We start from the raw sequence: 115136 nt of genomic DNA on the forward strand, positions 1-115136 counted from the left end.
TCCTTTCCTAGAACCTGTTGTTGTGGTGATTTCAGATTCTAGGACGAAGGCCGTTCTTCGTTAAACGGGCGCTAGGGTGTCACCCTTACACCAACATTTTCGACGCGATCGGTTGATTGGTTTATTCCTTGGCAGACCATGCCTCTGCTTATGTCACTGTCGGCATCGTGGCTCTTCGCATCAATCGTGCGCTGCGCCTGCGATATTGGATTGGCTTACGTGATCAAGAAGGCATGATGACAGTGGGGAGAACCAACTTGGTCCTCCCCGCCGTATCTATTCTGCTTTCAAACACTCGGGCAAGACGTTTGCTACTGCATCCATTGCCTGCGGCTTCAGGTATTGCTCATTGAGCTTCGCCTTTTTGTAGGCATAGCGAGTGTCTGCCGAGTATTTGACCAGCACATCGGTGAAGAACCGCTCCCAGCTTAGGTAGTCGCGGCTTTCGATATAGCTCGAAGGATCCTTGAGGATTATTGGAATGTCGTTGTTGGGGATGAGACCGGATTGCAGAAGCGTCCACTCAAATGATTCCGGGAGGAACAGGCGAACGTTCTTGTAAACGCGCTGTCCGAGCACCTTTTCGATGTAGGGACCAAACGCTGCGCCGTCTCCAATGGCAAGAACGTTTTGCTCGGGGCATTCGTGAATCGTTCGTTTTAGGTTTGCTACGCCGGTAGCGGTGTAGCAGGGGATTCCCAGTCGGTTGCAAAGGGCGCTGTAGAATTGATAACCAGACTTGCTATCCTCGACAATTACGGCATCGGGATTGTCGAAACCTACGTTAAGGTCCTGATACAGCATGTTTCCCGCGTGAGTATAAAGCGGTTTGGTCACCGAGTAAAAACGCTTGTCGCTCTTGCGGCCATTGATCGTTTTGCTTGTGGTGTTGACTAGTTTTAGGATCTCGTCGACGCTGTAGGGGAGTTCGTTGGCGTCGCGACGAGATATCAGAACAAAATAGTTGGACGAGCCGTTGACGGCTTTGGCGAAGTCCTTTGAGTAAATAAACTCGTTGCCCTCATCTAGAAAGACGATTGAATCTTCGATGATCGACAGCTCGCGCTCCCAGCGTCTGCCAGAAAGCGTTTCGCAGGGCACGTCGCAGCTGAGTGTAACGCCGCTTTCCGGTCCTCGGTCGTTGTAGTCGCGAATCATCGAGATGAGCGTCGTTTTGCCCGTGCCGCTGTTGCCGCGTATGAAGGAAATATTTCGTTTAAACGTGAGCGTGTATTTGACCTTTGCACGCTCTACGACAACGGTGTGCGTTCCCCTCATTACTCATCAACATCCAAAAAGTCATTCGTGGCACCGACAAACTCCTGCATGTTCCTGACGATGCGGCCATCGTTTTCAATGCGGATTTCAAAGTTCTTCCAGGGGAATTTCATGATGTGGTAAAGGGTCACCAGCACATCCTGTTCTTTGCCGATCTTGAGCAGCCAGCGGGCACAGTTGTCTCCGCAGGTGGATGCGTTGAACACCATATTTGGGAGATTGCGCACCAGCAGCAGCGTCTTAACGCCGCCGGACAGTTCGAGTGGAGTGATTGAGCCCAGCTGCTTGCTTACGATGTTGTGGGGACCGATGAGCTCTGATCCGTCCACGCTTTTAATAATCTGTGCGGCCATGGGGTCTTCGAACCATGAGTCCAAGTATGAGTTCCTAAAATAGGTCTCGGTATCGTAGATGGAACCGGGGTAATCCCCCAGGTGAATGCTCAGCATGTGGGTCTCCAGACGTAGTGTGACTGCAACGATTATATGCCAGTAATAAAATGCCGGCAGCAGCGAGGTCGCTACTGCCGGCGCTGGCTTTATTAGCGCGTAGTCGTGTTGATGGATTTGCTCGCGACGCTACTTTTCGAGATGCTCCCTCAGCAGCTCCAGCGCGTGGGCATACCCCTGCAGGCCCTCGCCGGTGATGGTGGCGAAGCAGGCCAGGCGGGCGTAGCTCACCTGGCGGAAGTCCTCGCGCGTCTCGACGGCGCTGATGTGGACCTCAACGGCGGGGATGGCGACGGCTTTGAGGGCGTCGAGAATCGCCACGCTGGTATGCGTGTAGGCAGCCGGGTTGATGACGATGCCGTCGACCTTGCCGTAGGCTTCCTGGATCTTGTCGACGATGCTGCCCTCGTGGTTGGACTGGAAGACCTCGACCTCGTCAAAACCTTGTGCGGCGCCTGCTTCCTGGCAGATCTGGACCAGGCGGTCGTAGTTGTCGCTGCCGTAGATGCCCGGCTCGCGAATGCCGAGCATGTTGAGGTTGGGGCCGTTGATGACGAGTGCTTTCATGGCTGCTTCCTTTGCGGTCTGGTTGGTGGCGAGGCTTGCTGTCTGCGGCGTTTGCCCAGATAAAACCTGCCAAAATAAACCTGTCCCTTTTTGGCAGGTTTTAGAGGGCGTCGAGGACGGCGCGTGCGGTGTTGGCGGCGCAGTCGCGTGAGTCGATGATGTAGTCGGCCCAGGCGCGGTAGCGCGGCATGCGCTGCTCGGCGAGCTTATCGATGCCATCGCGGGCGGTGATGGGGCGACCCTTGTGGGCAAGCTCGTCGAGCCTGCGGTTGAGCATCACAATCTGGCTGTTCTGGTGCAGCAGCGGGTAGTTCTCGTCACGCGTGACCACGCCGCCGCCGGTGGAGAGTACCAGGCCGCTTCGCTTGGAGATGTCGGCCAGCGCCGCCGTCTCCTGCTCGCGGAAGGCCGCCTCGCCGCGCTCGACGATAAAGTCGGCACAGGGCATGCCCAGACGCTCCTCGAGCGCGCGGTCCAAGTCGATGTGCTCGCGACCCGTGAGCTGGGCGATCTGCTCGCCTACGCGGGTCTTGCCCGAACCCGGCATGCCGATGAGCGCGATGTTCTGCTCATGGCGCGACAGACGCTCCGTTACGTCCAGGATGCGCTCGCGCGGGGTGGCTTGGCCGGTATAGCGCTCGACGGCCTGTGCCGCTTGGGCCACGAGCATCAGCAGGCCGCCGATGCAGGGGATGCCGCGGCGCTCGGCCTCGAGCATCAGACCCGTGCGGGCGGGATTGTAGACAAGGTCGATGACACCCTCGAGCGCATCGAGCCCTTCGAGCGTGCAGGGCGCGTCGGGGCAGTGAGGGAACATGCCGGCGGGCGTGCAGTTGACGAGCAGCGCCGCGTCGGACTGCTGTGCGATGTTATCGTAGTTGACCTCGCTCGTGCGGCCAACAGGCACAACGACGGCGCCCAGGTCACCGAGCACCATGCTGGCCGTGGTGCCGGCACCACCGGTGGCGCCGAGCACGAGGGCCTTCTTTCCGGCAACCTCTACGCCCAGCTCCTCGACCAGGCACTGAAACCCAAAGTAGTCGGTATTGTCGCCGCGTAGGCGGCCGTCGGGTGGGCGCGTGATGGTGTTGACGTTACCCATGCGCTTGGCCAGCGGACTCAGCTCGTCCAGGTATTCCATGACGGCGCGCTTGTAAGGGATGGTCACGTTGGTACCTTCCCATTCGTCGCCCGTCATAAAGGCCTCAAGCTCCTCGGGCTCGCGTTCAAAACGCACGTACTCCAGGCCCGCGAGCTCTTTGTAGATGGTCGGGGTGTAGCTGTGGCCCAGCACGCGGCCCAGAACGCCGTAGGGGCGGGTTGCGGCGGTATCGGTCATCTAAAGCACCTCCGTGTAGCTGCCAAAGTAGGTAAAGCTCTCGCACACGTCATCGATGGAATCGAGTAGGTCGTCGAGGGCCTTGCTACCAAAGGGGCAGTCCAGGTCAAAGTAGAACATAAACTCAAAATCATGCCCGGGGATGGGGCGGCTCTCAAGCTTGATGAGGTTGATATTGAGCGCGTAGAAGCGCTCGAGTACGCGGTAGAGGGCGCCCGGCTCGTTTGCCGTAGTGATCATGAGCGAGGTACGGTTGGCACCGGGATAGACGCGCGGTTCACGGCAGATGACAACAAAGCGCGTGTAGTTGTTGTCCGAGTCCTGGATGTTGGGCTCCAGCACCTCCAGACCATACAGCGCGGCGCAGCTGCGCGAGGCGATAGCGGCGACATCGGTGCGCTCGGAGTTGGCGACCATCTCGGCCGACATGGCCGTGTTGGGGTACTTGGTGGCGTGCAGGCCGTGGCCCTCGATAAAGCCGGCGCACTGGGCGATGGCCTGGCCATGGCTGTAGACCTCGCGCACGTCGGCGAGCTTGGTGCCGGGTTTGACGAGCAGGTTGTGATCGATCTTGAGCCGCAGCGAGCGCACGATGTGGAAGTCGAACTGGGCGAGAAGATCGTAGACGGCGTTGACCGAGCCAGCGGTTGAGTTTTCGATGGGCAGCACGCCAAACTCGCAAAAGCCGTCGCGCACGGCGCGCATAACGCCTTCAAAGGTCTCAAAGAACGCAATATCGGGCACGTCGAAGAGCTTGCACGCGGCGATCTGGCTGTAGGCGCCTTCGACGCCCTGGCAGGCGACGGTGGCCGTCTGGGGGAAGGGCGTGTCAAAGGCCGTGGCCGTGGCATGGGCCTTTTGCGACACGGTGATGCCCTTGAGCTCGTTGATGTAGCGCTGCTGCTCGGCCTTGCTCATGCTCATGAGAAGGCGGAACAGGGTGATGGTTTGAGCTTCGTAGCGCTCGGGTGCTCGGCTGGCGAGGTTGTTGAGTTTGGAGCGCTCGCGGGCGGGGTCAAAGACGGCCTTGCCCATCTCGATCTTTGATTTGGCGACCTCGGTGGCAATGTCCATGCGCTCGACAAAGCTGTTGAGCAAGGCGGTATCGATGCCATCGATGGCCTGGCGAATATCGGCAAGGTCCATGGAGACCCCTTTCGTGAATCGTTGCCTGGGGTAGCTAATTTGGGACGGGGCTTTTTTAGCTACCCTTTGACTGGTGGCGAATCGATGGGTGCCGGGGCAAATACTCACTGGCATATGGGGGTAGCTAAAAAAGCCCCGTCCCAAATTAGCTACCCTCGGGGTGGGTGGGCTAAAGCTGGGCGGCGTCTTCTAGGAGGGCGTCCCAGATGGCCAGCGCCGCGGCTGCTTCGGCTACGGGGACGGCGCGCGGGACGATGCAGGGGTCGTGGCGGCCGTGGACCGAGAGCTCCGCATTTTCCATGGCGTCCATGTCCACGGTCTGCTGCTCGAGACCGATGGAGGGCGTCGGCTTTACGGCCATCCGCCACATGACGGGTGCGCCGGTGGAGATGCCGCCCAGGATGCCGCCGGCGTTGTTGGACTCGACCGCAATCTCGCCGGTCTCGGCATCAACGCGATACGGGTCGTTGTTCTCGCTGCCGCGCATGGCGGCCACGGCAAAGCCCATACCAAACTCCACGCCCTTTACGGCGGGAATGCCAAACGCGATCTGCGCGATGCGGTTCTCGATGCCGTCGAACATGGGGTCGCCGATGCCCGCGGGAAGGCCGTAGATGCCGCACTCCACGATGCCACCGATGCTATCGAGCTCATCGCGTGCGGCGAGAATCTCCTCGCGCATACGGCCGGCAGCTGCCGCGTCGATGCACGGTAGGTCGTTCGAAAGGATCGCCTTGCGGTCGGCCTCGCGATAGACCATGTCGTCCATGGGCAGATCCGAGATGCCACCAATCTGAGCCACGTGAGCCATCACCCGAATACCGCGGGCCTCGAGTGCCTGCAGCGCAATACCGCCGGCGATGCACAAGGGTGCCGTAAGACGTCCAGAGAAATGCCCGCCGCCGGCGACATCGTGCATGTTGTGGTATTTCACGCGCGCGGGGTAGTCCGCATGCCCCGGGCGGGGCTTGCGGCGCAGCTCGGAATAGTCCTTGGAGCGCGTGTTGGTGTTCTCGATAATCGCGGCTATAGGTGCGCCGGTGGTGTGCCCATCGACCACACCGGCAATGATGTGCGCGGCGTCGGCCTCGCGGCGCTTGGTCGCGGTCTCGTCGCGACCGGGGGCGCGACGATCGAGGAAGGCCTGCAGCTGCTCCTGGTCAACGGCGATACCTGCCGGAATGCCGTCGAACGAGCAGCCGATGGCGGGGGAGTGCGACTGGCCGAAGATGCTTAAGTGCAAAACGTTGCCAAAGGTCGAGGACATGCTACTCCTCCTCGAGCGTGACCTTGCCGCCCAGCAGGCGGTAGTGGTCAAAGAAATCGGGATAGGACTTGTTGACAGCCTCGGCGCCGTGAATTACGACCTCGCCGGTGGCACGGCTTGCAGCGATGGCGGCCATCATGGCGATGCGGTGGTCGTTGTGCGAATCGACCTCGCCGCCGGTAAAGGCGTCGACGCCCTTGATGATGAGGTCGTCACCGGCAATGCGCACCTGCGCGCCCAGCGCGGTGAGCTCACGGGTGGTGGTAGCCAAGCGATCGGATTCCTTAATGCGTAGGCGGGCGCAATCGCGGATGAACGTGCGGCCTTGTGCCAGCGATGCCACGGCAGAGATAACGGGCACCAGGTCGGGGATGTCGTGCGCGCTCATCTCAAAGCCTGCGAGCTTATCGGACTGCACGGTGGCGGCGTTGGTGGAGCGCACGATGCGGGCGCCAAAGCGCGAGAGCGCGGCAAGCACGTTGCGGTCGCCCTGGGCGGAGCTCAGCGACACGCCCTCCACGGTGATGGGGTCGGAGCCGATGGCGCCGGCGCACAGCCAAAAGGCGGCGTTGGACCAGTCGCCCTCGACAGCCACGCTGCCGGGCGTGCGGTACGAGCCGCTGCTCACGCGGAAGTTCGTGACCTCGGGCTTGCCATTCTTGGCGGGGATGCGCTCGACGTTGACCTCGACGCCAAACGCCTTCATGGCCTGGATGGTCAGGTTGATATAGGGACGGCTCTCGATGAGCCCGGTCACCTGCACGCAGGAGGGCTGGGCCAGCAGCGGGGCTGCCAACAGTAGACCGGAGATGTACTGTGAGCTCACATTGCCCGGCAGGATAAAAGTACCCGGGCGCATGCGGCCGCTCGTCTTGAGCGGAAAGCCGCCCAGGCCCTGCAGGTCGCAGCCGGCGGCGATGATCTCGTCGGAGAGCGGGGAGAGCGGGCGGGCGCCCAGACGGCCCTGGCCCACAAACGTGGCCTCTGCCCCCAGCGCGCAGGCGACGGGCAGCATAAAGCGGAGCGTGGAGCCGCTCTCGCCGCAGTCGAGCGTGCCGCCGGCAAGTGCTTTGAGCAGGCCAAACTCAATACTCTTCATAGTGGGATGGACTTGGAAGCCATCCTCGACGGTTTCGATGCGGGCGCCGAGCGCCGTGAGGCAGCGCACCGTGGCCTCGATATCGGCGCAGGTGGTGTTGCAGGTCACATGCGTCTCTCCGTTGGCAAGGGCGGCGCAGATGATCAGGCGGTGCGCCATCGACTTGGATGCGATGGCGGGGACGGTGCCCTTGAGTGGGGACGGAGTGATGCGGGCTAGCATGCGGAGGCGTCTCCCTTCTGGCCGAGGCCCTCGGCAATTAAATCATGAAAGGCGGAAAGCGGCGTGCGGTCGATGCTGCAGCGGCCAATGTCGTGTGGAATCACCAGGTCGATGGTGTCACCGGCGCGTTTTTTGTCGTGCAGCGCCTCGGCAAAGACGGCGTCGGCGGAAAGCGAGCAGCGGGTCTTGAGACCGTGGCGGGCGCAGAGCTCCTCAATACGTGCGGGCAGCGCGGCGTCGCAGATGCCATGAAGCGCTGCGGCGCGCGTGATGATGCCCATGCCGATCGACACGCAGTTGCCATGTCCCAGCTCAAAGTGCTCGCAGGCCTCGACAGCGTGTCCAGCGCTGTGTCCAAAGTTGAGCAGCTTGCGCTGGTTGGTCTCGCGCTCATCGGCGACAACCACGGCGCGTTTAATGTCGATATTGCGGGCGATGATGAGCGCCACACGGGCAACGTCGCGGTTGAGGAGCTCCAGCGTGAGCGGGGTCTTCTCCAACTCGGTGAAAAGCTCGGGGTCGGCGATCACGGCGTGTTTGACGACCTCTCCGCAGCCGTCGGCGAACTGCTCGGGCGTGAGGGTGGCGAGACACCCCACGTCGGCAATAACCACACTCGGCTGCCAAAAGGCGCCGGCCAGGTTTTTGCCGGCAGCTAGGTCGATGGCCGTCTTGCCGCCCACCGACGAATCGACCATGGCGAGCAGGCTCGTGGGGATCTGCACAAACTTGCAGCCGCGCATGTAGGTGGCGGCCACAAAGCCAGCCACGTCGCCTACAACGCCGCCGCCGAGCGCCACGATCACGTCGGAGCGCGAGAGCTCGTGCTCGGCCACAAACTCCAAGATGTTGATGTAGGTCTCGGCGCGCTTGTGGGCCTCGCCGGCCTCGAAGGTGCAGACACTCACCGTATAGCCCGCAGCCTCCAGGCTCTGCTTAACAGGCATTTGGTAGAGCGGGCCCACGTTGGTGTCCGTCACGATGACGGCTTTGGTACCGCCGGCGGTGGCGCGGACGAGCGGGCCCGCCTGCTCCAGCAAAAACGTGCCGACGTGCACCTGGTAGGGGCGCGCGGTGTCGATATCGATGGTAATCGCCATAAGCTTTGGTCCTTTCGACCTGGCGTGATAGGTGGTCTAGTGGGCGGCCTCGTCGTCGAGCGCGCGCTTGATGCGGTCGCCCTCGGCAAGGAGATTCTCAAGATAGCGCTGGTCGCGGTCCTTGAGCGCGCGGCTGTAGGCGCCAAGCGACTCGATCAGATGGTCGATCTCAAAGGCAAGTGCGTCGGCGTCGTCGATCATGAGCTCCGACCACATCTGCGGGTTGAGGTGCGCCACGCGGGTAAGGTCGCGGTAGCTTCCGGCCGAAAAACCGTGGTGAACCTGGGCAGTCGGGCTTTTGACGTAGGCGTTTGAGACGACGTGTGCGAGCTGGCTCGTAAAGGCGATCACGCGGTCGTGCTCGGCGGCGGTGGTCACGCTGAACTTGCCAAACCCTAAGGGGCGCACCATCTCTCGCACCTGGCCTAAAAGCTCCAGCTTGAGCGCATCGTCCACCGCGGGCGGCACGAGCACGAGTGGCGCGCCCTGGAACAGGTCGGCACGGGAGTGAGCGTAGCCCGAGTACTGGGTGCCCGCCATGGGGTGCGCGCCCACAAAGTAAAACCCGTACTCGCGGGCGAGTTCGAAGGCACGCTCGCACACGATGCCCTTCACGCCCACGGTGTCAATCACCACGGGCCCCATGATGGCCTCGGTATCGGTGGCATCGGCGAGTGCTTGGGCGTGCGCCTCGAGCCACTCGATGCAGGCCTCGGGGTAACAGGCCAGCACGATGATGTCGCACTCGCCGAGCGTCTCGTCGTTGAGCTCGCCGGCGACGGTGCCCATGCTGGCGGCCGTCATGACGTCATCGTCGGGGTCCCAGGCCAGCACGCGGACGCCCGCCTGCGCATAGCCGCGGGCAAAGCTGCCGCCGATCAGACCCAGGCCCACAACGCCGGCGCATTTGGGGCCGCCCTGGTTAACGCGTGCGTTTCTTACCGTACCCATGGGCTACTCCATGGTCTCTTGGCAGACGACCTCGCGGATGGCGCGGATACGGCGCATGGTGTCGTCGAACTGGTCGGGGGTGAGGGCCTGGGCGCCGTCGGACCACGCGCGGCTGGGCTCGTCGTGGACCTCGATCTCCAGACCGTTGGCGCCGCAGGCGGTCGCGGCGAGCGCCATGGGTTCAACGTAGCGGGTGTAGCCGGTCGCATGGCTGGGGTCGGCCACGACGGGCAGGTGCGACAGGTGGTGCAGCACCGGCACGGCGTTGAGGTCGAAGGTGTTGCGGGTGCGGGTCTCGAAGGTGCGAATGCCGCGCTCGCACAGGATGACGTTGTCGTTGCCCTCGCTCATGATGTACTCGGCAGCCATGAGCAGCTCGTCGACGGTGCCGGACATGCCGCGCTTGAGCAGAATCGGGGTCTTGGTCTTGCCTACCTCCTTGAGCAGGGGGAAGTTCTGGGCGTTGCGGGCGCCGATCTGCATGACGTCAATCTTCTTATCCAAGAAGACCTGCACGTCGCGCGGGTCCATGATCTCGGTGACGATCGGCATGTCGAGCTCGGCCGAGGCCTCGCATAGCAGGTCCAGGCCGGCGGGGCCCATGCCCTGGTAGGCGTAAGGGGAGGTGCGGGGCTTGTAGGCACCGCCTCGCAGCATCGTGGCGCCGGCGGCCTTTACGCGACGGGCGATGCGAATGAGGTTTTCGCCCTCGACGGAACAGGGTCCGGCGATGACCTGGAACTGGTCGCCGCCGATCTTGATGCCGTGGCCGCAGTCGATGACGGAGTCCTCGGGGTGAAACTTGCGGTTGGCACGCTTGAACGGCTCGGAGACGCGCTGCACACGCTCGACGACGTCCATGGACTCGAGCAGGAACGGGTCGATCTTGGTCGTATCGCCCACCAGGCCGATGATGGTCTCGTTCTCGCCGCGCGACACGTCGGTTTTGAGACCCTTCTTCTCAATCCAGCTGACGATGTGGCCGATGGCCTCATCGCTTGCGCTCCGCTTTAAAATTGCAATCATGGTGTGCCTCTCACCTCGATGGATAACCCTTGCAAAAACGGCCCGCAGTGCGAGCCGTATCATATGGTGCATGAGAGTTTATACTAATTATTTCACTTTTGCGTCCTAAAGTGAGCCGTTGCGCTTCGTCTCCCACGTAATTGCAGAGCTTTTTCTATTATGTTGTTAGCTCGTGGCGCACTTGGGTATAATGCCAACCGTTGGCCCTATTAGCTCAGGGGATTAGAGCGTCTGCCTCCGGAGCAGAAGGCCGTTGGTTCGAATCCAACATGGGGCACCATCGAACGTAAGACCGTCCGAACCTCGCATGGTCCGGGCGGTTTTTCTTATACCGACGCGACGTGATAGGACGTGGTATGGCAACGACGGATATCGAGCGCGGACTTTCGACCGCCGAGGTCGAGGAGCGCATTGCCGCCGGCAAGATCAACCGCAACATGGAGCTCAAGACCAAATCGGTTCGTGAGCTTATCATCGAAAATCTCTGCACGCTGTTCAATCTGATCAACGTGGTTTTAGCGATTTTGGTCATTATGACCGGATCGTTTAAGAACCTGACGTTCCTGTTCGTGGTGTTCCTCAATACCGCCATTGGCGTCATCCAGTCCATGCGCTCCAAAAAGATGGTTGACAAGCTCACGCTCCTCACTTCTAAGAAGGCCATCGCGGTGCGCGACGGCGCCGAGGTGGAGCTCGACTTGGACCAGATCGTGCTCGACGACATCATTCGTCTGGGGCGCGGGGACCAGATACCTGCCGACGCCGTGGTGGTATCGGGCGAGGCGCTCGTTAACGAAAGTCTGCTGACGGGCGAGAGCGACCTTATTAAGAAGCAACCTGGTTCCGAGCTCATGAGCGGCAGCTTTATAGACTCGGGCCTGTTGCGTGCCCGCGTGGTCCATGTTGGTGCGGATAACTATGTGGCCAAGATCAACAACGAGGCCAAGTACGTCAAAAAGGTCAATTCCGAGATCATGAACGCGCTCAACGCCATCGTGCGTTTTGCGAGCGTCATTATGATTCCGCTCGGTCTGGCCTTGTTTGCCTCGAGTGTAAGTGGGTTGTGGGACGCCGCCGGTACCCCGGGCGATAGCGCGCTTTCGTGGTGCTTTTCCGAGCTGCTGGCCGGTCGCGTGCCTTCGTCGGCGCTGCTGTCCACGGTGGGCGCTCTTTTGGGCATGATTCCACAGGGCCTGGTGCTGCTGACCTCGTCAGTGCTTGCCATCGCCACGGTGCGCCTGGCGCGCCGCAAGGTACTCGCGCAGCAGCTCTATTGCATCGAGACGCTCGCGCGCGTCGACGTGCTGTGCCTGGACAAGACGGGCACTATCACGTCGGGTCGCATGGAGGTCGAGGGCACCTATCCGTTGCCCGTTGAGGGCGTGGGCTTGGCCCCGGACGAGGCACCTGTCCCCGTCGATACTACCGTGCTCGATTTTGCGCTTGCCAATGTCGCGCGCGCGACCTCGGCTGATGCCAATGAGACCTGCCAGGCGCTGCTCAACTACTACGCCGACCGCCCGGTCGAGGTGTCCGAGCCGCTGTCGGTCATTCCGTTCTCGTCGTCCAAAAAGTGGAGCGGCGCCTCGTTTGCACAGGGCTCCTATGTGATGGGTGCGGCGCAATTTGTGCTTTCGGAGCGTATCTTTGCGCAGGTCGAAAATCGTGTGGCCGAGCTTGCCGACACCTGCCGCGTACTTGTGGTGGCCCGTGTGGACGGCTTTACGCCCGATGGCGATATGGTGGGCGAGGCCGAGCCCGTGGGCTTTGTGACCATTCGCGATGAGATTCGCACTTCGGCCGCCGAGACCATCGGCTACTTTAACGAGCAGGGTGTGACCCTTAACGTGATCAGTGGCGACGACCCTCGTACGGTGTCGTCGATCGCGCGCGTGGTGGGCGTGCCGGGGGCGGACGCTTATGTGGACGCCACGACGCTCGATACGCCGTCCAAGATTGATGCGGCGGTGGACCGCTATCACGTCTTTGGCCGCGTGACCCCGCAGCAGAAGCGCGAGCTCGTGCAGGCGCTCAAGCGTCGCGGCCATACCGTTGCCATGACGGGCGACGGCGTCAACGATGTGCTGGCACTCAAGGAGGCGGACTGCTCCGTGGCCATGGCCGCCGGTTCCGACGCCGCACGCAACGTGGCCGAGATCGTGCTGGTCGATAACGACTTTGCCTCGATGCCTGCCGTGGTGGCCGAGGGCCGTCGCTCCATCAACAACCTGCAGCGTTCGGCCTCGCTGTTCCTGACCAAGACGCTGTTCTCGATGGGCCTGGCGGCACTGTGCATCGCGCTGCCGCCGTATCCCTTTGAGCCAATCCAGATGACGCTCATTAACTTCTTCTGCATCGGCGCGCCGGGCTTTGTGCTGGGCCTTGAGCCCAACAATGCCCGCGTGAAGGGGTCATTCTTGATCAACGTGCTCAAGCGCGCGCTGCCGGCATCGGTTGCAGTCATTTTGGCGGCGGCGCTCGATATCTTTGTGGCGCGCGTGTTTGGCTTTAGCCAGCTCACGCTGTCGACGATGTGCCTTCTCACGTCGTGTGCGGCAAGCGTGAGCCTGATCTGGCGTATCTCACAGCCGCTCACACCCTTGCGCGTGATGCTCTTTGTATTTGTCGTCGTCGGCATCTTGGTGGGCGTTATCGGATTCCCCGAGCTGCTGTCTATCGCCAACTTGTCGATGGGCGAGGCAATTATCCTTCTGGTGATTGTGGTCTTTACTTGCAGCGTGTTCTTTAAACTCGCCTCGATGATGGATTCGCTTAAGCCGCGTCGCCGTCATGCCGCCACTGGCTTTGGCCGCGGCGTGCGCGTTCGCTTGGGCCGCGGTGGCGGCAAGGTGAGCTCGACGGGCTCGACGGCCGAGCGTTTTGCCAAGCGCGTCGCCGCCGACATGGCGCAGCGCCGCGAGGAGCGTACGACCCGTGAGGCCGAGGCCCGAGCGCTCGAGGGCGTGGAAAAGACCCAGCCTAAGAAAAAGAAGGGCGCGGGCGTCAAGCGCTCGCGTGTGACCAAGTCCGCGCAGGGCATTAAGGTCTCGATGCCGAGCAAAAAGAAGAAGAAGTAACCGCACCTCACAGGGTAGCTAATTTGGGACGGGGCTTTTTTAGCTACCCGGCTGATGACGCGATCTATTTGGCCGATTGGCGGCCAGGGCAGCTAAAAAAGCCCCGTCCCAAATTAGCTACCCTGCGATGTTGAATTGGTGCCCTGTGCCTTTAGGGGCGTAGCGATGTTATGCTCTAACTTCGATGGTTCGAATGATTCCGAAAAGAGGATGCCGTGATTTGCCCGCATTGTCTCAAGACCATAGAGGACGGCTCCTCGTTCTGCCCCTATTGCAATGCCTATGTTGGCCCGGGCGATGGCCCCGAGCACACCGAGTTTGTGTTCTGCGAAGGCTGCGGTGCCCGTCTGTCGCCGCATGACCGCACCTGTTCCAAGTGCGGGCGCCCTGCCCCGGGCATTCTATCCGAGGATGCGGCCGCATCCGACCTGGCTGCTGGGCGCACGGCTGGTTTTCCCCGCCTGACGCAGGAGCAGATCGATACCGAGGTACCCCATGCGCCGGCCTCTGCCGCCGCGGTACTTTCCGATGCCGCCGATCCCAATGAGACCTGCGTGCTGCCGGCTTTCGACAGGGATTTTGGCATTCCCAAGGTCGATATTCCGCTGCCGGTGTCCCTTCGTGACGACGCTCAGTCCAAAAATCAAAAACCCAAGCGCAAGGTGCATCCTGACGAGGATGCCTACCACAAGCACAAGCGCCGTATTCCCAAGCCGCTCATCGTCATCGCGTTGCTCGCTGCCGTGTGCGGCAGTGCCTATTGGTTTGTGACGTCGGACCCCATGGGCGTTATGCCGGGCTTTTACGACCAGTTTGGCCAGGCCGCCAAGACGACGTTCCCCTCGCGCCAGAAGGGCGAGGCTACCGAGGAAGAGACCAAGTCCGACGATACCGCCGAGGTGGTCCAGGAGGAGACCGTCCTTTCCGACGACCAGCTCTATACCAAGCTCGACGGTCTGTATCGGACCATCGTGTCGTATGGCGACGATGATCAGATCGGCGAGGTTGTCGACTCGTTTAACAGCGGGTACCTGCGCACGCCGCTCTCCACGCGTCAGGAGCTGTCGCAGAGCGCTTATGCCCTGCGCGACCAGATCAAAAAGACCCAAGACGAGCTCAACAACCTTAAGGTGCAAGATGATACCGTCTACGCGGAGGATATCGAGCACCTCAAGCAGCTTGCCGAGTGGATGTACGAGCGCGTCGACATGATCTGCCAGAGCTGGGATATCTCGCTGTCCATTCCCGATGGCGAGTCGCTGAGCGCACGCCAGAGTGAAATCTTGGCGCCCATCGCACAGGGCGGCAACAGCGCCCTTAACCAGTACGATGCCAATGTGAGCGCCTGGAAGCCGCAGCCGCGTTCGTAATTTGTTGCCCTCCGACGGCATAACCTGCGTGCGCAATTGATGGAAGCCCGTGCTTATTGCTACAATTCGTACAAATATGCTTTAAACGCACGAGGAAGGAACCACATGTTTGGTTTTAAGAAAGAGCTTTATACGCCCGAGTACCAGCTCGCTGGTGACGAGTGTGCGATCATCGAGACGTCGAAGGGTACGATCAAGGTCAAATTTGACGGCGAGGGCGCTCCCATCCATGTGGCGAACTTCTGCGAGCTTTCCACCATGGGCTTTTATGACGGCCTTAAGTTTCACCGCTATGTGCCCGGCTTTGTGATCCAGGGCGGCGACCCCAATACCCGCGATATGTCCGGCGCTGACGTCGCCGCCGGCCTTGAGGGCCCCGACGGTATGCCCGGCACCGGTGGCCCCGGCTACTGCATCAAGGGAGAGTTTGCCACCAACCCGCGCAACAGCCATGTGGACGGTGCGCTTGCCATGGCGCGTTCTATGGATCCCGATTCCGCGGGCTCCCAGTTCTACTTCTGCCTGGGTGCCCAGCACAATCTGGATTCCGGTTACACCGTCTTTGGCACCACGGTCGAGGGCCTCGACGTGATTTCGCAGCTGCGTGCCGGCGACGAGATCGTCCATGTCGAGATCGTTCACGAGTAAAAGGGGACTTCCTTGAATAGCCAGTTGATTCAACAGGGTCGAGCCGCTTATCGTGCGGGCGACTTTTCTGCAGCCGCTCAGATGCTCGGTGCGGCAAAGACCCCCGGCGAGATCATGGGCGAGGCCGACCATCTGCGTGGCAACGCTCTGATGCACCTGGGTATGTACGCCGAGGCTGCCGAGGCGTACGCGGCTGCCCTCAACGACGGCACCTATGGAAAGCGCGGCGCGCTGCTCACCAACCGCGGCAAGGCGCTCGCTGCCGTGGGTGACTATGTGACCGCAGCCCAGGCGTTCTCCGCCGCAACGCAGGATGCTTCCTATGCCACGCCGTTTAAGGCCTATCTGGGTCTTGGCAACGCGCTGTTCCAGTCGGGCGATTTCGCCAATGCAGGCACTGCCTTCCGCCAGGCCGCCATCGATGGCGCCAATCCAGCCCCCGCGGCCGCCCTTGGCGAACTCGGCCGCTGCTTCATCAAACTTGGCCGACCGGCGGACGCCGTGGAGACCTATCGCACGGCCATCGACTTTGCCGGTCCGCGCGATGACACGCGTGCGCTTAACGCGGGTATGGGCGAGGCGCTTTCTGCCGCGGGTCGTCCTTCCGAGGCGCTCGATGCCTTTAATGCCGCCACCGCCGACGGCATCTATCAGCTCACGCCCGAGCAGGCCGATGAGCTTGCCCGCGTGCACGATTCACTTGCCGCGCTTTCGGCCCAGACCGCCATGGCCATGGCCACGGCCCCGGCGCCCGCCATGGAAACGACTGCTGTCGATTCGCTCGATCCCACGGGTGCCACTGGCCAGTTTATGCCCGATCCGTCCGACACGGGCTTCTTTACGCTGTCCGAGTCCGAGATGGTCCAGCAGGATCGTCAGGACCGCAAGCAGGCCAAGGTCCGTCGTCGCCATCGCCATACGGGCCTCAAGGTCTTCCTGGTTTTGCTTCTGCTGATTGTTCTTGCCGCGGGCGGTTTGGGCTTTGCCTACACGCGCGGCATGGGTATCCCCTCGCAGGAGTCCGTCATCACCGATCTGTTCCAGGCTGCCGGCGACGGTGATACCGCCAAGGCCGAGTCCTGCTTGGCCTCCAGCCTGTCCGAGGACGCCAAGGCGATGATTATCTCCTCGATCCCGCAGGGCGCCACCGTCTCCGTTGAAGGTATGGACCAGTCCATGACCGAGACCACCGCGAAGGTGAAAGCTTCGCTGTCCAAGGGCGGCGAGCAGGAATATACCGTCAAATTCGTGCGCTCCGATAACCATATCGGCTGGGCGGTATCTTCGCTCGACATCGATTTCTCGGCCGCTGACAACCAGTAGTGACCTTATGAGATTTGGCGCTGCCCGGTGCTTCACCGCAAGTGAGGTGCCGGGCTTGCGCTAGTATGATGGGCTAGTAGTTTTCCAGCAATCATCCAACACATCAGGAGTTGCGTTGTTTTCTTTGATGGACATGTTCTTCGGTAGCTATGCGGGCGATCTAGCCATCGACCTCGGCACCGCCAATACGCTTGTCTCCGTGCGCGGCAAGGGCATCGTCATTCGCGAGCCTTCCGTCGTCGCCATCGACAAAAACGACGAGCGCATCCTTGCAGTCGGTATCGAGGCTAAGCGTATGCTTGGCCGTACGCCCGGCAACATTGTGGCCGTGCGTCCTCTTAAGGATGGCGTCATCGCCGACTTCGATGTCACCGAGGCCATGCTTCGCTACTTCATTGATAAGGCTTCCGAGAAGCGCTATCCGTGGACCCCTCGTCCGCGCGTCGTCGTATGCGTTCCCTCTGGTGTCACGTCGGTCGAGAAGCGCGCCGTGTTCGAGGCTACGATCCAGGCTGGCGCTCGCCAGGCCTATCTGATCGAGGAGCCTATGGCCGCGGCTATCGGTGCTGACTTGCCTGTCGAGGAGCCGACCGGCTCCATGGTCATCGATATCGGTGGCGGCACCACCGAGGTTGCCGTTATCGCCATGGGCGGTATCGTCGTATCGCAGTCCATCCGCATTGCCGGCGACGAGTTCGATCAGGCTATCCTCACGCATGTTCGCGATGCCTACAATTTGGCCATCGGCGAGCGCACGGCCGAGGACATTAAGATTAAGGTCGGCTCTGCCGTGCCGCTCAAGGACGAGCTCGACGTCGAGGTCAATGGCCGCGACGTGATCACGGGTCTGCCCAAAACCGTGCGCATCGAGAGCGAGGAGATTCGTCGTGCGCTCAATAAGCCGCTCGACGAGATGGCCAAGGCCGTTAAGGACGCACTCGACGCCACGCCGCCCGATCTTGCCTCGGACCTTATGTACTACGGCATTCTGTTGACCGGCGGCGGAGCGCTGCTGCGCGGCCTCGACGTCCGCTTGCGCGATGAGACAGGCGTTTCGGTCAACGTGAGCCCCACGGCGCTCGACAACGTCGTAAACGGTTGCGCCCGCGTGCTCGAGGCCAACGCGTTTGACGGCGGTTTCGTCCAGACCAATGCTTAATTTCCAAAAGGTGGATTCCATTTGGCACGATCTTCGGGTTTCTCTTCAAATCTGAATACCAAACGACAATCAACGGGTATGCGCCCGTTGATTGTTTTCAGCCTGATTTCTGTGTTGCTGCTCACGTTTTACATTCGAGAGGGCGAGGCCGGGCCGATACATGCCGTGCGTTCGGGCGTCACGACAATCACCTCTCCGGTGCGTTTCGTTGGCTCGGCGGTGGCGGCGCCATTCAATGCCATCGGCAACGTGTTCTCCAACCTCACCGCTTCGCAGGAGTCGCTCGACGACCTTAAAAAGCAAAACGAGGTTCTCACTTCCAAGGTCGCGGAGCTTTCCGAGGCCCAAAAGACCGCTGAGCGTCTTGAGGGTCTGGTGGGTCTGCAGTCGACCTATAACCTCAAGTCCACTGCGGCTCGTATTGTCGGAGCCTCGGGTGACGCCTGGACGTCGACCGTCTCCATCGATAAGGGTTCTGCCGACGGGCTTACCATCAACATGCCCGTGACGAGCTCGGCCGGCGTCATCGGCCAGATTATCGAGGTTTCGGCCAAGACATCGACCGTGCGCCTGATTGGCGACGAGAACTCTGGTGTGTCCGCCATGGTGCAGGACACGCGCGCACAAGGCATGCTACAGGGCCAGCCCGATGGCACGCTGCGTCTTGAGTACGTGAGCGTCGACTCCGATGTTAAGGTGGGCGATATCATCGTGACCTCGGGCATCGGTGGCGTGTTCCCCAAGGGACTGCCGCTTGGCACCGTGTCTTCGGTCGAGAAGTCGGCTAACGACGTGTACTACACCATTGTGGTGCGCGCGCAGACCACGGCCGAAAATAACGAGGAAGTGCTCGTCATCACCTCGCTCACCGACGAGCAGTCGGCTTCGGACGATGATGTGAGCTCGGCCAATAGTGCCCCGCAGGGCTCGTCGCGCGATGCCGCGACTCAGTCTAAGGACGAGAAATCGGATGATGATTCCGACACGGCCGAAGCGTCCGATTCTGGATCGAGCGAATAGGGAGGCATGTCCATGGATCTACACGAGCAGGGGACTGGCTCCCGCGCCTTTGCAATCGCCGCTATCGTCTGCGTGCTGCTGCAGGCGGGACTGGCACCGCAAATCTCCATCGCGGGCGGTCGCGTCAACTTTATGATCATCTTGGTGTGCCTGGCCGTGTTTTCGGGCGACCCTACGCGTGCCGTCGTGTGCGGCTTTTGCAGCGGTCTGTTTTACGACCTTTCCGCCGCCGTGCCGGTGGGCGTTATGTCGCTGCTGCTGACCGTGGGCAGTTTTGCTTTGGTGCACAGCGCGGCTGGTCAGACGGGCGGCTCGCCGAGCGCGCGCGGCATTACCGTGGGCGCCTTTGCGCTTGCCATTAACGTGGTCTACAGCATCATCTTGCTGTTTATGGGTCTGGAGACGAGCTTTGTGGTGGCCATCTTTGGGCACGCTCTGCCGTCCTCGATCCTGACGGGCTTGATTGCCATTCCGTTTTTGATGTCCGGTGCCGCTCCGCAGTCTGGCTATGGGTTCTCCGCGCGCGGTGGGCGTCAGACGGGCATGCGCTTTAAGCCCAAGACCCGTAAGCTCAAATAGGGGAGGCCTCAAGATGTCTTCCCAGTTGACGGTTGTTGTCGCCGGTATCGCGCTGGTCGTGGCCATTGTGGTCGCGCTGGTCATCATGCGCCGCGGCGACTCCCGCTTTACCTACGACACACAGCACGGAACGGCCCCGCGCGCCACCGAGGGCGAGGGCAATACGGCCGCCACGGCCTTCAAGGGCCGTTTTTCCATCCTCACCACGGGTGTGGGTGCCATGTTTGCCGCGCTTGCCGTTAAGCTGTGGGGCATGCAGATGGTCTCGTCGGACTACTACGACAAGCAGGCTAAGAGCAATCAGACCCGTACCGTTACCACGCCGGCCGTGCGTGGCCGCATCTTGGACCGCAACGGCGTCGCACTGGTGCAAAACCGCCCCTCGCTCGCCGTCGTCGCCTATCGCGATCTTGCCGACGATAAGGTGCTGGTGCGTCATCTTGCCAACGTGCTCGGCATGCCGTATGTCGCGGTGCTGCGCAACATCCAGGACAATTCCGAGGGCGCGCAGAGCCTGCATACGATCGCGACTGACGTGCGCCGCTCTACCGTCGCCTACATTCAGGAGCACGCCGGTGAGTTTCCCGGCGTGAAGATCGCCGAGCGCACCGAGCGCCAGTACCCGTATGGCGAGACCGCCTGCCATATTTTGGGCTATACCGGCACCATTACCTCCGAGCAGCTCGAGGCGCAGAACAAGAAGTCGTCGGACGGCAACGAAAGCGCGGCTGGCCAGATCTCGTATCAATCGGGCGATATTGTGGGTCAGGCGGGCGTAGAGATTTACTACGAAAATCTGCTGCAGGGTATTCGCGGTGAGCAGACCGTGAAAGTTGACGCCTCGGGTAACGTTACCGGTCAAGCCGGCGCCGTTCCCGCCAAGGCCGGTTCTGACATTAAGCTTACGCTCGATCTTAAGATTCAACAGGCCTGCGAGACGGCTCTGGCGAATGCCATTGAGCTTGCCAAGACTACGGGCCATAGCAATGCCGGCAACGGTGCCGTGGTGTGCCTTGACCCCAACAACGGCGAGATCCTGGGCATGGCAAGCGAACCCAAGTTTGATCCTTCTGTCTTTATCGGCGGCGTTTCCAATGACGTGTGGACCGAGCTTAACGATGACGAGGGCTCGCATCCGCTGCTCAACCGCGCCATTAGCGGCCAGTACATGTCCGCCTCGACCATCAAACCCCTCTCGGCGTTGGCTGGCCTCGAATTTGGCACGTACACTTCGAGTCAAACGACCAACTGCACGGGATATTGGACCGGCTTGGGCAAATCTTGGGGAAAGTACTGCTGGCTGCACTCCGGCCACGGCACGATGACGCTGCAGTCCGGTATCGCCAACTCCTGCGACCCCGTGTTCTACGATATGGGCAAGGCCTTTTTCTACAACGACCAGCATCCCGAAGGCCTGCAAGAGGTCTTTCGCCGTTGGGGCCTGGGCAAGACCTGCGGCATCGACCTGCCGAGTGAGGGCGCGGGCCGCATTCCCGATGCAGAGTGGAAAGAGTCGTACTTTACCGACGCCTCGGCCGAGGACCGCAAGTGGAATGCCGGCGATATGACCAACATCGCCATCGGCCAGGGCGACATTCTGGTGACACCGCTGCAGATGGCCTGCGCCTACATGGGTATTGCCAACGGCGGCAAACAGTATGTGCCGCATGTGTTCTTGTCTGCTGTCTCGCGTGATGGCGACGGCGATGCCTACAAGTACAACGGCAAGGGCAAAAAGAAGCGCCTTGAGGCCCAAATTAACAACGATGCCGATCTTGCGCTGGTCCGCAACGGCATGCACGATGTGATTTACTCGGCGTCGACTTCGACCGCCGCGCACTTTAACTCCCTGACTCCTACGGTCTACGGCAAGTCCGGCACGGGCGAGAAGAGCGGCGAGGATGATTACGCGTGGTTTTGCGCCTACGCGCCGGCCGATGACCCCAAGTACGTGATCGCCACTGTCTTGGAACAGGGCGGTGGCGGCTCCGATACCGCGCTGCACGTTGTGCGCGATGTCCTCGGTGCGATTTATGACGAGCCTGACACGTCGACGGCCACGGGCGATTCCTCGGTTCGATAGGAGGTTGCGATGGACTTTTCGCTGGCGGACCTGTTCCGCTCAACCAAAACCGGCTCTCGCAGCAGCCTGGACCGCGTTAACAAGCAGATTTCCGCATCGCGCGGAACGTTTCGCCAAAAGGTGCACGTCGGCGTGCTGTTGGCGACCGTGGCGCTCGTCACCTATGGCGCCATTATTATCTGGTCCGCCTCGCAGTTTAAAGCCGACGCCTCGTTCTCGCGTCACCTGCTGGGTATCGGTATTGGCGCGGTGCTGGCGGTGCTCGTCTGGCGCACCGACCTGCGCGGCATTTCCAACTTTTCGACGGCCCTGCTCGTCATCGACCTCATCGTGATCTTCTCGCCTAAGATTCCGGGCCTGTCCTACACGGGCGGCTTGGGAATGACGGGTTGGATCAAGATTCCCGGTATCGGTTTAACATTCCAGCCCGTTGAGCTTGCCAAGCTCATCACCATCTTCTTTATGGCCACGCTTGGCTCGCAGTACAACGGGCGCATCGATACCGCTCGCGACTACATTAAGCTCTGCGGCATGCTATCCGTTCCGTTTTTGGCCGTCGTCGCCATGGGCGACCTGGGTTCGGGTCTGGTCGTGCTGGTGTCAGGCGCCATCGTCATCTGCATGAGCGGTGCGCGCCGCGAATGGGTGCTGTCGACTTTGGCTCTGCTCGTGGGTTTGGTGGCGCTCGTCCTGGCGCTCGATTCGGTCTTCGATTCGCTGCTCGGCCACGATGTGCTCATTAAGCAGTACCAGATGAATCGTCTGACGGTCTTTATCGACCCCGACAACGCCGATTCGGACGATGCGTATAACCTGCAGCAGTCGTTGATCGCGGTCGGCTCGGGCGGTTTCTTTGGTAAGGGCCTGGGGCATGCGACGCAGTCGGCCGGCGGCTTCCTGCCCGAGTTCCATACCGACTTCGTCTTCGCCTTTTTGTCAGAGACGTTCGGCTTCTGCGGTTCCTTTTTGTTGCTGTGTCTGTACGTACTGCTCATCTTCTCGACGATTCGCGTCGCCTTTAAGTGCGAGTCTCTGTTTCTACGCTTGTCATGCGTGGGTATTGTCGGCATGTGGGCATTTCAGACGTTCGAGAACATCGGCATGTGCATTGGCATGATGCCGATTACCGGTATTCCGCTGCCGTTCATTAGCTTTGGTTCGTCCTCGATGATGATCCAGTTGTTGACGGTGGGTATCGTACAATCCATATGGCGGCATCGTTCGGGCGCCGCGTAACCGCTGGAGGGGTTTGCCATGAAGATTCCCGTGGAAAAGCTGACTCGCGCTTTTAAAATGGGCGCGACCACCAAGAGGGATTCCGATACGCCGGTGCGCGTTTCGGTCTACCTGGATTCGACCGCCTCGCGTTTTTTGGTCGAGACGGTGCGCGATGCCTTTGTGCCGCAGACGACCTCGGGCATTGTCCGCGTTGAGCGTCTGGGGGAGGAGCGTATCGTCCCCAAGACCGATACCGACGTGGTGCTGGTGCTTTCGTGCGGATCTGAGCGCCTTGAGAGTGCTGTACAGGAGCTCGTCATTGCCGGCGCGCCCGTGTGCGTGCTGGCCGAGTCCGCTGTCGAGGTGCCTTTTATCCAGGAGTCCACGCCCATGCTCGGCGTGGTAGCGGCCACCGATAAGACGTATCTGCTCGAGACGCTCGCCCGCTGGATTCTCGTTCGCACGGAAAAGGAGACGGCCTTTGCGGCGAACTTTGCCTTTATGCGCATTGCCGCCGCCAACCGCATCATCACCTCGTGCGCGCTTACCAATATGGCGACGGGCGCGCTGGTGTTTTTGCCGGGGGCCGATTATCCCGTTATGGCGCTGGCGCAGGTTGGCATGCTCTTTGAGCTTGCGGCCATCTTTGGACGCGGCATTAAGCCCGAGCGCGGCTATGAGGTCGCGGGCGTGCTTGCCGGCGGCTTGGTAATGCGCGCCGTCACTCGCGCCCTGGTAAAGCAGACGCCGCATATTGGGTTTGCCGTCAAGGCACTCTCCGCCGCCGTCGGCACCTATGGCATGGGTCGTGCGCTCGTGTCTCTCTACGAGCGCGATATCGACTACAGCCGTGCCAACGAGGTGGTTGCCGCCACGTTCTCGCGCGTCCGCGACCTTGTGACCACGGTTGCCGGCGCTACCCGTCCCATGAATCCTTTTGAGGATGCATCCGATCTCGCTGCTTAGGGGTTTCTTTTGCGCGTTCCATACCAAGACTGTTTTCATTTGATCGAGCCGTTGCTCGCGAAGGTCGAAAAGCCGAGTCGCTATATCGACCACGAGTGGGGTACGCTCTCCAAGGCCGATGCCGACTATCGTTGCTGCATGATTTACCCGGACGTGTACGAGGTCGGCCTGCCCAACCAGGGTATCGCCATCCTGTACAACATCCTTAACCAGGCCGAGGGCATCTCCTGTGAGCGCGGTTATGTGCCGTGGCCCGATATGGGCGATGCCATGCGCGAGGCCGGTATCCCGCTGCTGTCGCTCGAGGGCGCAGCGCCCGTGGCCTCGTTTGATATCGTCGGTATGCACGTGCCGCACGAGATGGCCGTGACAAACTTTCTCGAGGCGCTCGACCTCGCCGGCATTCCGCTGCTGGCTGCTGACCGCACCGAGGACGATCCCATCGTCGTCGCCGGCGGACCTTCGGTTTATAACCCCGAGCCGTATGCGGCCTTCTTCGATGCCATCCTGATTGGCGAGGGTGAGGAGTCGCTGCTCGAGATCTGCCACCTGCATCGCCGCCTGCGTGACGAGGGTGTCCCGCGCGCCCAGATTGTCGAGCGGCTCGCGACCGTCTCCGGTACCTACGTGCCCTCGCTGTACGAGGTGCGCTATGACGAACCCTGCTCACCGCACGGCTATACCGTGCCGCGCGAGGGTAAGGACGTGCCGCCGGTGGTCTACAAGCGCGTCGTCGAGGACTTTGGCGCTACCAATCCATTGTCGCAGTCGTGCGTGCCCTATGCGCAGCTCGTTCACGATCGCCTGTCTATCGAGATCCTGCGCGGCTGCGCTCGCGGTTGCCGTTTTTGCCAGGCCGGCATGACGTATCGCCCGGTGCGCGAGCGTTCGGCAGACCAGATCGTGTCCTCGGTGATCCAGGGCCTGGAAAAGACCGGCTATGACGAGGTGTCGCTCACGTCGCTTTCGACCACCGACCACTCCTGCATCCGCGACGTGCTTGGCAGGCTCAACCGCCGCCTGGAAGATACGGGCATTCGCGTGTCCATTCCCTCGCAGCGCCTGGATTCGTTTGGCGTGGATATGGCCGAGTCGGTCGCCGGCGAAAAGAAGGGCGGCCTGACGTTTGCCCCCGAGGCCGGCAGTCAGCGTATGCGCGACATCATCAACAAGAACGTGACCGAGGAGGACGTGGACCGCGCGGCCAAGGCGGCCTTCGAGGCCGGCTGGAACCGCATGAAGCTCTACTTTATGATGGGTCTTCCCGGTGAGCGCGATGAGGATATCGTGGCCATCGCCAACCTGGCCGACCACGTGCTGGAGCTCGGCCGCTCCGTGGTACCCAAGGCGCGCCGCGGCTCCATCTCGGTGTCCATCTCGGTGTCGGTGTTTATTCCCAAGGCCGCCACGCCTTTCCAATGGTGCCCGCAGCTCGATTACGACGACGTCAAACGCCGTCAGAAGCTCCTCATTACGAGCGTTCGCAACCGTGCGGTCCGCGTGCACTACCACGATGCCGAGACCTCGCTTATCGAGGCGGCGCTGTCTCGTGCAGGCCGCGACATGACGCCTGTCATCATCGATGCCTGGCGTGCCGGTTCGCGTTTTGACGCCTGGGTGGAGCATTTTTCGCTCGATAACTGGAAGGAGGCCGCGGCCAAAAACGGCATCGACCTCAACGAGCTCGTGCACCTGCCCTACGAGCTGGACTGGCACCTGCCCTGGGAGCACGTGAGCCCCGGCTGCTCGCGTGGCTTCCTCGAGCGCGAGTACCGTCGCTCGCTGGAGGGTGTCACGACCCCCGACTGCACCCGCACGTCGTGCACCGGCTGCGGAATCTGCCCCACGCTCCACGCCAAGAACGTATTGGTGGGTGATCGTGCATGAGTGAGCGCTTGACCGACAACCCCACGCTCTTTAGGCTTCGCGTTCGCTACGGCAAACGCGATCGTCTCAAGTACCTGGGCCACCTGGAACTAATCCATACCATTGAGCGTATCGTGCGTCGCGCGGGGCTGCCCTATGCTGTGACGCAGGGTTTCTCGCCGCATATGCGTGTGGGTTTTTCGTCGGCGCTGCCCGTGGGCACGTCGTCGACCTGCGAGTGGTATGACCTGTTTATGACCGAGTTCGTCGCGCTCGACGAGGCCTTTGGGCGCCTGGCCGCGGCATCTCCGGCCGATTTGGCGCCCATCGAGGCCGCCTACATCGACGTGCGCACGCCGGCGCTGACGGCGCAGCTCACGCGCCTGTCGTACCGCATCGACCTGCATCTGGACCCTGAGTCACCCGTGAGCGCCGATGAGGTGCGCGCCGCGATTGACACGTTGCGTGCGGGCCACGGCATCGACTATGCGCGCGGCAAAAAGAGCAAGCGCCTGGACTTGGACCATACGCTCGTGGGCTACGAGCTTAAGGCGGGGGAGCGCCCGGAGCATCTGGTACTCATACTCGACACCCATGCCGACAACGAGGGCTCCATGCGTCCGGAGATTTTGCTTTCTGCTGCTGATGTTTTGTTGCAGGGCTTGACCCCGGGCGTCGATGCACCTATTGTTTCCACCGGTATGCAAGACCTCGTGACCATCTGCTCCTACGATGTCGAGCGTCAGAATCAAGCATGCGAAGACGACGAGGGCCGACTCGTCAGCCCCATACCTGTGCGAACTTGTGGATTTGCTCCACATACTCGTTGACGGGGATATTATCGCCTGCTACTATATTCGGCTGTTGCACTAACTGATGCATGAAGGGCAAGTAAACATGTACGCAATCGTTAACACGGGCGGCAAGCAGTACAAGGTCGCCACCGACGATGTCATCACCGTCGAGAAGATCGAGGGCAATGAGGGCGACAAGGTCACCCTGCCGGTCATCTTCCTCAACGATGGTAAGAAGATCGTCACCGATCCCGACAAGCTGTCCAAGGCCAAGGTTACCGCTCAGATCGTTGAGCAGTTCAAGGGCGAGAAGCAGCTGGTCTTCAAGTTCCACAAGCGTAAGCGCTATCGTCGTCTGAAGGGTCACCGTCAGCAGCTCACCAAGCTGAAGATCGTGAAGGTTCAGGCTACCTCCCGCGCCAAGAAGGCTGTCAAGGCAGAGGCTGAGGCTGTTGCCGAGGCTCCCGTCGCCGAGTAGATTACACTCGTAACGAAAGAGTAGGTATACACAATGGCACACAAAAAAGGACTCGGTTCCTCCCGTAATGGCCGTGACTCCCGCGGTCAGCGCCTTGGCACGAAGCGCTTCGCCGGCCAGACGGTAACCACGGGCACGATTCTCGTCCGTCAGCATGGCACGCACATCCACCCGGGTGCGAACGTTGGCCGTGGCAAGGACGACACGCTGTTCGCGCTGGTCGACGGTACCGTTGAGTTCCACAAGGGTATCAAGCACAGGGTCAGCGTACGCCCGCTCGCGAACGCGTAATTCACCCTTCATAGAGCACATATGTGGGAGGCACTTGAGTTTTAGGATTCAAGGGTCTCCCTCTTTTTTTGTAGGAGGCGATTCTGTTGTCACAGTTCACCGATATCAGCCGCATTAACGTTTGCGGCGGCGACGGCGGAGCCGGATGCATGTCGTTTAGGCGCGAGGCATTTGTTCCCAAGGGCGGCCCCGATGGCGGCGACGGCGGTCGTGGCGGCAATGTCGTCATCCAGGCCGATGCTCAGCTGTCTTCGCTGATCGATTACCGCTTTAAGCATCACTTCCGTGCCGAGCGCGGCACGCACGGCCGGGGCGCCCGTCGCAATGGCAAGAGCGGCGAGGACCTGATTTTGAAAGTTCCCATGGGCACCGTAGTCCGCGAGCTCGATCCCGAGACGCAGACCCCGATGTTCGAGATTGCCGACCTGGTGCACGATGGCGAGCGCGTTGTCGTGGCGCCCGGTGGGGCCGGCGGTCTGGGCAACACTCACTTTGTGACGTCGGTGCGCCGCGCGCCCGCGTTTGCCCAGCTGGGTGAGCCGGCCGAGGAGCACTGGATCGAGCTCGAGATGAAACTTATGGCCGATGCCGCGCTCGTGGGCTTTCCCTCGGTGGGCAAGTCCTCGCTCATCGCGCGTATGAGCGCCGCCCGTCCTAAGATCGCCGACTACCCGTTTACCACGCTTGTGCCCAACTTGGGCATGGTGCGTGCCGGTGAGTACTCCTATGTCGTTGCCGACGTCCCCGGTCTCATCGAGGGTGCGAGTGAAGGCAAGGGCCTGGGTCACCAGTTCCTGCGCCATATTGAGCGCACTGCTTTGATCATGCACGTTGTCGATATGACGGGCGGTTTTGAGGATCGCGATCCGGTTGAGGACTATCGCATCATTAACCGCGAACTCGAGCAGTATGGTGCCGAGCTCTCGGAGCGCCCGCAGATCGTTGTCGCCAACAAGTGCGATGCGCCGGGCACGGCTGACAAGATTGCCGACCTTAAGCGCGCGGCGCTCGACGACGGCCACATGTTTTTTGCCGTTTCCGCCGTTACGGGTGCCGGCCTCAACACGCTGATGCTTGCCGTGGGCGAGCAGGTGGCTAAGCTCCGCGCGGAGCTTGCGGTTTCCGATGAGCCGGTCGATTTGCGCGATGAGGAGTGGGAGCGTCGCCGTCTGCAGCGCGAGAAGCGCTTCCGCATTGTTGAGGAAGAGCCGGGTGCTTTCCGCGTGGTTGGTCGCGCGATCGAGCGCATGGTTATCCAAACCGACTGGGAAAACGAGGAAGCCGTCATCTACCTGCAGCATAAGTTTGCCCGCATGGGCGTTGACGACGCGCTCGAGAAGGCCGGCTGCCGTGCGGGCGACGAGGTTCGCATTTGCCAGCGCGCCTTTGACTTTGAGGGCGCCGAGGACTTCTTGGAGTTCGAGGACGAGCTCGAGGATGCTGGCGTTGAGGTTATTGACGTAGCGGCCGAGGATGCGGACGTGGCTCATGTCGCCGAGGGCTCCGAAGGCGCTACCGAAGTCGACGTTATTGAGACCCCGGAGGGCGAGTAAGCCATGTCGCTGCGCGGTGGAATCGGATTGCCTGAGCTGCCCATCAAGGATGGGCACGAGTTTCGGCTTGGCATTATGGGCGGCACCTTTGACCCGATTCATTACGGTCACTTGGTTACCGCCGAGCAGGCTCGCGAGTCGCTCGACTTGGACGCTGTGCTTTTTATGCCGGCCGGCTCTCCTGCCTTTAAGCTCGACAAACCGGTGACGCCTGCCGAGGACCGTTATGCCATGACAGTCCTCGCGACTGCCGCGAACCCGGCCTTTTTGGCAAGCCGCTTCGAGATCGATCGTGCCGGTGTCACCTATACAGCCGATACGCTGCGTGCCCTTCGCGAGTTTTACCCGCCACAGGTGAAGCTTTACTTTATTACGGGTGCCGATGCGATTATCGATATTGTGACCTGGCACAATGCTCATGAGATTGCCGAACTGGCAACCTTTATCGCTGCGACGCGTCCCGGCTTTGACATCGATACGGCCCGGTCGAGGATTAAGGAATCGGGGCTGCCATTCGATGTGCGCTATATTCAGATTCCGGCGCTGGCGATTAGCTCGACCAACATCCGCAAGCGGGTTGCCCGCGGCATGAGCGTGCGCTATCTTACGAGCGAGTCCGTGCTCGGCTATATCCGTAAACGCGGCCTGTATGCCGATCTTGGGCAAGACGATTTTGATTGACGGGGGGAAACGTTGTCGGTAGAAGATCAGTTTGAGGGCGACGAGCGCGCGCTCTTGACGCGTATCCACGAGTTGCTCGATGTGCGCATGAAGGATAAGCGTAAGCGCTACGTGCATTCGCTCGGGGTTGCCGAGACGGCGCTGCACCTAGCCGAGGTATACGGCGTCGACCGCTTTGATGCCGCTGCCGCCGGCCTGATCCATGACTGGGACAAAGTGCTCTCCGACGACGAGCTGGTCACGCGCGCTCTGCATTATGGCATTAAGATTGCCGGCTCTCCGTCTGCCGCGACGCCGCTTTTGCATGGCCCGGTTGCCGCCTATGAGCTTCCGCAGCTTTTTCCCGAGCTGTCGCCGGCGGTCTTTCAGGCTGTCGACCGTCACACCGTGGGCGCTTGCGACATGACGCCACTCGATATGGTGGTCTTTGTGGCCGATGCCATCGAACCCAACCGCCACGGCGATTATGCCCATGCGCTGCGCAAGATGGTGGGGAAGTCCTCGCTTGACGAGTTGTTCTTCTCCTGTTTTGCGCAGGGTCTTGTCTATGTGATCCAGTCCGGGCGCTATCTTTATCCCACGGCTATTACGATTTACAACCATTACGCCCAGCTGCGCTAGTTCGGGCTGTCTAGAAAGAGGTATTCCATGGCCGATGAGACCATGACTGACGAGCAGATTCTTGAAGGTGTGGAGCACAAGAGTTTCGTGGCCACGTCCGACCGCACTGCCGCGACGCTCTCCGCCAGCGGTGTCGCCGCCGAGGATGTCGCCCGCGCTGCCGCGCAGGCCGCCTACGACAAGAAAGGCGAGGACGTTCAGGTGCTCGATCTGACTGAGCTTTCCGATGTGTGCGACTACTTTGTCCTTGCTACCGGCACCAACAACCGCCAGGTTGATTCCATCGTCGACGAGATTGAGGAGAAAGTCGCCGAGGCTTGCGGCGAGCACCCGTTTTCCATTGAGGGCCGCGAGCAGAAGACCTGGATGCTCATGGACTACGGTTCGGTTGTCGTCCACGTCTTCACTCCCGAGGCGCGTGAGTTCTACCGCCTCGAAAAGCTCTGGGGCGACGCTCCCCAGCTCTCCCTGGACCTCCTCTAGTAGCTCATTTGGGACGGGGCTTTTTTAGCTACTACCTACCGTTCGCCGAACATCGCGATTTATAGCTCCCAGTACGTTTTTTTCTACTCTGGCTCGGGTAACGTAATTGTCATCTGTAGAGGAGGGGATGCGTATGACTCGGACTGCGCGAGAAATCTCTGTATATGGTTTTTACCATGTCGTCCAAAAGGGATGTGCCGACCAACTCATATTTGAGGATGACGAAGATCGGCTCTATCTGATTCGGCTGATTGCTTCGAAATGCCAGAAGTTTAAAGTGGATGTCATCGCGTGGTGCCTTATGGATAACCATATTCATCTTCTGCTTGACGACGAGCATGTTCATCTGAGCGATTGCATGCATTCGATTACGACGGCGTATGCCATGTATTTCAACTCAAAGACAGGCAGGAAGGGGCCTGTTTTCCAGGATCGATTTAAGAGTGTGCCGATCCTCGATGATGATCAGCTGCTCAACTGCGTGAGATACATTCACGACAATCCCGCGAAGGCGAGGATTGGGACCGCTTCGCTGTATCGATGGAGCAGCTTTCGCGAGTATATGGGATATCCGGGTATCTGTAAAACGGATTGCGTTCTCGGGTTGCTCGGTGACTCTCAGAGATTTTTTGCCTTCAGCACCTCGGGTGAGCCCAATCGCTATTGCTTCCGTGACGGCGCTCATGTGAGCGACACAGATGCGCTGGAGTTTGCGCAGGCGCTTCTTAAGCCGTACGAGCCTCATCACCTTAAGGCTTTGCCAAAGGGGGCGCGCGATGCCTGCATTCGTACTTTGAAGAGCGAGGGCTTTTCGATTAAACAGATCGTCCGCCTTACGGGCATTGGACACTGCACCATACAAAAGGTCAAAGTCAAAAAATAGCTCATTTTGGACGAGGTCTGTGTTGCGACCGCGTCAGGTATGGGTTGGGTAGCTAATTTGGGACGGGGCTATTTTAGCTAACCCTACAAATCGGTTGAGTTTTATTCCGGCCCCGGGTGATTCGCTGCCAGCTGAAGGGTAGCTAAAAAAGCCCCGTCCCAAATTAGCTACCCCGTACTACCCTGACAATCTAAAGTAGCTAAAAAAGCCCCGTCCCAAATTAGCTACTTAGTGGGAGGAGAAGCGTGATTGGCGGCCGAAGGATAGGGCGGTGTCGCCGAACTTGTCTCGGACCGCGTCGATGGCGACGGAGAGGTCACGGCGGTCGCTGGATTGGGCTCCGCGGTCGTCGACTTCGCAAAACAGGTCGGTCTGTATGCCGCCTTGATGATTGAAGTCACTCATGCCTATGCCGGCAAGGCGTACATGCATTCCTTCCTGCCAGATGTTGTCGAGCAACTCGATCGCTACCGCCACAAAGATGTTCTCGTCGTCGGTGGGATGAGGGAGTCGTCGCTGTGCCGAGCGACCGCTGCCGTACGAGTACTTAAGTTTGAGCGTCACCGTGGTGCCGGTAAGCCCCTGGCGGCGCAGGCGACGTCCGACGGATTCGCCCAATAGTGCAATCGCCGCTTCGATGTCCCCGCGCTCGGTCAAATCTTTCGCAAAGGTGCGCTCATTGCTTACCGACTTGACCTCACGCTCTTCATCGAGGCTCGTGACTTCGGAAACCTCGAGCCCCAACGCACGCTGGCGCATGCGCTCGCCGTTAACGCCAAAAATCGAAGACAGTGTGGATTCCGGTGCGCGCGACAGCTCGCCCAGCGTGTAAATCCGCATGCGGCGCAGCCGCTCCTCGGCCGAGCGCCCGATACCGCTCATGGCAGAAACAGGTAACGGTGCCAGAAAACGCTGCTCAGTTCCCGGGCGTACGACCGTAAGCCCAAACGGCTTGTCTCGCTCGCTTGCAATCTTGGCCACCGTTTTGTTGCAACCGACGCCGATGGAGCAGGTCACCCCCAGTGCCGCCACGCGATCGCTGATGCGTCGTACGACGAGCAGTGGGTCCTCGGGCGCAAAGCGGCCCGGCGTGATGTCGATAAAGGCCTCGTCGATGGACACGCGCTCAACGCGTGGTGTCTCGTCGGCAAGAATATTCATGACCTGTGCGCTAACCTCGTGGTAGCGATCGAAATGCCCGTGTGTCCAAATGGCCTGCGGACAGAGGCGGCGCGCCTCGGCCGAGGGCATGGCGGAGTGCACGCCAAAGCGGCGTGCCTCGTATGAGCAGGTGGAGACGACGCCGCGCGATTCGGCGTCTCCGCCAACGATAAGCGGCTTGCCGCGCCACTCGGGATGATCGAGCATCTCCACGCTCGCAAAAAACGCATCGAGATCCATCAGACCCACCGCCGGACCCGTCCAGGGCGGCGGCGTGACGCCCGCAGTATCCTCATAACCGTATGTATGTTCGCATCTTTTCATGGCATGAGTATACCGCGCAGCTCATGTGGGGTGCGTGGATGTGCTTGCAAATCGCGAATTCTTGTCTAAGATATGGATTTGCCTTCGACTACACCGAAGAAGTTGGTCTCACGGACTTCACCTGCCCGCGTCGATGGCGTATTATGTTCAACTGTTTGTTTGTAGTTGCAGCCTAAAGCTGCTTGGTTGGAGGAGTTTCCTTTGGCAGTCAAGATTCGCCTTGCTCGTCACGGCGCTAAGAAGCGTCCGTACTACCGTGTCGTCGTCGCCGATTCCCGCGCCCCGCGTGACGGTCGTATCATCGAGGAGGTTGGCCGCTACAACCCGATGACCGCCCCCAAGACCATCAACCTCGATCTCGAGAAGATCGCCGACTGGCAGTCCAAGGGCGCTCAGCTCACCGACGCTGTCGCCGCCCTGGTCAAGGCCGCCAACGAGGGCGAGAAGACCGAGACCGTCGTCAAGAAGTCCAAGAAGCAGCTCGCCAAAGAGGCCGAGGCCGCTAAGGCTGCCGCTGAGGCCGCTGAGGCCGCTGAGGCCGCTGAGGGCGCCGAGGAGTAAATCGTGCCTGAGGTTGACGCTGCACAGCTCGAGGGTGAGGCAATGCTCTCAGATCGCATCGCCGATCTCGTCGAATATCTCGTTGTTCAGATCGTCGACGACCCGGATTCCGTGAGCCTGGAAGTTATCGATGGCGACGATGCCTCAACTATTGAGGTTTCGGTTGCCGAGGATGACGTAGCTAAGGTCATCGGCCGTCGCGGCCGTACCATCAAGGCCATTCGCACGCTCGCCCGTGCACTGGCCGCTCGCCTCGACACTTCCGTCGAGGTAGAGGTTCTGGGCTAGGACCTTGAGGTCCCAGTACAAAAACATCGCCCGTGTGGTTAAGCCGCATGGAAGGAAGGGGGAGGTCCTCGCGCAGCCGCTGCGGGGGCTTCCTTCTGTATTGGAGCCGGGTATGCGTGTCGCCCTGACGCCACCGGCGCTCAAGCGTGACCGCTTTTGCACGGTTATATCCGTTACCGATACGGGCGATGGCGATCTGGTTTCGTTTGAGGGCATTGACGACTTGACGGCCGCCGAGGGCATCACGGGTTGTTTCGTTCTGGCGGACCGTGATGACTTTGAGCTCGATTCGCTTGACGCTGCCTATACCGACCTTATGGGTCGCGAGGTGGTTGACGAGCGCTTTGGGTCGCTCGGAACGATCGTTGAGATTATGTCGACGCCCGCCAACGACGTTTGGGTTGTCGAGGGTGATCGGTATGGCGAGGTGCTGATTCCCGTGATCGAGCAAGTTGTGCTCGATCTTCCCGATCGGGGAGCAATATCCGTCCACGTTATGGACGGCTTGATCGATATGGACAAGTAGGGAGGACAACATGCTGATCGAGACCCTTTCGGTCTTTCCCGAGATGTTTGAACCCGTCATGTCCACATCGATTTTGGGCCGTGCCCGCAAGGCCGGCCTTTTTGATTTTAAGGCGTATAACCTGCGCGACTGGACGCACGACCGCCATCGTACCGTCGATGACGAGCCGTACGGCGGCGGTCAGGGCATGCTCATGAAGGTAGAGCCTATTGCCGAGGCAATCGAGGCCATCAGCTCTGAGGGCCCCAAACCCACCGTGGTGTTCTTTACGCCCTGCGGTGAGCCTTTTACGCAGCATGTAGCCGAGCGCCTGCTCCAAAGCGAGCGCCTGCTGTTTGTGTGCAGCCGCTACGAGGGTGTCGATGAGCGCGCGTATGCCTATGCCGATGAGCGCCTGTCGATCGGTGACTATGTGCTCACGGGCGGCGAGCTGCCTGCTATGGTCGTTGCTGACGCCGTCGTGCGTCTGATTCCCGGCGCGCTTGGTGACGAGATGAGCAACGTTGACGAATCATTCTCGACCGCCGAGGACGGTGGGCTGCTCGAGTACGCGCAGTACACCCGTCCTGCCGAGTTTAACGGCGAGGGCGTGCCTCCCGTGCTTGTAAGTGGTGACCACGCCAAGGTTGACGCTTGGCGCCGCAAGAACGCCATCGAGCGCACCTGTCGCTGGCGTCCCGACTTAATTGAGACGGCGCGGCTTACGCCCCAGGAGCGTGCGTACGCGCAGGAGATTTTGGACGCTTCGTATTCGCAGAGCGAGGAGTGAGAATGGTTCCGTCGCAGCATTCCATGCTAAAGGGCGCGTTTGAGTGGGTCGTGGTCGTCGCAATCGCGCTCGTCGCCACCTTCTTGATTCGCACCTTTGTGGTCGAGCCCTTTGTGGTGCCCACCGGTTCCATGGAGTCCACTATCGAGATTGGCGACCAGATCCTGGCGCAAAAGGTGACGCTTGAGCTCGGCCAGCCTGTCAAACAGGGCGATATTGTGGTGTTCCACAACCCCGATGGCACCTCTGAGCACGATGTGCTCGTCAAGCGGGTCATCGCTACGGCCGGCCAGACGGTCAACCTGCAGGACGGCAAGGTGGTCGTTGACGGCCAAGCGCTCGACGAGGACTATACGACGGGCATGAGCTGGCCACTGTCGGTCCAGGCGCCTGGTGCTCAGGTGAGCTATCCCTACACCGTCCCTGACGGGTGCGTGTGGGTGATGGGCGACAACCGCGAGAACTCAGCCGACTCACGCTACTTTGGCCCGGTCGACCGTTCGGACCTGATCGCCGTGGCGCTCGTGCGTTACTGGCCGCTCAACCGTCTGGGCGCTATCGACTAAAAACCGCTATAGTACAGTACCTAACCGTGTAATCGTTTCGACGAGGGGATATTAGAGGCATGAACGCTTCATCGCTTTCCTTCCAAGACATCATCCTGCGCCTCCAGCAGTACTGGGGCGAGCAGGGCTGCGTCATTATGCAGCCCTATGACTCCGAGGTCGGTGCCGGTACCTTCCATACCGCGACCACGCTGCGCTCGCTCGGTCCTGCCGAGTGGCGCACCTGCTATGCGCAGCCCTGCCGCCGTCCCGCCGACGGCCGCTACGGCGAGAACCCCAACCGCATGCAGCACTACTATCAGTTCCAGGTGCTCATTAAGCCTTCCCCGGTTAATGCTCAGGAGCTTTACCTGGGGTCTCTTGCCGCCATTGGCCTGGACCCCAACGACCATGACGTCCGCTTTGTCGAGGACGACTGGGAGAGCCCGACGCTCGGCGCCTGGGGCCTTGGCTGGGAGGTTTGGCTCAACGGCATGGAGGTCACGCAGTTTACGTACTTCCAGCAGGTGGGCGGCATCGAGGTCGACCCCGTGCCCGTCGAGATCACCTACGGCCTGGAGCGCATCGCCATGTACGCCCAGGGCGTCAACTCCGTCTATGACCTGGTGTGGAGCTATTTGCCCGACGGCACGCCCATGACCTACGGTGACGTGTTCCTGGAGAACGAGCGCGAGTTTAGCGCCTACAATTTTGAGGTCGCTAACGTCGAGATGATGCGTCAGAAGTTTGACGACTACGAGGCCGAGTGCCACTCCTGTCTGGAGCGCAAGCTGCCGCTGCCCGCATACGACTGCGTCATGAAGTGCAGCCATGCCTTCAACCTGCTCGATGCCCGCGGCGCCCTGTCCGCAGTCGAGCGTGCCAACTACATCCTGCGCGTCCGCGCCGTCGCCAAGGCGTGCTGCGAGGCCTATATGGCCGAGGTCGCCGGAGTTAACGAGAATGCCGACCAGGAAGGCGAGGTGGCGTAAGCCATGGCAGACGCTAAGGATTTCCTGTTTGAGATCGGTACGGAGGAAATGCCCTCCGCACCGCTGAACAATGCCGTCAAGCAGCTTGGCGATATGATCGCCAAGGGCCTCGACGAGGCCGGCCTGGCCCATGGCGAGGTCCGCGTGATCTCGAGCCCGCGTCGTCTGGCTGCGCTCGTGACCAACGTCGCCACCGCGACCGATGAGGTCCACGAGGTCAAGCGCGGCCCTGCGGCAAACATTGCCTTCGATGCCGACGGCAACGCCACCAAGGCCGCCCAGGGCTTCGCCCGCAAGTGCGGTGTGGCTGCCGAGGACCTGATCCGTCGTGAGGATACCGACGGCCGCGAGTACGTATTCGCCGAGAAGAACATTCCCTCCGTGCCGGCTACCCCTATTCTGACGGCCCTGTGCGAGAAGACGATCGCAGGCCTGCAGTGGCCCAACTACCGTAGCCAGCGCTGGGGCCACGAGCACGCTACGTTTGTGCGTCCGGTCCGTTGGATCTGCTGCCTTCTGGGCGAGGACGTTGTGCCCGTGACGTTTGCCGATGTGACGAGCGGCAATACCACGCGCGGACATCGCGTGCTGGGCGCCGGTGACCATGTTGTCGCCAGCCCCGCCGTCTACGAGCAGGTGCTCGAGGACGCCGGCGTGCTCTCTGCCGAGCGTCGTCGCGAGGCCATCCTTGCCGGTATTGCCGAGGTCGAGGCCGCTCGCCCTGGCTGCCATGTCGACACGCCCAAGAAGGTCTTCGAGGAGGTCATTAACCTCTGCGAGTGGCCGACGGTGCTCGTCGGTACCTTCGACGAGGAGTTCCTCAAGGTCCCGCACGAGATCATCTGCGAGTCCATGCTCACCAACCAGCGCTACTTCCCGATCTATGACGGCGAGGGCAAGCTCACGCGTGAGTTCGTGGTCGTCTCCAACAGCAAGCCCGAGAATGCCGAGCGTGTGATCGACGGCAACGAGCGCGTCGTGCGCGCCCGTCTGGACGATGCCAAGTTCTTCTACGAGGAGGACCTGAAGATCTCCCTCGACGAGTTCCGTGAGCGACTGGCCAAGGTTGCCTTCCAGGAGAAGCTCGGCAGCGTGCTCGCCAAGTCCGAGCGCATTGAGCAGCTCGCGCTCGCTATTGCCCGCGAGGCCCATCTGGGCGCCCACCTCGCTGCCGATGCCGCTCGCGCCGCGCACCTGTGCAAGGCCGACCTGGTTTCCAACGCCGTCGTCGAGTTTACGAGCCAGCAGGGCGTGATGGGTGGCTATTACGCGACTGCGATGGGGGAGAACGACGAGGTCGCCCACGCCATTCGCGATCACTATCGTCCCCGCTTTGCCGGCGATGAGCTGCCCGAGGGCACCGCTGGCTGCATCGTGGCCTGTGCCGACAAGCTCGATACCATTGCCGGTATCTTTGCCATCGGTGAGCCCCCGACCGGCTCTTCCGACCCGTACGCGCTGCGTCGCGCCGCTATCGGCATTATCAACATCCTGCGCGATCGTCTGCCGATCGACCCCACGACGCTCATCGACTTTGCCCTTGAGCTCTATAGCGAGCAGGGCATCGAGTTCGACGCCGCCGAGGTCGCCCAGCAGGTCCGTGAATTCTTCCACGGCCGTCTGGTGAGCATGGCCCGCGACGAGAAGATTCCGGCGGATACCGTCGCCGCCGTCTCCGCGGTGCACATCATCGCTCCGTCCGTCTTCTTCGCCCGCTGCGCCGCGCTCGACGAGGCTCGTAAGAACGATGCCGAGACCTTCGACAACCTGGCTACCGCCTATGCCCGCGCCGCGCACATCTCCAAGCCCGAGTTGGGTATGGAGTACGATCGCAGCCTGATGGGTGAGGCCGAGCTCGCGCTTGCCGATGCCTCCGAGGCTGCTCAGACCGCTGTCGATGGCGCCCTTGCTGCCGAGGATTACCCGGCCGCATTTGCCGCCCTTGCCGCCCTGCGTGCCCCCATCGACCGCTTCTTCGACGAGGTTATGGTCATGGACAAGGACGAGCAGCTCCGCGATAATCGCCTTAAGCTGCTCACCCGCTTCGAGGCCGTTTTCTCTGGCATCGCCAACATCGGTGAGCTTGCCCGCAAAAAGTAAGCCAGCCTGCGCATAAGCGCAAAAGGAGCCCCGCATGGATTGCCCGGTCACCGCTCGTCCCACCGTTATCGTTATCTCCGACTCGCTCGGTGATACCGCTTGTGAGGTGGTGCTTGCGGCGTCCGGGCAATTTGATGAAGGGGCTTTTCGTCTCTTGCGCTTGCCCAAAGTGAACTCGGTGGAGCAGGTCAAGTCGTTTGTGGGCCCGCGCGTCGATGCGGACCATCGTGATATCGCCGTGTTCCACACTATCGTCGATCCGGCGCTTCGCGCCCGCGTGCTCGATTACCTGGGTATGCTGCATATTCGCTCTGTCGACCTGATCGGTCCGACCCTTGCCGTGCTGTCGTCGCTCATCGGTGTGCCGCCCAAGGGCGTTGCGGGCGTTATTCACAAAACGGATGACCGCTATTTCCACCGCATTGAGGCTATGGAGTATTTCGTTGAGCACGATGACGGGCGCGGCTGCGACGACCTTTCGGGGGCCGATATCGTGTTGCTGGGCGTGTCGCGTACGTCCAAAACGCCGCTGTCGATGTATTTGGCCTATCAGGGTTACAAGGTCGCAAACGTTCCGCTGGCGCACGGCATGGAGCCGCCGAAGTCGATTTACGAGGTCGACCCGATGCGGTTGTTCGGCCTGATTTCGACCGTTGACGTAATTTCTGAGATTCGCGACAGCCGCTTGGGCGATGACTACGCCCGCGCCGTCGCCGGCTCCTATGCCGAGCCCGAGAGTGTGCGCAGCGAGCTTGAGGAAGCCCGTGCCCTCATGAAGCGCCTAGGCTGTTTTGTGGTGCGTACCGACGGTAAGGCGATTGAGGAGAGTGCATCCGAGATCATCGGTCATTTGGAGGAAATCCAAGAAGCTCGAGCCCGTCGTGCCGCTCGCCGAGCCCAACAAAAGTAGCTAATTTGGGACGGGGCTTTTTTAGCTACCACGGCTGAGGCCGCGAGCTTTTTGGCCGATTGCCGACGGGGTAGCTAAAAAAGCCCCGTCCCAAATTAGCTACTTATGGTAAAGCGATTTAGCAAAGTTCTTTCAGTTAACCTGCAAGTCTCGTACACTGGTATCTTCATAAGGTAACCACCTTTATCTACCGTTTACCGTCAGTTTTACCACGTTTACCAAACCTCGCACCCTCTACGCAAGCACTTCCAATACCCGCCGTATAGTACCCTCACGGCTCGCATCCGGCGGGTCGATTCGTTACCACGGTCGTGCGCGACAGCGCATGGAAGGGGAGTATCGTGAGCGATTGCAAGAGGGTTTACCGTTTTGGAACCGACGCCCAGGGCACCTGTGTCACTGAGGGCGACAAGTCCATGAACTTCGTGCTTGGCGGCAAGGGTGCAAATCTTGCCGAGATGAGCCGCATCGGCCTGCCGGTTCCCGGTGGCTTTACCATTACCTGCCAAACCTGTGTCGAGTACTCCGGTGCCGGCAACGTGTGGCCCGAAGGCGCACTCGATGAGATCGTTGCCGCCGAGGCCGATCTCGAGGCCCGCTGCGGCAAGAAGCTTGGTGACGCATCCGACCCGCTGCTCGTGTCGGTTCGCTCGGGTGCTCCGTTCTCCATGCCCGGCATGATGGACACGGTCCTCAACTTGGGCCTTAACGACGACTCCGTTCTGGGCCTCATTGCCCAGACGCAAAACCCGCGTTTTGCCTGGGATAGCTACCGCCGCTTTATCCAGATGTTCTCCAACGTCGTTATGGGTGTCGATGCCGACTTGTTTGAGAACGCCCTGACCCAGGCTCGCTTGGTCGCCGGCGTTCGCGTCGATTCCGAGCTTTCGGCCGAGGACCTGCAGGAGCTCGTCGAGACCTTCAAGGGCATCTTCTCCGAGAACGTCGAGGCTGCCCTGTATCCCGAGCTCGAGGTTGTCGACGGCAAGCCCGTCTTCCCGCACGATCCGGAGCTCCAGCTGCGCCTTGCCATCCAGGCCGTCTTTGGCAGCTGGATGAACGAGCGCGCCTGCATCTACCGCAAACAGCATGGCATTTCCGACGAGCTCGGCACTGCCGTCAACGTCCAGGCCATGGCTTTTGGCAACAAAGGCGAGACCTCTGCGACCGGCGTCGCCTTTACGCGCAATCCGGCCGATGGCACCAAGGAGTTCTACGGTGACTTTTTGGTTAACGCCCAGGGTGAGGACGTCGTCGCCGGCATCCGCAACACAGAGCCCATCGCCGACCTCAAGACCACCCCGGGCCTCGAGTCTGCTGGTGAGGAGCTCGAGCGCGTTTTCCTGACGCTCGAGGATCATTACCGCGATATGTGCGATATCGAATTCACCATCGAGCAGGGTAAACTTTGGATGCTTCAGACCCGCGTGGGCAAGCGCACCGCAACCGCCGCGCTGCGCATCGCTATCGAGATGGTCGAGGAGGGTCTCATCACCCGCGAGGAGGCCGTGAGTCGCATCGATCCGGCGCAGCTCGACCAGCTTCTGCATCCGCAGTTCGACTCCTCCAAGAAGTACGAGGCCCTGGCCTGCGGCCTTAACGCCAGCCCCGGCGCCGCCGTAGGCGAGGTCGTGTTCTCGAGCGACGATGCCGTCGCGCGCGCCAACGAGGGCCACAAGGTCATTCTGGTTCGCTGGGAGACCAACCCCGACGACTTGAAGGGCATGGTCGCTGCCGAGGGCATCCTTACCAGCCACGGCGGCAAGACGAGCCATGCTGCCGTTATCGCCCGCGGTATGGGTACGCCCTGTGTCTGCGGCGTTGAGCGCTTCCATATTGACGCCGCCGAGAAGGTCGTGCGCATCGAGGGCAGCGACCGTGTGCTGCACGAGGGCGACATCATCTCCATCGACGGCACCCAGGGCATTGTCGTCGACGGCGCCGTCGATCTGGTCTCCGCCGAGCTCACCGGCGACCTGGACACCATTCTGTCCTGGGCAGACGAGATTCGCCTGGACGAGACCGACGGTCACGCCAACCACGTGCGCGTCAACGCCGACAACCCCGAGGATGCCGCGCTCGCACTCGAGTTTGGCGCCGAGGCCATCGGCCTGTGCCGCACCGAGCACATGTTCCTGGGCGACCGCAAGAACATTATCCAGAGCTTTATCCTGTCCGACGACGAGGCCGTGAAGCAGCAGGCCCTTGCCGACCTGCTCAAGGTTCAGACCGAGGACTTTTTGGCAATGTTTAAGACTATGTCCGGTCGCGATGTGGTCGTTCGCCTGCTCGATCCGCCGCTGCATGAGTTCCTGGATAATCCTCGCGAGCTCGAGGTCGCCATCACCAAGAAGGAAGCCGCCGGCGCCAGCGAGGAAGAGCTTGCCACCCTGCGTGCCCGCCTGCGTCGAATCGACGGCATGGTTGAGTCCAACCCGATGCTCGGCTTGCGCGGTGTGCGCCTGTCCGTTGTCTTTGGCGATCTGCCGCTCATGCAGGTTCGCGCCGTCGCCACGGCTGCTGCCCGCCTTATCAAGGAGGGCGTTGACCCGCGCCCCGAGATCATGGTCCCGCTCGTTTCCATCACAGCCGAGCACGTCCAGACCCGCGAGGTCATCGAGCGCGTGATCGCCGAGGTATCCGCCGAGGAGGGCGTCGAGCTCAATATTCCCGTGGGCACGATGCTCGAGCTGCCGCGCGCCTGCATGGTCGCCGACGAGATCGCCCACCATGCCGACTTCTTCTGCTTTGGCACCAACGACCTCACCCAGACAACCTTCGGCTTCTCGCGCGACGACGCCGAGGCCAAGTTCATCCCGCTGTACATGCACAAGAAGATCCTGAAGGATAATCCCTTCGAGACCATCGACGCGGCGGTGCTCGAGCTGGTGCGTATGGCAGTCGAGAAGGGTCGCGCCGCCAACCCCGACATGCACTTTGGCGTGTGCGGCGAGCACGGCGGCGACCCCAAGTCCATCAAGGGCCTGTTCAACGTGGCCGATGTGGACTACGTGTCCTGCTCGCCCTATCGCGTGCCCCTCGCACGACTGGCTGCCGCCCAGGCCAAGCTCGATGCCAAGCGTTCCGCCTAGCGTTTAGTGTATAGACCCCTAGCGTAGCCCCCTTCATGCCGCCCGTCTCATTTGTGAGGCGGGCGGTTATCATGTGCGGGTTTTGTCTTTTTGTCTGCGAAAAAAATTGTTCTTGCAGCAGAAACCCGCGCGTGTATACTCGAATACGTTTGTTCAACTACGTGCCGGCCAAGGTGGTACGGCACCTCTAGAAGAGTAAGGAATTGCACATGGATTACATCCGCGCAATCGAGCGTCAGCAGATCCGCGAGGACATCCCGCAGGTCCGCGTTGCCGACAACGTCAAGGTTCACTACCGCATTAAGGAAGGCGACCGCGAGCGCATCCAGGTTTTCCAGGGTGACGTCATCCGCATGGCCGGCGCCGGTGCCCGTGAGACCTTCACCGTCCGCAAGATTTCCTTCGGTGTCGGTGTTGAGCGTACCTTCCCGCTTCACAGCCCCAAGATCGCCAAGCTCGAGGTCGTCCGTCATGGTCGCGTCCGTCGCGCCAAGCTGTACTACCTCCGCGACAAGGTGGGCAAGGCTGCTCGCATCCCCGAGAAGCGCTAAGAAGATCGCAGCGTCTGTCCACTCGTTTGGACACAAGGGTCACCTTCGGGTGGCCCTTCTTTTTATCTGATTTCCATGCAAGGAGGGCCTGGTATGGCCAATATGACGAGCTCGATTTCGGCATCGCAGGTTGCCGGCGAGCTGGCGAGTGCCACGTTCGAGGAGATTCCCGCCCTCGTGGAGCACTATCGCGAGGATCCGCGCCAGCAGGTGATCAAGGCTTGCGAACGCGCACTTAAGCGCCATGCCAAGGAACTTTCCGAGCGCGAGCGCGTCAACGGCATGTACGAGCTTATGCATGAGCTTGGCGGCGATGGCGTGGTCGTTGGTGTTGACGAGGTGGGGCGCGGCTCTGTCGCCGGCCCGTTGACGGTCTGCGCTGTCTGCCTTCCCATGGAGCCGCGCGTTTGGGGCATTAACGATTCCAAAAAGCTCACGCCTGCCCGTCGTGAGCTGCTCTCGGTGCAGATTGCCGAGGTGGCTACGGCCATTGGTTTTTGCCATATCGCGCCTGCGGACATCGATGAGATGGGCATGGCCCGCGCCATCCGCGCTGCCGTTGCGGGCGCCGTGGCCGATACGGGGCTCGAGCCCGATTGCGTGCTTATGGACGGCAACCCTTTGGGCGCCGTTCCCAACGAGCGCGATGTGATCAAGGGAGATGCCAAAATCGCCTGCATCGCCGCTGCTTCCATTATGGCCAAGGTCACGCGTGACGAGATGATGGTCGAGTACGATGCCGAGTATCCCGAATATCATCTTGCTGAGTCAAAGGGCTATGCGAGCCCCGAGCACATTGAGGCTATTCGTAAACATGGCCTTTCTCCGTTGCATCGTGTGAGCTTCTGCGGAAATTTTTTGCAGACGGAGCGTCTTTTTTAAGGCAAATATGGAGACAGGGACTTCTGGGATTTTATAAACCAGCTGGTGGGGACCGCATGCAACGCAATTGTTGCATGCGGTCCCTTTTTTGTTTGTTTTTGGTTGGACTTTGGTTTTCTTTTGGTACTTACCCGCAAGAAAGGCGGCCCCATGATCGGGTCAATATCGTGCGCGGGAAAGGAGACCCCATGTGCGCCGCAAGTGCAAAGAGCAAGACGCAACAGCTCAAAGAGCTTTGGGAGAGCGGGGAGATTGATTGCGCGTCGATTACGCCTGGGTTCATTAAGGGCCTCAGTCCTCGAGAACTGGGCATGCTGGGCGAGCTTATTGCAATCGATTACTTTCGCGAGCGCGGCTATGCCCTCTTGGAACAGGGCTACCGGTGTCCCGAGGGCGAGGCCGATCTGGTACTGCTTGATGAACTTGATGATGTCGTGGTGATGGCTGAGATCAAGACAAGGCGCGTCGCCCTAGATTGCAACACGCGGGTCTTTCCCGAGGAGGCGGTGGACGCCCAGAAGCAGCGTCGCTACCGCCGTATCGCGAGTTGTTACCTTATGGATCACTATCCCCTTAAGGCGATTCGCTTCGACGCGGTGGGCGTTACTATCCGCGGCGGTCATATTGCGGAGATTGAGCATCAATACAACGCATTCGATTGGCAGGTATCGTGATGGCGTTTGACACCTTTGCCGTCCACGCTGCATGTATTCGTGGCGTCGAGGCGATTCCCGTCACGGTCGAGGTCTCGCTTGCCGGCGGTATTCCGGGTATCCAAATGCTTGGCATTCCAAGTATGGAGGTGATGGAGTCGCGTGGCCGCATACGCTGCGCAATGCGCTCGGCGGGATTTGAGATTCCACGAGCGGGCATTACCGTCAACTTGGCTCCGGGCGACATCCGTAAAACGGGCAGTGGTTTTGACCTGCCGATTGCCATCGCTGTACTGGCGGCCGATGGGCAGATTCCCCGCGACCATCTAGACCATTGCCTTATTGCCGGTGAGCTCGGGCTGGATGGTAGCGTGCTGCCCGTAAAAGGCGAGGTTGCGTTTCAGTTGTTGGCGCGTGATATGGGTCTGTCCTTTATTGCGGGAAGGTCGGATCAACATGTACCGCTTGCCGGTGTGGACTGTGGCTTTATCGACCATCTGTCTCAGCTCGCCCGCGGTATGGGCGAGGCGGCTCGGCATTATCTGGATTCCGAGGGTGTCGAGGCGTCGTTTGAGCCAGAACTTGATTATGCCGATGTGCTGGGGCAGGAGGTTGCCAAGCGCGGCATTGCGCTTGCGGCGGCGGGGGAGCTCGGCCTGCTTATGATTGGCTCGCCGGGTTCGGGCAAGACCATGCTCGCACGCCGCATGACGGGTATCTTGCCCGAGCTTTCTCTCGAGGATCAGCAAGAGGCGCTGTGCATCCATTCGGTCTTGGGCGAGAACATCGATGGTTTGCTGGCGGGACACCGGCCGTTCCGTAGCCCCCACCACAGCATTTCGACTGCGGGCCTTATTGGCGGCGGACGGCCGGTGCACCCGGGCGAGATTAGCCTAGCGCACGGCGGCGTGCTCTTTTTAGACGAGCTTGCCGAGTTTCCCAACAGCGTGCTGCAGACACTCCGTCAGCCCATAGAGCGCGGCTACGTCAAGATCGTACGCGTCGATGGGGCTTTCACGTTTCCCTCGCGGTTCCAGCTGCTTGCCGCGAGCAATCCCTGTCCCTGCGGCTTTTTGGGCGATCGCGAGGTGCCGTGCCGCTGCTCGGCTTCGATGGTTGAGCGCTATCGGTCTAAGCTACGTGGTCCCTTGGCCGATCGTATTGACCTTATGATTGACGTGACCCGACCCGACCCGCAGGTAATTATCGAGGGCGCCGAGGGTATGTCGTCAGCTGAACTACGTGACTATGTTGTGCGGGGTCGGGCATTTCGTGCCTGGCGTGAGTCCCGTATGGACGATGCAGATGCCGAGGCCGAGGACGATGAGTCACGTTCCATCGACGGCGTCGTTTCGACCTTTGCGCTCGATGGGGCGGCGGAAAAGTGCGTGCTCGGCCTGTCGAGGCGCACGCATCTCACAGGGCGCGGCATCGTGCGCTTGGTGCGTATCGCGCGCACGATTGCCGATGTTGCCGAAAGTGAGCGGGTAACCCAAGACCACGTGCTCGAGGCGGCGATGTACCAGGGGAGGAGGGACCAGTAATGCCCGAGGAGACTTTTGAGCTGCATCCCGATGATGCGTTGTATCCAGATACCGTTTTGGAGCTCTCCGATGTACCCCAGACGCTTTATGTGCGTGGCGACCCCGCCGCACTGTCGATGCCCGCGCTCTCCATCATCGGCGCTCGCAAGGCCTCGCCGTACGGCCTTGCCGTGGCAGAGCTGGCCGCAAAAGTTGCGGTCGAGGCGGGGGTGACGGTGGTCTCGGGCGGTGCGGTCGGCTGCGACCAGGCCTCGGGTTGGGCCGCGGTCAACGCTGGTGGCAGGCACGTCGTGGTGTTGGGTACGGGCGCCGACGTGGTTTACCCGCGCTCGAGTGCAGGGCTCATCGCGCGCACGATCGATACGGGCGGCGCGGTCGTGTCCATCTCGCCTTGGGGTATGGGGCCACGCAAATTTGCCTTTCCGCGGCGTAACCGGGTGATTGCCGCGCTTTCGCAGGCGCTCTTCGTGTCGGAGGCCGGCATGCCCTCGGGCACGTTCTCGACAGCGGAGGCCGCCATGGACCTGGGGCGCGAACTGCTCGCGGTACCGGGCTCCATTTTGTCACCAGAGTCGCGTGGGACCAACTACCTCATCGCCAACGGGGCCTGCTGCATTGTTGACGAGGAGTCTATTGAGATGGCCATCTCGCGAATTTACGGCACCCTGCGCTATTCGCGTCCCGATGCGCCCGGTATCGCCGATCTGGACCCCACGCAGCAGGCCGTGATGCACGCGCTCATTGCCTCGCCGCTCAAGGTCGATGACATTGCCGCGCTCGTCTCCCTCGATGCCGTCGGCGTGCTCAAACTCCTGGGCTCACTCGAGCTCGAGGGACTCATCGAGCGCATGATGGATGGAAGGTATGCGCCCTCAAAGTTTGCGCTTCACGCTCAGACGCCCTTCGGTCACAATGGAAAGCGTGTCAATTAGAAAGGTGTTTGCAGATGCTGTTTGATCAAGTGACGGTTATCGGTGGCGGTCTGGCGGGATCGGAATGCGCGATTCAGCTGGCAGATCGCGGGTTTGCCGTAAAGCTGTGCGAGATGCGGCCGCTGGTGACCTCTCCTGCCCACCATACCGATCACTTGGCGGAGCTCGTCTGCTCCAATTCGTTTAAGTCGACCCGACCCGATTCCGCCGCCGGCCTGTTGAAGGCCGAACTCGAGCGTATGGGTTCGGTGCTGCTCGACTGCGCTCATCGCGCTGCCGTTCCCGCTGGTGGCGCCTTGGCGGTCGACCGTGTTAAATTCTCCGAGCTCGTCGAGGCCGAGGTTGCCGCCCGTCCCAATATCGAGGTCGTTCACGGCGAGGTCACCCAGATTCCCGAGGGCCATGTGGTTATCGCCGCGGGTCCCTTGTGCTCGCCGGCGTTGAGCGGGGAGGTCATGAAGCTCGTCGGTGGTGATTCCCTGGCGTTCTTTGATGCCGCGGCCCCGATTGTCGATGCCTCGACGCTCGATATGGATGTGCTGTTCTCGCAGTCGCGCTACGAGGAGCAGGGGAGTGGCGACTATCTCAATGCCCCGCTCAACAAGGAGGAGTACGAGGCCTTTATCGAGGCGCTTACCACGGCCGATCGCGTGGTGCTCAAGGACTTTGAGGGCGGGGACCTCTTCCAGGCCTGTCAGCCAGCCGAGGAGGTTGCGCGCACGGGCAAGGATGCCATCCGCTTTGGCGCTATGAAGCCCGTCGGGCTCACCGACCCGCGCACCGGTCGCCGTCCCTGGGCGGCGATTCAGCTGCGCGCCGAGAACAAGGAGAAGACCGCCTATAACCTGGTTGGTTTTCAGACCAACCTGACCTTCGGCGAGCAGAAGCGCGTTTTTCATATGGTTCCCGGTCTGGAGAATGCCGAGTTTTTCCGCTATGGCGTCATGCATCGCAATACCTTTGTCGATGCTCCCCATGTGCTCGATGGGACCTTCGCCGTGCCCGGCACGGGCGTGCGCCTTGCCGGACAGATTACCGGTACGGAGGGTTACATGGAAGCGGTCGCGACGGGTCTCCTCGCTGCGCTCAATACCTATGCCGAGGCTATCGAGGTTGCTCCTGTCGAGCTGCCGCGCGTGGGCGCTCTCGGCGCGCTCGTGGGCTATGCGACCGATCCTGCTACGGTCGGATATCAGCCCATGCATGTTAATTTTGGCCTGGTGCCTCCCCTCGAGGACGGTAAACGCCGCAGCAAACGTGAGCGCTATCAGGCCTATGCGGATCGCGCCCTTAAGGCCTTGGATTCCTATCTGGAATCGCGCTCCGACCTGTTTGGGGGCGACCGGTCATAGCCTTTGACCTGTACGGTGCCGTCGACTCGTTCATAGCCTATATTGCACGCGTCGAGGGGATTTCTTCTAACACTGTTATCGCTTACGGCTCTCGTCTGGAGCGTTTTGCCACTTGGTGCGAGCGTGGGGATATCGATGCACGCACGGCGGACGTACGTACCGTTCGTATGTATCTGGCGGAGCTGTCGCGCGAGCAGGTGGCGCCCAGGACGATTGCGGCGCACCTGTCTGCCATTCGTTCGTTCTATCGATGGATGGCTGCCGAGGGTCTTATCGATGGAGACGCTGTCTCTGCGATTGCCTCGCCCAAGCTTCCACGCGATTTGCCCGGAGTGCTGACCACCCAGCAGGTTAAGGCACTGCTTGCAGCGCCAGACGTTTCAACGCCTGCGGGACTGCGCGATGCGGCGATGCTCGAATTGCTCTATGCATCCGGGGCTCGCATTTCCGAGCTTGCGGCACTCAATGTTGAGTCCATTGCTTGGTCCGAGCGAACGCTGCGGCTTTGGGGTAAGGGGAGCAAGGAGCGTATCGTGCCCCTGTATCGGCGTGCTCTCGATGTGACCCACCGCTATATTGAGGAAGGAAGACCGGAGCTTCTTGCTCAGGCAAAGCGTGGCGACGGTACGAACGGTGTGCATCCGCTGTTTATCTCGGCACGCGGCAACCGTATGAGCGCCGCCATGCTTAGGCGACGGTTTCATATGTTGGCGACGCTTGCGGGTATCCCTTCCGATATCGCCCCGCATGCGATGCGCCATACTTTTGCGACCGATTTGCTCGAGGGCGGAGCGGACTTGCGCTCTGTCCAGGAGTTGCTGGGGCATGCAAGCTTGTCCACCACGCAGATTTATACGCATCTCACGCCCGATCGGCTCAAACGCGCCGTTACCCAAGCTCTTCCGCGCGGCGAATAAGGCAGGAGATGGGTTCTATCCAATCGATCGCGCGGCCGTGTGTGTGGTTTTGATTTCGGGTTGGCAGAAAGATGTAATCCTGCTATCATTCATCGGGTTGCTTCACGGCAACAGGTTTTTATCACGCACGCGCGGCTACTTCATACCGTGGTGCCCGGGCTTTGGTAGCACATGTCCGGGTTGGTTTTGGAGGATGACCCCGCGCGGAGGCAAACCACAGGAGGTTTAACATGGCTACCAAGATTAATATCCGCACCCTGCTCGAGGCCGGCTGCCACTTCGGTCACCAGACCCGTCGCTGGAACCCCAAGATGAAGCCGTTCATCTTCGGTGAGCGCAACGGCATCTACATCCTCGACCTCAAGCAGACCATTCTTGACGCCGACCAGGCTTACACCTTCGTCAAGAACGTTGCCAAGGGTGGCAACGTGCTGTTCGTCGGCACCAAGAAGCAGGCTCAGGAGGCCGTCAAGAACGCCGCTGAGCGCGCCAACATGCCTTACATCAACCAGCGTTGGCTCGGCGGCATGCTGACCAACTTCGTCACCATCCGCTCCCGCATCAACCGCATGGAGGAGCTCGAGGCCATGGTCGAGGACGGCCGCATGGCTGTTCTTCCCAAGAAGGAGCAGGCTGTTCTGGGTAAGGAGCTCGCTAAGCTCCAGACCAACCTCGGTGGCGCCCGTGACATGAAGGGTCTGCCCCAGGCTCTCTTCGTCATCGACACTAAGCGCGAGGAGAACGCCATCAAGGAGGCCCAGCGCCTGAACATCCCCGTCGTCGCTCTGATCGATACCAACTCCGATCCCGACGAGGTCGAGTACGGCATCCCCTGCAACGATGACGCCATCTCCGCTGTCACCCTTATGTGCGAGCTCATGGCCGACGCTTGCCTCGCCGGCTCCGGCAAGGAGCAGGTCTCCGAGGCCGAGATGGCCGCTGAGCCCAAGGCCGAGTAAATCAGTCCTAATTAAGTCTTTTTCATCTCTTTGAAAGGAACCACAATGGCCCAGATTACCGCCGCTATGGTCAAGCAGCTCCGCGAGATGACCGACTCCCCGATGATGGAGTGCAAGAAGGCTCTCGTCGAGGCTGACGGTGACATGGACGCCGCTGTTGACGTTCTGCGTAAGAACGGCCTCGCTAAGGCTGCCAAGAAGGCTGGCCGCGAGACCAACGAGGGCGCTGTCGCCGCGTTCGTCTCCGAGGATGGCAAGACCGGCGCTCTGCTCGAGCTCTCCTGCGAGACCGACTTCGTCGGCTCCAACGCCAAGTTCACCGGCTTTGCTTCCAAGGTCGCCGAGGTTGTCGCCACCACCGAGCCGGCCGATGTCGACGCTCTGCTCGAGAAGCCGATGGGCGAGGAGACCGTTTCCTCCGAGCTCACCGAGATGATTCACATCATGGGCGAGAACATGAAGATCTCCCGCTTCGCCGCCCGCAAGGCCGAGAACGGCGCTCTCGCTTCTTACATCCACATGGGTGGTAAGATCGGCGTCCTCGTCGAGTTTGCTTTCGAGAAGGCTGAGACCGCTCAGGCTGAGTCCTTCAAGACCTTTGCCCACGACGTTGCCCTTCAGGTTGCCGCCGTCGCTCCGATCTGCGCTACCCGCGATCAGGTTCCGGCCGAGACCGTCGAGCATGAGAAGCAGATCTACATGGCTCAGGCTGCCGAGTCCGGCAAGCCCGAGGCCATCCAGGAGAAGATGGCTGTTGGCCGCCTGGAGAAGTTCTACAAGCAGTCCGTGCTCACCGAGCAGGAGTTCATCAAGGACAGCTCCCTCACCATCAAGAAGTACGCTGAGCAGGTCTCCAAGGAGCTCGGCGATACCATTACCGTCGTTGCCTTCGACCGTCTGGTCCGTGGCGAGTAAATAAGCTCTTGTAGCTGGTAATGAGCAGGCTGTGGGTTTTACTCACAGCCTGCTTTTTCATGCCTCTAAGCAGAGCCTTTGATATCATATTGAGAGTCTAATTAAAGGAGGATCGCTTTGTCCGACATCCGATATAAACGCGTGCTTTTGAAGCTTTCCGGCGAAGCACTGATGGGCGATGGCCACTATGGCATCGACCCCAAGGTTACCGACCATCTTGCCAAGCAGGTCAAGGAGCTGCTCGCCGTTGGCCATGAGGTCGGCATCGTTGTCGGCGGCGGCAATATTTTCCGCGGCATGGCTGGAGCTGCCGGCGGTATGGAGCGTGCTCAGGCCGATTACATGGGCATGCTTGCAACCGTTATGAACGCGCTCGCCCTGCAGGATGCCTTCGAGCATAACGATGTTCCCTGCCGCGTTATGAGTGCCATCCAGATGAACGAGATTTGCGAGCCCTATATTCGTCGTCGCGCCATCAATCACCTGTCCAAGGGCAATGTCGTTATCTTCGCAGCCGGCTCGGGCAATCCGTACTTTACGACTGACACCGCCGCGGCCCTTCGCGCCTGCGAGATCGGTGCGGAGATTCTGATTAAGGCCACCAAGGTCGACGGTATCTACGACAAGGATCCCGTCAAGTGCGCCGATGCCGTCCGCTTTGACAAGATCACCTATCACGAGGTGCTCGTCCGCGGCCTGCAGGTTATGGATTCCACGGCTACGGCCCTGTGCCAGGATAACCGTATGCCCATTTTGGTCCTCAACATCGATGGCGAGGACAACGTCAAGCGCGCGCTTTCGGGTGAGCCCGTCGGCACGCTCGTCTATCAGGAGGATTAAGCATGGCAGAGAACATCACCGCCCACATGGACAAGTCGCTCGAGTCCCTCAAGCATAACTTCTCCAAGGTCCGTACCGGCCGAGCCAACGCTAACATTCTGTCCGACATCACCGTCGATTATTACGGTGTTCCCACGCCGGTCACGCAGGTAGCCGCCGTAAAGACCCCCGAGGCCCACATGCTGCTCATCGAGCCGTGGGATAAGGCGCTTATCAACGCCATCGTCAAGGCCATCGGCGCTTCCGATCTGGGTATTACCCCCAACTCCGATGGCACCGTTGTTCGTCTTCCGTTCCCGGCTCCCACCGAGGAGCGCCGTCGCGAGCTCGTCAAGGAGTGCCGCGAGTACGCCGAGCAGGCTAAGGTGTCTATCCGTAACATCCGTCGCGACTTTAACAACAAGCTCGAGCGCGATGAGGAGCTCACCGAGGACGACGTCCGCCGTGAGCAGGCCAAGGTGCAGAAGCATACCGACGAGTATGTCGCCAAGGTCGAGGAGCTTCTGAAGGAAAAAGAAGCCGAGGTCATGGAGATCTAAGGTGCATTACGACGAGAACAAACTGGTCGAGTACTTTGCCGACGCCCCTGCGGGCGTCGGTTTTTCCGACCTAGACCTCAATAATATTCCACATCATATCTCGTGCATCATGGACGGCAACGGTCGCTGGGCTACGGCGCGAGGTCTTGCCCGTACCGAGGGCCACAAGGCGGGTATCGTCTCCCTTCGTGAGATCATTACCGCCTGCGTGCGTCTGGGCGTCGACGTGCTTTCCGCCTATGCGTTTTCAACCGAAAACTGGAACCGCCCGCAGCATGAGGTTAACGTCTTGATGCATCTGTTTGCCAAGACGTTTATCGATGAGCTGCCGCTTCTGAAGCGCGAAAACGTGCGTGTTGTCTTTTTGGGCGATATTTCCGCGCTGCCCAAGAAGACCCGCGACGTTTTTGAATGCGGTCTTGCCGAGTGCGCCGATCACACCGGTATGACGCTGGCGCTTGCCGTCAACTACGGCGCTCGTGCCGAGATTACGCGTGCTGCCCGTCAGCTTGCGCTCGATGCCGCCTCCGGCAAGATCGATCCTGCTGCTATCGACGATGATATGGTTGCTTCGCACCTGTACACCGCCGGTCTTCCCGATCCCGAGCTGGTCATTCGCACCTCCGGCGAGCTACGCCTTTCGAACTATCTGCTGTGGCAGGTGGCTTATTCCGAGTTCTATGTCACCGATACCTATTGGCCTGACTTTGATCGTTGGGGCCTTGTCGACGCCATTTTGGCCTTTCAGGGCCGTGACCGTAGGTTTGGTGGACTGAGCAAGACCGAGGAGGCTTAATCGTGTCCGATCGTCCCAAGGCATCTGCTCCCAAGACGCCTGCGCGCAAAGCTGCCGCTGCGGGAGCGCCTGCAGCGAAGAGCGGCACCGGTTCCTGGCTTGCGGGCTTTATTACCCGTGCCGCCGCCGGTATCGTCTACGCTGTCGTCTTTATCCTGTGCCTGGTTTTGGGTATCGTGCCCACCGCCATTTTTGTCTCTGTCATGAGCGGGCTTTGCTGCTTTGAGTTTTTCCGTATGACGAGGCTCGATGGCAAGGTCGCCAACGAGCATCTGGGCATTATTGCCGCCGTGCTCTTTCCGTTATCGGCGCTTGGCGATTCGCTTTTGCTGAACGCCCTGCTTTTTGCACTGATGCTCGCGGTGGGCATTTGGTATGTTTGGTCGCCGCGTACCCGCATCTCTGATGTGGCCGTGACGCTCATGGGTCCCATCTACACAGGCTTTATGCTGTCGGCTATTGTGCTGCTGCGCGATGCCGTGCCCGGTTTTGCCGGCGCCCTGCTTTCAGTGGGTGTTTGCGCGTCCCTTTGGGTCTCCGATTCGTTTGCCTACATCGTGGGCAGCCGTATCGGCAAACACAAGATGGTTCCCAAGATCTCTCCCAAAAAGAGCTGGGAGGGGTTTGTCGGCGGCATTCTGGGCTCGGTTCTCATCTGGCTCATTTTGTGGGTGACGCATTTCTATAAGCTGAGCTTGCCCTATGCGCTGCTTTGCGGCGTGGTTGTGTCCATCCTGGGCGTTATCGGCGACCTTATCGAGTCGCGCATCAAGCGCGGTGTGGGCGTCAAGGATTCCGGTAACCTTATCCCGGGCCACGGCGGCATGCTCGATCGTAGCGATTCGCTTATCTTCGGCTGCATCACCGCGCAGCTGATGCTGATGATCGGAGGCGTGCTGTAATGTCCTTCCAGACGACCTATGGCTCCGATGGACGTCTCCGTGTTGCCATCCTGGGCTGTACGGGCTCTATCGGTACCCAGGCGCTCGATGTTTGCCGTCAGCATGCCGATCGTCTGCAGGTGACGGCGCTTTCCGTTAATTCCAGCACCTCCGAGCTCGTTGCAGCTGCCCGCGAGTTCTCGGTTCCGGCGGTTGCCGTGGCCGATGTCGCTCATGGCGATGACGCCGTGCTGCAGGAGTTGCCCGAGGGAACGGAGCTCGGCGTAGGTGCGCAAGCGGTTTGCGAGCTCGCGCGTCGCGACGATGTTGACTGTGTTCTTGTCGCTATTGTGGGCGCCGCCGGTCTCGAGGCGAGCCATGCGGCCTTGACCTCGAATAAGCGCCTTGCCCTTGCCAATAAGGAGTCGCTCGTTGTTGGCGGTGACCTGCTGATGCCGTTGGCTCAGCCCGGTCAGCTTATCCCGGTCGATTCCGAGCACTCTGCAATTTACCAATGCTATCTGGGTGAGAATCCGCGCGAGGCCCATTGTATTTGGCTTACCTGCTCGGGCGGTCCGTTCTTTGGCCGTTCGCGCGAGGAACTCGACCGTGTGACGCGCGCCGATGCCCTGGCGCACCCTACGTGGGCTATGGGTGCCAAGATCACGATTGACTCCGCTACCCTCATGAACAAGGGCCTGGAGCGTATCGAGGCGATGCACCTGTTCGGTTGCGACCTCGACTTTATCAACGTGGTCGTTCAGCGCCAGTCAAAGATTCATTCGATGGTCGAGTTTGCCGACGGCTCCGTGATGGCGCATCTCGGGGCATCTGACATGCGCATTCCCATCCAGTTTGCCTTCTCGTATCCCGAGCGCTGGGATACTCCGGCTCCGCGCATCAATTTCCGCGAGTTGGGTCAGCTTACCTTTGATGCGGCCGACATGGATACGTTCCGCTGCCTGGCGCTGGCCGAGCGTGCGGGCAAGACGGGCGGCACCATGCCGTGCGTGCTCAATGCCGCCAACGAGGTCGCCGTCGATGCCTTCCTGCATGATGGCTGCAGTTTTACCGATATCGATCGCATTGTGGAATCCTGTATGGATGCGCATGATGCGCAGACGGTCGATTCGTTTGAACAGCTTCGCGGTATCGATGCGTGGGCGCGTGAAAAGGCCGCGCAAGTGCTCGCCGCAACCCGTTCTTAACCCATAAGGATTGCTTTTTCGTTTTATGGAAACTGTTCTGAGCGTTCTCTCATCGGTCTTTTGGGGCCTGCTGATGCTTTCCGTCCTCGTGTTTTTGCACGAGGGCGGCCACTTTTTGGCGGCGCGTGCCTGCGGCGTCCGGGTGACTGAGTTCTTTTTGGGCCTGCCGTGCCGCTTTGATATCCACTATACGTCTCGTCGGATCGGAACCAAGTTTGGCGTGACCCCGCTGTTGCTGGGTGGGTATGCTGCCATCTGTGGCATGGATCCGACCGATGTTTCGTATGCCGATCGCGTGCTTGCCGCCATCTATCGCCACGGCCGTGTGACGGTGGCCGATCTTGCCGTCGAGCTTGAGCTGTCCGAGGAGGATGTGCTCGAGGCCTGTGCTTTGCTGCTGGGTTGGGGCTCCATAGCTCCTTGGTATGAAGAAGGGGAAAAGCCTTCGCCTGGTTACTATCCCACCAAGTACCAGACCCTGCCGCGTGACGCGGCGGGTTATACCACCTTTGACGGCCGTCGGTTCGATCGCGAGCACGCGACAGTCGAGGGCGATGTATGGGAACTGCTGTGCGGCGAGGCTGAATTCCTTGCACGCGAGCGCTCGCACACCTATTTGGGTCAGGGCTTTGTCAAGCGTGCCTTTATGCTGCTTGCGGGCATTATCGTCAATATCCTGACGGGCTTTTTGCTCCTTATGAGCATCTATTCCATTGCGGGTGTCACGGTGCCGGTGGACACCAATGTGATCGGCCAGGTTGACGAAGGCTCGATTGCCTCTGCGGCGGGAATCGAGGATGGCGACGCGATTCTTTCGGTCGACGGAGTATCGTGCTCTACCTGGATGGACGTTTACGATGCCATTGGCAAGGCTGCCGGTAAGGACGATATCGCCATTGAGTACGAGCGTGACGGCAAGAAGCATTCGACCACGGTTGCGCTCAAAGAGGACGAACGCCTAGGTGTGTATGTCTCTACGCAGGTGGTTCGTTTAGACCCCATCACGTCGGCTCGCCTGTCGTTCTCCTATGTCGTGCAGACAGCGGAGGGCGTGATGCGCCTGCTCCAGCCGCAGCATACGATGGAGATTCTCGATCAGTCCTCTTCGATCGTGGGTATTAGCGTTATGTCCTCGCAAGCTGCTGCTGCCGGCCCTGCCACGTTCCTTTCGTTTGCCGCCCTCATTTCGTTCTCGCTTGGCTTTATGAACCTGCTGCCCATCCCGCCACTCGATGGCGGCAAGTTGGTCATCGAGATCATTCAAAAGATTGCGGGCCGCGAGCTTCCGCTCAAGGTCCAGACGATTGTGAGCTATGTGGGCATCGCGCTCTTTGCGCTGCTGTTTGTCTATATGCTTCGTTCCGACATCCTTCGATTTATTCTGTAGGGGAGTGTTTGGATTGTCTTTATCCCATCCTTTGCCTCGCGAGTTGACGCGCCCCGTGCATGTGGGCGGCGTGCAGATCGGTGGAGGCGCGCCGGTGGCGGTCCAATCCATGACCTGCACCGATACCGCTGATGCCCAGGCAACGCTTGCGCAAGTGTGCGCGTTGGCGCAGGCTGGCTGCGATATCGTGCGCGTGAGCGTGCCCACCGAGGCCGCGCTTGAGGGTTTCCGCACCATCTGTGCCGAGTCTCCGGTGCCGATCGTTGCCGACATCCACTTTAACCATAAGCTCGCCATTGGTGCCGTTGAGGCCGGTGCTGTCAAGCTACGCATCAATCCCGGCAATATCGGCGATTGGGCCAAGGTTGACGCGGTGATCGATGGTGCGGGTGCCGCGGGCTGTGCGATTCGTATCGGCGTCAATGCTGGTTCGCTTGAGCAGGATATCGCTGAGCGCGACGACCTCACGCAGCCCGAAAAGCTCGTGATGTCGAGCGAACGTTTCGTCAAGCATTTTGAAGACCGCGGCTTTACGAACATTGTGCTTTCGGCCAAGGCCCATAGCGTGCAAACGACGCTCGACACCTATCGTGCCCTGTCGCGTGAGATTCCCCACGTTCCGCTTCACCTGGGTGTAACCGAGGCGGGTACCAAGCTGCAGGGCACCATCAAGAGCTCGGTGGGCCTTGGAATCCTGCTGTCCGAGGGAATCGGTGACACCATGCGCGTTTCGCTCACGGCCGATCCGGTTGAGGAGCCGCCGGTCGCCTGGGGAATTTTGCAGTCGCTGGGCCTGCGTCGCCGCGGCCCCGAGATTGTCTCGTGCCCCACGTGCGCCCGCTGTCAGGTTAACCTGATCGCAATCGCCGAGGAAGTAACCGAGCGGCTTAAGAACTATGCCGCGCCGCTTTCGATTGCCGTCATGGGATGTGCCGTCAATGGCCCCGGTGAGGCTTCTGATGCCGACCTGGGCGTTGCTTGCGGACGTGGTCAGGGCCTGCTCTTTTCGCACGGCCAGATCATTGGTAAAGTAGCGGAGGACCAAATTGTCGACGCGCTTATGGCCGAGGTCGACAAGCTTATTGAGGAGAAATAAATGACCCGAGCAATGTATATGTCTAAGCTGTATGCTCCGACGCTCAAAGAGGATCCGGCCGACGCTGAGCTTGCGAGCCATCGCCTGCTGCTCCGTGCCGGTATGATCCGCAAGGAGGCCGCCGGTCTCTATTCCTATCTGCCGCTCGCGTGGCGCTCGATTCGCAAGATTGAGAACATCGTGCGCGACGAGATGGACGCCGCCGGCGCCCAGGAGCTCATGATGCCCATCATGGTCGATGCCGAGCTGTGGCGCGAGTCCGGCCGTATCGATGCCTATGGCAAGGAGCTCGTGCGCTTTGATGACCGCCACGGCCGCGAGTTCGTGCTCGGCCCCACGCACGAGGAGACCGTGACTGCCCTGGTGCGCAACGAACTGCGTTCATACAAGCAACTGCCGGTGAATCTCTATCACATCCAGGACAAGTTCCGCGACGAGTTCCGTCCCCGCTTTGGCCTGATGCGCGGTCGCGAGTTCATCATGAAAGACGCCTACAGCTTTTCTGCCACGCAGGAGAGCCTGCAGGAGGAGTACGACAAGATGAAGCAGGCGTACGCCAATATCTGCGAGCGCTGCTACATCAAGGCCCTGCCCGTCGTCGCCGATTCCGGCGAGATCGGTGGCGATACCTCCGTCGAGTTCATGGCGCTGGCAGAGGCCGGCGAGGCTTCGCTGGTCTACTGCGACGATTGTGGCTTTGCTGCCGATGACGAGGCGGCAAGCACCAAGGTCGTTGTGACCGAGGGCCCCGGCGACGGCACACTCACCAAGGTCGAGACTCCGGGTATGGGCACCATCGAGGCCGTCGCCAAGTTCTTCGGCTTCCCCGAGAACGGTACGCGCAAGTCGCTGGCTCTCATCGACGCCGAGGGCAAGCCGGTTGTGGCCATCGTTCCGGGCGATCATGAGCTCAACGACTGCAAGGCCGAGCATGTCTTTGGCAAGGGCTATCGCATGATGACCGACGAGGAGCTCCAGACCTACGGTCTGCATAAGGGCTTTATCGGACCGGTTAACCTGCCCGAGGGCATTCGTCTGGTCTGCGACGAGAGCCTGCGCGAGTCCAAGCAGTGGGCCTGCGGTGCCAACGAAGTCGACTATCACTTTACCGGTGCCTGCCCCGAGCGCGACTTTACCGTCGACGAGTGGGCCGACCTGGTTACCGTCGTTGCCGGCGACCCTTGCCCGCACTGCGGCAAGCCGCTCTCCGCTGCTCGCGGCATCGAGGTTTCCCAGGTCTTCCAGCTGGGCACCAAGTACTCCGAGGCCATGGGTGCCACCTTTATGGACGAGGACGGCAAGGAGAAGCCGCTTATCATGGGTTGCTACGGCGTGGGCGTGTCCCGCTCGCTCGCTGCCGTCGTGGAGCAGCACAACGACGAGCACGGTATCGTTTGGCCGGTCTCTGTTGCCCCGTACGAGGTTGCGGTGATTCCGCTCGACCCCAAGAAGGAGGAGTGCGCTTCTGTTTGCGAGCAAATCGTCGAGGGTCTGTGCGCCGAGGGTATCGAGGTTGTCGTTGACGACCGTGACGAGCGTCCCGGCTTTAAGTTTGCCGACAACGACCTTATGGGCTTCCCTTATCAGGTGGTGCTCGGCAAGCGCGGCCTTAAGAACGGCACCGTCGAGCTCAAGGATCGTGCCACGGGCGAGCGCGAGGATGTGGCGATCGATGAGATTGTCGCCAAGGTCGCTGAGCTTGTGAAAGCAGCCCGTCGTTAATCGAGCCCGCTGCGTTTAGTGCACTTGTTAAGCGGCCCTGCGTCTCTCGAGGTAGAGATGCAGGGCCGCTTTTGCGTCTAAGGGACATTTGTTGCTAAAAGGAAAACCCCGCAGCCCATACGAGCTGTGGGGTTTTCCTTTGTGCCTCCGATGCGAAATAAATCGCTCAGATATTACTGATAATCGACGACGTCGATCCAGTTCTTAAGGAACTCATCGTTCACGTTGCGCTTACGAGCGAGCTCGGAAGCGGCGACGATGCTCGTCCACTGACGCACGACCTGCATGGGCATGTCGGCGCGATCGCAGTAGAGCTCCAGGTAGGCCTCGGCCTGGTCCTTGCTGTTGAGGGCAAAGAGCAGGTAGGTGGTGGCAACGTCGGCAGCAGGGGAGCCCTGGGTGGCGTGTGCCCAGTCGCAGACGTACAGCTGGCCGTCGTCGCCAACGATGACGTTGGAGGGGTTGAAGTCGCCGTGGCAGACCTTGAACTCCTTGGTCATGCCGTCCAGACGCTCCTGAAGGTTGTAGCGCGTGGTGGCATTGAGCTGATCGAGGCTGTCGATCATGCGGGCGAACTTGTCGCGCTGGCGGTTGAGCAGCGGGGAGGTGTAGCCGTGGATCTCGATCTGGAGGTCGACGAACATCTCGAGGTACTCACCAAAGCGCTGGGGCTCGGCAGCCATCTTCTCGGCAAGGGTGGTGCCCGGAACCTTCTCGGTCACGAGCGCCCAGCCGTTGGCGTTCTCGAGCTGAGAAACCTCGAGAGCCTTGGGGCTGCGGATGCCGCACTCATTGATGCGGGCAAGATTCAAAGCCTCGTTGAACACGTCGGAGACGGGCTTGGTCTCGTTAAAGACCTTGACGATCTTGTCGCCCAGGTCGTAAACGACTTTGTTGCCGCGACGGACGAGCTCGGTCTTGGATTCGGGGAGCAGCATGATTGCATCCTTTCAACGATGCGATAGAAGCAGCGGCGGGGGCGTGCGTGCGCCCGTTCACCCCCGCCAAAATAACCGTGCTAAAAACTAGCAGACGGCGTAGTCCTGGGGCTCGCGGCCATAGTAGGCGTCCAGGTAGAGCTCCTTGATCTCGCTCATGAGCGGGTAGCGCGGGTTAGCGCCGGTGCACTGGTCGTTGAATGCCTGCTCGGTCATCTCGTCGAGGGTGTCGAGGAAGTACTGCTCGTCAACACCGTAGTCGGCGATGGTCTTCTTGACACCGATGAAGTCCTTGAGCTCCTCGAGCTTCGTGATGAAGTTCTCGAAGACCTCCTTGTCGTCCTTGCCCTCGATGCCGCAGTACTTGGCCATCTCGGCGTAGTTGTGCAGCGCGTTGGGGTAAGGATACTGGGAGAACGTTCCCATCTTGACGGGAGCCTCGGCGGCGTTGTAGCGCATGACGCGAGTCAGGATGATGGCGTTGGCGATGCCGTGGGGCAGGTGATGGAAGGCACCGAGCTTGTGGGCCATGGAGTGGTTGAGGCCCAGGAAGGCGTTGGCGAAGGCCATACCGGCCATGCAGGAGGCGTTGTGCATCTCCTCGCGGGCATGCGGGTCCTTGGCGCCGTTTTCGAAGCTGGAGGGCAGGTTCTCGAAGACGAGCTTGGCAGCGCGCTCGGAGAGGCCCTTGGTGTAGTCGGAGGCCATGATGGAGACATAGGACTCGATGGCGTGGGTCATGACGTCGATGCCGGAGGCGGCGGTCAGGCCGCGCGGGGCGGTCATACAGTTGTCGGCGTCAACGATAGCCATGTTGGGGAGCAGCGCGTAGTCGGCGAGCGGCCACTTGATGCCGGTCTCCTTGTCGGTGATGATGGCGAACGGCGTGCACTCGGAACCGGTGCCCGAAGAGGTCGGGACGGCGACGAAGTAGGCCTTCTTGCCCATCTCGGGGAAGGTGAAGATACGCTTGCGGATGTCCATGAAGTCCATGGCCATGTCCTCAAACTTGCACTCGGGGTGCTCGTACATCATCCACATGATCTTGCCGGCGTCCATAGCGGAGCCACCACCGACGGCGATGATGACGTCCGGCTCAAAGAGAGCCATCTGCTTGGCGCCGCGACGTGCGCACTGCAGCGACGGATCGGGCTCGACGTCGTAGAAGCAGTCGTGGGCGATGCCCATCTCGTCCAGCTTGGCCTCGATGGCGCGGGTGTTGCCATTCTTGAAGAGGAACTGGTCGGTGACGATAAAGGCGCGCTTCTTGCCCATGACGCTGCCCAGCTCGTCGAGAGCGACGGGCGTGGAACCCTTCTTGAAGTAGACCTTCTCGGGAGCGCGGAACCACAGCATGTTCTCACGGCGCTCGGCCACAGTCTTAACGTTGATCAAGTGCTTCACCCCAACGTTCTCGGAGACGGAGTTGCCGCCCCAGGAGCCGCAGCCCAGGGTCAGAGACGGCTTCATGCCAAAGTTGTACAGGTCACCGATGCCGCCGTGCGAGGACGGGGTGTTGATGACGATACGGCAGGCCTTCATGACATGCTCGAACAGGCTGATCTTCTCGGCCTGGGCGGGATGCACGTACAGAGAGGCGGTGTGGCCCGGGCCACCGGCGAGTACCAGGTGCTCGGCCTTGTCGACGGCCTCCTGGAAGTCCTTGGCGTGATACATGGCCAGGACAGGGGAGAGCTTCTCGTGGGAGAACTCCTCCTTGGCGGGGTCGGTGGAGGTGACCTCGGCGATCAGGATCTTGGTCTTGGCGGGAACCTCGATACCGGCGAGCTCGGCGATCTTGGCGGCAGCCATGCCGGGGATGCGGTGATCGAGAGCGCCGTTCTTGAACATGGCGCCGCGCAGGGCCTCCATCTCGGCACCCTGCTTGACGAAGTAGCAGCCGCGCTTCTGGAATTCGGCCTTAACCTGGTCATAGATGGTGTCGATGACGGTCACGGACTGCTCGGAAGCGCAGATCATGCCGTTGTCGAAGGTCTTGGAGTGGATGATGGAGTTGACGGCGAGCAGCACGTCGGCGGTGTCGTCGATGACGACCGGGGTGTTACCGGCGCCAACGCCCAGGGCGGGCTTGCCCGAGGAGTAGGCGGCCTTGACCATGCCCGGGCCACCGGTGGCGAGGATGATGTCGACATCGCGCATGACCATGTTGGTCAGCTCGATGGAGGGGACATCGACCCAGCCGATGATGCCCTCGGGGGCGCCGGCCTTGACGGCGGCGTCAAGCACGAGCTTGGCGGCGGCGATGGTGCACTTGGCGGCAGCCGGGTGCGGGGAGATGATGATGGCGTTGCGGGTCTTCAGGCTGATCAGCGTCTTGAAGATCGCGGTGGAGGTGGGGTTGGTCGTCGGGATGACGGCGCCCACGATGCCGATGGGCTCAGCGATCTTGGTGATGCCGTAGGCCTCGTCGCGCTCAATGACACCACAGGTCTTGGTGTTCTTGTAAGCGTTGTAGATGTACTCTGCGGCGTAGTGGTTCTTGATGACCTTGTCCTCAAGAACGCCACGACCGGTCTCCTCGATGGCCATCTTCGCCAACGGGATACGAGCCTTGTTGGCGGCCATGGCGGCCTCGTAGAAGATCTTGTCGACCTGCTCCTGCGTGTACGTAGCAAAAAGCGCCTGGGCCTCTCGCATCTGAGCGAGTTTAGCCTCAAGCGCCTCTACGTTGTCTACAATTGCGGGAGTAGTGTTTTCCGGTGACTTTTTCACCATTTGTGTCTCCTTGCGATCGGAGATTTACCCTACGTGTTGCATGATAGCAAGAAATTATTCGGCGAACGGTAAGATTCCCGTAAAAGGCACACTAAAACGCTTCAACCTGCTGAAGCGTTTTAATTAAAAATATCGCCTGGCATTTGCCCGCTCATTGGGGACAGACTTATATGAGTGCTTTCACTCATTTGGGACAGACATCGTTTTGCCATTTCGCTGTTCTGGACCTGTTATTGCCGCTTATTGGATATAAATAGATCACAGGCTCAGCATTTCGCGTTGCTTCTCTCCTTTTAGGTGTTGCCTGTACAGTTTTGAAAGGAGAGATTATGCCCCGATGTGCCCGCGCCGTTTCGATCACCGGCTATTACCATGTTTATGACCGAGGCAACTCCAAGCAGATTATTTTTGAAGATGACTCCGACCGCTATCGTTTCTTGACGGATATCTCGGACAGGTTTGCGCGCCATAAAGTGGCGGTGTTGGCTTGGTGCCTTATGGACAACCACTTCCATTTGATGGTTGATGACCCTTATGACAACCTTTCAAAGGCGATGCAGTGCGCATTGACGGCGTATGCTAAGTATTTCAATGGGAAAACGGGAAGAACGGGCCATCTGTTTGACAATCGCTATTCGCGGGTTGCGGTTGAGTCGGATACGCAGGCGGTGCAGCTGCTCGATTATATCCATCTCAATCCCGTGAAAGGTGCGCTCGACTCACTCGAGGCGTACCGATGGTCAAGCTTCAAGGCCTATCAGCTGGGCTACGATCCCTTTGACATTTGTGATGCGGCCCCTATGCTCGATATTGTCGGAGGCTCCCGTTGCTATTGCGAACATCTCAAGGAAGCTGCCGGGCGCATCTGGTCGGTGGAGGTTCTTCCACGCCGTCGGATCCCCGATGAGGAGGCCCTTTCCGTTGCGCGCGAAGTCCTGCCGAGCATAGATCCTACGCTGCTTAAGGCCCTGCCACGCCCCGAACGCGATGCCTGCCTGCTGAGGCTCCGGCAGGCACATCTCACGGTCAAGCAAATTGCCCGTATCACCGGTATCGGCGCTACAAGTGTGACCAAGGCCACTGCGGGCTGGAAGGAAGCTGCGTGAGGCAGGGGCCGGAGCTAGTCGGGGCGCCGCAGACACGCATCATGTCTGTCCCCAATGAGTGAAAACACCCATGTAAGTCTGTCCCCAATGAGTGCAAAAAGGCGCCCTCCACAAGAGAGGACGCCTTTGGTAAGTTCTATGTGAACGCGAGGTCTTTGACCCGGAGAGTCCGAGGTACTTGTTGGTAAGACCTTATTTAGGAGCGCGCAACCTTGCCAGACTTAAGGCAGGTGGAGCAAACGTTCATCTTGCGACGGTGACCATCGACGACGACGTAGACGCGCTGGATGTTGGGGCGGAACTTACGGTTGGTGACGCGGTGAGAGTGGCTGATGGAGCGACCGGCAACGGGGTGCTTACCGCAAACTTCGCAAACTTTGGACATAACTGACCCTCCTTGGGCGACAAACGAACATGTCGCGTTAACAAACAAGCCTGAACTATAGCACAGAAGCAGTTCCCTGTGCGTAATCTACACAGAGATATTTCTCTTATGGCGATAGTGCCCACGCTACGGCCCTGGACGTAGATCCGATTTGCGTGTAGCAGAGGGGATTATGCCAGCTCGCATCGACGTTTTCAAGCTTGTCCCGCAAATATATATAGGTTTATGGAGCGTTGAGTCCGTTTGCGGATTGCTCCGTATTAATGCTCGCAATTAAGCTCGGGGTTGGCTACACTATCCCTTGACCATTAAAGGGGTACGAGATACCCACATGGATTTATATTGCTGCCATAGAGCAGTCCTTCCTGTGGGTGTCTGGTCCGCTTTGAGCGGTCGGGCATCTATTTTTTTGACTGTATCAGCAGTCAAGACATGTGAGGAAGGAGATCGATGGGCACGACTTCCCCCAAGGCGGTCATCATGGACGAGACCGCCGTCAACCGAGCGATGACCCGCATCGCGCACGAGATTCTCGAGCGCAACGAGGGCTGTGAAGACCTCGCTCTGGTCGGCATCGTCACGCGCGGCGACCTTCTGGCAAAGAAGCTCGCCGAGGCGATCAAGGAGATCGAGGGTGTTGACGTTCCGCTCGGCAGCCTGGACATCAGCTTCTATCGCGATGACTATGCGACTAACTTCGCTCCCGCGATCCACGCCACCAACATTCCCTTCAGCGTCGACGGCAAGCGCGTCGTTTTGGTGGACGACATCCTGTACACGGGTCGCACCATCCGCGCCGCTCTGGACGCCGTTATGGACCTGGGCCGTCCGAGCCGCATCGAGCTGGCAGTTCTCGTTGACCGCGGTCACCGCGAGCTCCCTATCTCGCCGGACTTTGTCGGCAAGAACGTTCCCTCGTCGCACGAGGAGAACGTGCACCTATATATGAAGGAAGTTGACGGCCGTACCGCTGTCGAGATCAACGACGTCGCGCCGGGTTCCCACGTGGGCTCCGCGCCGCTGGGAGGTGAGTAGTACCGTGGCGTTCAATCATAAGCACCTGATCGACATTACCGAGTACTCCGAAGAGGACATCAAGCTCATCCTCGAGACCGCCAAGGCGTTCTCCGAGGTCAACGAGCGTGCCATCAAGAAGGTCCCCACGCTCAAGGGCAAGACTATCGTCAATATGTTCAACGAGCCCTCGACGCGTACCCGCAGCTCCTTCGAGCTCGCCGAGAAGCGTCTTTCGGCCGACAGCCTCAACTTTGGCGGCTCCTCGACCTCCACGGTCAAGGGCGAGAGCCTCGTCGATACCGTCGAGACGCTCAACGCCTACAAGATCGACTGCATCGTCGTGCGCGACAAACATGCCGGTGCTCCCTACATTGTCACGCAGAATTCACCCGCGAGTGTTATCTGCGCCGGTGACGGTAAGCACAACCATCCCACGCAGGCTCTGCTCGACCTGTACACCATCTGGGAGCACAAGGGTGACTTCCACGGTCTGAAAGTCGCCGTCGTCGGCGACATCGCCCACTCCCGCGTTTGCGGCTCGCTGATCCCCGCGTTGAAGATCATGGGCTGCGAGACCTACGCCGTCGCCCCCGGCACGCTGCTGCCGCCGGCGCCCGAGGTTCTGGGCTGCGACCACGTGACGAGCGACCTCGATTCCGTCCTGCCCGAGCTGGACGTCGTCTACATGCTGCGCGTACAGCAGGAGCGCCTCGAGGGTGCCCCGTTCCCGACCATTCGCGAGTACCACAAGCTCTTCGGCCTGACCAAGGACCGTGAGAAGCTCATGAAGCCCGACGCGATCATTTGCCACCCGGGCCCCATCAACCGCGGCGTCGAGTTCGACTCCTATATGGCCGACCACCCGCAACGCTCCGTCATCCTGGAGCAGGTCTACGCCGGTATCTGCGTGCGTATGGCTATCCTGTATCTGCTGCTTGGAGGTGCCGATAATGGCCTTGCTTCTTAAGAATGCCCACGTCGTCGATCCGTCCGTCGAGCTTGACGGGGTCGTTGACGTCCTGATCGACGGCGACAAGATCGCCGAGGTCGGCGAGAACCTCGCCGCCGAGGGAGCCGAGGTCCGCGACCTTTCCGGTAAGTACCTTGTCCCTGGCCTGGTGGACATGCACGTCCACCTGCGCGAGCCCGGCTACGAGGTTAAAGAGGACATCGAGAGCGGCACCCGCGCAGCTGCCAAGGGCGGCTTCACTGGCGTGTGCGCCATGCCCAACACCGACCCCGTTACCGATAACGGTACCGTTGTTGAGTTCGTCAAGTCCCGCGCTGCCGAGGTCGGCCACTGCCGCGTCTATCCTTCTGGCGCCATGACCCGCGGTCTTAAGGGCGAGGCTATGTCCGAGATGGGCGATATGGTCGCCCACGGCGCCGTCGCCTTCACCGACGACGGTCGCGGCGTGCAGGGTGCAGGCATGCTCCGTCGCTGCATGGACTACGGCAAGATGTTCGGCAAGGTCTTCATGAGCCATTGCCAGGACGAGGACCTGGTCGGCCACGGCCAGATCAACGAGGGCAAGGTTTCGACTCGTCTGGCCCTCGAGGGCTGGCCGGCTGCCGGCGAGGAGCTCCAGATCGCCCGCGACATCGAGATCGCCAAACTGACCGGTGCCAAGCTGCACATCCAGCACATCTCCACCGCCCATGGCCTGGAGCTCGTGCGTGCCGGCAAGGCCGCTGGCGTTCAGGTTACCTGCGAGGCCACCCCGCATCACATGTTCCTGACCGAGAACGACCTGGACGAGACCTACAACACCTCGCTCAAGGTTAACCCGCCGCTGCGTACCGACGAGGATGCCGAGGCCATCCGCCAGGGTGTCATCGACGGCACCGTCGACGTCATCGTCACCGATCACGCTCCCCACACGCCGTGGGAGAAAGCCCGTGAGTTCGAGCTCGCGCCCTTTGGCATGATCGGCCTCGAGACCTCGCTGTCGCTCGTGCTCACCGAGTTGGTCAACACGGGCAAGATGGGTATGGGCCGCATGGTCGAGCTCATGGCTATTAAGCCGCGTGAGATCCTGGGCCTTGATCAGGTTCAGGTCAAGGCGGGCTCTGTTGCCGACCTGACCGTCTTCGACGCGTCTGTCACCTGGACGGTCGGCGAGGACGGTTACGAGTCGCGCGCCGAGAACTCCGGTTTTGCCGGCCGCACGCTCACCGGTCGTGCCACCGATGTGTTTGTCGGCGGTAAACAGACGCTTGCCGACGGCTGCATCTGCTAGCATAGCCTTATCGCTTTTGCGCGCGGTGCCCTTGCGGTGCCGCGCTTTCTGTTCGTTTGGTCCATGCAACTGCATGGGGGATTGGAGCGTCTATGCCCACACCTTCCACTGCACGCATGCACGACTTCGAGGTCGTCTCGAACCAGGAGATCGCCGACGGCATCTTCTCGCTCGTTATTTTGGCCCCCAAGCTTGCAAGTGCGCTCAAGCCCGGTCAGTTTGTGAACATCGCCGTGCCCGGCGATGCCTCTTCGCTGCTTCGCGTGCCCTTGAGCTTCTATCGCTCTGACGCCGAGGCCGGTACCGTCGAGCTGTGGTACGCCGTCGTGGGCGACGACACCCGTCGTCTGTCGCAGATGGGCCCCGGCTCCAAGTCCAACCTGTTGGGCCCTGGCGGCCGCGGCTGGCTGGTACCCGAGGGCACCAGGAAGGCGCTGCTCGTGGCGGGCGGCATCGGTGTTCCGCCCGTGCTGTGCCTCGCTGGCATGCTTGCCGAGCAGGGCGTGGCCGTTGACGTGTGCCTGGGTTTTGGCACCGCGTCCAAGGTCGTGGGCGTCGATGAGTTCCGCGCGCTGGGAGCCACGGTCAACGTGTGCACCGACGACGGCTCGTTGGGTACGCACGGCTTATGCACCGATCCTGCCGCTGAGCTGCTCGGCAAGGGCGGTTACGACTACGTCGCCAGCTGTGGTCCCGCCGTTATGATGAAGAAAGTCGCCGCCGCTGCCGCCGAGGCCGGCGCGTACTGCGAGGTGTCGCTCGAGCGCATGATGAGCTGCGGCTTTGGTGCCTGCAACACCTGCAATGTCGAGACGGTCGACGGTATGAAGGGCGCCTGCATGTGCGGCCCCGTGTTTGATGCTTCCAAGGTGGTGGTCTTCTAGTGGGTACCGTGAACATGTCCGTCGATTTCGGCGGCGTCAAGATGCAGAACCCCATCAACACCGCAGCCGGTACCTTTGGCTACGGTTGGCAGTTCCAGAACTTCTTTGATGTCTCCCAGCTGGGTGCCATCACCACCAAGGGTTGCGCTGCCGAGCCCTGGCCCGGCAATCCTGCACCCCGCATGGCCGAGATCCCCGGCGGCATGATCAATTCCGTGGGCCTGCAGAACCCCGGTGTGGCCGCTTTCGCCCGCGAGTCCGGTCCGTGGCTCGAGCAGCTCTCCAAGGACGGTTGCCAGGTCATCTGCCAGGTTGCCGGTCACTCCGTTGATGAGTTCGTGCGCGCGCTCGAGATGTATGTCGAGCTGTGCCCCTGGGCTGCCGGCTATGAGATCAACGTGAGCTGCCCCAACATTGCCGCCGGCGGTGCCGCCATGGGCTCCACGCCCGAGGGCGCCTCTTCCGTTATGGCTGCCTGCCGCAAGGTGACCGATAAGCCGCTGTTCGTTAAGATGGCTCCGGTCAATGTCGCCGAGATCGCCCGCGCCCTCGAGGCTGCCGGCGCCGATGGCCTTTCGGTCATCAACTCCATCCAGGGCATGGCCATTGACGTGCACACCCGCAAGTCCCGTGTGGCCAAGCCCAAGGGCGGCCTTTCGGGCCCGCTGTGCCACCACATCGCCGTGCGCATGGTCTGGGAGGTCGCCCAGGCCGTCGATATCCCCATCAACGGTGTCGGCGGTGTCATGACCGGCGAGGATGCGGCCGAGTTTATCCTGGCCGGCGCCACCTGCGTGTCGGTCGGCATGGCCAACTTCGTCGACCCGTGTGCTTCGCTTAAGATCGCGCACGAGCTCGAGGCCTGGGCGGAGTCCCAGGGCGTAAAGGACATCAACGAGCTGGTAGGTGCGTTCGAATGCTAGAGACCGATGCCCGCGACCGTGTTATCGTCGCCCTCGACTGCGACCGTGAGCGCGCACTCGAGCTCGCCCATGAGCTTTCGGGCCATGCCGCCTGGCTCAAGGTGGGCATGACGCTCTATTACGCCGAGGGTCCCGAGATCGTCAAGACGTTTAAGGATTTGGGCTTTAAGGTCTTCCTCGACCTCAAGTTCCATGACATTCCGCATCAGGTGCGCGGTGCCGCTCGCTCGGCCTCGCTTGCCGGTGCCGACCTGCTCTCGGTCCACGGCTTGGGTTCGGGCGCCATGCTCGCTGCCTGCCGCGAGGGTGCCGAGGAGGCGCGCGAGGACCGCGCCAAGCTCGTCGCCATCACCGTACTTACGAGCATGAATCAGGATGCGCTGGCGGAGATCGGCGTCGAGTCGCCCGTGGCCGAGGAGGCCGCTCGCCTGGCAAAGCTCGCTCAGGCCAACGGCATCGACGGTATCGTGTGCTCGCCGATGGAGGCTCACGACATGCGTGAGCTGCTCGGCCCCGACGCGCTGATCGTGACTCCGGGTGTGCGTCCGGTGGGTGCCGCCCTGGGCGATCAATCCCGTGTGGCGACACCTTCCCAGGCTATCGAGCGCGGTGCGAGCCACATCGTGGTGGGCCGTCCTATTACCGGCTCCGACGATCCGGTTGCGGCCTTTGACGCCATCGTCGCCGAGCTGGTCGAAAACGTCGCGTAAAAGATTCCCTCAAGTCACCACTTTTGGGTCTTATTAGCACAAATTAGCCCTTGTGCCTGCGAAAACTTTCCCATCCTTTGTGTGGAATCACAGGTCAGGGGCTCAACTTTGACCTCCGTATATTGCACTTTTCGCAGGTATCGTCTAACCTATGGAGCCGTCGATTGGGCATTTAGTGCGTTTGACGTGCTAAAATGCCAATTATTACATCAGATATAACCCAACTATTTGGAGGTTCGAATGGCACTCCCTCAGCTTACCGACGAGCAGCGTAAGCGGGCTCTTGAGAAGGCTGCCGCCGCACGTCACGCCCGCGCTGAGCTTCGCGAGCAGATCAAGAAGGGCGAGAAGTCCCTCGAGTCCGTGCTCAACTCCGATGACCCCATCGCTTCCCGCATGAAGGTTTCCACCCTCATCGAGTCTCTGCCCGGTTATGGCAAGGCCAAGGCCGCCAAGATCATGGAGGAGCTCGGCATCTCCGCTACCCGTCGCGTCCAGGGCCTCGGCGTCCGTCAGCGCGAGCAGCTCCTCGAGCAGCTGACCAAATAAGTGAGCGCTCAGGATTCAAAGCTCTTTGTGATTTCTGGACCGTCAGGTGCAGGCAAGGGGACGCTCGTCAATCGTGTGCGCGAGCGCCGCTCGAACCTGGGCCTGACGGTTTCGGCTACCACGCGAGCGCCACGTAAAGGTGAGGTCGACGGCGTCAACTACTTTTTCCTGACGCGCGAGGAGTTCGACCGCCGCGTGGCAAACGGTGAGTTTGTTGAGTGGGCCGAGGTCCACGGTAACTGCTACGGCACGTTGGTGAGCGAGGTCGCATCCAAGCTCGCCTCTGGCTCGTCTCTGATTTTGGAGATTGATGTCCAGGGTGCCCTGCAGGTCAAGGAGCGTTTCCCCGAGGCCGTGTTGATTTTTATCAAGCCGCCTTCGCTTGAGGTGTTACGCGATCGCCTGGTCGGTCGCGGTACCGAGACGCCCGAGACGATCGAGCTGCGCATGGCAAACGCCGCCGATGAACTTGCCCTTGCCGACCGCTACGACGACGTCGTGGTGAATGACGATCTCGACCGCGCGACCGATGAGCTCGTTCGCGTTCTCGATATGCATGAAAGGATCTGAGGTCCGTGTCCGTTGTAAAGCCTTGTATTGACGATCTTCTGGAGAAGACCGATCACAACCGCTTCCTGCTCGCCTCGCTTGCCTCCAAGCGCGCCTGCGATATTAACAGCATGCTGCGCGGCCAGCACAACCGCGTGCTTGCCGTTCAGGATGTCGATGACATTACCATTGGCCTCTCCGGTGCCGATACCATCTCGATGGCTATGGACGAGATTGTCGACGGCGATATCTCCTACGACGAGGCTCGTTACAAGAAGGCGCTCGGCCACAAGGTTGCTGAAGCCTAAATGGCAGCTCGCGTCTGCCTGGTCCACTATCACGAGGTTGGACTGAAGGGCAAGAACCGCGCACATTTTGAGCATATCCTCATGGATAACATCAAGGCGGCCTTGGCCGCCTTTTCCGTGAATGCCGTATCTCGAATTTCCGGTTATATCCTCGTGACCTTTAACGAGCATCAGGCCGACGAGGCGGCGCGTGTCATTCGCACCGTCCCCGGCGTTGCCCGCGTGTCCCTGGCATATCACACCAACCGCGACCCGCAGGAGTACTGCGCCGCCGCCGTGAAGGCGCTGCGTGAGTTTGGTCCTTTCGATTCGTTTAAGGTGCATGCCAAACGCTCTAACACCGACTACGAGCTCACCTCGATTGATATCAATCGTCAGGTTGGCGAGGTGCTGTGCGAGGCCTTCCCCGATAAAAAGGTCCAGATGCACGACCCCGACGCGATGGTGCACGTACTGGTGGTCCAGGGTAGCGTTTACGTGTATGCGCGCTCCGAGCGCGGCGTGGGCGGTCTGCCGGTGGGTTCCGCCGGCAAGGTTGTGACGCTTCTGTCGTCGGGCATCGATTCTCCGGTGGCGACCTGGATGCTCGCGCGTCGCGGCGCGGTGTGCGTGCCGGTGCATTTCTCCGGTCGTCCGCAGACACCCGATACGAGCGAGTATTTGGTTCAGGACATTATCCGTGCGCTTGCGCCGGGCGTCCAGATCGGCCGCCTGTACGTGGTGCTGTTTGGCGATTGCCAGCGTGAGATTTCCGTGGCCTGCCCCAGCAACCTGCGTGTGATCATGTATCGCCGCATTATGTATTCGGTTGCCGAGCGCATTGCGCGTATCGAGGGCGCCAAGGCTATCGTGACCGGTGAATCGCTCGGTCAGGTTGCCTCCCAGACGCTCGAGAACATTATGGCCGTCAACGAGGCCGTCAAGATCCCCGTGTTCCGCCCGCTGATCGGTTCGGACAAGCAGGAGATCATCGCGCGTGCCGAGGAAATCGGTACCTTCGATATCTCGACCGAGGCTGCTCCCGATTGCTGCACGCTCTTTATGCCGCGCCGCCCCGAGACGCACGCAAAACTCGATGCCGTGCATGAGGCGTGGGAGCTGTTCGATCACGAGGAGATGATTGAGCGCTTGCTCAAACAGACCGAGTACATCGACTTCGAGAGCAACACGTACAAGGCCCCTAAGACCTTAAAACGTAAACATCCTCAGCTTGCTCCACGTGAGATTTACCAAGATCACGAATAATGTTGTGTATAGACCGGCGGTGCATTTGCATCGTCGGTCTTAATTTACCTGGGCATTAGGCGATAAACGGTTCATTTGTCGACGTGTATCTGAATAAATGGACACTATCCTGCAAGGTTTTGGTCAGCTTTTGGTTTGACTTCGATAACCGGTGTGGGCGTGCGGAGGCTACGGCGCTCGTTTCCTGACACGATGGTGTTGGGAGGTGTTTGCTATGGCGCAACGCGAGCAACACGAACGGGTTAAACGGATGGACCGCTGGGCAGAAAAGCTGCTCGGCCATAAAGCGATGGTCGTGGCGATTCTGATTGTCATTGCCGCCGCGAGCGGCTTGGCGATGGCAAGTTTTGGTAGCCGCTCCAGCGGCGTTTCGTTTGAGCGCGGTGATGAGGCGGGCGCCTCGGGTGTGCGCGGGGCCGGGGATGGGTTACCTGATGATGCCGATGAGTCGTCTGCCAAGAGTTCTTCTGCTGCTGAGGTGTACGTCGATGTCGATGGCGCCGTTGCGAGGCCTGGCGTGTACCGGCTCAAAGACGGAGCGCGGGTGTCCCAAGCGATCGATGCCGCCGGAGGGCTCACGGCTGAGGCGGATGTGACAGGGCTTAATCGTGCGTCCAAGATCACAGATGGCCAAAAGATCTATGTTCCGATGGTGGGGGAGCAACAAGCGGCTGCGGCGGTCGGCGGGGTCGAAAGCGGTGCTGCCATGACTGCTGGTGCGGGGTCTTCGTCGGGGCTTGTGAATATCAATACGGCAAGTGCGGCGGAACTGCAGACGCTTTCGGGCATCGGGCCTTCTACGGCCCAGTCGATTATCGATGAGCGGACTCAAAACGGGGCCTTTGCCTCGGTCGATGACCTCATGCGCGTATCGGGGATCGGTGAGAAAAAGCTCGCCAAAATTAAAGATTGCATCTGCGTATGAGTGTGTCCGAGTGCGAGCATGTGATGCCGCCGCGGCCCCTGATGCCGTGGACGATGGCCCTTTGTTCTGGCTTGTGTGCGAGCTGCGGCCTGGTGCTTAACGTGGCAGCCGATTTGCTGCTGGGAGAGCGGGCAGCGCCCGTCACATTGCTTATGGCCATTCCCGTTGCGTCTGCCGCGTGCATCGTATTGGCTCGGTTTTGTATGCGTCTTGTGCGGTGGAGGCGATGGCTGTATGCCGCGGCCCTCGGCCTCCTGGCGGGAGCGGTCGTGTCCGCGGGTTGGGCGATAGGGGCGCTGCGTGCTTCGACGGCACTGGATAATCGAGCTGCGAGCAGTCTTGAGTTTGTTGTACAGGGCGACCCATCCATCAATGACGGGACGTACTCCTATACCTGTGATTCATATGCGGGTGGAAAGCGCTTGGGCGAGATACGGCTGTCGTGTGATCGTGAGCTCGGCGCCGGTTCGCATGTGCAAGCTATCGGTCGAATTTCGCGTTTTGAGAATGATGCGTATGGGCGCTCACGCGTGCTTCGGGGCGAGCTTCGAAAAGTTAAGGTCATCCGGTTGGTATCGGTTGACGAGGGCTTTCCGGGGCCGTTGCCTTGGCTGCGAAACGAGCTCCTTGCCGCTATCGCGCCCGAGACCGATCCGGCGCGCTCGCTCATTGCCGGCGTTGTCTGCGGACGCTCCTCCGAGCTGCGTGCTCAGCCGTCGGGCGATTTGTTTTCGGTAACGGGCACCGCACATCTTATCGCCGTCTCGGGCAGCCATCTTGCCATCGTTGGGTTTGTGATTGAGAGCGCCCTGCAAAAGACTCGCCTCTCTCGTGGGCTGCAGAGAGGGCTGTTGGTGCTGGCCCTCGCTGCCTATGCCGTCTTTACGGGCGCTTCGCCCTCGGCCGTGCGCGCGTGCTGTATGGTGGCGGTGACGCTTGTCGTCAACGGCGCCGGACGTCGTCGGCATGGCCTTTCGGCTCTATTTTTGACCATGACAATCTTTATGTTGCTGCGGCCGACAGTATTGTTCGAGATGGGTTTTCAGCTATCGTGCGCCAGTGTTTTTGCCATCCTTTGTTTTTGCCCCTACGCTACCTACGCCTTGGGTGAGCTGAGCGTGCCATCGGGGGTTGCCAGTATTTTGTCCGTCACGCTGTGCTCGCAGATCGCGACACTTCCCGTAACCATTCCCGCATTTGGGATGTTTTCGCTCATTGCCCCGCTTGCAAATGCCGTGATCGGTCCGGTGATAAGCGTGCTGCTCGCATCTTCGGTTGTGCTGGTGCCTTGCTCGCTTGTGCCGCTCTTGCGTCACGGGGCGCTAGTGGTGCCCATGGCTATCGCTCGCTGTGCCCTGTTCTTTGAGCAGCTCTTTGCTGACGTTCCGGGCGCATCCGTAAGCGTGCCGCCCGATACGCCCTTGGTATACGTGGTACCTTTTTCGCTGGTGGTCCTCTTGGTCTTGTGGCCACGCCCCAGCGCGCGGCCCATGGCAGTGGGGCTGCTGTGTTTGATGCTTGCAGCGGGCGTTCCGTATGTCTATTGGGATCGATGTGCGCCGCCTTCGGTGACAGTCCTTGATGTTGGCCAGGCCGATGCGATTCTGGTCCGTCAGGGTGGCGCCGTGGCGCTCGTCGACTGTGGGCTCGACGACCGCGTGGTGTCGGCGTTGGTTCGCAATAACGTCCACCATATCGACGCCGTCTTCGTGACACATTGGGATGAAGACCATTGGGGCGGTCTTCCCGACGTACTCGATCGGTTTTCGGTGGGAACCATTGCGGTTGCGGCGGATGCGCTGGGTAGTGCGCCTGCTGAGGTTCTGAATCGCCCAAGCGTCACGTATCGGCAGGTGGCTCGCGGAGACACAGTCGATATCGGCGCATTTCGGGCTCGTGTGATGTGGCCGTTTGATACGGTTGACGGTGAGGGCAATGAGGACTCGCTTGTCTTGCTGCTCTCCTATGCTCAGGAAGGCAAAAGCCTGCGTATGCTCCTCACCGGTGATGCCGAGGTCGATCAGGAGCGCGAGTTTGTACAGGAGGTGGGTGATATCGATGTGCTCAAGCTGGGGCATCACGGCTCAAAAGATTCTGTCGATACAGACCTGCTGGAAACCCTTAAGCCCGAGCTCTCTATTGCGAGCGCGGGCGAGGGCAACCGCTACGGTCATCCATCCGATGCCTGCATCGATGCCGTTAGCGATGCGGGCGGCGCGTTCGCATGCACTATCGAGAGAGGCGACATTACCGTCTCGCCGGCTGCGGCCGGTTTTGCCATGTGATGTCAGCGACCTTGATGCTGCCGTTGGCGCGGGACCAACCCGTGGGATAGAATGGCACGGTACGAACAGGAGAGCCTGCGGGAGGGGAGCGCGATGTCTGAAACCGGTCTGCTGCCGGCATATCTGATCGTCGGTACCGACGGAGTCAAGCGCGACCACGCCGTCTCGCGTATGAAAGCACGTCTGGAAAAGTCGGGTATGGTCGAGTTCAACCTCGACGAGCGCGACATGACCAAGGACCCTGATATCGAGTCCATTATCGGATCGCTCAACACTTTTCCCATGGGCAGCGAGTTTCGCTTGGTAATCCTTGACGGCTGCTCAAAGCTCGCCAAGGCGGTCTCGGAGCCGCTTGTCGAGTATTTAGCGAGTCCAAGCCCCACAACGGTCTGTCTCATCATCGCCGACTCGCTTGCCAAGAACACGCGCCTGTATAAGGCGATCGCCAAGATCGACAAGAAGGCCGTGATCGATTGCTCCGGCACCAAGCGCTGGGAGCTACCGCGCCGCGTGCAGCAGATGGCGACGCAGCACGGCAAGTCGATCTCGACGGCGGCCGCCGAGGAACTCGTCTCGCGTTCGGGTGAAAACACTCGCATGCTCGATAACGACTTGGCCAAGCTTGCCCAGATGGTCGATGCGCCGCAAATTGAGCTTGCCGATGTGGAACGCTGGATCGTGCGCACGGCCGAAGTTCAGCCCTGGGATTTTCTCAACGCGGTCTCGGCTCGTGATATGCGCCGCTCGCTTGAGCTCTTTGGGCTGCTACCCGCCAAGAGCTATGTGTGGACCTACACGCTGCTGTGCGGACGCATTCGCGAGCTTATCGTCGCCAAGGCGCTCGATGCGCGTGGGCAGGGTCGCGAGCTTGCCGCGACGCTCAAGCTTCAACCCTGGCAGGTTAAGAATCACCTGACCTGGGCACGCCGCTTTTCGATGGCGGAGCTCGTCGCGGCGCTCGAGGGCGCGGTCGATGTTGAGCTCGCTCTTAAGGGTTCGGCCGATTCTCAGAACGCGCTTTTGCTCTGGATTACGAACATCTTGAGAAAATCGTGATGATAGCTGTCTATTTGACAAATTCGTTCTATCCCTTTGAGGGGGAGCGTGCTATAGTAGGCGCTTGCATGACCTCACCGTGTCTCAGAGGTGTCATACATTTTTTGCAAGGAACTCGAAAGGAACTCCAGAAGTGGCAAACATCAAGTCTCAGAAGAAGCGTATCCGCACCAATGAGGCAGCTCGCATGCGTAACAAGGCTGTCAAGTCCGAGCTCAAGACGCTGACCAAGCATGTCCAGTCCGCCGTCGCCGAGGGCGACGCCGAGAAGGCCCAGGCTGCCCTCAAGACCGTCACCAAGCGTCTCGACATGGCTGCCGCCAAGCATGTTATCCACAAGAACCAGGCTTCCAACCGCAAGTCCGGTCTTGCCAAGCTCGTGAACAGCATCAACGCCTAAGTTGTAAATTTCACACCACACAGATTACGCGCATAAATGGAGCCTGTTTTATGGAACAGGCTCCATTTTTTGTACCGCTCGGGTAAGATAGTCCGCATGAATACTTCAATTGACATTTCCCACATCCGCAACTTCTCGATCGTTGCGCACATCGACCATGGCAAGTCCACGATCAGTGACCGCATCCTCGAGCTCACCCATACCGTCGACGAGCGCGACATGGAATCGCAGCTGCTCGACACCATGGATATCGAGCGCGAGCGCGGCATCACGATCAAGTCCAATGCCGTTCGCGTTTCCTATGACGCCGACGATGGCGAGACGTATCAGTTCAACCTGATTGATACGCCGGGCCACGTGGACTTTACCTATGAGGTCTCGCGTTCGCTTGCCGCTTGCGAGGGTGCGGTGCTCGTCGTTGACGCCACGCAGGGCGTCGAGGCGCAGACCGTCTCCAACGCGACGCTCGCCATGAACGCCAACCTGGATATCGTGCCCGCTATCAACAAGATCGACCTGCCGTCGGCACACCCCGACGAGGTTAAGACCGAGATCGAGGATGACCTTGCGATTCCTGCCGACGATGCCGTATGCGTATCGGGCAAGACCGGCGAGGGCATCCATGATCTGCTGGAGTCCATCGTCTTTTTGATCTCACCGCCCAAGGGCGATGCGACGGCTCCGCTCAAGGCGCTCATCCTGGATTCGTATTTTGACGAGTACCGCGGCGTCGTCGCCACGGTCCGCGTCTTTGACGGCTCCATCAAGAAGGGCGATACCCTGCGCATGATGCAGGCCGAGGGCGACTTTTTGGTCGATGGCGTGGGCGTCAAGCGTCCCGCCGAGACTCCGGTCGACGCGCTGACGGTCGGTGAGGTGGGCTACGTGGTCACGGGCCTGAAGGACCCTGAGGCCGTTCGCGTGGGCGATACCCTCACGTGGGCGTCGAATCCCTGCCCTGAGCCGCTTCCCGGTTACCGTGAGGCCAAGCCCATGGTCTATACGGGCTTGTTCCCGATCGACAACAAGGATTACGAGAACCTGCGTGACGCTCTCGATAAGCTGCATGTCAACGACCCGTCGTTGGTGTGGGAGCCCGAGACCTCGGTGGCGCTCGGCTTTGGCTTCCGCGTTGGCTTCTTGGGCCTGCTGCATATGGAGGTCGTCAAGGAGCGCCTGGAGCGTGAGTTCAACCTGGACCTCATCGCCACGAGCCCTTCGGTGGACTATCACGTCTACAAGACCGACGGCGAGATGATTGATGTCCGCAGCCCGCAGGATCTGCCCGAGGCTACGCGCTTCGAGCGCATTGAGGAGCCCTACCTCAAGGCCAAGATTATCTGCCCGCCCGAGTATACGGGAGCCGTCATGCAGCTCGCTATCGAGCACCGCGGCATTACGACCGACATGATCCACCTCACGAGCAAATCGGTCGAGATGCGCTTCGACATGCCGCTCGCCGAACTCATCCTGGACTTCTTTGACCAGCTCAAGAGCCGCACCAAGGGCTATGCGTCGCTCGACTATGAGTTCAACGAGTATCGTCCCTCCGAGCTCGTCAAGCTCGATATCCTGCTTTCGGGCGACGAGGTGGACGCGCTTTCGTTTATCGTGCACAGGGACAAGGCCTATGGGCTGGCCCGCGGGTTGTGCGACAAGCTCAAGGAAATTATTCCGCGCCAGCTGTTCGAGGTGCCCATTCAGGGTGCCATCGGCAACAAGATCATTGCCCGCTCGACCGTCAAGGCGCGCCGCAAGGACGTTTTGGCCAAGTGCTATGGCGGCGATATCTCGCGTAAGCGCAAGCTGCTCGAGAAGCAGAAAGAGGGCAAGAAGCGTATGAAGGCCATCGGTTCGGTCGAGGTCCCGCAAGAGGCCTTTATGGCGATCCTCAAGGTGGACGAGTAGTTCCATGGCGCTTTCTGAATACAGTACGCGGCTGCTGGGTGCCTATGCCGAGCAGCCGTTCCTTATGGCTCCCATGGCCGGCGTGACCGATCCCGCCTATCGCATCATGTGCCGCCGCCGCGGTGCCAATCTTGCCTATAGCGAGATGGTGAGCGTGGCGGGCCTTGCCTATGCCAGCAATAAGACGTGGCGCCTGGTGCTGCCGGCAGACGAGGAGCGGCAGATCTGCGTACAGCTCTTTGGCTCCAAGCCCGATCAATTTGCGAGCGCCGTCGCTGCCGTCGAGGAGCGTGTGGGCGATCGCCTGTCGCTGATCGATATCAACATGGCCTGCCCGGCTCGCAAGGTCGTCACCAAAGGCGAGGGCTCGGCGCTCATGCGCACGCCCGAGCTGGCCGAAAAGATCGTCGAGGCGGCGGTGGGCGCGGCGCACGTGCCCGTGACCGTTAAGATCCGCAAAGGCTTTTATTCCGAAGATCGCAATGCCGCGACGTTTGCCCAGATGCTCGAGGGGGCGGGCGCCGCTGCTGTGGCGGTGCATGGTCGCTGTGCCACGCAGCTCTATACGGGTCAGGCCGATTGGTCGGTCGTCGATGAGGTGGCCGATGCCGTCGAGATTCCCGTTATCGGTTCGGGCGACGTGTTCTCGGCCGAGGATGCCGCGAAGCATCTGCACAACTCGGGTGCCAGCGCGGTGTTTATCGCACGCGGTATCTACGGTAATCCCTGGGTCTTTGGTGATGCTCGCGCCCTTGCGCTCAATGGCGTACCGGTGCCGGTGCGCAGCTCTGTCGAGCGCCTGGACGCCCTGCGCGAGCATCTCACGCTGACGCATGAGCTTCTGCCGCTCATGTCGCGTGCCCGTACGTATGCAAGCTGGTATCTAAAGGGCATGCCCCATGCTGCCGCCTGGCGTGCCCAGGTGGTGCGTTGCTCCACATATGAGGAGTTCATGGCATTGGTCGACGATATCGAGCACGATGTGGTGGCCTGCGAGGCCGCACTTGCCGCTGGCGAGTCGGTGCCCGCTCATCCGCTGGGGGCCTAACGGTGGCCGTTACCGCGCTGTACGTGCATGTGCCGTTTTGCGCTCAAAAGTGTCGGTACTGCGACTTTGACTCACGCAGTTTTGCTCCGTGCGACCTGAGCGCTGCGCTCGATGCCTATTTTGAGCAGCTGTATACGCGCCTTGATGCCTTTGGAGACACCGGGGCGCTTGCGCAAGTCCGCACCGTCTATGTTGGCGGCGGCACACCGTCGCTGGCGGGAGAGCGTCTGGTGGAGCTTGCCCGGCGTATTTGCATGTGGTGCAAGCCCGTTGAGTTTACCTGCGAGGCTAATCCTGAGCCGCTGACCGCCGAGCTTGCCGCTGCGCTTGCCAAGGTTGGTGTCACACGTGTCTCTGTGGGTGTGCAAACGCTCGATAACACCGAACTCACTGCCATCGGCCGCATTCACGATGCCGATCGGGCGCTCGCTGCCATCACGACGGTTAAGGACGCTGGGCTCGATGTGTCGTGCGACCTTATGTGCGGCCTTCCCGGGCAGACCGCAGCGAGTTGGAAGCGCACGCTCGATGGCGTGTTGGCAGCGGCGCCGCAACATGTGTCGGTGTACCCGCTCACGCTCGAGGAAGGCACGCCGCTCTACCGCATGGCGTGTTACGACGAGTCGCTCGAGCCCGACGAGGATTTTCAGGCTGCGTGCATGGAAGCGGCGCGCGAGCGTCTGGGCGCGGCCGGCTATCACCCGTATGAGGTGGCAAGCTATGCACTCGACGATCATGAGTGCGCCCACAACATTGCCTACTGGACCGGACGGGGCTATCTGGGCCTGGGTCGCTCTGCCGCGGGCATGCTCGACGCCGATGATTTCGATCGCTTGGCCGGGCTTTATCCCGACGTGCCCGCTCGCGGCGATGCGTATCGCGTGCGTCTGGTGCAACGCGACGATGCCGCGACGACGTTTGATGCCGAGTATCTGTCGCAGCGCGAGGCGGCGGCGGAGGATTTGATGCTCGCCTGTCGCATGACGCGTGGCATTGGGCCCGACCTGTTGGTTCGCTCGGCAAGCGTGATTCCTGCAGACGAGCTGGCGGCGTCCTGCGACCGTGCGCTCGAGTTGGGCCTTGCCACCTGGGTGCCCATTGATGTCGAGGGGCATGCGGGACGCATCACCTCAAAAGATGTTGTAGCAGGTCGCGCCCGCGCCCGTTTAGCGCCCACCCACTTGGGCTGGCTCGATGGAAATATGCTGTTCGAGCTGTTTTGGGGTCTAGCTTAGGCCGCTCGGGTAGAATTACCGCAATATATACGCTGCTGTGAGCAGGAGGTTGCCGCGCATGGCGACGATGAACGAAAAAGATTACTACGAGATCTTGGGTGTCTCCAAGGACGCCACCTCGCGTGATATACAGAAGGCCTTTCAGCAAAAGGCCCGCAAGCTCCATCCGGACGTCAACAAAGAGCCGGATGCCGAGGAAAAGTTTAAAGAGGTTTCCGAGGCCTATGCCGTGCTTTCGGACGAGCAGAAGCGTGCGCGCTATGATGCCATGCGCTCGGGCAATCCCTTCGCCGGCGCTCCTTCTGCTTCGCCCTATGGCGGCGGCTACGCCGGCAGCGCAGGCTATGGCAATCCCTTTGAGGGCGGCTTTCCCTTTGGTGGCGCCTGGGGCCAGCAGCGTCGCAGCCAGGCTGCCTATAATCCCGAGAACGGCGCCAACGTGGTCGTCGATATTAAGCTCGACGCCAAGGAGGCCAAGGGCGGTGCCCGCAAGACCGTCCGCTATACGCGCTTCGATACCTGTGGTCATTGCGGAGGCTCGGGCTCTGTCTCGTCCGAGCATGCACATACCTGTCCGAGCTGCGGCGGTCGCGGCCACATCGACGTCGACCTGTCCTTCCTGTTTGGTGCCGGCACGTTCCAGTCGGTTTGCCCCGAGTGCGGCGGTTCCGGTAAGGTCGTCGCCGACCCCTGCCCCGATTGCGGTGGCAGCGGGCGGACCCGTGTGACCTCCGAGCAGACGATTGAGTTTCCTGCCGGCACGCATGATGGCGACGAGGTCCATATTGACGGCATGGGTCACGCAGGCACCAACGGTGCCTCGGGCGGCGATTTGGTCGGGCGCGCCCATGTCGAGGCCGAACGCCTGGAGGGCAAGGCTCGTACCGGTTTTTACCTGATGGGCATCGTGGCGCCTTTTTTGGTGCTGTCGGCCATCTCGGGCGTGTTCTCGGCCTTTGCCATGATGTGCTTTGTTCCGTTTGCCATGGGCTTGTTCATGGTGCTCTCGGACGGCGTGCTTCACCGCAGCCTGCTGTGGTGGAAGCGCGGCGCGATGCAGTTTGCCAACGGTTTTGCCAACGGATTTATGTTTGCTCTCGTGTCGGTTTGGTTTGCGAGCTGCTCGCAACGTGCCATGCTTTCGCCCTACGCAATGCAATAACATCAAACCCTTTGTTTGCGGTCGGCCCAGCTTGGGTATAGGACGCACTGTGACAATAATGAAAGTCGGAAGGATTCGGTCGTGTCGGAAAATAGGGATTACTACGAGGTACTTGGCGTCGACAAGGATGCCGACGCGCGGACGATTAAGCGCGCGTTTCTAAAGAAGGCCCGTATCGTACACCCGGACGTTTCGGACGACCCCGATGCCGAGGCCAAGTTCAAAGAGCTCAACGAGGCATATTCCGTTCTTTCCGACGAGCAGAAGCGTGCAAACTACGATCGCTACGGTTCGCCCGACGGCCCCGGTGGCTCCGGCTATGTCGACATTAACGATATCTTTGGCGGCATGGGCATGGACGACCTCTTTTCGTCGTTCTTTGGCGGCGGCGCCGGCGGTGGCGCCCGAAATCGCCGCGAGCGTCGTCGCGGCCGCGATATGGCCATCTCCCTTTCGGTGACCCTTGAGGAGGCGGCGCTCGGTTGCAAAAAGACGATCAGCTATGACCGCCTTGCCCCCTGCGAGGATTGCAATGGCACCGGTAGGGCCGAGGGTGCGGCCGAAAAGCAGTGCAGCCGTTGCCACGGCACGGGCTATGTCACGACGGTCCAGCGCTCGTTCCTGGGTCAGGTTCAGTCCTCTTCGCCCTGCCCCGACTGCCATGGCGAAGGTACGGTCATCGACCATCCCTGCGAGACCTGCGACGGTCAGGGCCGCACGCCTTCGCACGAAAAGATCGACATCGATATCCCCGCCGGCGTCTCGACCGGTCGTCAGCTGCGCGTGAGCGGCTTTGGCGAGGCGGGCCTTCGTGGTGAGCCCTCGGGCGACCTGATCGTCAACGTGCGCGTCGCCGATCACGAGCGTTTTAAACGCAACGGCGACGACCTGTACCTCGTGAGCGATATCTCGATTGCGCAGGCTGCGCTCGGCTGCGAGATTAAGGTTGAGGGCATTTTACCCGACGAGGTCGTCAAGGTGTGCGTCCCCGCCGGTACGCAGTACGGCGACACCGTGAGTGTCAACAACTACGGTATGCCCCGTATCGGCGGTGGCGGCTCGCGTGGACGCTTGATCGTTCAGCTGCGCGTGCTCGTCCCCACGAACCTTTCCGCCAAGCAGCGCGAGCTGCTCGAGGCTTTCGCCGCCGAGTCGGGCGACGATGTCGCTTCCGGCAAGAAATCGGTGACCGATCGCATTAAGAGCGCTCTCGACGACATCCTCGATTAAGGAGCCCGCGTGCTCGCACCTCATATCTCTGTTGTCAACCTCGGCTGCCGTGTCAACCGGGTTGAGTCCGACCGTATCACTGCCGATCTTATGCGCCTGGGTTTTGCAATGGTGGAGCCTCAGGATGCGGAGCTGATTGTCATTAACACCTGTGCCGTTACGGGCGAGGCCGAGGCCAAGACCCGTAAGGCCGTCCGCCATGCGCTGGCTCATCCAAAAGAGCCCTATGTGGTCGTGACCGGGTGCGTTGTCAATTTGCACCCCGAGGAGCTTCTGGAGCTTTCGGACCGCGTGATCGCGGAGCCGTCTAAGATCGATGTCGCCGAACGCGTCTGCGAGGTGCTGGGCGTTGAGTCCGATAGTGTGGCCGCCTGTAGCGGCGGCGATGTGGTCGATGCGCTCGGTCGCTCGCGTCTGGGTGTGAAGATCCAGGACGGCTGCAACCATCGTTGCACCTATTGCATTGTGTGGAAGGCCCGCGGCCCCGAGCGCTCCGTGCCGGTCGAGTCTGTGCTCGAACAAGTTCGTGAGGCTCAGGAGGCCGGCGTGCCCGAGGTGGTGCTGACGGGCGTGAACCTGGGCGCCTACGATGGCAAGAGTGCGACCGACGAACACGTCGAGATCGATGAGCTGCTCGAGGCCATCATGGAGCGTACGTCTATTCCTCATGTGCGCATTTCCTCGGTCGAGCCCATGGATATCTCCGAGCCCCTGCTTAAGGTCATGGCGCGCTATCCGCAGCGCATCGCCCCGTTTTTGCACCTGCCCGTGCAGTCTGGCTGCACGGCGACCCTGCATCGCATGGGCCGTCCCTATAGCGCCGAGGCATTTGAGGAGACGGTGCGTATGATCCGCGCCAACTTGCCTCAGGCGTCCCTTTCGTGCGACGTCATCGTCGGTTTTCCCGGCGAGACGGACGCGGAATTTGAGGAGTCGCTGGCGTTGTGCCGTCGCGTGGGCTTTTCGCGCATGCATGTCTTCCGCTATAGCAAGCGTCCCGGTACCCTTGCTGCCGATATGCCCGACCAGGTGCCGCCCGAGGTTATGGCTGAGCGCAGCCGTCGTATGCGAGCCGCGGCGCAGGAACTCGCCATTGCCGACGCCCGCCGTCGCGTGGGCACCGTCGAGCGTGCCGTGCTCGAGTATGGCGACAACCTGACGCTCGGTTCGTTCCATCATGCCCGTCTTGACGATACCTGCGGACTCACAGCCCCGTGCCTGCTCGATGTTGCTATCATCGGAGTCGATGATTCCGGCTTGGTCCATGCACGCAGGGAGGTTCATGGAAGCCTCGAAGATTAGACTTACCGTTCCCGATGGAATTGATCCCTCGCGCGTCTTGGGTGCCGGCGACGGCGTCCTTCGTGCGCTCGAGAGCTTGGTTCGCGCCCACGTGGTCGCCCGTGGCGACCGTATCGCCGTGTGCGGTGACCCGGACGAGGTCGAGCTCGTGGCGCGCTTTTTCGAGCATGCTTTTCGCGAGGCTGCCGCCGGACGGACGCTGTCTGTCGACGATGTCTCTCGCTGCCTGGCCGTCTTGCGCGACGGTGAGTACGGGGCTACGTCGCTTCGCGATGATGTGCTGCTTTCGTATCGCGGTCGTGCCATTCGCCCCAAGACGCTCGGTCAAAAGCGCTATGTGGATGCCATCCGCTCGCATACCATCACGTTTGGCTTGGGTCCTGCCGGTACCGGTAAGACCTATCTGGCCATGGCACTTGCCGTTGCCGCGCTCAAGCGTCACGAGGTGGGCCGTCTGATCTTGACGCGTCCGGTTGTCGAGGCGGGGGAGAACTTGGGCTTTTTGCCCGGTACCCTCGAGGAAAAGATCGATCCCTACATGCGTCCGCTCTACGACGCCCTTTTTGACATGATGGATCGCGAGCGCACCGATGAGCTAATGGAGCGTGGCGTGATCGAGATCGCCCCGCTTGCCTACATGCGCGGTCGTACGCTGAGCGATGCCTTCGTGGTGCTCGACGAGGCTCAAAATACCACGCCCGAGCAGATGAAGATGTTCCTGACGCGCTTGGGCTTTAACTCCAAGTTTGTGATTACCGGTGACCTGAGCCAGCGTGACTTGGTAGGTCGTCGCGGCGGTCTTGCCGACGTTGAGCAGATTTTGGGTCGTGTCGACGATGTCGCGTTTTCGCACCTCGAGCGTGCCGACGTGGTGCGTCACGCCTTGGTGGGGAGAATCGTCGAGGCATATGATGCTTATGATGACGTGCGCGAGAAACGCGTGCGCGACCGAAAGGAGTCCCGTTGAGTGTATTGATCAGCAACGATGCCGAGCTCGATACGCTGCTTGACGCGCAGGAGGTAGAGCACATCTGCGGGGTCGTGCTTGCTGCCGAGGGCGTTGAGCGAAAAGTCGAGATTTCCCTTTCGTATGTCGATGAGGATGAGATGCGCGAGCTCAACCACGAGTGGCGCGGTATCGACCGTACCACCGATGTCCTCTCGTTTGAATGCGACTCGGCCTTTGACGAGGATATCCCAGCCGACGAGACGCTCGAGCTCGGCGATATCATCTTGGCCCCGCAGGTCATTGCCCGTCAGGCCCCCGGCTTTGGCAATAGCCCTGCCGATGAGTGCCGCCTGATGCTCGTGCATGGCATGTTGCATTTACTGGGCTACGATCATATCGAGGACGACGAGGCCGAGGTCATGGAGGCCCGCGAGGACGCCATCCTGCGCGATCTGGCGCTCGAGCGCGGCGAGGACCCCAAGCTGGTTCACGTCGGCCCCATCACCAACCATGCCCACGACTAGGAGCCGTCTATGATTCCCGGATCGAACAAGGACCATCCGTCCTTTTTAAAGTCGTTCTCCTACGCCATGGAGGGCTTCGTTACCGCCGTCAAGACCGAGCGTAACATTAAGGTCATGCTCGTGGCGGGTGTGTGCACTGTCATTGCCGGCTGCATCGTGGGGCTCGACATTGCCGAGTGGGCTACGATTATCATTTGCTGCGGCCTGGTGATTCACGGCGAGCTGTGCAACACCGCCATGGAGGCGATTGTCGATTTGGCGACCCAGAAGTTCCATCCGCTGGCAAAGCGTGCAAAGGATATCGCCGCCGCCTCCGTATACGTTCTTTCCATCACCGCCGCGATTGTGGGCTTGTTGGTATTTGCCCACGCGCTCGGCTTTATTTAGAAAGGGATTTTCATGTCCGACAATATGCAGTCTATCGATGAAACGCTGGACGACGAGTCCCTGGATGCTGTGGATGCCGAAGCGACTGAGGCTTGCGAGGTCGAGGAGTTCGACCCGTTTGAGGGCATGAGTGACGAGGAGCTCGACGCCCTGTGCGACGAGGACGACAGCCTCGCGGGCTTTGGCGACGTTGAGCCCGGTTTCCGCAGCGGCTTCGTGGCCCTGGTCGGTCGCCCCAACGCCGGTAAGTCCACGCTGCTCAACGCCTGCTATGGCAAAAAGGTCGCCATCACCTCGCCGGTGGCCCAGACGACCCGCCGTCGCATGCGCGCCGTCGTCAATCGCCCCGGCTACCAGCTGGTTTTTGTCGATACTCCGGGTATTCACAAACCCAAGGACGGTCTGGGGTCCGAGCTCAACAAGAGCGCGTTGTTCGAGCTGAACGATGTCGATGTCGTCGCGTTTTTAATTGATGCCACCAAACCGATCGGCAGGGGAGACGCCTGGGTTGCCGAGCGCGTCAGATGCGCCCGTTCCAAGAAGGTCCTGGTGCTCACCAAGGCCGATGAAGCCGATCCCGCACAGGTCATGGAGCAGCTTAAGGCCGCCCACGAGCTCATGGAATATGACGATGAGATCGTGACGTCGTCGGTCAAGAACTTTAACGTTGATGCCTTCATTGAGACCGTTGCGCACTTTTTGCCCGAGGGCCCGCGTTGGTTCCCCGAGGACATGGGTACCGACGCTTCCGACGAGACGCTCGTTGCCGAGTTTGTGCGCGAGAAGGTCTTGCGCCGCACCCGTGATGAGATTCCGCACTCCGTTGGCGTAATCTGCGATGCGCTCGAGCAGACCAAGAAGGTGCTGCGCGTGCATGCCACCATTTACGTCGAGCGCGAGGGCCAAAAGGGCATCATCATCGGTAAGGGCGGCGAGATGATCAAGCATATCGGCATCGACGCCCGTCGCGATCTTGAGCGCATCTTTGGCACGCAGGTCTTTTTGGAGCTGGATGTGAAGGTAAAGGCCGGCTGGCGTGACGACGAGGCCCAGATTCGCCGTTTTGGCTACAACGCCGAGGACTAAGGGCGCGCGGCGCTCATGGCAGGCTCACGGACATATCGCACAAAGGTACTCGTTCTCGATAAGACCAAGCTCAAGGAGACCGATCTGATCTTGACGATGCTCGATGAGCGGGGTCGGCAGGTCCGTGCCGTGGCAAAGGGTGCGCGCAAACCCGGCGGGCGCCTGGCGGCGCGCTGCGAGCTGTTCTGTACCGTCGATATGCTGCTCGCGCACGGACGGTCGCTCGACGTGGTTTCCCAGGCCGAGCTTATGGAGGCGCCGCTCGGCGCCGCGCCCGATTACGAGACGACCTGCGCCGCAAGCGCGATCGCCGAGGTCGCGCGCGTGTGCTCGTTCGAGGACGCCGAGGACCCGTTTACCTTTGCCATTACGCAGCGAGCACTTGCCCTGGTGGGCAGCAGGCTCGACACGGCACATATGGACCTGCTTGTGGCGGCATATGTCTTTAAGCTGTTGTCGCACGTTGGCTATCGACCCGATTTTTCGGCCTGCGTACTGTGCGGAGACCCCATGCTGTCGTATTTTTCGCCCCAGGCGGGCGGGCTCATGTGCGGGTCGTGCGCGTCGAGCGTTCCGGGTGCCGAGCTGGTGTCGACCGGCGAGGTCGCATGGCTGCGCGCCCTCATGTCCATGACCTTCGATGCGCTCATGGCCGAGAGGGTCGATCCCCATACTGCCGCCTTTTTGCTGGGGCTTTCGCATGTTTGGGCTGCGACGCACACCGATCAGCGTCTTCGCGCGATGGAATTCATGTTGGGTCGGTGATGATGGGCATACGCGGTCCGCTTGTGGTAACATACCGACCTGTTGGTACCTCGACCTTGGATGCTCGCTCCACCGGCGGCTTCCCAGTCCGAGGCGAATAGAGTCGCCCGCGGGCGACGCGAAACGAAAGGTGAAACAATGACTGTTTCCAAAGAGCGCAAGGCGGAGCTGACTGCCCAGTTCGGTAACACCCCGGTCGACACCGGCAACCCCAAGGTTCAGGTCGCCATCCTGACCGAGCGCATCAAGGAGCTGACCGAGCACATGAAGTCCCACCAGAAGGACTTCCACACCCGTCGTGGTCTGCTCATGCTCGTCGGTCGCCGTCGTCGTCTTCTCTCCTACATCAAGAAGAACGACGTCGTCGAGTATCGTGAGCTCATCAAGGCTCTGGGCATCCGCGACAATATCCAGTAAGGATTTGTACATGCTAAGAGCGTCCTGCGCAGCGGGGCGCTCTTTTTGTGTAAGGGCGTGAACAATCACGCTCTGAAGCGTGGCGGGGGCAGGGGGCCCGCGTCACATGAGAAGCCCGCAGGCAAGGGGCCTGCGGGGTAAAGGAGAACAATGACACTCGTATCCAAGACCTTTGAGCTGTACGGCAAGACCTACACCTTTGAGTCGGGCGAGCTTGCCAAGCAGGCCACCGGCGCTTGTCTGGTCAAGCAGGGCGACACCACGATGCTCGACACCGTGGTCGTCTCCAAGGAGCGCAAGAACTACGACTTCTTTCCGCTGACCGTCGACTTCAACGAGAAGATGTACGCTGCCGGCCGTATTCCGGGTGGCTACCTCAAGCGCGAGGGCCGTCCCAGCGAGAAGGCCACGCTCACGGCCCGCATGATCGACCGTCCTATTCGCCCGAGCTTCCCGGACGGCTTCCGCAACGAGGTGCACATCGTCGCCACCTCGCTCGTCGCCGACCAGGTCAACCCCTTCGACGTCATCAACGTCATGGGTGCCTCCCTGGCCATGACGCTCGGCGGCGTGCCCTTCGAGGGCCCGCTTGCGTGCGTGCGCATCGGCCGCAACGTGGAGACCGGCGAGTTTATCGTCAACCCCACCTATGAGGAGCGCGAGAACTCCGATCTGGACCTGGAGCTGGGCGGCTCTGCCGACTTCATCTCGATGGTCGAGGCCGGCGCCGATGAGATCTCCGAGGACGATATGCTCGCCGCCATGAAGTTTGGCCAGGAGGCCCTCGCTGCCTTCTGCCAGGCTCAGGACGAGTTCGTTGCCGAGTGGGAGCAGGTCAACGGCGCTATCGTCAAGAAGGAGTACCCGCTCGACCAGCCTGTCGAGGAGGTCCAGGAGCGCATCTTCGCCCACTACGACGAGATGGCAGCCGCCCTTCGCGACGCCGACAAGCTATCCCGTATCGGCAAGGTCGAGGCTCTGAAGGAGTCCATCCGTGCCGAGTTCACCGAGGAGGAGCAGGCCGCTTGGGAGCGCGAGATCCCCGTGGCACTCAAGAAGCTCGAGAAGAAGGCCATGCGCACCATGGTCGTCGAGACCGGTGAGCGCGTCGACGGCCGTGCCGCCGATGAGATTCGCCCCATTATGGTGAAGGACAACTACCTGCCGCTCGTTCATGGCTCCGGCCTGTTCCAGCGCGGCCAGACCCAGGTGCTCTCCGTCCTGTCGCTCGGCATGCTCAACGAGGGCCAGCGTCTGGATACCATCGAGCCCACCGAGGGCAAGCGCTACATGCACCACTACAACTTCCCGCCGTTCTGCACCGGCGAGACCGGCCGCATGGGTAGCCCCAAGCGCCGCGAGATCGGCCACGGCAACCTGGCCGAGCGCGCCCTGCTTCCGGTGCTCCCCGACGAGAACGAGTTCCCCTACGCCATCCGCGTGGTCTCCGAGGTCATGGAGTCCAACGGCTCCTCTTCGATGGCTTCGACCTGCGGCTCCACGCTTGCCCTCATGGACGGCGGCGTGCCCATTAAGCGCCCGGTCTCCGGTATCGCCATGGGTCTGATCCAGGAGGAGGGCAAGACCGTGGTCCTGTCTGACATCCAGGGTCTCGAGGACTTCCTGGGCGATATGGACTTTAAGGTCACCGGCACCACCGAGGGCATTACCGCTCTGCAGATGGACAACAAGGCCACCGGCCTTACCTTTGACATCCTGGCCCGCGCCCTGCAGCAGGCCAAGGAGGGTCGCGCCTTCATCCTGCAGAAGATGCTCGATGTGATCCCCGAGCCGCGCCACACCACGCGCAGCACCGCTCCGCGCATCGTCTCCATCCAGGTTCCGACCGACAAGATCCGCGACGTCATCGGTTCCGGCGGCAAGGTCATCCGCGGCATCCAAGACGAGACCGGTGCTTTGGTCGACATCCAGGAGGACGGCACTGTCTTTGTCGGCGGCACCGGCGAGTCCGTCGACCAGGCTGTCGAGCGCATCAAGCTCATCATCAAGGTTCCCGAGCCGGGCGAGGAGTACACCGGTCGCGTGGTCTCCATCCAGCCCTTCGGCGCCTTTGTCAACCTGCTGCCCGGTAAGGACGGTCTGCTGCACATTTCCCGCGTCGCCAAGGGCCGCGTGGAGAAGGTCGAGGACGTCCTCAACGTGGGCGACGAGGTTAAGGTCGTCGTCATCGAGGTCGACGATCGCGGCAAGATCTCGCTCGATCGTCTGGATAAGCCCGAGGCTCCGGCTCGTGCCGAGGGTGCCTCCGAGGGCGACGGTGAGCACTTCCAGCGCCGTGAGCGTCCGCGTCGCGAGCGCTCCGAGCGCAGCGACCGTCCGCGCCGTCCCGGCGACAACGGAGGCCGCAAGCCCCGCCGTCACCACGACGCCGAGTAACAGCTACACATAAGCAGCTCAACAAGGGCGACTCCGGACAGGGGTCGCCCTTTTGCTATTCCCGGCGGGGGCCGCGGGTAAAGTTTCCTGCTCTACAGTCCTGCTCGCACGGAGAGCACATTAAGTGCTCTCCGGCTCGTGCGGAACTCGCGATAAACTTTACCCGCGGCCCCCGCCGGGAATAGCAAAAGGGCTGGTGGGTGCTGGTTTCGATTTTGTCAGATAGTCTATTCAGTTATCTGAATTCAGATCTTTAGATAATCGCATGTGCGGCATTACCCCAGATAAAACCGACCAAAATAAACCTGTCCCTTTTTGGCAGGTCTGGTGCCATCGGGGGCCGGGGCGGGTTAAGTTTGTCGCGAGTTCCGCACGCAAAGGAAAGCACTTAATGTGCTTTCCGTCTTGCGCAGGACTGTAGAGCAGCAAACTTAACCCGCCCCGGCCCCCGATGGCCCCAGACCGGCGGGATAGACCGGTTTGGATGGGGCTTTGATGCATGGGTGGTCTGTTGGTGGGCAAATGGGTATCATAATGCGGTTACTGCATCGACTCCGTGATGCATGTTTGTACGTTCCCGGCGGTCGGTTTGCCAGAAGCGCCCCGTCGGTTGTTCCAGACCCGTTTCGAAGAAAGGAAACCGCACGAACCTATGGCAGCTAAAAAATCATCTCCCTTGAAGATCATTCCGCTCGGAGGCCTTGACGGCATCGGCAAGAATATGACGGTCTTCGAGTGCGGCGACGACATGGTGCTCGTCGACGCCGGCCTCATGTTCCCCGACGATTCCCAGCCCGGTATCGATTTGGTGCTTCCCGACTACACCTATGTTCTGGAGAACGAGGAGAAGCTCCGCGGCATCATCGTCACCCACGGCCACGAGGACCATACCGGTTCGCTTCCGTACCTGCTGCAGGACCTCAACAACAAGGTGCCCATCTTCTCGAGCAAGCTGACGCTTGGTTTCATCGAGGGCAAGCTTTCCGAGTTCCGCATCCGCGCGCCCAAGTTCCGCGAGGTCAAGGGCGGTAGCCATGTCAATCTTGGTGGCATTTCGCTCGACTTCTTCTCTATGACGCACTCAATTCCGGGCGCTTTGGGCGTATTCATTCGCACCAACCAGGGCACCGTTATGCACACGGGCGACTTTAAGCTCGACCAGACGCCCATCGATGGCGTCACGCCCGATTATGCCGCCATCAGTCGCTTTGCCAAGCAGGGCATCGACCTGTTGCTTTCCGACTCCACCAACGCCACGGTTCCGGGCTTTACCAAGTCCGAGGCCGAAGTCGGCCCCAACTTGCTGCACGCCATCAAGAATGCCCCGGGCCGCGTGTTCGTCGCGTCGTTCTCGAGCCATATCCATCGCCTGCAGCAGATTTGCGACGCCGCCCGCAAGTGCGGCCGCAAGGTCGTCGTGACCGGACGTTCCATGCTCACCAACACCCGCGTGGCGCGCGAGCTGGGCTACCTCAACATCGACGATGCCGATATCATCGATGCCTTCGATATCGATAACCTGCCTGACGACAAGATTGTCGTCATGTGCACCGGCTCTCAGGGCGAGCCGCTGTCGGCGCTGTCCCGTATGGCCAACGGCGAGCACAAGACGCTCTCCATCCACGAGGGCGATACCGTCATCCTGTCCGCTACGCCTGTTCCCGGCAACGAGAAGGCCGTCCAGCAGGTCGTCAACAGCCTGGCCAAGCTTGGCTGCGACGTGTGGGACAAGAACCGTGCCCTCGTCCATGTCTCGGGTCACGGTAGCCAGGAGGAGCTCAAGCTTCTGATGGCCATGGCCAAGCCCACCTACTTTATGCCGGTTCACGGCGAGGCCGTGCACCTGCGAGCCCATGCCCAGCTTGCCCGTAAGATGGGTATTAAGGATGATCACATCTTTATCCTCGATAACGGTGACACGCTCGAGATGCGCGGTGGTATTGTCAAGCGCGGCACGCCCGTCGAATCCGGCGTCGTCTACGTCGACGGCCTGCGCATCGGTGATACCGACCCCATCGTCCTGCGCGATCGTCAGAAGCTTGCCAATGACGGTATGGTCACAGCCGTCGCCATCGTCTCGCTCAAGCACAAGAAGATCGAGGCCATCGAGTTCTCGGGCCGCGGCGTCTCCTTTGCCATCGATGACCAGTTCTCCGAGGATGCCTCCGCATCCATCATGAAGACAATCGAAAAGGGTAAGTTTAGCTTTACGAGCAGCGGCTCCGATGCCATTCGCAAGGCCGTGCGCGATTCGCTCTCCAACTTCATTTGGAGCCGTACGCGCACCCGTCCGATGATCATCCCGGTCGTCATGGAGGTTTAGTTTGGCGCGCGGATCTGCACAAAACGCCAAAGGCAATAAAGCCAACAACCAACCGGCATCTACTAAGGGTGCCGGTTCCCATCTTCGTGCCAATAAGGGCCACGAGGCCGAGTTCGACGATTTTGAGCCCCTGGTCGAGCCTTCGGCCAACCGCGATATCGCCGGCGTGGTCATTGCCGTTTTGGCGATTGCGTCTTTCATTGCCGTGATTTCTCCGGCAACGGCACCCGTGACGGCAGCGGTTGCCGGTTTCTACCATCTTGGCTTTGGCCTGGGCGCCTACGTGCTGCCGATCGTCATTTTACTGTTTGCCGCCACGCTCTTTTTGGGTGAGGACTCGCCGCTCAACATTCGCTCAGTCGCGGGTGGCGCCGTTGTCTTTATCGCCGTCGTCTCCATTCTTTCGTTGATGGTGCCGGGCACGAGCGATTCGTGCGACCTCATGTTTGTGCCGCAAAACCTGTCCGCCTCGGGCGGCTACATCGGTGCGTTTATAGCGAGTGCGCTGCAGAATGCCCTGGGTAAGCCTATCGCGATGGTGGTCCTGTTGGGTTTGGCCGTCGTTGGCTTTGTCATCATCGGCTTTTCGGTGGGTGGCGTTTTGCGTTCTGCGCGCGATCGCGCTGCCGATTTTGCCGAGCGCCGTCGTGCCGATGTCAATGCGAGCCCGTGGGGCGACGAAGAGGCCCTGTCGGTTCCCGGCGTCGCCCGTCCGCACCTGAGCATTCTTCGTCAGAAGGGCTCCGATATGGCCGTGACCACGGTGATGGGCAATGACGCGGACCCTGTTCTGAACGATGACGACGAGGACGATAATCCGTTTGTCGACGTGTCCGAGGCCGTGGAGGCCGAGCGCGCCAAGACCACGCTGCTGCCACGTCGCCATGCCAACAAGGGCAAGGCCGCGCCCAAGCTCAACACGAGTGAACCCGACCCGTCTTGGTCCGATAGCGAAATCGAACTCACCGCGGGCGATGACGAGGATGACGAGTGTCCGCTCGAGACCGCCAAGACAACTTTGCTTCCGCGTCGCCAAGACAGGCGCGGACAGGTCACCGGACAGCTTTCGATGGAAGACGACCCGGACAAGGTCGACGAGTCCGAGCCGCCGTTTGCCGTGAACCCCGTGTCTGCTGCCCCGCAGATCCCCGATTTCCTGAAGCACCCCAAGGTTGCCGATGCCCCCACCCTTACGGCTTCCGCTGCTCCTGTTGCAGCCGGCGATGGGGGAGCTGACGGCACTGCTGCCGATGTCGAGGGCGAGCAAGAGGATGGCCTCAAACTCCCGCCGCTCGAAATCCTGCACGCCAATCCGCAGTCGGCGTCCGCCGCGTCTTCTGACAAGGAGTTGGAGCAGACGGCCGAGTCGCTGCAGTCCACGTTGCTGGAGTTTGGCCGTAGCGCTCGCGTTGTCGGCTGGATTGCCGGTCCCACGGTGACGACCTTTAAGCTGCAGCCCGGCGAGGGCGAGCGCGTGAGCAAGATTTCGAGCCTCGAGGACGATATCGCGCTTTCGCTTGCCGCCCAGTCGGTGCGTATCTTTGCGCCGATTCCCGGCACCTCGCTTGTGGGTATCGAGATTCCCAATCGCAAGCGCCAGAACGTTAACCTGGGCGACGTGCTTCCCTATGTGAAGGGCGGTCCGCTCGAGCTGGCCATCGGCCGCGATGCCGAGGGTACGCCGGTTGTCGCCGACCTCGCCAAGATGCCCCACCTGCTTATTGCCGGTACCACCGGTTCCGGTAAGTCGGTCATGATCAACTCCATCATCACGACCCTGCTCATGCGCGCGCTTCCCGAGGACGTTCGCTTGATCATGGTCGACCCCAAGCGCGTTGAGCTTGCCGGCTATAACGGCCTGCCCCATCTCTATGTGCCCGTGGTGACCGAACCCAAGCAGGCTGCGAGTGCCTTGCAATGGGCTGTTTCCGAGATGGAGCGTCGCCTGAAGGTCTTCGAGCGCCTCAACGTTCGCAAGATCTCGACGTATAACGAAAAGCAGGCCGCCGGCGAGTTCGAACACTACGATAACCCGCCGCAAAAGATGCCCTATCTGGTCATTATCATCGACGAGCTATCGGACCTGATGATGGTTGCCGGCAAGGATGTCGAGGCCTCGATCGTTCGTATCGCCCAGCTGGGCCGTGCCGCCGGTATTCACCTTATCGTGGCTACGCAGCGCCCCAGCTCCAACGTGGTGACGGGCCTCATTAAGGCCAACATCACCAATCGTATCGCCTTTAACGTGGCCACGGGTATCGATTCCCGCGTCATTATCGACCAGATGGGCGCCGAAAAGCTCACCGGTTTGGGCGACATGCTGTTCTCCAAGGTCGACTGGGGCAAGCCCCGCCGTATCCAGGGCTGTTTTGTCTCGGATGACGAGATCAACGAGATCGTCGAGTTCGTTAAGTCGCAAAGCGAGCCCGACTACCACGAGGAGATTCTGTCTGCCGTGGCGCCTGCTTCCATGTCCATGGCTGGTGGCGGCGGTATTGTCCGCACGGGCGTTGCCGAGCCGCAGGATGACGACCCGCTTATCTGGGAGGCCGCTCATATTGTGGTGGAATCGCAGCTGGGCTCCACATCTGGCCTGCAACGCCGCCTCAAGGTTGGCTATGCGCGCGCCGGGCGTATTATGGACATGCTGGAAGAAAAGGGCGTCGTCGGCCCGCCCGACGGTTCCAAGCCGCGCGAGGTCCTGCTGGATGACGAAGGGCTTGCCGCGCTGGAGTCTGTCGACGCCGAGATGGTACGTGAAGATCGTGAGTTTGGAGGATTCTGATGGCTGCACGCTTTGGTGACATGCTGCTCGAGCAGCGTCGCCGGATGGGCCTTTCCATCCAGCAGGTCGCCAACACCATCAAAATCAGGCCGCAGATCATCGAGTTTTTCGAGACTGGTAACTTTGCATCGATGCCCCCGCGTGGCTATGCGCAGGGCATGATATCGAGCTACGCTCGCTTTTTGGGGCTTAACCCGCGCGAGGTCGTCAACGCTTATTTTGACGACCTCATGGCATATGAACGCGATACCTCGCAGCAGGGCGGTCGTTTTCAGGATGCTGCCGGCTACGTTAACTCGCGTTCTTCGGTCGATAACGGTCGTTTTTTGATGGTTCAGGGTGGTCGTACGACACGGTACGGCCAGCGCCCTCCGCAGGCGGGCTATATCACCGAGACGGGCTCCAGCGAGGAAATTCGTTCTCAGCGAGATCGTTTTCGCAGTACGCCCCTGCCAGATGACCGTGCGCTTCCCGCCGCTCGTGGGTTGAGTCGCGATCCTCGCGCCGGTTACGGCGACGGCGGATACTCCGGTCGTAGCTATCGCGGAGTATCCGCCGGGCGTTCCCGCGATGGCTATTCTGACGCCGATACCACGCAGGTGACGCCGCGCCTCCGTTCGCAATCCCAGCCCTATGGGCAGCGCTCTTCGGCGCCTCGCTCTGGTCAGCGCGGCTATCAGGGCCGTGGCGAGCTTGCGCCGCGTCCGGGCCAGCGGGGTTCGCAGCGCCAGAGTAGCTATCGTGGTCGTCCCGATAGCGGTCGCGGCCGCATACCGCAGGGTAATGGTCGTGGTAGCTCCAATCACGGACGCGGCGTTGGGCGCGCCTCTCAATACAACACGATCGATCCGCGCATTATTTACGTCGGCATCGGTGCCGTGATGCTGCTGTTGATTTTGCTCATCGTGGTACTCCTGCGTGGTTGCGGCTCTGCTGCACCCGAGTCGACGCCCGAGACACCCGTGGCTACCAAGACGACGACTAAGAAATCTTCCAAGAAGACCGAATCCACTGACGAGGATGAAGACGCCGACGAGGCGACGGATGCGGCCGGTTCCGATGCCGCCAAGGCGACGGTGGAAAAGGAAGAGGACGAGGTCACCAAGGTCAAGGTCTCTGTTGCCAAGGGCAAGACCGCCTGGATCGAGGTCAAGGTCGACGGTAAATCGGTCTATGGCGCTCAAGCGACCGGTCCTTTTGAGCAGGAGTACACGCCCGAGTCCTCGATAGAGATCACCACGTCCAAGCCCTCCGATGTCACGGTCACCAAGAATGGTGAAAAGGTTCGCTATGACACCAAGACATCGGGTGTGGCGCGCGTGACCATTACCGTTCCCAAGAAGGAGACCGCTGACTCCGCGAACGGCGATAATGCCGGCGGTACCGATAATGCCGACGGCACCGATGTCCAGTCTACCGTCGGCACCGACACGGCATCCGACGGCCAGACAGTGAACGATTCAGATGACTATTCGTACGACAGCTACTAAGGCTCCCCGTACCGAAAGGAAGAACCATGGCTAAAGATTCCAGCTTTGACGTTGTGTCCGAGGTTAACATGCAGGAGGTCGATAACGCCTTCCAGCAGACCGCCCGCGAGATTTCCCAGCGCTATGACCTTAAAGACTCCGGCGCCACCATCGAGCTTTCGAAGGGCGACAAGCTCTTTACGATTAACGCTCCGGCCGATTTTGTCTCCAAGCAGATCATCGATGTTTTGAGCTCCAAGCTCATCAAGCGCGGTATCGACCTCAAGGCTGTCTCTTGGGACACCCCGCAGGCGGCTTCGGGCGGTACCGTGCGCGTGCTCGGTCATATCGTCGAGGGCATCGACCAGGCGACCGCAAAGAAGATCAATAAAGACATCAAGGATCAAAAGCTTAAGGTCAAGGTGACCATCGAGGCCGATAAGCTGCGCGTTTCCTCGGCTTCTAAGGACGCTTTACAGACGGTGATTCAGTTCCTGCGCGACCAGGACTACGGCCAGCCGCTGCAGTTTACCAACTACCGCTAATTTACTCGAAAGGACCGCTCTCCAACATGGATACTCCGTTGGGTTCCGTACTCTATATCACGCTTGGCTGCGCCAAGAACGAGGTCGATACCGACCGCATGCGTTCGCTGCTGACCGCTGCGGGCTACGAGGAGGCATTCGATCCTCAGGATGCCGATATCGCCATTGTCAATACGTGCTCGTTTCTTACTTCGGCGACGTCTGAGAGCATCGAGACCACGCTCGAGCTCGCTAACGAGGTGCAGGATGGCGTTCGCTCCTGCCCCATTGTCATGTGCGGTTGCGTGCCGTCTCGTTACGGCGACGACCTGCCCGACGAGCTGCCCGAGGTCGCGGCATTTGTGAAGGCCGATGAGGAAGACGGTATCGTCTCTGTCATCGATGGCGTTCTTGGTGTGGAGCGTAAAATTGCTGCCTATATCCCGCAGGTCAAGCGTACCGTCGAGGGTGCTGTCGCCTACGTCAAGATCTCCGATGGCTGCAATCGTTTTTGCAGCTTCTGCATGATTCCCTACATTCGCGGTCGCTATCATTCGCGCAATGCCGAAAGCATTATCTCTGAGGTGCGCGACCTGGTTGCCGGCGGTGTGCGCGAGATCGTGCTGATCGGCCAGGACACGGGCATTTGGGGCACCGACTTTGCCGATGAGGACGCCGCTGAGGCCTCACCGCGCAATCTGGCGCAGCTGCTGCGCGCCGTCGCCGAGGCTGTGCGCCCGCACAACGTCTGGGTTCGCGTGCTCTATCTGCAGCCCGAGGGTATGACCGACGAGCTTATCGAGACGATTCGCGATACGCCCGAGGTATTGCCCTATATCGATATCCCCGTGCAGCACTGCGACGCGCGCATCCTCAAGGCCATGCGTCGCTCCGGTTCGCGTCAGGAGCTCGAGGAACTGTTCCGCGATCTTCGTGATCGTATCCCCGGCATCGTGATTCGCTCCACGGCCATGGTCGGCTTTCCGACCGAGACCGACGACGAGTTCCGTGATCTTATCGACTTTATGGACACCGTCGGCTTTGACTATACGAGCGTCTTTGCCTACTCGCGGGAGGAGGGCAGCCTGGCCGCCAATATGGAGGGCCAGGTCGATGAGGAGGTCAAGCTCGAGCGCGCCCAGGAGGCCATGGATCTGGCCGAGTCGCTGGGTTTTGCCGCCACAGCAGCCCATGTGGGCGAGCGCGCCCAAGTAATCGTCGACGGTATCGAGGAGACCGAGGACGGCGCCGAGCTGATCGGTCATGCCTGGTTCCAGGCGCCCGATTCCGATGGCGCGGTGCATCTGGACGCCAGCGAGGCGTCCGTGGGCGATATTTTGACCGTCGAGTTTACCGATAGCTTCTGCTATGAGCTTATCGGCCATGTTGTGGAGTAGGAGAGCGTCGTGGCAAACGAGAGCAATAAGGAACTGACGAGCGTTTGGACGCCCGCCAACATCGTGACGTGCGTTCGCATCGTCTTTATTCCGGTGTTCATGATCGTCTCGGCCCTGTCTCATGGGGGCGTTGCCGGTACGGACTGGAGCACCTTCGACGGCCCGCTTGCCGCCGCAGCCTTCATTCTGTATGTGATCCTGTCGTGCACCGATAAGGTCGACGGCTATCTGGCGCGCTCACGCAACGAGATCACCGATTTCGGCAAGTTCTTGGACCCCATCGCCGACAAGTTGCTGGTGTTCTCGGCCTTGCTGCTGTTCTTGGATTTTGGCGCGGTGACCGTGTGGTCCGTGTTCATTATCCTGTTCCGCGAGCTGTTGGTGAGCGCACTTCGCATGGTCGCGAGTGCTGCCGGTGTGGTCGTTGCCGCCGATAAGCTCGGCAAGTACAAGACGGCGACCACGATGGTCTCCATCTGTGGCTATCTGTGCGTCTTTGCGATGGCCGGTCTTCAGCTGGGGCCGGCGTCGCTGCTGCTCGGTGTCTATTCGGTGTCGCGCGTCCTGTACGTCATCGCTGTCATTTTGACCATTATCTCGGGTGCCCAGTACTTCTGGAACTGCCGTAAGATCGTCTTTTCGGTCTAGGTCCTGGTGGGTATGACGGAGTCTTATTTGCAGATCGCCGCAAACAACGAGGAGCTGGCGCGCGATATTGTCGAGCGCGCGAGTGCCCGTGGCGTGACGGTGTCGACGGCGGAGTCGCTGACGGCGGGCATGATCGCCTCGACGATTGCCGATATCCCGGGTGCCTCGGCGGTGCTTCGTGGCGGTGCGGTGACCTACTGCGATGAGATCAAACATCGCGTGCTCGGCGTCGAGCAGGAAACGCTCGATCGGTTTAGTGCTGTGTCGCATCAGACGGCGCGTGAGATGGCCGTGGGCTCGATGGACCTCTATCAGAGCGATGTCGCCGTGAGCGCAACGGGCTACGCTGGGCCCGGCGGCGGTACCGAGCAAGACCCCGCCGGCACGTTCTATATCGGCTGGGCGTATCGCGCGGCCGAGGGGGGAGCGACGGTCGTTGAGTCTGCGCGCTGTCACTACGAGGGTGATCGGTCGTGCGTCCGTGCCTATGCGGTCGCTGAGGCTTTGGAACGCATTGTCCGCGTGCTCAATTCCATGGAATAGACGTGTTTTAAGGGGCCTTAGGGCCCCTTAATTGTGGAGATAGGGACCTTTGGCAAGGAATGCGCTTACGCTGGCACATGTCTTTAATTTGTACGAGCACTCGTATTTGCGATTGGCATGGTCAAGCGTTTGGTCGGTGATTGGTCGGCGTTTGGTCGGGTTTTGGAATGGCCGGGTGCATATGATGAACCTGAACGGTTGACCACGAACAGCCGTTCGTTTATCATCGATTCAGGTTGTTAAGAGGAGGGCTATTCATGGCCAAGAATTCAGGTCCCGTACGTACCGTTCATACGCGCACGACGGGTAAAGAGCGCGACGAGATGATCGCCACTACCAAGGCCGAGATCGAGAAGAAGTTCGGCCAGGGCTCTATTATGAGGTATGGCGACGGCGGTCCCGAGCTCGAGGTCGAGGCTATTCCGACGGGCTCTCTGGCGCTCGATGCCGCCTTGGGTATCGGCGGCGTGCCGCGCGGCCGTATCGTTGAGATTTATGGCCCCGAGTCCTCCGGTAAGACAACGCTTTCGCTCGAGATTCTTGCAGAGGCGCAGGCCATGGGCGGTGTCGTGGCTTTTATCGACGCTGAGCATGCGCTTGATCCCACCTACGCCGCGCGCATCGGCGTCGATATCGACGAGGTGCTGATTTCCCAGCCCGATACGGGTGAACAGGCGCTCGAGATCGTTGACATGCTTGTGCGTTCCGGTGCCATCGACGCCATCGTCGTCGACTCTGTTGCCGCTTTGACTCCACGTGCCGAAATCGAGGGCGAGATCGGTGACACGACGGTGGGTCTGCAGGCTCGCTTGATGAGTCAGGCGCTCCGCAAGCTCGCCGGCTCGCTTGCCAAGTCCAACACAACCTGCATCTTCATTAACCAATTGCGCGAGAAGATCGGCGTCATGTTCGGCAACCCCGAGACCACCACAGGCGGCCGCGCACTCAAGTTTTTCTCTTCCGTGCGTATCGATATTCGCAAAATCGATACCATCAAGCTCAAGGACGAGGTTATCGGCAATCGCGTACGTGCCAAGGTCGTTAAGAACAAGGTGGCTGCTCCGTTCCGCTCGGCCGAATTTGACATCATGTATGGCACCGGCATTTCTAAAGAGGGCTCGATTCTGGATATGGCTGTCGAGTGCGGCATATGCAAAAAGATGGGGTCTTGGTTTGCCTATGGTGAGGACAAACTCGGCAACGGTCGCGAGGCCGCTAAGACGTTCCTGCGCGAGCATCCCGATTGCGCCGACGAGATCGAGCACAAGGTTCGCCTTGCCTGCGGTCTTGAGTATGACGATGATGCCCCCTCCGAGGTTGAGTTGACCGATCAGCCCGCCCCCGAGGAGTTTGACGAGCTGTATGCCATCGATGGCTCCGCGATGCTCGACGATGACGACGAGTAACGGATGCCGACATGTCGTATACGGTGACCGAGGCTAGGGTCGTTTTTCCGGATAAGAAGACGGCCTCCTCGTTCTCGAGCGGTTATGCGTCTAAAAAGCCCTGTGCACATATCGATTGCGATCTGGAGGGCGGTTTTGAACGGTCCATTTGGATTCCCGTGCGTGCGGCACGTGTGTACGTTCAGAACCGTCTCGATCTTCCCTGCGACTGGGATGACTTTCGCGAGGCGGTACAGCTTATCGAATGCAAATGTGCGCTCACCATGGTGACCGAGATGCTTTCGCGTCGTGATCATGCTACGGGCGAGGTGCGCGATAAGTTGGCGCGCTATGGCTTTCGTCAGCCCGCGATCGACTTTGCCGTCAATCGTGCCATCGAGTATCGTTTTTTGGATGAGAACCGCTTTTGCTCGTACTTTATCGAGGAGCGTAAGCGTCGTGGTTGGGGACAGCGCAAAATCGAGACTGAACTCAAGCGTCGCCATGTTGCACTTGATGAGATTCCAGGGTATCCCGAGGCTTATTTTGCCGAGGATGACGACTTGGCTCGCGCATCGGCTTTGCTCGCTAAGCGTCGCGTTCCCGAGGCACGTGCATTCGAAAAGCTCGTCAGATTTTTGATGGGCAAGGGCTTTTCCTATCACATTGCCGCGGATGCCGTTAAGGCGCGCCTCGATGCCTTAAGCGAGAAATGCGACGTTTAAGCATGCGCACGTTACGCTCCTGCCGTTCACCGCTCGATAGGCGCCGTGCTGGGTGCGTTAATTTGACAGTTGTTGCGGTTCAACGTAGGATAATTACTGTCATTTGCATTGTGATATGTGCTCATCTGCGATGAGTTTGTTTATATGTTTATCTGTATCCGACCCGCATAAGCTGCGCCCATATTACTCAAATGTCGCGAGCCGTTCGTATGGACGGTTCGCTTTGTTGTGTAACGAATCCATAAAAAGGAGTGAGCATGCCGCCTATCATTGCAGCGCTCGTTGGCATTGTTTTGGGTGCCATCGTCGCCATTGCCTACATGCGCACCGCCAAGCAGGGTAGTCTTCACGAGGCCGAAGAAAAGATTCAGTCGGCACACGCGCAGGCAGAGTCCCTGATCGGTGATGCTAAGCGTCAGGCCGAGACCCTCAAAAAAGAGGCTCTGCTCGAGGCTAAGGAAGAGATCATCAAGAACAAACAGGCCGCCGAGGCCGAGGACAAGCAGCGTAAGAGCGAGATTCGCGCGCTCGAAAATCGCGTGATGCAGCGCGAGGAATCGCTCGACCGACGCAACGATGCGCTCGATAAGCGCGAGCATCAGCTGTCCAGCCAGGCCGGTCAGGTCGAGAAGCGCTCTCGCGAACTTGAGGAGCTTTGCGCCAAGCAGACCTCCGAGCTCGAGCGTATTGCCGACCTTACGCGCGAGGATGCTCACAAGGAGCTGCTCGACAAGGTCCGCGGTGAGGTTACCCATGAGGCGGCCACCATCATCCGTGAGTCCGAGCAACAGGTCCGCGCCGAGTGCCACAAGACTGCTCAGGAGATTCTCTCCCTGGCGATCCAGCGTTGTGCCGCCGACCATACCGCCGAGGTCACCGTCACGTCCGTTCATATTCCCTCCGATGACCTTAAGGGCCGCATCATCGGTCGCGAGGGTCGTAACATCCGTACTTTCGAGCAGGTTTCCGGCGTCAACCTTGTGATCGACGACACCCCCGAGACTGTCGTGCTTTCGAGCTTTGATCCGGTCCGTCGTGAGACCGCCCGCGTGGCGCTCGAGAACCTCATTGCCGACGGTCGTATTCACCCCGCCCGCATCGAGGAGATGTACCACAAGGCCGCTGAGTTGGTTCAGCAGCGTGTGCTCGAAGCCGGCGAGCAGGCCGCCTTCGATACCGGAATCCACGACCTGCATCCCGAGATCGTCAAAACCCTGGGCGCTCTGCGCTACCGCACCTCGTTTGGTCAGAACGTGCTACAGCACTCGCTTGAGGTCTCCGACCTGTGCGGCATCATGGCCTCCGAGCTTGGTCTGGATGTTGTGACCGCCAAGCGCGCGGGTCTTCTGCATGACCTGGGCAAGGCCATCGACCACGACGTTGAGGGTCCGCATGCTGTGATTGGTGCCGAGCTTGCCCGCCGTTATGGCGAGAAGCCCGTTATCGTCCACGCAATCGAGGCCCATCATGCCGATGTCGACCCCAACACGGTGCTCGACGTTCTGGTCCAGGCTGCCGATGCTGTTTCCGCTTCTCGTCCCGGCGCCCGTCGCGAGTCGGCCGAGAGCTACATCAAGCGCCTTGAGAAGCTCGAGGAGATTGCCAACTCTCATGACGGCGTCGAGCGTACCTATGCTATGCAGGCCGGTCGCGAGGTTCATGTCATGGTTCAGCCGGATAAGATTTCCGATGCCCAGTCCACGGTGCTTGCGCACGATATCGCCCATCAGATCGAGGAAGAGATGGAGTATCCCGGTCAGGTGCGCGTTGTCGTGATTCGCGAGAGCCGTGCCGTCGATATCGCTAAATAACATGAACGACGCGAACGAGCTCATCTCATTTATCGCGTCGATGTCGGGGGAGGGCAACCTTCGCGTCGAGGAAAACCTTGGCGAGGGGTATGTCCGCCTCCGCGTTTCGGAGGCCGAGCGCCGTCAGGCCAAGCATGACATTCAGCATGTAGAGGACATTGTCATCGAGATGCTGCGTAATGCTCGCGATGCCGGAGCCGATAAGGTCTATCTAGCCACGACCAAGGAGGAGGGTGTTCGTACCCTCCTCTTCCTGGATAACGGTTCGGGTGTGCCGCAGGATATGCAGGAGCGTATCTTCGATGCCCGTGTCACCTCCAAGCTCGAGAGCATGAAGATGGACCGTTGGGGTGTTCACGGTCGTGGTATGGCGCTGTTCTCTATCAAGCAGAACACCGATGAGGCACGCGTTGTTACATCGGGCGTCGATTTGGGCTCAGCGTTTAAGGTGTGCGTTGATACCGATCGCTTGGCTGAGCGCGCCGACCAGTCGAGCTGGCCTCAGGCGGTTAAAGACGAAGACGGCCGCTATGTATGCGCTCGCGGTCCTCACAACATCATTCGCGCAGCCTGCGAGTTTGCCCTTGAGGAGCTGCGCGACTGCGACGTGTATCTGGGCTCTCCGTCCGAGATCGCTGCGACCCTGTACGCCCAGGCTTCCAGTCGTCTCGATACGTCACGCCTGCTCTTTATCGATGACGAGTGTGAGCTTCCGGTTATCGATCGTTTAGGTCTCGCTTCGGATGCCGAGGACTTTATCCGGATTTGCTCCGGGCTGGGTCTCGAGATGTCCGAGCGTACTGCCCACCGTATTCTTTCGGGACAGATTAAGCCCGTTCGCGGTGTGTGTGCGCGTCTGCTGCGCGAGCGCGATTCCACCTCGCATTTGCCGGCTCCAGTCGATCTTGCCAAGGACCGTCGAGGCCTTCGCATTGCCAAGGATGACATGGCACAGTTTTCGCGTGCTGTCGAGCGCGACTTCAATGACCTTGCCGCCCGGTATTACCTCAATCTGTGCGGCGACCCTAAGATTCGCGTTTCACGTGATCGCATCACCGTGACGTTCGATCTTGCCAAAGAGGAGTAGCATCTTTACCGAGTCCGCTCGGTACGATACAGTTATTGCAGTTAAAACGTACTTTTAAACGCAGGAGTTTCTTCATGGATTGCCTGAAGGTATCAAGCAAATCATCGCCCGCGTCCGTTGCCGGCGCCATTGCCGGTATGGTCAAAGATGGCGTTCCCGTCAACATTCAGTGCGTCGGTGCCGGCGCCGTCAACCAGGCCATAAAGGCCGTTGCCATTGCGCGAGGTTTTTTGATTCCGACTGGCTTTGATGTCTCTTGTGCGCCGGTGTTCTCTGACATCCTCATTAACGGGGAGTCTCGCACGGCAATCCGTCTCTCTATCTACGTTCACCAGATTAATCGGGCTGCTATGGACAATGTCGTCATGGACGATGTTAAGCCTGTTGCGTAAGCGAGTTTTCGCACGTTTGTAGCACCTTTGTGCCCCGTCGATATCATCGTTAGGATGTAAACTCATGGACCAGCGCTTCGTACGCGATATTCTTGCCGGTAAAACCTATTTTATCCGCACATTCGGCTGCCAGATGAATCAGCACGATTCCGAGCGCGTGAGCGGTTTGCTCGATTCCTATGGCTGTCTTATGGCGCTCGATCCGGAGCATGCCGATATTGTCGTATTCATGACGTGCTGTGTGCGCGAGGCTGCCGATACGCGCCTGTACGGTCAGTGCAATTCCTGCAAGAGTCTTCCTCCTTCTCCTTCGGGCAAGCGTGTGGTCGCCGTGGGTGGCTGCATCGCTCAGCGCGATGGCGAGGGCCTGCTCACCAACGTCGATAACGTCAACGTTATTTTTGGTACGCATTCGATTGCGCACGTGGCGGAGCTTATCGCCGAGGCGTTTATGGATGGCAAGCGCCATATCCGCACGAATGAGCATGAAGATACGGACGCCATGAGTATGCCGTGGCATCGCGAGACGCAGTATCATGCATGGGTGCCCATCATGACGGGCTGCAACAACTTCTGCACGTACTGCATCGTGCCGTACGTCCGTGGTCGCGAGAAGAGCCGCCCCTTCGAGGAGATTGTCGACGAGGTGACGGGTCTGGTGCGTCAGGGTGTGCGCGAGATTACGCTGCTGGGACAAAACGTTAACTCCTACGGTCGCGATCTCTTTGGCAAGCCGCGCTTTGCCGACCTGCTGCGCGCCGTGGGTGATACGGGCGTTGAGCGTATCTTCTTTACTTCTTCGCACCCCAAGGATTTGCTTCCCGAGACCATCGATGCTATGGCCGAGACACCTGCCGTTATGCCGCAGCTTCACCTAGCCGTTCAGTCGGGTTCCACGCGTATCCTTAAAGAGATGAATCGTCGGTACACGCGCGAGGATTATCTGGGCCTGGTCGATCGCATTCGTAACCGTATGCCCGAAATTGCGCTTTCGACCGACATCATTGTGGGCTTCCCGGGCGAGACCGAGGAAGACTTTGAGCAGACGCTCTCGCTTGCCGAGACGGTGCGCTATGCCCAGGCCTACACGTTTATTTACTCCAAGCGCGCCGGTACCCCGGCAGCTGAGATCTATGATCCCACCCCGCATGAGGTTATCCTTGAGCGCTTTAACCGTCTGGTCAAGGTTATCGAGACGACGGCATACGAGTATAACCAGGGCGAGCTTCACACCGTGGTGCCTGCGCTTATTGAGGGCACGAGCAAGAAAAACGACGCTGTCCTTCTTGGTAAAAGTCCTAAGAACCAGACAGTGCATGCGCCGATTCCCGCTGGCTATAGCATCGATCAGCTTATCGGCAAAATCGTCGACGTCGATGTGGATGTCGCCAAGACGTGGTATCTGTCTGGCTCCATTGTGGGTGAGCCTCGCTAATGGTTTCCCCCGGCACAAACCTTTCTGCCGTAGCGATCGTCGGTCCGACGGCGGTCGGCAAGAGTGATGTTGCCGACCGCCTGGCTGCTCGTCTGTCGTCTGAAGTGTTATCGTGTGACGCGATGCAAATCTATCGCGGTATGGATATCGGTACGGCCAAGATGATGCCCGAGGAGTGCTCGGTGCCCCTGCGCCTTGTCGATATCGTGGACCCGGGCGTCGCGTATTCTGCTGCGCTCTATCAGTCTGATGCCCGGGCGCATATCGAGCGTTTGCTTGGTGAGCAACGGCTTCCGGTCTTTTGCGGCGGCACGGGCTTGTATCTTAAGGCTGCACTCGATGAAATGGATTTTCCTTCGGGAGAGCTCGAGGACGAACGCCGCGCGGGTTATCAGGAGCTTGCCGAGCGTATTGGCGAGAAAGCTATGCATGCCCTGCTTGCCGAGCGTGATCCGGAATCGGCTGCCGTGATTCATCCCCATAACGTGCGCCGCGTGATCCGTGCGCTCGAGATGCACGATGACGGTGTGTCGTATGCCCAGCAGAAGTCGAAATTCAGCGTTCCGCATGAGCGTTATCATGCCTTGTGGTTTGGTCTGACGCGTAGCCGTGAAGTGCTGTATGAGCGCATTAACCTGCGTGTCGACCTTATGTTTGAGCAGGGGCTGGTTGATGAGGTCCGTGGCCTTATGGACCAGGGCCTGGGTGATGCACTCACGTCGATGCAGGCAATCGGTTACAAAGAGATTATTGATGCCTTGCGAGGCGCTATTACCATGGATGAGGCCCGCGAGCTTATTAAGATGCGCTCACGTCGCTATGCCAAGCGCCAACTTTCCTGGTTTAAGCGTGACGATCGCATCGTGTGGTTCGATATGGATGAGTTTACGATCGATGAGGTCGTCGATGATACCTACCGTCGTATCGAGGCTGCCTAATGGCACGTTTTCCCTTGGTTCCCACGGCGCCTGAACCTGAGCGTGCCGTCTTGGTTGGTGTTGAGTGGCGCGATAACGCCTGGCCGCTCGACCGTTCGCTCGACGAGCTCGAGCGCTTGGCTCACACTGCTGGAGCCCAATGCGTGGCACGCTTGTCTCAGCGTCTGGTCAAACCTTATCCCAAATCGTTTATCGGCTCCGGTAAGGTCGAGGAGCTATGCGGTTTGGTGCATCGTATGGATGCGGATGTTGTAATCTTCGACGACGACTTGACTCCTTCACAGCAGTCCTATCTTGAGAAAGCCGTGGGCGAACCGGTCAAGATTATTGACCGTACGGCGTTGATTTTGGATATCTTTGGCCTGCATGCTCAGACGCGTGAGGGTCGCTTACAGGTGCAGCTGGCTCAGTTGCAGTATCTGCTGCCCCGTCTGCGAGGTATGTGGAGCCACCTTGCTAAGGAACAGACGCGTGGTGGCATTGGATCGCGTTTTGGCCAGGGCGAAAGCCAGCTCGAGGTCGACCGTCGCCTGATTCGCGACAAGATCGCTGCGCTTCGCCGCGAATTGAAACAGGTTGAACAACGTCGTGATGTGCAATCGAAAAGCCGTATTGAATCGCCGGCGTTTCGCGTAGCGTTGGCTGGCTACACCAATGCCGGTAAGTCGACGTTGCTTAATCGATTGACGGGATCCACGGTACTTTCGCAGGATAAGCTGTTTGCCACGCTCGATCCTACGACGCGGTCGTATCGTTTACCCGGTGGCCGTGGCATGACGATCACTGATACCGTTGGCTTTATTCAAAAGCTGCCCCATGGCCTGGTCGACGCGTTTAAATCTACGCTTTCCGAGGTGCTCGGCGCCGATTTGGTTCTTAAAGTTGTGGATGCTTCCGATGAGGATTACGAGCGTCAGCTTGAGGCGGTTGATCGTGTCCTTGACGAAATTGGTGCCGGTGAGCGCCTGACGCTTACCGTGTTCAATAAAATCGATCTGCTCGATAGCGTCGACCGCTTGAGCTTTCGCCGGCGCTATCCCGAGGCGGTATTGTTCTCGGCTCAGACGGGTGAGGGCCTTGATGACTTAGTCGACCGCATCGCTCGTGAAGCGGCCGCTACGGACGTGTTGCTCTCGGCCGATATCCCGTATCGAGAGGGCGCGTTAATCACGCTCGTGCACGAACAGGGAACCCTTCTGCACGAGGAATACCTCGAGGACGGCGTTCGTATTGTGGCAAAGCTTCCAGCCCGTATCGCACCGCGTCTCGAGCGTTATCGAACAGAGTAAATCAGCTCCAGTACACCCAAGATAACCGGTTGATGAAGCAGGTAGAACGGCAGCGCATGGCGCCCGAGACTTGCGAGCGCCGGGATGGGATTCGCATAGGCCCATCCCGGCGCCTCATAGTTTGCTTCCTGAGTCGTGTGGGCGGCAAAGAAGCCTGCAAGGTACATAAATAAGAATGGTATAACTGGATAGTAATCACCAGAGACAAAGTCTGGGCTTGGGAAACCCAGCCAAGCTAAATAGGGGATAGGATAAACCGTTTTAGGAATGCTCCAGGTAAGGGTAAATAGTGTGAGGCAAATTGCTATACCCCATACCGACGGCACTTTAACGATCACCGGACGCGCGAGCGCGACAATGGCGGTGCAGGCCGCCATGCAGAACATGATGCCGAAGTTCACCGAGTCATCGACTGAGACGAGCGTCGTCGCGACCCATACAACAAAAGCGGCAGCGGCATATTTGACGGCACGCTTGATGTTGTTGCGCGAGAGGGTGCACATCCAGCCGGCAATAAACAAAAATACCCAACTGATGCTGGCACGCCAGATGTCTTGGAAGATGGTCTGAGTAAACCAGGGCATATCCCAACCATAAAGATAGGCAAGATCGTAGCAAGCATGAAATCCTGCCATCGACAGCATGGTAAATCCGCGAATGGTATCAAAGACCGTGATGCGGTTTTGCATTACGAGAACCGGCGCATCAATCCAACAACCTTGCCCAGGATCGTCGGATTTGTCGCATAGATGGGCTCCATGGTGTCGTTTTCGGGCTGCAAGCGAACTCGTCCCTGCTCCTTGTAGAACGTTTTGACCGTTGCGGAGCCATCGATCATGGCCACAACGATCTCGCCATTCATGGCACTCTTCTGTTCGCGAACGATGATATAGTCGCCGTTAAGGATACCGACGTTAATCATCGAATTGCCGTGGACCTCGAGGATAAAAGACCCCTGGTCCGTTGCGATCTCGGTCGGGATGGTAAAGGTGTCCTCGATATTCTGCTCGGCAAGGATGGGGATCCCTGCGGCGACACGGCCCACGAGGGGTAGCGATACGGTTCCGCGGGGTGCCGTGGGCTCATCGGACTTTGAGATGGAGACGGAGGCTCCGTCCTCGTCAAAGAGCTCTAGGGCACGAGGCTTGGTGGCGTCACGTTTGAGCAGGCCGCGTGCTTCCAGTGCGGAGAGATGTGCATGTACGGTGCTAGGGGAGGAAAGACCCACAGCTGAAGCCATCTCACGCACGCTGGGCGGATAGCCCTTTTCCTGCTGATACTCCTTGATGAAGTCGTAAATCTGCTGCTGTCGCTTGGTAATTTTGCGAGCCATCAGGGATTCCTCTCTACCTAACCCAAACAAATGTTCTATGTTTGCTTGACAGGAACAACTGTTCGAAGATAATAATAACCGAACACTCGTTCCCGCGCTAGACTTTTTTGTCCTCGCGGCTTGATAAAACAGTTCTCGTCAAAAAACGCGAGAGGAGAACATGATGAATGCAACGGATATGGTCCAGGGAAACCTCGCCCTTAAGCTCGAGACGCCTGCGGCGCCGGCTTTCACGGTTGTCAAAGGCGGCCGATCTGGTTTTCAAACACTGCCTGGCAAGCCCGTCCGCAGCCAGTGCGTCGCCACGACTTCGGCCCCCGTTGCTCTGAAGGCCTCGACGATTGTCGCCCTGGCCGTTGCGCTCACGCTCTTCTTTGTACTTGCTACCTCGATCTTCAGCGCTCGTCACGCCGCATATGCCGAGTCGGCATCTAACGTTACCTATGAGACCGTCCGTGTTCAGTCTGGCGATTCCTTGTGGTCGCTTGCTCAGGAGCATTCCGTTGACGGTCTTACTACACAGGAGACTTCTGACATAATTCGCAGTGTCAATCATCTGGAGCATGGGTCACTCGATGCGGGTGACGTTCTTAAAGTTCCCGCGCGTTCGTAAGATTTAAACTCCGGTACATGGTACCCTTGTTATCGTTTTGGAGGAGGTACCATGCGCTGTCCCAGATGCGGCAATGCACATACCCGTGTTGTCGATTCCCGTATGCAGGAATCTAATAACACCATTAAACGCCGTCGTGAATGTTGTTCGTGCAACTATCGCTTCACAACATTCGAGCGATGCGAAGACCCCATCGAGGTCATCAAATCTGACGGGTCAAGGCAGCGGTTCGATCGCAATAAGCTGCTGGTCGGCTTAATGCGCGCTACGATTAAGCGCGACATCGACACGAAAAAGCTCAATGAACTCATCGATGACATCGAGGTGGAGCTGCGTTCCCGTACGCTGACGGCTGTTACGTCCCACGACCTGGGCGACATGGTGCTTAAGCGCCTGGCCAAGATCGACAAGGTGGCCTACATTCGCTTTGCCTCGGTCTATCGCGATTTCAAAGACATCGATGAGTTTTTGCAAGAGCTCGACAAGCTAAGGTGATTTTATGTCCAACATTACGGTCAACATTAAGCGTCTCGACCCTACGATCGAGCTTCCCAAATACGCCCATCCCTCAGATGCCGGTTTGGACCTCCGTGCCAATGAGGACTGTACCCTTAAGCCCTTCGAGCGACGCTTGGTCTCTACTGGCCTTGCGATCGCGCTGCCCAATGGATACGCTGGCTTCGTTCAGCCTCGCAGTGGCCTGGCTATTAAGCAGGGTCTGTCTATAGTCAACACGCCCGGTCTTATAGACGCCCACTATCGAGGTGAGCTTAAAGTCATCCTTATCAACCTGGATCCATCCAATGAAATCCAGATCAACAAGGGCGACCGAATCGCTCAACTCGTCATCCAAGAAGTTCCCACGGTCAATCTCGTGGAGGTAGACGAACTAGACGAAACCGATCGAGGCAACGGAGGCTTCGGCTCCAGCGGCGTCGCCTAGTCGTTTACGTACTGTCCGCTGACCGGCCCGACCCGCCTATATATCATCCCATGCTCAAACATTCTCGCGGGGGCGCTCGTATCCCTCCCGCCCGCCTCTCACACATATCATTCCATGCTCAAACATTCTCGCATCGCTTCGCTCGCTGCGAAACTGCGCGTGGAACGATATGTGTGAGAGGCGGGCGGGCGGCTACTCGCTTGAAAAATATTTACATTCTAGTAAGCCAATGCGACAAAGGAACAGTCCCTTTGTCGCATTGGCTTACTGCATTTGAATTTTCCGGTTTTGCCTTTGCAGATTCTAATGGTGGGGAATCTGGTATAGCTGCTAATACGTAAACGCAGCTTACCCGTGGGAGGCCCCTATATATCGTCCCGCGCGCAGTTTCGCAGCGAAGCGAGAATGTTTGAGCACGGGATGATATATAGGGGGTTCACTTAGATAAAGATACCACATCAATAATCCCACGCTGACTTTTGCTCAACCGATACAGCCAGAGGGCTGGATAACAAGAAAAGGCGGTATGCGCCCCGTGGAGGGGTAGCGTACCGCCTTTTCTTGTGGGGGTTTCCAAAGGGGGCAACGCCCCCATTTGGCACACGACTTTGCGAAGCAAAGTGTAGTGTGTTATACGCTCTGTCGGCGTTGCCGCCGGGGAGGGCAAGGGCATTTGAAGCGGCAGGAAAACAGGGCTGTGCTTGCGTGGCGTAGAGCCGTAAGCACAGGTCTGGTTTCAAGGCTTATAGGACAAAATGTGTGTCCACGTTGGGGGCATCGGCGCAGGTCGATGCCCCTTTTTCAGCCGTTTAAATTCCGTGCCCGCTTTTAACCGCTCGGACAGAATGTGT

At 60.1% G+C, this 115136-nt stretch carries 107 protein-coding genes and 1 tRNA gene; 92 read left to right on the forward strand and 16 right to left on the reverse strand.

Annotated features, from left to right (window positions below):
* Positions 1-276: 276 nt before the first annotated feature.
* From ACTM82_RS01885 to aroF, 10 genes are all read right to left on the reverse strand, one after another.
* Positions 277-1158, reverse strand: a complete 882-nt coding sequence (locus ACTM82_RS01885; protein WP_441054297.1) for a hypothetical protein — start codon at positions 1156-1158, stop codon at positions 277-279.
* Between the two features lie 119 nt (positions 1159-1277).
* Positions 1278-1727: a DUF4869 domain-containing protein gene (locus tag ACTM82_RS01890; protein WP_441054295.1), complete on the reverse strand. Its 450-nt coding sequence runs from the start codon at positions 1725-1727 to the stop codon at positions 1278-1280.
* 129 nt (positions 1728-1856) lie between these two features.
* Complete coding sequence (gene aroQ / locus ACTM82_RS01895) at positions 1857-2294, reverse strand: type II 3-dehydroquinate dehydratase (protein WP_154516148.1); 438 nt, start codon at positions 2292-2294, stop codon at positions 1857-1859.
* A gap of 100 nt (positions 2295-2394) precedes the next feature.
* A complete protein-coding gene (locus ACTM82_RS01900) occupies positions 2395-3633 on the reverse strand; it encodes a shikimate kinase (RefSeq protein WP_441054293.1) in 1239 nt (412 codons plus the stop codon).
* Positions 3634-4779, reverse strand: coding sequence for a prephenate dehydratase (pheA, locus tag ACTM82_RS01905; protein WP_441054291.1), 1146 nt, complete (start codon positions 4777-4779; stop codon positions 3634-3636).
* Between the two features lie 169 nt (positions 4780-4948).
* Positions 4949-6046: a chorismate synthase gene (gene aroC, locus ACTM82_RS01910; protein WP_441054289.1), complete on the reverse strand. Its 1098-nt coding sequence runs from the start codon at positions 6044-6046 to the stop codon at positions 4949-4951.
* Between the two features lies 1 nt (position 6047).
* Positions 6048-7367 carry a 3-phosphoshikimate 1-carboxyvinyltransferase gene (aroA, locus tag ACTM82_RS01915; protein ID WP_441054287.1) on the reverse strand — a complete coding sequence of 440 codons (1320 nt, stop codon included), beginning with the start codon at positions 7365-7367 and terminating at the stop codon, positions 6048-6050.
* Positions 7361-8467 (reverse strand): 3-dehydroquinate synthase, encoded by a 1107-nt coding sequence (gene aroB, locus ACTM82_RS01920; RefSeq protein ID WP_441054285.1) that lies wholly within the window; start codon positions 8465-8467, stop codon positions 7361-7363. Before aroB ends, aroA begins: the two co-directional genes overlap by 7 nt.
* A gap of 36 nt (positions 8468-8503) precedes the next feature.
* The gene (locus ACTM82_RS01925; protein ID WP_441031159.1) at positions 8504-9418 is read right to left on the reverse strand and encodes a prephenate dehydrogenase; all 915 of its coding nucleotides are present in this window, start codon (positions 9416-9418) and stop codon (positions 8504-8506) included.
* Positions 9419-9421: 3 nt separating this feature from the next.
* Positions 9422-10444, reverse strand: coding sequence for a 3-deoxy-7-phosphoheptulonate synthase (gene aroF / locus ACTM82_RS01930; RefSeq protein WP_441054283.1), 1023 nt, complete (start codon positions 10442-10444; stop codon positions 9422-9424).
* 203 nt (positions 10445-10647) lie between these two features.
* On the opposite strand from aroF, the gene ACTM82_RS01935 reads away from it, so the two are divergent.
* The 20 genes from ACTM82_RS01935 to ACTM82_RS02030 all read left to right on the forward strand — a co-directional run bounded on the left by ACTM82_RS01935 (position 10648) and on the right by ACTM82_RS02030 (position 31537).
* A tRNA-Arg gene (locus ACTM82_RS01935) sits at positions 10648-10724 on the forward strand.
* A 76-nt stretch (positions 10725-10800) separates the two neighbouring features.
* Complete coding sequence (locus tag ACTM82_RS01940) at positions 10801-13521, forward strand: HAD-IC family P-type ATPase (RefSeq protein WP_441054281.1); 2721 nt, start codon at positions 10801-10803, stop codon at positions 13519-13521.
* A gap of 215 nt (positions 13522-13736) precedes the next feature.
* On the forward strand, positions 13737-14891 hold the full coding sequence (locus tag ACTM82_RS01945) for a zinc ribbon domain-containing protein (RefSeq protein WP_441054279.1): 1155 nt from the start codon (positions 13737-13739) through the stop codon (positions 14889-14891).
* A 105-nt stretch (positions 14892-14996) separates the two neighbouring features.
* On the forward strand, positions 14997-15539 hold the full coding sequence (locus tag ACTM82_RS01950; RefSeq protein ID WP_154516178.1) for a peptidylprolyl isomerase: 543 nt from the start codon (positions 14997-14999) through the stop codon (positions 15537-15539).
* Positions 15540-15551: 12 nt separating this feature from the next.
* Positions 15552-16862, forward strand: coding sequence for a tetratricopeptide repeat protein (locus ACTM82_RS01955; protein ID WP_441054277.1), 1311 nt, complete (start codon positions 15552-15554; stop codon positions 16860-16862).
* Between the two features lie 127 nt (positions 16863-16989).
* A complete protein-coding gene (locus tag ACTM82_RS01960; RefSeq protein WP_006236061.1) occupies positions 16990-18021 on the forward strand; it encodes a rod shape-determining protein in 1032 nt (343 codons plus the stop codon).
* A gap of 78 nt (positions 18022-18099) precedes the next feature.
* Positions 18100-19041, forward strand: a complete 942-nt coding sequence (mreC, locus tag ACTM82_RS01965) for a rod shape-determining protein MreC (RefSeq protein WP_441054275.1) — start codon at positions 18100-18102, stop codon at positions 19039-19041.
* A gap of 12 nt (positions 19042-19053) precedes the next feature.
* Positions 19054-19620, forward strand: a complete 567-nt coding sequence (locus ACTM82_RS01970; protein ID WP_427718707.1) for a hypothetical protein — start codon at positions 19054-19056, stop codon at positions 19618-19620.
* A 13-nt stretch (positions 19621-19633) separates the two neighbouring features.
* On the forward strand, positions 19634-21703 hold the full coding sequence (gene mrdA, locus ACTM82_RS01975) for a penicillin-binding protein 2 (protein WP_154516187.1): 2070 nt from the start codon (positions 19634-19636) through the stop codon (positions 21701-21703).
* A gap of 9 nt (positions 21704-21712) precedes the next feature.
* Positions 21713-22939, forward strand: a complete 1227-nt coding sequence (locus tag ACTM82_RS01980; RefSeq protein WP_441054272.1) for an FtsW/RodA/SpoVE family cell cycle protein — start codon at positions 21713-21715, stop codon at positions 22937-22939.
* Positions 22940-22957: 18 nt separating this feature from the next.
* On the forward strand, positions 22958-23887 hold the full coding sequence (locus ACTM82_RS01985) for a YcjF family protein (RefSeq protein WP_441054270.1): 930 nt from the start codon (positions 22958-22960) through the stop codon (positions 23885-23887).
* 9 nt (positions 23888-23896) lie between these two features.
* The gene (locus ACTM82_RS01990; RefSeq protein ID WP_427795657.1) at positions 23897-25774 is read left to right on the forward strand and encodes a TIGR03960 family B12-binding radical SAM protein; all 1878 of its coding nucleotides are present in this window, start codon (positions 23897-23899) and stop codon (positions 25772-25774) included.
* Entirely contained in the window at positions 25771-26583 is an 813-nt protein-coding gene (locus ACTM82_RS01995) for a TIGR03936 family radical SAM-associated protein (protein ID WP_441054268.1), read from the forward strand. The genes ACTM82_RS01990 and ACTM82_RS01995 overlap by 4 nt, the downstream gene beginning before the upstream one ends.
* Positions 26584-26650: 67 nt before the next feature.
* Entirely contained in the window at positions 26651-27025 is a 375-nt protein-coding gene (rplU, locus tag ACTM82_RS02000) for a 50S ribosomal protein L21 (RefSeq protein WP_441054266.1), read from the forward strand.
* A 33-nt stretch (positions 27026-27058) separates the two neighbouring features.
* Positions 27059-27316, forward strand: a complete 258-nt coding sequence (gene rpmA / locus ACTM82_RS02005) for a 50S ribosomal protein L27 (protein ID WP_154516202.1) — start codon at positions 27059-27061, stop codon at positions 27314-27316.
* An 86-nt stretch (positions 27317-27402) separates the two neighbouring features.
* On the forward strand, positions 27403-28869 hold the full coding sequence (gene obgE, locus ACTM82_RS02010) for a GTPase ObgE (protein WP_441054264.1): 1467 nt from the start codon (positions 27403-27405) through the stop codon (positions 28867-28869).
* A 3-nt stretch (positions 28870-28872) separates the two neighbouring features.
* The gene (gene nadD, locus ACTM82_RS02015; protein ID WP_427718693.1) at positions 28873-29550 is read left to right on the forward strand and encodes a nicotinate-nucleotide adenylyltransferase; all 678 of its coding nucleotides are present in this window, start codon (positions 28873-28875) and stop codon (positions 29548-29550) included.
* 87 nt (positions 29551-29637) lie between these two features.
* Entirely contained in the window at positions 29638-30171 is a 534-nt protein-coding gene (gene yqeK, locus ACTM82_RS02020; RefSeq protein WP_427718844.1) for a bis(5'-nucleosyl)-tetraphosphatase (symmetrical) YqeK, read from the forward strand.
* A 27-nt stretch (positions 30172-30198) separates the two neighbouring features.
* On the forward strand, positions 30199-30654 hold the full coding sequence (rsfS, locus tag ACTM82_RS02025) for a ribosome silencing factor (protein WP_409064967.1): 456 nt from the start codon (positions 30199-30201) through the stop codon (positions 30652-30654).
* Positions 30655-30787: 133 nt separating this feature from the next.
* Positions 30788-31537, forward strand: coding sequence for a transposase (locus tag ACTM82_RS02030; protein WP_195838550.1), 750 nt, complete (start codon positions 30788-30790; stop codon positions 31535-31537).
* 228 nt (positions 31538-31765) lie between these two features.
* Here ACTM82_RS02030 and dinB read toward each other — a convergent pair whose 3' ends face one another.
* A complete protein-coding gene (gene dinB / locus ACTM82_RS02035; protein WP_427793429.1) occupies positions 31766-33022 on the reverse strand; it encodes a DNA polymerase IV in 1257 nt (418 codons plus the stop codon).
* A 201-nt stretch (positions 33023-33223) separates the two neighbouring features.
* On the opposite strand from dinB, the gene rpsP reads away from it, so the two are divergent.
* The 26 genes from rpsP (at position 33224) to ACTM82_RS02165 (ending at position 59979) form a co-directional block, all read left to right on the forward strand.
* Positions 33224-33583 carry a 30S ribosomal protein S16 gene (gene rpsP, locus ACTM82_RS02040; RefSeq protein ID WP_441054262.1) on the forward strand — a complete coding sequence of 120 codons (360 nt, stop codon included), beginning with the start codon at positions 33224-33226 and terminating at the stop codon, positions 33581-33583.
* A 42-nt stretch (positions 33584-33625) separates the two neighbouring features.
* Complete coding sequence (locus ACTM82_RS02045) at positions 33626-33871, forward strand: KH domain-containing protein (protein WP_154516529.1); 246 nt, start codon at positions 33626-33628, stop codon at positions 33869-33871.
* Positions 33872-33905: 34 nt separating this feature from the next.
* Positions 33906-34397 carry a ribosome maturation factor RimM gene (gene rimM / locus ACTM82_RS02050; protein ID WP_441054260.1) on the forward strand — a complete coding sequence of 164 codons (492 nt, stop codon included), beginning with the start codon at positions 33906-33908 and terminating at the stop codon, positions 34395-34397.
* A 10-nt stretch (positions 34398-34407) separates the two neighbouring features.
* Complete coding sequence (trmD, locus tag ACTM82_RS02055) at positions 34408-35166, forward strand: tRNA (guanosine(37)-N1)-methyltransferase TrmD (RefSeq protein WP_154516229.1); 759 nt, start codon at positions 34408-34410, stop codon at positions 35164-35166.
* Positions 35167-35168: 2 nt separating this feature from the next.
* Positions 35169-35732, forward strand: coding sequence for a signal peptidase I (gene lepB, locus ACTM82_RS02060; RefSeq protein WP_441054258.1), 564 nt, complete (start codon positions 35169-35171; stop codon positions 35730-35732).
* Positions 35733-35791: 59 nt separating this feature from the next.
* The gene (locus ACTM82_RS02065) at positions 35792-36703 is read left to right on the forward strand and encodes a glycine--tRNA ligase subunit alpha (protein ID WP_006236091.1); all 912 of its coding nucleotides are present in this window, start codon (positions 35792-35794) and stop codon (positions 36701-36703) included.
* A gap of 3 nt (positions 36704-36706) precedes the next feature.
* The gene (gene glyS / locus ACTM82_RS02070) at positions 36707-38803 is read left to right on the forward strand and encodes a glycine--tRNA ligase subunit beta (RefSeq protein WP_441054257.1); all 2097 of its coding nucleotides are present in this window, start codon (positions 36707-36709) and stop codon (positions 38801-38803) included.
* Between the two features lie 34 nt (positions 38804-38837).
* Positions 38838-39713, forward strand: a complete 876-nt coding sequence (locus ACTM82_RS02075; protein WP_154516238.1) for a pyruvate, water dikinase regulatory protein — start codon at positions 38838-38840, stop codon at positions 39711-39713.
* A gap of 341 nt (positions 39714-40054) precedes the next feature.
* Positions 40055-42805 (forward strand): pyruvate, phosphate dikinase, encoded by a 2751-nt coding sequence (gene ppdK, locus ACTM82_RS02080; RefSeq protein ID WP_441054255.1) that lies wholly within the window; start codon positions 40055-40057, stop codon positions 42803-42805.
* 209 nt (positions 42806-43014) lie between these two features.
* Positions 43015-43356 carry a 50S ribosomal protein L19 gene (gene rplS / locus ACTM82_RS02085; RefSeq protein ID WP_117583231.1) on the forward strand — a complete coding sequence of 114 codons (342 nt, stop codon included), beginning with the start codon at positions 43015-43017 and terminating at the stop codon, positions 43354-43356.
* A gap of 93 nt (positions 43357-43449) precedes the next feature.
* Positions 43450-44238, forward strand: coding sequence for a ribonuclease HII (locus tag ACTM82_RS02090; RefSeq protein ID WP_441054253.1), 789 nt, complete (start codon positions 43450-43452; stop codon positions 44236-44238).
* Positions 44239-44426: 188 nt separating this feature from the next.
* A complete protein-coding gene (locus tag ACTM82_RS02095) occupies positions 44427-44912 on the forward strand; it encodes a YraN family protein (RefSeq protein WP_154516246.1) in 486 nt (161 codons plus the stop codon).
* Positions 44912-46435 (forward strand): YifB family Mg chelatase-like AAA ATPase, encoded by a 1524-nt coding sequence (locus ACTM82_RS02100; RefSeq protein ID WP_154516248.1) that lies wholly within the window; start codon positions 44912-44914, stop codon positions 46433-46435. The genes ACTM82_RS02095 and ACTM82_RS02100 overlap by 1 nt, the downstream gene beginning before the upstream one ends.
* The gene (locus ACTM82_RS02105) at positions 46435-47367 is read left to right on the forward strand and encodes a DNA-processing protein DprA (RefSeq protein ID WP_441054251.1); all 933 of its coding nucleotides are present in this window, start codon (positions 46435-46437) and stop codon (positions 47365-47367) included. Before ACTM82_RS02100 ends, ACTM82_RS02105 begins: the two co-directional genes overlap by 1 nt.
* 14 nt (positions 47368-47381) lie before the next feature.
* A complete protein-coding gene (gene trmFO / locus ACTM82_RS02110; RefSeq protein WP_154516252.1) occupies positions 47382-48719 on the forward strand; it encodes a methylenetetrahydrofolate--tRNA-(uracil(54)-C(5))-methyltransferase (FADH(2)-oxidizing) TrmFO in 1338 nt (445 codons plus the stop codon).
* Between the two features lie 8 nt (positions 48720-48727).
* On the forward strand, positions 48728-49636 hold the full coding sequence (locus tag ACTM82_RS02115) for a tyrosine recombinase (protein WP_441088506.1): 909 nt from the start codon (positions 48728-48730) through the stop codon (positions 49634-49636).
* A 230-nt stretch (positions 49637-49866) separates the two neighbouring features.
* Positions 49867-50595, forward strand: a complete 729-nt coding sequence (gene rpsB, locus ACTM82_RS02120) for a 30S ribosomal protein S2 (RefSeq protein WP_055285135.1) — start codon at positions 49867-49869, stop codon at positions 50593-50595.
* A 45-nt stretch (positions 50596-50640) separates the two neighbouring features.
* Entirely contained in the window at positions 50641-51510 is an 870-nt protein-coding gene (gene tsf, locus ACTM82_RS02125) for a translation elongation factor Ts (protein ID WP_022094736.1), read from the forward strand.
* Positions 51511-51627: 117 nt separating this feature from the next.
* Complete coding sequence (gene pyrH / locus ACTM82_RS02130) at positions 51628-52350, forward strand: UMP kinase (RefSeq protein WP_427717558.1); 723 nt, start codon at positions 51628-51630, stop codon at positions 52348-52350.
* 2 nt (positions 52351-52352) lie between these two features.
* Positions 52353-52889, forward strand: coding sequence for a ribosome recycling factor (frr, locus tag ACTM82_RS02135; RefSeq protein ID WP_006236112.1), 537 nt, complete (start codon positions 52353-52355; stop codon positions 52887-52889).
* Position 52890: 1 nt separating this feature from the next.
* A complete protein-coding gene (locus ACTM82_RS02140; RefSeq protein ID WP_441054250.1) occupies positions 52891-53685 on the forward strand; it encodes an isoprenyl transferase in 795 nt (264 codons plus the stop codon).
* A 2-nt stretch (positions 53686-53687) separates the two neighbouring features.
* The gene (locus ACTM82_RS02145) at positions 53688-54587 is read left to right on the forward strand and encodes a phosphatidate cytidylyltransferase (RefSeq protein ID WP_441054249.1); all 900 of its coding nucleotides are present in this window, start codon (positions 53688-53690) and stop codon (positions 54585-54587) included.
* Positions 54587-55774: a 1-deoxy-D-xylulose-5-phosphate reductoisomerase gene (gene dxr / locus ACTM82_RS02150; protein ID WP_441054247.1), complete on the forward strand. Its 1188-nt coding sequence runs from the start codon at positions 54587-54589 to the stop codon at positions 55772-55774. Before ACTM82_RS02145 ends, dxr begins: the two co-directional genes overlap by 1 nt.
* A gap of 25 nt (positions 55775-55799) precedes the next feature.
* Positions 55800-57161, forward strand: a complete 1362-nt coding sequence (locus ACTM82_RS02155) for a M50 family metallopeptidase (RefSeq protein ID WP_441054245.1) — start codon at positions 55800-55802, stop codon at positions 57159-57161.
* Positions 57162-57192: 31 nt separating this feature from the next.
* Positions 57193-58257 (forward strand): flavodoxin-dependent (E)-4-hydroxy-3-methylbut-2-enyl-diphosphate synthase, encoded by a 1065-nt coding sequence (gene ispG / locus ACTM82_RS02160; RefSeq protein WP_441088505.1) that lies wholly within the window; start codon positions 57193-57195, stop codon positions 58255-58257.
* Between the two features lie 12 nt (positions 58258-58269).
* On the forward strand, positions 58270-59979 hold the full coding sequence (locus ACTM82_RS02165; protein WP_441054301.1) for a proline--tRNA ligase: 1710 nt from the start codon (positions 58270-58272) through the stop codon (positions 59977-59979).
* A 173-nt stretch (positions 59980-60152) separates the two neighbouring features.
* Here ACTM82_RS02165 and ACTM82_RS02170 read toward each other — a convergent pair whose 3' ends face one another.
* Together ACTM82_RS02170 and adhE are read right to left on the reverse strand one after the other, a co-directional pair.
* Positions 60153-60917 carry a phosphotransferase gene (locus tag ACTM82_RS02170; protein WP_427717541.1) on the reverse strand — a complete coding sequence of 255 codons (765 nt, stop codon included), beginning with the start codon at positions 60915-60917 and terminating at the stop codon, positions 60153-60155.
* Positions 60918-61004: 87 nt separating this feature from the next.
* Entirely contained in the window at positions 61005-63653 is a 2649-nt protein-coding gene (gene adhE / locus ACTM82_RS02175; RefSeq protein WP_154516260.1) for a bifunctional acetaldehyde-CoA/alcohol dehydrogenase, read from the reverse strand.
* 329 nt (positions 63654-63982) lie between these two features.
* Between adhE and ACTM82_RS02180 the strand changes: the two genes are divergently transcribed.
* Complete coding sequence (locus ACTM82_RS02180; protein WP_441054241.1) at positions 63983-64759, forward strand: transposase; 777 nt, start codon at positions 63983-63985, stop codon at positions 64757-64759.
* A gap of 196 nt (positions 64760-64955) precedes the next feature.
* Here ACTM82_RS02180 and rpmB read toward each other — a convergent pair whose 3' ends face one another.
* Positions 64956-65144 carry a 50S ribosomal protein L28 gene (gene rpmB / locus ACTM82_RS02185; RefSeq protein ID WP_022094725.1) on the reverse strand — a complete coding sequence of 63 codons (189 nt, stop codon included), beginning with the start codon at positions 65142-65144 and terminating at the stop codon, positions 64956-64958.
* Between the two features lie 450 nt (positions 65145-65594).
* Here rpmB and pyrR point away from each other — a divergent pair, with 450 nt between their 5' ends.
* The 42 genes from pyrR to hflX all read left to right on the forward strand — a co-directional run bounded on the left by pyrR (position 65595) and on the right by hflX (position 111396).
* The gene (gene pyrR / locus ACTM82_RS02190; protein WP_138374176.1) at positions 65595-66179 is read left to right on the forward strand and encodes a bifunctional pyr operon transcriptional regulator/uracil phosphoribosyltransferase PyrR; all 585 of its coding nucleotides are present in this window, start codon (positions 65595-65597) and stop codon (positions 66177-66179) included.
* Between the two features lie 4 nt (positions 66180-66183).
* Complete coding sequence (locus ACTM82_RS02195) at positions 66184-67128, forward strand: aspartate carbamoyltransferase catalytic subunit (RefSeq protein ID WP_035138537.1); 945 nt, start codon at positions 66184-66186, stop codon at positions 67126-67128.
* The gene (locus tag ACTM82_RS02200; protein ID WP_154516264.1) at positions 67112-68401 is read left to right on the forward strand and encodes a dihydroorotase; all 1290 of its coding nucleotides are present in this window, start codon (positions 67112-67114) and stop codon (positions 68399-68401) included. Before ACTM82_RS02195 ends, ACTM82_RS02200 begins: the two co-directional genes overlap by 17 nt.
* A gap of 116 nt (positions 68402-68517) precedes the next feature.
* Complete coding sequence (locus tag ACTM82_RS02205) at positions 68518-69285, forward strand: dihydroorotate dehydrogenase electron transfer subunit (RefSeq protein ID WP_441054299.1); 768 nt, start codon at positions 68518-68520, stop codon at positions 69283-69285.
* Positions 69286-69299: 14 nt separating this feature from the next.
* Positions 69300-70208 carry a dihydroorotate dehydrogenase gene (locus tag ACTM82_RS02210; RefSeq protein ID WP_427717595.1) on the forward strand — a complete coding sequence of 303 codons (909 nt, stop codon included), beginning with the start codon at positions 69300-69302 and terminating at the stop codon, positions 70206-70208.
* Positions 70202-70918 (forward strand): orotidine-5'-phosphate decarboxylase, encoded by a 717-nt coding sequence (gene pyrF / locus ACTM82_RS02215; protein ID WP_427747926.1) that lies wholly within the window; start codon positions 70202-70204, stop codon positions 70916-70918. Before ACTM82_RS02210 ends, pyrF begins: the two co-directional genes overlap by 7 nt.
* Positions 70919-71158: 240 nt before the next feature.
* A complete protein-coding gene (gene mihF / locus ACTM82_RS02220; protein WP_441054239.1) occupies positions 71159-71467 on the forward strand; it encodes an integration host factor, actinobacterial type in 309 nt (102 codons plus the stop codon).
* The gene (gmk, locus tag ACTM82_RS02225) at positions 71468-72037 is read left to right on the forward strand and encodes a guanylate kinase (protein WP_441054237.1); all 570 of its coding nucleotides are present in this window, start codon (positions 71468-71470) and stop codon (positions 72035-72037) included.
* Positions 72038-72042: 5 nt separating this feature from the next.
* Complete coding sequence (locus tag ACTM82_RS02230; protein WP_370450597.1) at positions 72043-72324, forward strand: DNA-directed RNA polymerase subunit omega; 282 nt, start codon at positions 72043-72045, stop codon at positions 72322-72324.
* Positions 72325-73569, forward strand: coding sequence for a tRNA uracil 4-sulfurtransferase ThiI (gene thiI, locus ACTM82_RS02235; protein ID WP_441054235.1), 1245 nt, complete (start codon positions 72325-72327; stop codon positions 73567-73569).
* 214 nt (positions 73570-73783) lie between these two features.
* The gene (locus tag ACTM82_RS02240; protein WP_441054233.1) at positions 73784-74494 is read left to right on the forward strand and encodes a helix-hairpin-helix domain-containing protein; all 711 of its coding nucleotides are present in this window, start codon (positions 73784-73786) and stop codon (positions 74492-74494) included.
* The gene (locus ACTM82_RS02245; protein WP_441054231.1) at positions 74491-76779 is read left to right on the forward strand and encodes a DNA internalization-related competence protein ComEC/Rec2; all 2289 of its coding nucleotides are present in this window, start codon (positions 74491-74493) and stop codon (positions 76777-76779) included. The genes ACTM82_RS02240 and ACTM82_RS02245 overlap by 4 nt, the downstream gene beginning before the upstream one ends.
* 93 nt (positions 76780-76872) lie before the next feature.
* Positions 76873-77835, forward strand: coding sequence for a DNA polymerase III subunit delta (holA, locus tag ACTM82_RS02250; protein WP_427747932.1), 963 nt, complete (start codon positions 76873-76875; stop codon positions 77833-77835).
* 133 nt (positions 77836-77968) lie between these two features.
* Entirely contained in the window at positions 77969-78235 is a 267-nt protein-coding gene (rpsT, locus tag ACTM82_RS02255) for a 30S ribosomal protein S20 (RefSeq protein WP_022094714.1), read from the forward strand.
* A 96-nt stretch (positions 78236-78331) separates the two neighbouring features.
* A complete protein-coding gene (lepA, locus tag ACTM82_RS02260) occupies positions 78332-80143 on the forward strand; it encodes a translation elongation factor 4 (protein WP_441054229.1) in 1812 nt (603 codons plus the stop codon).
* A 4-nt stretch (positions 80144-80147) separates the two neighbouring features.
* Positions 80148-81191 (forward strand): tRNA dihydrouridine synthase DusB, encoded by a 1044-nt coding sequence (gene dusB, locus ACTM82_RS02265; RefSeq protein ID WP_441054227.1) that lies wholly within the window; start codon positions 80148-80150, stop codon positions 81189-81191.
* A gap of 2 nt (positions 81192-81193) precedes the next feature.
* Positions 81194-82426, forward strand: a complete 1233-nt coding sequence (locus ACTM82_RS02270) for a coproporphyrinogen-III oxidase family protein (RefSeq protein ID WP_441054225.1) — start codon at positions 81194-81196, stop codon at positions 82424-82426.
* 58 nt (positions 82427-82484) lie between these two features.
* A complete protein-coding gene (locus ACTM82_RS02275) occupies positions 82485-83588 on the forward strand; it encodes a DnaJ domain-containing protein (RefSeq protein ID WP_427717509.1) in 1104 nt (367 codons plus the stop codon).
* 81 nt (positions 83589-83669) lie between these two features.
* Positions 83670-84818 carry a molecular chaperone DnaJ gene (dnaJ, locus tag ACTM82_RS02280; RefSeq protein WP_441041560.1) on the forward strand — a complete coding sequence of 383 codons (1149 nt, stop codon included), beginning with the start codon at positions 83670-83672 and terminating at the stop codon, positions 84816-84818.
* A gap of 9 nt (positions 84819-84827) precedes the next feature.
* Entirely contained in the window at positions 84828-86120 is a 1293-nt protein-coding gene (locus tag ACTM82_RS02285) for a MiaB/RimO family radical SAM methylthiotransferase (protein WP_441054223.1), read from the forward strand.
* On the forward strand, positions 86101-87087 hold the full coding sequence (locus tag ACTM82_RS02290) for a PhoH family protein (RefSeq protein WP_441015490.1): 987 nt from the start codon (positions 86101-86103) through the stop codon (positions 87085-87087). The genes ACTM82_RS02285 and ACTM82_RS02290 overlap by 20 nt, the downstream gene beginning before the upstream one ends.
* Positions 87084-87593 (forward strand): rRNA maturation RNase YbeY, encoded by a 510-nt coding sequence (ybeY, locus tag ACTM82_RS02295; protein WP_441054221.1) that lies wholly within the window; start codon positions 87084-87086, stop codon positions 87591-87593. Before ACTM82_RS02290 ends, ybeY begins: the two co-directional genes overlap by 4 nt.
* Before the next feature lie 9 nt (positions 87594-87602).
* Complete coding sequence (locus ACTM82_RS02300; RefSeq protein ID WP_441054219.1) at positions 87603-87980, forward strand: diacylglycerol kinase family protein; 378 nt, start codon at positions 87603-87605, stop codon at positions 87978-87980.
* Between the two features lie 12 nt (positions 87981-87992).
* Positions 87993-89066 carry a GTPase Era gene (era, locus tag ACTM82_RS02305; protein WP_441054217.1) on the forward strand — a complete coding sequence of 358 codons (1074 nt, stop codon included), beginning with the start codon at positions 87993-87995 and terminating at the stop codon, positions 89064-89066.
* Positions 89067-89081: 15 nt separating this feature from the next.
* Complete coding sequence (gene recO, locus ACTM82_RS02310; RefSeq protein WP_154516310.1) at positions 89082-89831, forward strand: DNA repair protein RecO; 750 nt, start codon at positions 89082-89084, stop codon at positions 89829-89831.
* Between the two features lie 138 nt (positions 89832-89969).
* Complete coding sequence (gene rpsO, locus ACTM82_RS02315) at positions 89970-90248, forward strand: 30S ribosomal protein S15 (protein WP_154516313.1); 279 nt, start codon at positions 89970-89972, stop codon at positions 90246-90248.
* Positions 90249-90398: 150 nt separating this feature from the next.
* The gene (locus ACTM82_RS02320) at positions 90399-92645 is read left to right on the forward strand and encodes a polyribonucleotide nucleotidyltransferase (protein ID WP_427794772.1); all 2247 of its coding nucleotides are present in this window, start codon (positions 90399-90401) and stop codon (positions 92643-92645) included.
* Between the two features lie 652 nt (positions 92646-93297).
* Positions 93298-94968: a ribonuclease J gene (locus tag ACTM82_RS02325; RefSeq protein WP_117654800.1), complete on the forward strand. Its 1671-nt coding sequence runs from the start codon at positions 93298-93300 to the stop codon at positions 94966-94968.
* Between the two features lies 1 nt (position 94969).
* A complete protein-coding gene (locus ACTM82_RS02330; RefSeq protein ID WP_441055665.1) occupies positions 94970-97753 on the forward strand; it encodes a DNA translocase FtsK 4TM domain-containing protein in 2784 nt (927 codons plus the stop codon).
* On the forward strand, positions 97753-99243 hold the full coding sequence (locus ACTM82_RS02335) for a RodZ domain-containing protein (RefSeq protein WP_427717485.1): 1491 nt from the start codon (positions 97753-97755) through the stop codon (positions 99241-99243). The genes ACTM82_RS02330 and ACTM82_RS02335 overlap by 1 nt, the downstream gene beginning before the upstream one ends.
* 26 nt (positions 99244-99269) lie before the next feature.
* Complete coding sequence (locus ACTM82_RS02340) at positions 99270-99767, forward strand: YajQ family cyclic di-GMP-binding protein (protein ID WP_154516322.1); 498 nt, start codon at positions 99270-99272, stop codon at positions 99765-99767.
* Between the two features lie 26 nt (positions 99768-99793).
* Positions 99794-101143, forward strand: coding sequence for a 30S ribosomal protein S12 methylthiotransferase RimO (gene rimO, locus ACTM82_RS02345; protein ID WP_441055662.1), 1350 nt, complete (start codon positions 99794-99796; stop codon positions 101141-101143).
* 99 nt (positions 101144-101242) lie between these two features.
* The gene (gene pgsA, locus ACTM82_RS02350; RefSeq protein ID WP_427795700.1) at positions 101243-101791 is read left to right on the forward strand and encodes a CDP-diacylglycerol--glycerol-3-phosphate 3-phosphatidyltransferase; all 549 of its coding nucleotides are present in this window, start codon (positions 101243-101245) and stop codon (positions 101789-101791) included.
* A 12-nt stretch (positions 101792-101803) separates the two neighbouring features.
* Positions 101804-102334, forward strand: coding sequence for a CinA family protein (locus ACTM82_RS02355; protein ID WP_441055660.1), 531 nt, complete (start codon positions 101804-101806; stop codon positions 102332-102334).
* 257 nt (positions 102335-102591) lie between these two features.
* Entirely contained in the window at positions 102592-103740 is a 1149-nt protein-coding gene (gene recA, locus ACTM82_RS02360; RefSeq protein ID WP_154516331.1) for a recombinase RecA, read from the forward strand.
* An 11-nt stretch (positions 103741-103751) separates the two neighbouring features.
* On the forward strand, positions 103752-104444 hold the full coding sequence (locus ACTM82_RS02365) for a regulatory protein RecX (RefSeq protein WP_441055658.1): 693 nt from the start codon (positions 103752-103754) through the stop codon (positions 104442-104444).
* Between the two features lie 257 nt (positions 104445-104701).
* On the forward strand, positions 104702-106255 hold the full coding sequence (gene rny / locus ACTM82_RS02370) for a ribonuclease Y (RefSeq protein WP_427795682.1): 1554 nt from the start codon (positions 104702-104704) through the stop codon (positions 106253-106255).
* A gap of 1 nt (position 106256) precedes the next feature.
* Positions 106257-107342 (forward strand): ATP-binding protein, encoded by a 1086-nt coding sequence (locus tag ACTM82_RS02375; RefSeq protein ID WP_427717475.1) that lies wholly within the window; start codon positions 106257-106259, stop codon positions 107340-107342.
* Positions 107343-107416: 74 nt separating this feature from the next.
* A complete protein-coding gene (locus ACTM82_RS02380) occupies positions 107417-107734 on the forward strand; it encodes a stage V sporulation protein S (protein ID WP_118079896.1) in 318 nt (105 codons plus the stop codon).
* Between the two features lie 64 nt (positions 107735-107798).
* Entirely contained in the window at positions 107799-109169 is a 1371-nt protein-coding gene (miaB, locus tag ACTM82_RS02385; RefSeq protein ID WP_441055655.1) for a tRNA (N6-isopentenyl adenosine(37)-C2)-methylthiotransferase MiaB, read from the forward strand.
* Positions 109169-110107, forward strand: coding sequence for a tRNA (adenosine(37)-N6)-dimethylallyltransferase MiaA (miaA, locus tag ACTM82_RS02390; RefSeq protein WP_441055653.1), 939 nt, complete (start codon positions 109169-109171; stop codon positions 110105-110107). Before miaB ends, miaA begins: the two co-directional genes overlap by 1 nt.
* Entirely contained in the window at positions 110107-111396 is a 1290-nt protein-coding gene (gene hflX, locus ACTM82_RS02395) for a GTPase HflX (protein WP_427748031.1), read from the forward strand. Before miaA ends, hflX begins: the two co-directional genes overlap by 1 nt.
* Here hflX and ACTM82_RS02400 read toward each other — a convergent pair.
* Positions 111381-112085: a heparan-alpha-glucosaminide N-acetyltransferase gene (locus ACTM82_RS02400; protein WP_427748033.1), complete on the reverse strand. Its 705-nt coding sequence runs from the start codon at positions 112083-112085 to the stop codon at positions 111381-111383. The two genes, hflX and ACTM82_RS02400, sit on opposite strands and share 16 nt — an antisense overlap.
* Entirely contained in the window at positions 112085-112729 is a 645-nt protein-coding gene (gene lexA, locus ACTM82_RS02405; RefSeq protein WP_427717464.1) for a transcriptional repressor LexA, read from the reverse strand. Before lexA ends, ACTM82_RS02400 begins: the two co-directional genes overlap by 1 nt.
* Positions 112730-112892: 163 nt before the next feature.
* Between lexA and ACTM82_RS02410 the strand changes: the two genes are divergently transcribed.
* From ACTM82_RS02410 to dut, 3 genes are read left to right on the forward strand one after another with little or no spacing between them, the layout of a single operon-like run.
* Complete coding sequence (locus tag ACTM82_RS02410) at positions 112893-113342, forward strand: LysM peptidoglycan-binding domain-containing protein (protein WP_427795686.1); 450 nt, start codon at positions 112893-112895, stop codon at positions 113340-113342.
* 51 nt (positions 113343-113393) lie between these two features.
* Positions 113394-113837 (forward strand): transcriptional regulator NrdR, encoded by a 444-nt coding sequence (nrdR, locus tag ACTM82_RS02415; protein ID WP_427717459.1) that lies wholly within the window; start codon positions 113394-113396, stop codon positions 113835-113837.
* A 4-nt stretch (positions 113838-113841) separates the two neighbouring features.
* Positions 113842-114285, forward strand: a complete 444-nt coding sequence (dut, locus tag ACTM82_RS02420; RefSeq protein ID WP_441055651.1) for a dUTP diphosphatase — start codon at positions 113842-113844, stop codon at positions 114283-114285.
* The last annotated feature ends 851 nt before the right edge of the window (positions 114286-115136 follow it).

This window comes from Collinsella sp. HCP3S3_E5 (genome assembly GCF_052067635.1).
Classification (GTDB): Bacteria; Actinomycetota; Coriobacteriia; order Coriobacteriales; family Coriobacteriaceae; genus Collinsella.

Excerpts from the sequence above, each read along its gene's own strand:
- ACTM82_RS01885 (WP_441054297.1), bottom strand. The coding sequence starts at position 1,158 with ATGATTCGCGACTACAACGACCGAGGACCGGAAAGCGGCGTTACACTC.
- ACTM82_RS01890 (WP_441054295.1), bottom strand. The coding sequence starts at position 1,727 with ATGCTGAGCATTCACCTGGGGGATTACCCCGGTTCCATCTACGATACC.
- aroQ (WP_154516148.1), bottom strand. The coding sequence starts at position 2,294 with ATGAAAGCACTCGTCATCAACGGCCCCAACCTCAACATGCTCGGCATT.
- ACTM82_RS01900 (WP_441054293.1), bottom strand. The coding sequence starts at position 3,633 with ATGACCGATACCGCCGCAACCCGCCCCTACGGCGTTCTGGGCCGCGTG.
- pheA (WP_441054291.1), bottom strand. The coding sequence starts at position 4,779 with ATGGACCTTGCCGATATTCGCCAGGCCATCGATGGCATCGATACCGCC.
- aroC (WP_441054289.1), bottom strand. The coding sequence starts at position 6,046 with ATGTCCTCGACCTTTGGCAACGTTTTGCACTTAAGCATCTTCGGCCAG.
- aroA (WP_441054287.1), bottom strand. The coding sequence starts at position 7,367 with ATGCTAGCCCGCATCACTCCGTCCCCACTCAAGGGCACCGTCCCCGCC.
- aroB (WP_441054285.1), bottom strand. The coding sequence starts at position 8,467 with ATGGCGATTACCATCGATATCGACACCGCGCGCCCCTACCAGGTGCAC.
- ACTM82_RS01925 (WP_441031159.1), bottom strand. The coding sequence starts at position 9,418 with ATGGGTACGGTAAGAAACGCACGCGTTAACCAGGGCGGCCCCAAATGC.
- aroF (WP_441054283.1), bottom strand. The coding sequence starts at position 10,444 with ATGATTGCAATTTTAAAGCGGAGCGCAAGCGATGAGGCCATCGGCCAC.
- ACTM82_RS01940 (WP_441054281.1), top strand. The coding sequence starts at position 10,801 with ATGGCAACGACGGATATCGAGCGCGGACTTTCGACCGCCGAGGTCGAG.
- ACTM82_RS01950 (WP_154516178.1), top strand. The coding sequence starts at position 14,997 with ATGTTTGGTTTTAAGAAAGAGCTTTATACGCCCGAGTACCAGCTCGCT.
- ACTM82_RS01960 (WP_006236061.1), top strand. The coding sequence starts at position 16,990 with ATGGACATGTTCTTCGGTAGCTATGCGGGCGATCTAGCCATCGACCTC.
- mreC (WP_441054275.1), top strand. The coding sequence starts at position 18,100 with ATGCGCCCGTTGATTGTTTTCAGCCTGATTTCTGTGTTGCTGCTCACG.
- ACTM82_RS01970 (WP_427718707.1), top strand. The coding sequence starts at position 19,054 with ATGGATCTACACGAGCAGGGGACTGGCTCCCGCGCCTTTGCAATCGCC.
- mrdA (WP_154516187.1), top strand. The coding sequence starts at position 19,634 with ATGTCTTCCCAGTTGACGGTTGTTGTCGCCGGTATCGCGCTGGTCGTG.
- ACTM82_RS01980 (WP_441054272.1), top strand. The coding sequence starts at position 21,713 with ATGGACTTTTCGCTGGCGGACCTGTTCCGCTCAACCAAAACCGGCTCT.
- ACTM82_RS01985 (WP_441054270.1), top strand. The coding sequence starts at position 22,958 with ATGAAGATTCCCGTGGAAAAGCTGACTCGCGCTTTTAAAATGGGCGCG.
- ACTM82_RS01995 (WP_441054268.1), top strand. The coding sequence starts at position 25,771 with ATGAGTGAGCGCTTGACCGACAACCCCACGCTCTTTAGGCTTCGCGTT.
- rplU (WP_441054266.1), top strand. The coding sequence starts at position 26,651 with ATGTACGCAATCGTTAACACGGGCGGCAAGCAGTACAAGGTCGCCACC.
- rpmA (WP_154516202.1), top strand. The coding sequence starts at position 27,059 with ATGGCACACAAAAAAGGACTCGGTTCCTCCCGTAATGGCCGTGACTCC.
- nadD (WP_427718693.1), top strand. The coding sequence starts at position 28,873 with ATGTCGCTGCGCGGTGGAATCGGATTGCCTGAGCTGCCCATCAAGGAT.
- yqeK (WP_427718844.1), top strand. The coding sequence starts at position 29,638 with ATGAAGGATAAGCGTAAGCGCTACGTGCATTCGCTCGGGGTTGCCGAG.
- rsfS (WP_409064967.1), top strand. The coding sequence starts at position 30,199 with ATGGCCGATGAGACCATGACTGACGAGCAGATTCTTGAAGGTGTGGAG.
- ACTM82_RS02030 (WP_195838550.1), top strand. The coding sequence starts at position 30,788 with ATGACTCGGACTGCGCGAGAAATCTCTGTATATGGTTTTTACCATGTC.
- dinB (WP_427793429.1), bottom strand. The coding sequence starts at position 33,022 with ATGAAAAGATGCGAACATACATACGGTTATGAGGATACTGCGGGCGTC.
- ACTM82_RS02045 (WP_154516529.1), top strand. The coding sequence starts at position 33,626 with ATGCTCTCAGATCGCATCGCCGATCTCGTCGAATATCTCGTTGTTCAG.
- trmD (WP_154516229.1), top strand. The coding sequence starts at position 34,408 with ATGCTGATCGAGACCCTTTCGGTCTTTCCCGAGATGTTTGAACCCGTC.
- lepB (WP_441054258.1), top strand. The coding sequence starts at position 35,169 with ATGGTTCCGTCGCAGCATTCCATGCTAAAGGGCGCGTTTGAGTGGGTC.
- ACTM82_RS02065 (WP_006236091.1), top strand. The coding sequence starts at position 35,792 with ATGAACGCTTCATCGCTTTCCTTCCAAGACATCATCCTGCGCCTCCAG.
- glyS (WP_441054257.1), top strand. The coding sequence starts at position 36,707 with ATGGCAGACGCTAAGGATTTCCTGTTTGAGATCGGTACGGAGGAAATG.
- ACTM82_RS02075 (WP_154516238.1), top strand. The coding sequence starts at position 38,838 with ATGGATTGCCCGGTCACCGCTCGTCCCACCGTTATCGTTATCTCCGAC.
- rplS (WP_117583231.1), top strand. The coding sequence starts at position 43,015 with ATGGATTACATCCGCGCAATCGAGCGTCAGCAGATCCGCGAGGACATC.
- ACTM82_RS02090 (WP_441054253.1), top strand. The coding sequence starts at position 43,450 with ATGGCCAATATGACGAGCTCGATTTCGGCATCGCAGGTTGCCGGCGAG.
- ACTM82_RS02095 (WP_154516246.1), top strand. The coding sequence starts at position 44,427 with ATGTGCGCCGCAAGTGCAAAGAGCAAGACGCAACAGCTCAAAGAGCTT.
- ACTM82_RS02100 (WP_154516248.1), top strand. The coding sequence starts at position 44,912 with ATGGCGTTTGACACCTTTGCCGTCCACGCTGCATGTATTCGTGGCGTC.
- ACTM82_RS02105 (WP_441054251.1), top strand. The coding sequence starts at position 46,435 with ATGCCCGAGGAGACTTTTGAGCTGCATCCCGATGATGCGTTGTATCCA.
- trmFO (WP_154516252.1), top strand. The coding sequence starts at position 47,382 with ATGCTGTTTGATCAAGTGACGGTTATCGGTGGCGGTCTGGCGGGATCG.
- rpsB (WP_055285135.1), top strand. The coding sequence starts at position 49,867 with ATGGCTACCAAGATTAATATCCGCACCCTGCTCGAGGCCGGCTGCCAC.
- tsf (WP_022094736.1), top strand. The coding sequence starts at position 50,641 with ATGGCCCAGATTACCGCCGCTATGGTCAAGCAGCTCCGCGAGATGACC.
- frr (WP_006236112.1), top strand. The coding sequence starts at position 52,353 with ATGGCAGAGAACATCACCGCCCACATGGACAAGTCGCTCGAGTCCCTC.
- dxr (WP_441054247.1), top strand. The coding sequence starts at position 54,587 with ATGTCCTTCCAGACGACCTATGGCTCCGATGGACGTCTCCGTGTTGCC.
- ACTM82_RS02155 (WP_441054245.1), top strand. The coding sequence starts at position 55,800 with ATGGAAACTGTTCTGAGCGTTCTCTCATCGGTCTTTTGGGGCCTGCTG.
- ACTM82_RS02165 (WP_441054301.1), top strand. The coding sequence starts at position 58,270 with ATGTATATGTCTAAGCTGTATGCTCCGACGCTCAAAGAGGATCCGGCC.
- ACTM82_RS02170 (WP_427717541.1), bottom strand. The coding sequence starts at position 60,917 with ATGCTGCTCCCCGAATCCAAGACCGAGCTCGTCCGTCGCGGCAACAAA.
- adhE (WP_154516260.1), bottom strand. The coding sequence starts at position 63,653 with ATGGTGAAAAAGTCACCGGAAAACACTACTCCCGCAATTGTAGACAAC.
- ACTM82_RS02180 (WP_441054241.1), top strand. The coding sequence starts at position 63,983 with ATGCCCCGATGTGCCCGCGCCGTTTCGATCACCGGCTATTACCATGTT.
- rpmB (WP_022094725.1), bottom strand. The coding sequence starts at position 65,144 with ATGTCCAAAGTTTGCGAAGTTTGCGGTAAGCACCCCGTTGCCGGTCGC.
- pyrR (WP_138374176.1), top strand. The coding sequence starts at position 65,595 with ATGGGCACGACTTCCCCCAAGGCGGTCATCATGGACGAGACCGCCGTC.
- ACTM82_RS02200 (WP_154516264.1), top strand. The coding sequence starts at position 67,112 with ATGGCCTTGCTTCTTAAGAATGCCCACGTCGTCGATCCGTCCGTCGAG.
- ACTM82_RS02205 (WP_441054299.1), top strand. The coding sequence starts at position 68,518 with ATGCACGACTTCGAGGTCGTCTCGAACCAGGAGATCGCCGACGGCATC.
- ACTM82_RS02210 (WP_427717595.1), top strand. The coding sequence starts at position 69,300 with ATGTCCGTCGATTTCGGCGGCGTCAAGATGCAGAACCCCATCAACACC.
- pyrF (WP_427747926.1), top strand. The coding sequence starts at position 70,202 with ATGCTAGAGACCGATGCCCGCGACCGTGTTATCGTCGCCCTCGACTGC.
- mihF (WP_441054239.1), top strand. The coding sequence starts at position 71,159 with ATGGCACTCCCTCAGCTTACCGACGAGCAGCGTAAGCGGGCTCTTGAG.
- thiI (WP_441054235.1), top strand. The coding sequence starts at position 72,325 with ATGGCAGCTCGCGTCTGCCTGGTCCACTATCACGAGGTTGGACTGAAG.
- ACTM82_RS02240 (WP_441054233.1), top strand. The coding sequence starts at position 73,784 with ATGGCGCAACGCGAGCAACACGAACGGGTTAAACGGATGGACCGCTGG.
- ACTM82_RS02245 (WP_441054231.1), top strand. The coding sequence starts at position 74,491 with ATGAGTGTGTCCGAGTGCGAGCATGTGATGCCGCCGCGGCCCCTGATG.
- holA (WP_427747932.1), top strand. The coding sequence starts at position 76,873 with ATGTCTGAAACCGGTCTGCTGCCGGCATATCTGATCGTCGGTACCGAC.
- lepA (WP_441054229.1), top strand. The coding sequence starts at position 78,332 with ATGAATACTTCAATTGACATTTCCCACATCCGCAACTTCTCGATCGTT.
- dusB (WP_441054227.1), top strand. The coding sequence starts at position 80,148 with ATGGCGCTTTCTGAATACAGTACGCGGCTGCTGGGTGCCTATGCCGAG.
- ACTM82_RS02275 (WP_427717509.1), top strand. The coding sequence starts at position 82,485 with ATGGCGACGATGAACGAAAAAGATTACTACGAGATCTTGGGTGTCTCC.
- ACTM82_RS02290 (WP_441015490.1), top strand. The coding sequence starts at position 86,101 with ATGGAAGCCTCGAAGATTAGACTTACCGTTCCCGATGGAATTGATCCC.
- ACTM82_RS02300 (WP_441054219.1), top strand. The coding sequence starts at position 87,603 with ATGATTCCCGGATCGAACAAGGACCATCCGTCCTTTTTAAAGTCGTTC.
- era (WP_441054217.1), top strand. The coding sequence starts at position 87,993 with ATGTCCGACAATATGCAGTCTATCGATGAAACGCTGGACGACGAGTCC.
- recO (WP_154516310.1), top strand. The coding sequence starts at position 89,082 with ATGGCAGGCTCACGGACATATCGCACAAAGGTACTCGTTCTCGATAAG.
- rpsO (WP_154516313.1), top strand. The coding sequence starts at position 89,970 with ATGACTGTTTCCAAAGAGCGCAAGGCGGAGCTGACTGCCCAGTTCGGT.
- ACTM82_RS02320 (WP_427794772.1), top strand. The coding sequence starts at position 90,399 with ATGACACTCGTATCCAAGACCTTTGAGCTGTACGGCAAGACCTACACC.
- ACTM82_RS02325 (WP_117654800.1), top strand. The coding sequence starts at position 93,298 with ATGGCAGCTAAAAAATCATCTCCCTTGAAGATCATTCCGCTCGGAGGC.
- ACTM82_RS02335 (WP_427717485.1), top strand. The coding sequence starts at position 97,753 with ATGGCTGCACGCTTTGGTGACATGCTGCTCGAGCAGCGTCGCCGGATG.
- ACTM82_RS02340 (WP_154516322.1), top strand. The coding sequence starts at position 99,270 with ATGGCTAAAGATTCCAGCTTTGACGTTGTGTCCGAGGTTAACATGCAG.
- rimO (WP_441055662.1), top strand. The coding sequence starts at position 99,794 with ATGGATACTCCGTTGGGTTCCGTACTCTATATCACGCTTGGCTGCGCC.
- pgsA (WP_427795700.1), top strand. The coding sequence starts at position 101,243 with ATGATCGTCTCGGCCCTGTCTCATGGGGGCGTTGCCGGTACGGACTGG.
- ACTM82_RS02355 (WP_441055660.1), top strand. The coding sequence starts at position 101,804 with ATGACGGAGTCTTATTTGCAGATCGCCGCAAACAACGAGGAGCTGGCG.
- recA (WP_154516331.1), top strand. The coding sequence starts at position 102,592 with ATGGCCAAGAATTCAGGTCCCGTACGTACCGTTCATACGCGCACGACG.
- ACTM82_RS02365 (WP_441055658.1), top strand. The coding sequence starts at position 103,752 with ATGTCGTATACGGTGACCGAGGCTAGGGTCGTTTTTCCGGATAAGAAG.
- rny (WP_427795682.1), top strand. The coding sequence starts at position 104,702 with ATGCCGCCTATCATTGCAGCGCTCGTTGGCATTGTTTTGGGTGCCATC.
- ACTM82_RS02375 (WP_427717475.1), top strand. The coding sequence starts at position 106,257 with ATGAACGACGCGAACGAGCTCATCTCATTTATCGCGTCGATGTCGGGG.
- ACTM82_RS02380 (WP_118079896.1), top strand. The coding sequence starts at position 107,417 with ATGGATTGCCTGAAGGTATCAAGCAAATCATCGCCCGCGTCCGTTGCC.
- miaB (WP_441055655.1), top strand. The coding sequence starts at position 107,799 with ATGGACCAGCGCTTCGTACGCGATATTCTTGCCGGTAAAACCTATTTT.
- miaA (WP_441055653.1), top strand. The coding sequence starts at position 109,169 with ATGGTTTCCCCCGGCACAAACCTTTCTGCCGTAGCGATCGTCGGTCCG.
- hflX (WP_427748031.1), top strand. The coding sequence starts at position 110,107 with ATGGCACGTTTTCCCTTGGTTCCCACGGCGCCTGAACCTGAGCGTGCC.
- ACTM82_RS02400 (WP_427748033.1), bottom strand. The coding sequence starts at position 112,085 with ATGCAAAACCGCATCACGGTCTTTGATACCATTCGCGGATTTACCATG.
- lexA (WP_427717464.1), bottom strand. The coding sequence starts at position 112,729 with ATGGCTCGCAAAATTACCAAGCGACAGCAGCAGATTTACGACTTCATC.
- ACTM82_RS02410 (WP_427795686.1), top strand. The coding sequence starts at position 112,893 with ATGAATGCAACGGATATGGTCCAGGGAAACCTCGCCCTTAAGCTCGAG.
- nrdR (WP_427717459.1), top strand. The coding sequence starts at position 113,394 with ATGCGCTGTCCCAGATGCGGCAATGCACATACCCGTGTTGTCGATTCC.
- dut (WP_441055651.1), top strand. The coding sequence starts at position 113,842 with ATGTCCAACATTACGGTCAACATTAAGCGTCTCGACCCTACGATCGAG.